Source organism: Cohnella kolymensis (assembly GCF_000829465.1).
Classification (GTDB): domain Bacteria; phylum Bacillota; class Bacilli; order Paenibacillales; family Paenibacillaceae; genus Cohnella; species Cohnella kolymensis.
The window spans coordinates 55,339-170,681 of the sequence record NZ_JXAL01000026.1 but is presented as its reverse complement, the minus strand read 5'-3'; the positions used below and the strand labels follow the sequence as shown (position 1 = coordinate 170,681).

At 53.1% G+C, this 115,343-nt stretch carries 90 protein-coding genes and 16 pseudogenes (1 of these 106 running past the window's edge); 85 read left to right on the top strand and 21 right to left on the bottom strand.

Annotation, left to right across the window (positions count from 1 at the left end):
- Positions 1-23: 23 nt before the first annotated feature.
- The 22 genes and pseudogenes from bshA (at position 24) to SD71_RS17400 (ending at position 22,240) form a co-directional block, all read left to right on the top strand.
- Positions 24-1,187, top strand: a complete 1,164-nt coding sequence (bshA, locus tag SD71_RS17500) for an N-acetyl-alpha-D-glucosaminyl L-malate synthase BshA (RefSeq protein ID WP_041065952.1) — start codon at positions 24-26, stop codon at positions 1,185-1,187.
- Between the two features lie 46 nt (positions 1,188-1,233).
- On the top strand, positions 1,234-2,442 hold the full coding sequence (locus SD71_RS17495; RefSeq protein WP_041065947.1) for a CCA tRNA nucleotidyltransferase: 1,209 nt from the start codon (positions 1,234-1,236) through the stop codon (positions 2,440-2,442).
- Between the two features lie 50 nt (positions 2,443-2,492).
- Positions 2,493-3,482: a biotin--[acetyl-CoA-carboxylase] ligase gene (locus SD71_RS17490; protein ID WP_041065944.1), complete on the top strand. Its 990-nt coding sequence runs from the start codon at positions 2,493-2,495 to the stop codon at positions 3,480-3,482.
- Positions 3,483-3,766: 284 nt separating this feature from the next.
- The gene (gene panB / locus SD71_RS17485) at positions 3,767-4,630 is read left to right on the top strand and encodes a 3-methyl-2-oxobutanoate hydroxymethyltransferase (protein WP_041065941.1); all 864 of its coding nucleotides are present in this window, start codon (positions 3,767-3,769) and stop codon (positions 4,628-4,630) included.
- Complete coding sequence (gene panC / locus SD71_RS17480) at positions 4,627-5,544, top strand: pantoate--beta-alanine ligase (RefSeq protein WP_052476365.1); 918 nt, start codon at positions 4,627-4,629, stop codon at positions 5,542-5,544. The genes panB and panC overlap by 4 nt, the downstream gene beginning before the upstream one ends.
- Before the next feature lies 1 nt (position 5,545).
- Complete coding sequence (panD, locus tag SD71_RS17475; protein ID WP_041065938.1) at positions 5,546-5,929, top strand: aspartate 1-decarboxylase; 384 nt, start codon at positions 5,546-5,548, stop codon at positions 5,927-5,929.
- 69 nt (positions 5,930-5,998) lie between these two features.
- Positions 5,999-6,637, top strand: a complete 639-nt coding sequence (locus SD71_RS17470) for a tetratricopeptide repeat protein (protein ID WP_041065935.1) — start codon at positions 5,999-6,001, stop codon at positions 6,635-6,637.
- Positions 6,638-6,684: 47 nt separating this feature from the next.
- The gene (locus SD71_RS17465) at positions 6,685-9,135 is read left to right on the top strand and encodes an exonuclease domain-containing protein (RefSeq protein ID WP_326998775.1); all 2,451 of its coding nucleotides are present in this window, start codon (positions 6,685-6,687) and stop codon (positions 9,133-9,135) included.
- Positions 9,051-9,572, top strand: coding sequence for a helicase C-terminal domain-containing protein (locus SD71_RS26030; protein WP_326998780.1), 522 nt, complete (start codon positions 9,051-9,053; stop codon positions 9,570-9,572). The genes SD71_RS17465 and SD71_RS26030 overlap by 85 nt, the downstream gene beginning before the upstream one ends.
- A pseudogene (locus SD71_RS17460) lies at positions 9,569-10,224 on the top strand (redox-sensing transcriptional repressor Rex). The gene SD71_RS26030 and the pseudogene SD71_RS17460 overlap by 4 nt, the downstream one beginning before the upstream one ends.
- Positions 10,221-11,525, top strand: coding sequence for an amidohydrolase (locus SD71_RS17455; RefSeq protein ID WP_041065933.1), 1,305 nt, complete (start codon positions 10,221-10,223; stop codon positions 11,523-11,525). The pseudogene SD71_RS17460 and the gene SD71_RS17455 overlap by 4 nt, the downstream one beginning before the upstream one ends.
- Positions 11,522-12,046: a cell wall elongation regulator TseB-like domain-containing protein gene (locus SD71_RS17450; RefSeq protein ID WP_041065931.1), complete on the top strand. Its 525-nt coding sequence runs from the start codon at positions 11,522-11,524 to the stop codon at positions 12,044-12,046. The genes SD71_RS17455 and SD71_RS17450 overlap by 4 nt, the downstream gene beginning before the upstream one ends.
- Positions 12,047-12,203: 157 nt before the next feature.
- Positions 12,204-12,737 carry a hypothetical protein gene (locus tag SD71_RS17445; RefSeq protein WP_041065929.1) on the top strand — a complete coding sequence of 178 codons (534 nt, stop codon included), beginning with the start codon at positions 12,204-12,206 and terminating at the stop codon, positions 12,735-12,737.
- A gap of 1 nt (position 12,738) precedes the next feature.
- Complete coding sequence (locus SD71_RS17440; RefSeq protein ID WP_152619502.1) at positions 12,739-14,226, top strand: AAA family ATPase; 1,488 nt, start codon at positions 12,739-12,741, stop codon at positions 14,224-14,226.
- Between the two features lie 177 nt (positions 14,227-14,403).
- Positions 14,404-14,921: pseudogene (locus SD71_RS26315) on the top strand (RNA polymerase sigma factor).
- Positions 14,914-16,116: a hypothetical protein gene (locus SD71_RS17430; protein WP_041065925.1), complete on the top strand. Its 1,203-nt coding sequence runs from the start codon at positions 14,914-14,916 to the stop codon at positions 16,114-16,116. Before SD71_RS26315 ends, SD71_RS17430 begins: the two are co-directional and overlap by 8 nt.
- A gap of 46 nt (positions 16,117-16,162) precedes the next feature.
- Positions 16,163-17,038 (top strand): 3-hydroxyacyl-CoA dehydrogenase family protein, encoded by an 876-nt coding sequence (locus SD71_RS17425; RefSeq protein WP_041065923.1) that lies wholly within the window; start codon positions 16,163-16,165, stop codon positions 17,036-17,038.
- Positions 17,035-18,262: pseudogene (locus SD71_RS17420) on the top strand (acetate kinase). The gene SD71_RS17425 and the pseudogene SD71_RS17420 overlap by 4 nt, the downstream one beginning before the upstream one ends.
- Before the next feature lie 41 nt (positions 18,263-18,303).
- Positions 18,304-19,581: an asparagine--tRNA ligase gene (asnS, locus tag SD71_RS17415; RefSeq protein ID WP_041066271.1), complete on the top strand. Its 1,278-nt coding sequence runs from the start codon at positions 18,304-18,306 to the stop codon at positions 19,579-19,581.
- Positions 19,582-19,625: 44 nt separating this feature from the next.
- Positions 19,626-20,342 carry a DnaD domain-containing protein gene (locus tag SD71_RS17410; RefSeq protein ID WP_041065921.1) on the top strand — a complete coding sequence of 239 codons (717 nt, stop codon included), beginning with the start codon at positions 19,626-19,628 and terminating at the stop codon, positions 20,340-20,342.
- A 262-nt stretch (positions 20,343-20,604) separates the two neighbouring features.
- Positions 20,605-20,805, top strand: coding sequence for a hypothetical protein (locus tag SD71_RS17405; protein WP_041065919.1), 201 nt, complete (start codon positions 20,605-20,607; stop codon positions 20,803-20,805).
- Positions 20,806-20,860: 55 nt separating this feature from the next.
- Positions 20,861-22,240 carry an arsenic transporter gene (locus tag SD71_RS17400; protein ID WP_041065917.1) on the top strand — a complete coding sequence of 460 codons (1,380 nt, stop codon included), beginning with the start codon at positions 20,861-20,863 and terminating at the stop codon, positions 22,238-22,240.
- Between the two features lie 117 nt (positions 22,241-22,357).
- Here the strand turns inward: SD71_RS17400 and mtnB are convergent, their stop codons facing one another.
- From mtnB to SD71_RS17365, 7 genes and pseudogenes are all read right to left on the bottom strand, one after another.
- A complete protein-coding gene (mtnB, locus tag SD71_RS17395) occupies positions 22,358-23,011 on the bottom strand; it encodes a methylthioribulose 1-phosphate dehydratase (protein ID WP_041065915.1) in 654 nt (217 codons plus the stop codon).
- A complete protein-coding gene (locus SD71_RS17390; protein ID WP_407637556.1) occupies positions 23,008-23,697 on the bottom strand; it encodes a 2-hydroxy-3-keto-5-methylthiopentenyl-1-phosphate phosphatase in 690 nt (229 codons plus the stop codon). The genes mtnB and SD71_RS17390 overlap by 4 nt, the downstream gene beginning before the upstream one ends.
- Positions 23,694-24,923 (bottom strand): 2,3-diketo-5-methylthiopentyl-1-phosphate enolase, encoded by a 1,230-nt coding sequence (locus SD71_RS17385; RefSeq protein WP_041065913.1) that lies wholly within the window; start codon positions 24,921-24,923, stop codon positions 23,694-23,696. Before SD71_RS17385 ends, SD71_RS17390 begins: the two co-directional genes overlap by 4 nt.
- 27 nt (positions 24,924-24,950) lie before the next feature.
- Complete coding sequence (gene proC / locus SD71_RS17380; RefSeq protein ID WP_041065911.1) at positions 24,951-25,823, bottom strand: pyrroline-5-carboxylate reductase; 873 nt, start codon at positions 25,821-25,823, stop codon at positions 24,951-24,953.
- Between the two features lie 12 nt (positions 25,824-25,835).
- Positions 25,836-27,082 (bottom strand): annotated as a pseudogene (locus SD71_RS17375) (glutamate-5-semialdehyde dehydrogenase).
- Positions 27,075-28,202 (bottom strand): glutamate 5-kinase, encoded by a 1,128-nt coding sequence (gene proB / locus SD71_RS17370; RefSeq protein ID WP_041065909.1) that lies wholly within the window; start codon positions 28,200-28,202, stop codon positions 27,075-27,077. Before proB ends, SD71_RS17375 begins: the two are co-directional and overlap by 8 nt.
- Before the next feature lie 354 nt (positions 28,203-28,556).
- Positions 28,557-29,731, bottom strand: a pseudogene (locus tag SD71_RS17365) (aminotransferase class I/II-fold pyridoxal phosphate-dependent enzyme).
- 153 nt (positions 29,732-29,884) lie between these two features.
- Between SD71_RS17365 and SD71_RS17360 the strand changes: the two are divergent.
- Entirely contained in the window at positions 29,885-30,679 is a 795-nt protein-coding gene (locus tag SD71_RS17360) for a carbon-nitrogen family hydrolase (protein ID WP_041065907.1), read from the top strand.
- A gap of 68 nt (positions 30,680-30,747) precedes the next feature.
- On the opposite strand, the gene SD71_RS17355 is transcribed toward SD71_RS17360, so the two are convergent.
- On the bottom strand, positions 30,748-31,650 hold the full coding sequence (locus tag SD71_RS17355) for a LysR family transcriptional regulator (RefSeq protein ID WP_041065904.1): 903 nt from the start codon (positions 31,648-31,650) through the stop codon (positions 30,748-30,750).
- Between the two features lie 122 nt (positions 31,651-31,772).
- Here SD71_RS17355 and leuC point away from each other — a divergent pair.
- The 13 genes and pseudogenes from leuC (at position 31,773) to gyrA (ending at position 54,342) form a co-directional block, all read left to right on the top strand.
- Positions 31,773-33,195 (top strand): annotated as a pseudogene (leuC, locus tag SD71_RS17350) (3-isopropylmalate dehydratase large subunit).
- A gap of 16 nt (positions 33,196-33,211) precedes the next feature.
- Positions 33,212-33,814 carry a 3-isopropylmalate dehydratase small subunit gene (gene leuD / locus SD71_RS17345; RefSeq protein ID WP_041065901.1) on the top strand — a complete coding sequence of 201 codons (603 nt, stop codon included), beginning with the start codon at positions 33,212-33,214 and terminating at the stop codon, positions 33,812-33,814.
- A 192-nt stretch (positions 33,815-34,006) separates the two neighbouring features.
- Positions 34,007-35,533 (top strand): N-acetylmuramoyl-L-alanine amidase, encoded by a 1,527-nt coding sequence (locus tag SD71_RS22500; RefSeq protein WP_082034316.1) that lies wholly within the window; start codon positions 34,007-34,009, stop codon positions 35,531-35,533.
- 63 nt (positions 35,534-35,596) lie between these two features.
- The gene (locus SD71_RS17335) at positions 35,597-38,296 is read left to right on the top strand and encodes an S-layer homology domain-containing protein (RefSeq protein WP_041065898.1); all 2,700 of its coding nucleotides are present in this window, start codon (positions 35,597-35,599) and stop codon (positions 38,294-38,296) included.
- Positions 38,297-38,461: 165 nt separating this feature from the next.
- The gene (gene nth, locus SD71_RS17330; protein ID WP_041065894.1) at positions 38,462-39,133 is read left to right on the top strand and encodes an endonuclease III; all 672 of its coding nucleotides are present in this window, start codon (positions 38,462-38,464) and stop codon (positions 39,131-39,133) included.
- Positions 39,130-42,819: a dynamin family protein gene (locus SD71_RS17325; RefSeq protein ID WP_052476362.1), complete on the top strand. Its 3,690-nt coding sequence runs from the start codon at positions 39,130-39,132 to the stop codon at positions 42,817-42,819. The genes nth and SD71_RS17325 overlap by 4 nt, the downstream gene beginning before the upstream one ends.
- A 258-nt stretch (positions 42,820-43,077) precedes the next feature.
- A pseudogene (locus SD71_RS17320) lies at positions 43,078-44,879 on the top strand (ABC transporter ATP-binding protein).
- The gene (locus SD71_RS17315) at positions 44,876-47,026 is read left to right on the top strand and encodes an ABC transporter ATP-binding protein (protein ID WP_326998772.1); all 2,151 of its coding nucleotides are present in this window, start codon (positions 44,876-44,878) and stop codon (positions 47,024-47,026) included. The pseudogene SD71_RS17320 and the gene SD71_RS17315 overlap by 4 nt, the downstream one beginning before the upstream one ends.
- The gene (locus SD71_RS17310; protein WP_235427216.1) at positions 46,992-47,639 is read left to right on the top strand and encodes a GDSL-type esterase/lipase family protein; all 648 of its coding nucleotides are present in this window, start codon (positions 46,992-46,994) and stop codon (positions 47,637-47,639) included. The genes SD71_RS17315 and SD71_RS17310 overlap by 35 nt, the downstream gene beginning before the upstream one ends.
- A gap of 18 nt (positions 47,640-47,657) precedes the next feature.
- Positions 47,658-48,623: an ABC transporter ATP-binding protein gene (locus SD71_RS17305; protein WP_041065889.1), complete on the top strand. Its 966-nt coding sequence runs from the start codon at positions 47,658-47,660 to the stop codon at positions 48,621-48,623.
- A pseudogene (locus SD71_RS17300) lies at positions 48,616-49,604 on the top strand (ABC transporter permease). The gene SD71_RS17305 and the pseudogene SD71_RS17300 overlap by 8 nt, the downstream one beginning before the upstream one ends.
- Before the next feature lie 103 nt (positions 49,605-49,707).
- Complete coding sequence (parE, locus tag SD71_RS17295) at positions 49,708-51,681, top strand: DNA topoisomerase IV subunit B (RefSeq protein ID WP_041065886.1); 1,974 nt, start codon at positions 49,708-49,710, stop codon at positions 51,679-51,681.
- 181 nt (positions 51,682-51,862) lie between these two features.
- Positions 51,863-54,342 (top strand): annotated as a pseudogene (gyrA, locus tag SD71_RS17290) (DNA gyrase subunit A).
- A gap of 15 nt (positions 54,343-54,357) precedes the next feature.
- On the opposite strand, the gene SD71_RS24250 reads toward gyrA, so the two are convergent.
- Positions 54,358-54,534 carry a hypothetical protein gene (locus tag SD71_RS24250; RefSeq protein WP_165418320.1) on the bottom strand — a complete coding sequence of 59 codons (177 nt, stop codon included), beginning with the start codon at positions 54,532-54,534 and terminating at the stop codon, positions 54,358-54,360.
- A gap of 192 nt (positions 54,535-54,726) precedes the next feature.
- Here SD71_RS24250 and SD71_RS17285 point away from each other — a divergent pair, with 192 nt between their 5' ends.
- Positions 54,727-55,224, top strand: coding sequence for a MarR family winged helix-turn-helix transcriptional regulator (locus SD71_RS17285; protein ID WP_326998771.1), 498 nt, complete (start codon positions 54,727-54,729; stop codon positions 55,222-55,224).
- Positions 55,225-55,320: 96 nt separating this feature from the next.
- Here SD71_RS17285 and SD71_RS17280 read toward each other — a convergent pair whose 3' ends face one another.
- Both SD71_RS17280 and SD71_RS17275 read right to left on the bottom strand, forming a co-directional pair.
- The gene (locus tag SD71_RS17280) at positions 55,321-56,190 is read right to left on the bottom strand and encodes a class I SAM-dependent methyltransferase (RefSeq protein ID WP_041065883.1); all 870 of its coding nucleotides are present in this window, start codon (positions 56,188-56,190) and stop codon (positions 55,321-55,323) included.
- A gap of 21 nt (positions 56,191-56,211) precedes the next feature.
- Positions 56,212-56,937, bottom strand: a complete 726-nt coding sequence (locus SD71_RS17275; RefSeq protein ID WP_082034313.1) for a response regulator transcription factor — start codon at positions 56,935-56,937, stop codon at positions 56,212-56,214.
- Between the two features lie 149 nt (positions 56,938-57,086).
- On the opposite strand from SD71_RS17275, the gene SD71_RS17270 reads away from it, so the two are divergent.
- The 5 genes and pseudogenes from SD71_RS17270 (at position 57,087) to SD71_RS17250 (ending at position 62,917) form a co-directional block, all read left to right on the top strand.
- On the top strand, positions 57,087-59,141 hold the full coding sequence (locus SD71_RS17270; protein ID WP_041065880.1) for an ATP-binding protein: 2,055 nt from the start codon (positions 57,087-57,089) through the stop codon (positions 59,139-59,141).
- A gap of 104 nt (positions 59,142-59,245) precedes the next feature.
- Positions 59,246-59,506 (top strand): hypothetical protein, encoded by a 261-nt coding sequence (locus SD71_RS17265; RefSeq protein WP_041065877.1) that lies wholly within the window; start codon positions 59,246-59,248, stop codon positions 59,504-59,506.
- A gap of 67 nt (positions 59,507-59,573) precedes the next feature.
- Positions 59,574-60,857, top strand: a complete 1,284-nt coding sequence (locus tag SD71_RS17260) for an MFS transporter (protein ID WP_041066254.1) — start codon at positions 59,574-59,576, stop codon at positions 60,855-60,857.
- Positions 60,858-60,943: 86 nt separating this feature from the next.
- A pseudogene (locus SD71_RS17255) lies at positions 60,944-61,641 on the top strand (metal-dependent hydrolase).
- 43 nt (positions 61,642-61,684) lie between these two features.
- Positions 61,685-62,917, top strand: coding sequence for an aminopeptidase (locus tag SD71_RS17250; protein ID WP_041065874.1), 1,233 nt, complete (start codon positions 61,685-61,687; stop codon positions 62,915-62,917).
- Positions 62,918-62,980: 63 nt separating this feature from the next.
- Here SD71_RS17250 and SD71_RS23240 read toward each other — a convergent pair whose 3' ends face one another.
- Positions 62,981-63,250 (bottom strand): hypothetical protein, encoded by a 270-nt coding sequence (locus SD71_RS23240; RefSeq protein ID WP_082034312.1) that lies wholly within the window; start codon positions 63,248-63,250, stop codon positions 62,981-62,983.
- Positions 63,251-63,483: 233 nt separating this feature from the next.
- Between SD71_RS23240 and SD71_RS17240 the strand changes: the two genes are divergently transcribed.
- The 3 genes from SD71_RS17240 to SD71_RS17230 all read left to right on the top strand — a co-directional run bounded on the left by SD71_RS17240 (position 63,484) and on the right by SD71_RS17230 (position 65,566).
- Positions 63,484-64,293, top strand: a complete 810-nt coding sequence (locus tag SD71_RS17240; protein ID WP_041065868.1) for an MBL fold metallo-hydrolase — start codon at positions 63,484-63,486, stop codon at positions 64,291-64,293.
- Between the two features lie 101 nt (positions 64,294-64,394).
- Entirely contained in the window at positions 64,395-64,931 is a 537-nt protein-coding gene (locus SD71_RS17235; protein ID WP_052476361.1) for an RNA polymerase sigma factor, read from the top strand.
- Positions 64,928-65,566 carry a hypothetical protein gene (locus SD71_RS17230; protein WP_041065865.1) on the top strand — a complete coding sequence of 213 codons (639 nt, stop codon included), beginning with the start codon at positions 64,928-64,930 and terminating at the stop codon, positions 65,564-65,566. Before SD71_RS17235 ends, SD71_RS17230 begins: the two co-directional genes overlap by 4 nt.
- 19 nt (positions 65,567-65,585) lie before the next feature.
- Here SD71_RS17230 and SD71_RS17225 read toward each other — a convergent pair whose 3' ends face one another.
- On the bottom strand, positions 65,586-66,335 hold the full coding sequence (locus SD71_RS17225) for a hypothetical protein (RefSeq protein ID WP_041065861.1): 750 nt from the start codon (positions 66,333-66,335) through the stop codon (positions 65,586-65,588).
- A gap of 136 nt (positions 66,336-66,471) precedes the next feature.
- Positions 66,472-67,155 carry a hypothetical protein gene (locus SD71_RS17220; RefSeq protein WP_041065859.1) on the bottom strand — a complete coding sequence of 228 codons (684 nt, stop codon included), beginning with the start codon at positions 67,153-67,155 and terminating at the stop codon, positions 66,472-66,474.
- Positions 67,156-67,988: 833 nt separating this feature from the next.
- On the opposite strand from SD71_RS17220, the pseudogene SD71_RS17215 reads away from it, so the two are divergent.
- A pseudogene (locus tag SD71_RS17215) lies at positions 67,989-68,410 on the top strand (VOC family protein).
- A gap of 496 nt (positions 68,411-68,906) precedes the next feature.
- Here the strand turns inward: SD71_RS17215 and SD71_RS17210 are convergent.
- Both SD71_RS17210 and SD71_RS17205 read right to left on the bottom strand, forming a co-directional pair.
- On the bottom strand, positions 68,907-69,185 hold the full coding sequence (locus SD71_RS17210) for a DUF2653 family protein (RefSeq protein ID WP_041065856.1): 279 nt from the start codon (positions 69,183-69,185) through the stop codon (positions 68,907-68,909).
- A 6-nt stretch (positions 69,186-69,191) separates the two neighbouring features.
- Positions 69,192-69,635 (bottom strand): hypothetical protein, encoded by a 444-nt coding sequence (locus SD71_RS17205; RefSeq protein WP_041065853.1) that lies wholly within the window; start codon positions 69,633-69,635, stop codon positions 69,192-69,194.
- Positions 69,636-69,785: 150 nt separating this feature from the next.
- Here SD71_RS17205 and SD71_RS17200 point away from each other — a divergent pair, with 150 nt between their 5' ends.
- The gene (locus tag SD71_RS17200; protein WP_041065850.1) at positions 69,786-70,346 is read left to right on the top strand and encodes a DUF309 domain-containing protein; all 561 of its coding nucleotides are present in this window, start codon (positions 69,786-69,788) and stop codon (positions 70,344-70,346) included.
- On the opposite strand, the gene SD71_RS17195 is transcribed toward SD71_RS17200, so the two are convergent.
- Entirely contained in the window at positions 70,306-70,887 is a 582-nt protein-coding gene (locus tag SD71_RS17195; protein WP_152619498.1) for a beta-class carbonic anhydrase, read from the bottom strand. The two genes, SD71_RS17200 and SD71_RS17195, sit on opposite strands and share 41 nt — an antisense overlap.
- Before the next feature lie 36 nt (positions 70,888-70,923).
- Positions 70,924-71,250: an iron-sulfur cluster biosynthesis family protein gene (locus SD71_RS17190; RefSeq protein WP_041065848.1), complete on the bottom strand. Its 327-nt coding sequence runs from the start codon at positions 71,248-71,250 to the stop codon at positions 70,924-70,926.
- Positions 71,251-71,343: 93 nt separating this feature from the next.
- Here SD71_RS17190 and SD71_RS17185 point away from each other — a divergent pair, with 93 nt between their 5' ends.
- The 18 genes and pseudogenes from SD71_RS17185 to glnA all read left to right on the top strand — a co-directional run bounded on the left by SD71_RS17185 (position 71,344) and on the right by glnA (position 94,426).
- Entirely contained in the window at positions 71,344-72,873 is a 1,530-nt protein-coding gene (locus tag SD71_RS17185) for a carboxypeptidase M32 (RefSeq protein ID WP_041065845.1), read from the top strand.
- Between the two features lie 76 nt (positions 72,874-72,949).
- Positions 72,950-73,921, top strand: a complete 972-nt coding sequence (locus tag SD71_RS17180; RefSeq protein ID WP_041065842.1) for an aromatic acid exporter family protein — start codon at positions 72,950-72,952, stop codon at positions 73,919-73,921.
- Between the two features lie 142 nt (positions 73,922-74,063).
- Entirely contained in the window at positions 74,064-74,627 is a 564-nt protein-coding gene (locus tag SD71_RS17175) for an outer spore coat protein CotE (RefSeq protein WP_041065839.1), read from the top strand.
- 233 nt (positions 74,628-74,860) lie between these two features.
- Positions 74,861-76,268 (top strand): annotated as a pseudogene (locus tag SD71_RS26310) (putative amidoligase domain-containing protein).
- A 418-nt stretch (positions 76,269-76,686) separates the two neighbouring features.
- The gene (gene mutS, locus SD71_RS17165; protein ID WP_041065836.1) at positions 76,687-79,347 is read left to right on the top strand and encodes a DNA mismatch repair protein MutS; all 2,661 of its coding nucleotides are present in this window, start codon (positions 76,687-76,689) and stop codon (positions 79,345-79,347) included.
- A gap of 182 nt (positions 79,348-79,529) precedes the next feature.
- Positions 79,530-80,767: pseudogene (locus SD71_RS26305) on the top strand (S41 family peptidase).
- A gap of 36 nt (positions 80,768-80,803) precedes the next feature.
- Positions 80,804-82,676 (top strand): annotated as a pseudogene (mutL, locus tag SD71_RS17155) (DNA mismatch repair endonuclease MutL).
- Complete coding sequence (locus SD71_RS17150) at positions 82,655-83,455, top strand: class I SAM-dependent methyltransferase (protein ID WP_235427197.1); 801 nt, start codon at positions 82,655-82,657, stop codon at positions 83,453-83,455. Before mutL ends, SD71_RS17150 begins: the two are co-directional and overlap by 22 nt.
- Positions 83,448-84,430 (top strand): annotated as a pseudogene (gene miaA, locus SD71_RS17145) (tRNA (adenosine(37)-N6)-dimethylallyltransferase MiaA). The gene SD71_RS17150 and the pseudogene miaA overlap by 8 nt, the downstream one beginning before the upstream one ends.
- A gap of 30 nt (positions 84,431-84,460) precedes the next feature.
- Positions 84,461-84,703 (top strand): RNA chaperone Hfq, encoded by a 243-nt coding sequence (gene hfq / locus SD71_RS17140; protein WP_041065833.1) that lies wholly within the window; start codon positions 84,461-84,463, stop codon positions 84,701-84,703.
- A gap of 161 nt (positions 84,704-84,864) precedes the next feature.
- Positions 84,865-87,462: a transglycosylase domain-containing protein gene (locus SD71_RS17135; protein WP_082034309.1), complete on the top strand. Its 2,598-nt coding sequence runs from the start codon at positions 84,865-84,867 to the stop codon at positions 87,460-87,462.
- A gap of 159 nt (positions 87,463-87,621) precedes the next feature.
- Positions 87,622-88,182, top strand: a complete 561-nt coding sequence (locus tag SD71_RS17130) for a DUF402 domain-containing protein (RefSeq protein ID WP_041065830.1) — start codon at positions 87,622-87,624, stop codon at positions 88,180-88,182.
- Positions 88,182-88,844 carry a YdcF family protein gene (locus SD71_RS17125; RefSeq protein WP_052476356.1) on the top strand — a complete coding sequence of 221 codons (663 nt, stop codon included), beginning with the start codon at positions 88,182-88,184 and terminating at the stop codon, positions 88,842-88,844. The genes SD71_RS17130 and SD71_RS17125 overlap by 1 nt, the downstream gene beginning before the upstream one ends.
- Positions 88,845-88,924: 80 nt before the next feature.
- Positions 88,925-89,905, top strand: coding sequence for an AAA family ATPase (locus tag SD71_RS17120; RefSeq protein WP_041065827.1), 981 nt, complete (start codon positions 88,925-88,927; stop codon positions 89,903-89,905).
- 23 nt (positions 89,906-89,928) lie between these two features.
- Positions 89,929-91,217, top strand: a pseudogene (hflX, locus tag SD71_RS17115) (GTPase HflX).
- A 65-nt stretch (positions 91,218-91,282) separates the two neighbouring features.
- Positions 91,283-92,551, top strand: coding sequence for a methionine gamma-lyase family protein (locus SD71_RS17110; RefSeq protein ID WP_041065824.1), 1,269 nt, complete (start codon positions 91,283-91,285; stop codon positions 92,549-92,551).
- A 102-nt stretch (positions 92,552-92,653) separates the two neighbouring features.
- Positions 92,654-93,067, top strand: a complete 414-nt coding sequence (locus tag SD71_RS17105) for a MerR family transcriptional regulator (RefSeq protein WP_041066236.1) — start codon at positions 92,654-92,656, stop codon at positions 93,065-93,067.
- A 30-nt stretch (positions 93,068-93,097) separates the two neighbouring features.
- Entirely contained in the window at positions 93,098-94,426 is a 1,329-nt protein-coding gene (glnA, locus tag SD71_RS17100; protein ID WP_041065821.1) for a type I glutamate--ammonia ligase, read from the top strand.
- A 153-nt stretch (positions 94,427-94,579) separates the two neighbouring features.
- On the opposite strand, the gene lexA is transcribed toward glnA, so the two are convergent.
- A complete protein-coding gene (gene lexA, locus SD71_RS17095; RefSeq protein WP_041065818.1) occupies positions 94,580-95,203 on the bottom strand; it encodes a transcriptional repressor LexA in 624 nt (207 codons plus the stop codon).
- A 164-nt stretch (positions 95,204-95,367) separates the two neighbouring features.
- Between lexA and yneA the strand changes: the two genes are divergently transcribed.
- The 5 genes from yneA (at position 95,368) to SD71_RS17070 (ending at position 98,007) form a co-directional block, all read left to right on the top strand.
- Positions 95,368-95,766, top strand: coding sequence for a cell division suppressor protein YneA (gene yneA, locus SD71_RS22480; RefSeq protein ID WP_052476355.1), 399 nt, complete (start codon positions 95,368-95,370; stop codon positions 95,764-95,766).
- Positions 95,767-95,889: 123 nt separating this feature from the next.
- A complete protein-coding gene (locus tag SD71_RS17085; protein WP_041065815.1) occupies positions 95,890-96,075 on the top strand; it encodes a DUF896 domain-containing protein in 186 nt (61 codons plus the stop codon).
- A gap of 25 nt (positions 96,076-96,100) precedes the next feature.
- On the top strand, positions 96,101-96,607 hold the full coding sequence (locus SD71_RS17080; protein WP_041065812.1) for a hypothetical protein: 507 nt from the start codon (positions 96,101-96,103) through the stop codon (positions 96,605-96,607).
- Between the two features lie 23 nt (positions 96,608-96,630).
- Positions 96,631-97,422 (top strand): HAD family hydrolase, encoded by a 792-nt coding sequence (locus SD71_RS17075; RefSeq protein ID WP_041065809.1) that lies wholly within the window; start codon positions 96,631-96,633, stop codon positions 97,420-97,422.
- Between the two features lie 84 nt (positions 97,423-97,506).
- Positions 97,507-98,007: a hypothetical protein gene (locus SD71_RS17070; RefSeq protein ID WP_041065806.1), complete on the top strand. Its 501-nt coding sequence runs from the start codon at positions 97,507-97,509 to the stop codon at positions 98,005-98,007.
- A gap of 53 nt (positions 98,008-98,060) precedes the next feature.
- On the opposite strand, the gene SD71_RS17065 is transcribed toward SD71_RS17070, so the two are convergent.
- A complete protein-coding gene (locus SD71_RS17065; protein ID WP_041065803.1) occupies positions 98,061-98,600 on the bottom strand; it encodes a 1,2-dihydroxy-3-keto-5-methylthiopentene dioxygenase in 540 nt (179 codons plus the stop codon).
- Between the two features lie 144 nt (positions 98,601-98,744).
- Here SD71_RS17065 and metH point away from each other — a divergent pair, with 144 nt between their 5' ends.
- Positions 98,745-102,197: a methionine synthase gene (metH, locus tag SD71_RS17060; protein WP_041065800.1), complete on the top strand. Its 3,453-nt coding sequence runs from the start codon at positions 98,745-98,747 to the stop codon at positions 102,195-102,197.
- A gap of 69 nt (positions 102,198-102,266) precedes the next feature.
- Here the strand turns inward: metH and tlp are convergent, their stop codons facing one another.
- A complete protein-coding gene (tlp, locus tag SD71_RS17055; RefSeq protein WP_041065797.1) occupies positions 102,267-102,491 on the bottom strand; it encodes a small acid-soluble spore protein Tlp in 225 nt (74 codons plus the stop codon).
- A 193-nt stretch (positions 102,492-102,684) separates the two neighbouring features.
- Between tlp and SD71_RS17050 the strand changes: the two genes are divergently transcribed.
- From SD71_RS17050 to SD71_RS16990, 14 genes are all read left to right on the top strand, one after another.
- Entirely contained in the window at positions 102,685-104,970 is a 2,286-nt protein-coding gene (locus SD71_RS17050) for a DEAD/DEAH box helicase (RefSeq protein WP_041065794.1), read from the top strand.
- The gene (locus SD71_RS17045; RefSeq protein WP_052476354.1) at positions 104,967-106,103 is read left to right on the top strand and encodes a ribonuclease H-like domain-containing protein; all 1,137 of its coding nucleotides are present in this window, start codon (positions 104,967-104,969) and stop codon (positions 106,101-106,103) included. The genes SD71_RS17050 and SD71_RS17045 overlap by 4 nt, the downstream gene beginning before the upstream one ends.
- A complete protein-coding gene (locus SD71_RS22475; protein WP_052476353.1) occupies positions 106,073-106,258 on the top strand; it encodes a hypothetical protein in 186 nt (61 codons plus the stop codon). The genes SD71_RS17045 and SD71_RS22475 overlap by 31 nt, the downstream gene beginning before the upstream one ends.
- Before the next feature lie 25 nt (positions 106,259-106,283).
- Complete coding sequence (locus SD71_RS17040) at positions 106,284-107,195, top strand: DMT family transporter (RefSeq protein WP_041066231.1); 912 nt, start codon at positions 106,284-106,286, stop codon at positions 107,193-107,195.
- Complete coding sequence (locus SD71_RS17035; RefSeq protein WP_052476352.1) at positions 107,192-108,061, top strand: HAD-IIA family hydrolase; 870 nt, start codon at positions 107,192-107,194, stop codon at positions 108,059-108,061. The genes SD71_RS17040 and SD71_RS17035 overlap by 4 nt, the downstream gene beginning before the upstream one ends.
- Positions 108,062-108,065: 4 nt before the next feature.
- The gene (gene mutM, locus SD71_RS24475; protein ID WP_041065791.1) at positions 108,066-108,884 is read left to right on the top strand and encodes a bifunctional DNA-formamidopyrimidine glycosylase/DNA-(apurinic or apyrimidinic site) lyase; all 819 of its coding nucleotides are present in this window, start codon (positions 108,066-108,068) and stop codon (positions 108,882-108,884) included.
- Positions 108,885-108,887: 3 nt separating this feature from the next.
- Positions 108,888-109,727 (top strand): deoxyribonuclease IV, encoded by an 840-nt coding sequence (locus tag SD71_RS24470; protein WP_041065788.1) that lies wholly within the window; start codon positions 108,888-108,890, stop codon positions 109,725-109,727.
- Positions 109,724-110,074, top strand: coding sequence for a cyclic-phosphate processing receiver domain-containing protein (locus tag SD71_RS17020; RefSeq protein ID WP_041065785.1), 351 nt, complete (start codon positions 109,724-109,726; stop codon positions 110,072-110,074). The genes SD71_RS24470 and SD71_RS17020 overlap by 4 nt, the downstream gene beginning before the upstream one ends.
- On the top strand, positions 110,067-110,387 hold the full coding sequence (locus tag SD71_RS17015) for a thioredoxin family protein (protein WP_041065782.1): 321 nt from the start codon (positions 110,067-110,069) through the stop codon (positions 110,385-110,387). The genes SD71_RS17020 and SD71_RS17015 overlap by 8 nt, the downstream gene beginning before the upstream one ends.
- On the top strand, positions 110,384-111,163 hold the full coding sequence (locus SD71_RS17010) for an ABC transporter ATP-binding protein (protein ID WP_041065779.1): 780 nt from the start codon (positions 110,384-110,386) through the stop codon (positions 111,161-111,163). Before SD71_RS17015 ends, SD71_RS17010 begins: the two co-directional genes overlap by 4 nt.
- The gene (locus tag SD71_RS17005; RefSeq protein ID WP_041065776.1) at positions 111,160-112,185 is read left to right on the top strand and encodes an SAM-dependent methyltransferase; all 1,026 of its coding nucleotides are present in this window, start codon (positions 111,160-111,162) and stop codon (positions 112,183-112,185) included. Before SD71_RS17010 ends, SD71_RS17005 begins: the two co-directional genes overlap by 4 nt.
- 104 nt (positions 112,186-112,289) lie before the next feature.
- The gene (locus tag SD71_RS22470; protein WP_052476351.1) at positions 112,290-113,876 is read left to right on the top strand and encodes a serine/threonine protein kinase; all 1,587 of its coding nucleotides are present in this window, start codon (positions 112,290-112,292) and stop codon (positions 113,874-113,876) included.
- A 92-nt stretch (positions 113,877-113,968) separates the two neighbouring features.
- The gene (gene chrA, locus SD71_RS16995; RefSeq protein WP_041065774.1) at positions 113,969-115,156 is read left to right on the top strand and encodes a chromate efflux transporter; all 1,188 of its coding nucleotides are present in this window, start codon (positions 113,969-113,971) and stop codon (positions 115,154-115,156) included.
- A 10-nt stretch (positions 115,157-115,166) separates the two neighbouring features.
- On the top strand, positions 115,167-115,343 hold the 5' portion of the coding sequence (locus SD71_RS16990; RefSeq protein ID WP_041065771.1) for a response regulator transcription factor. It continues 528 nt past the right edge of the window; the window shows 177 of its 705 coding nt (coding positions 1-177); the start codon lies at positions 115,167-115,169; the stop codon falls past the right edge of the window.

Here is a 115,343-nt window from a genome sequence, read left to right as displayed (position 1 = left end):
CATTTCGGAAAGGAGGAGTGGGCATGAATCGTCCGCTCAAAATCGGCATTACTTGTTATCCCTCGCTCGGAGGGTCGGGCGTCATTGCAACGGAGCTCGGCAAGCTGCTGGCGGAAAAAGGACATGAAATTCATTTCATCACACAGAGCATGCCTTTTCGATTAGGCAAATTCCACCGCAATATCTATTATCATGAGGTGGAAGTATCGGATTATTACGTGTTCCGCTATCCTCCATACGACTTGTCATTGGCCAGTAAAATGAATCAGGTCGCTCGGCTGCAAAATTTGGACTTACTGCATGTACACTACGCGGTTCCTCATGCGATTTGCGCATATCTGGCGAAGCAAATGGCCGGGGATCAGCTGAAAGTCGTGACGACACTGCACGGGACGGATATTACGGTGCTTGCGCAGGATCAGACATTAAAAGATATCATTCGGCTCGGCATCCGCAACAGCGATGCGGTAACGGCGGTCAGCCGCGACTTGATCCGGGAGACGCGGGAGCTGCTGGATATTCAGGAGCCGATCGACTTGACGTATAATTTCGTGGACAAGAGGGTTTATTATCCGCGCAATGTGGCGGATTTACGGCTGGACTATGCCGATCCGCATGAAAAAGTGCTGATGCATATTTCGAATTTCCGGCCTGTAAAACGGACGTCCGACGTCGTTGATATTTTCGCCAAGGTGAATGCCAAAGTGCCTTCCAAGCTGCTGCTTGTAGGGGAAGGGCCGGATTTGCCGAAAATACAAACACAAATCAATGCGATGGGATTGTCGAATCGCGTTCATTTTTTGGGAAAGCAGGATGATGTGGCGCAGGTCGTTTCGGTAGCCGATCTTATGCTCCTGCCTTCTGAAAAAGAAAGCTTCGGCCTGGTCGCGTTGGAGGCGATGGCTTGCGGCGTTCCGACGATCGGTTCAGTAGCAGGAGGAATACCGGAGCTGGTCGAGCACGGCACATCCGGCTACTTGTCCACGATCGGAAATACCGACGAAATGGCCGCGAATGCCTTGAAGCTGCTGACTGATGAGAAATTGTACGCAGACTTTCGTGAAGCTTGCTTGCATCGGGCTCGCCATGTTTTTTGCAACGATATCATCACCGCGCAGTATGAAGAAATTTATTACCGGGTATTAGGGATTCCGATGAAGGTTCCGATGCCGGTGTGTGAGGCTTGATGCGCTGCTACCTGCCATCCGTTGCCCGGAGGTGTCGCTTCTCTATATGAAGGATCCGGATGAAAGTCTATGGTCGGCGGGCTTGGAAATCCTCGGACGACTCGTTGACGCCGGTCATACTGCTTTCCTTGTGGGCGGATGCGTGCGCGACCGTTTAATGGGCCGCCGGCTGCATGACATCGACATTGCGACTTCAGCGCTGCCGGAACAGGTGATGGAGCTTTTCGAACGCACGGTGCCCACCGGGTTGAAACACGGAACCGTTACGGTACTGGAGAAGGGCCGCACGTTCGAGGTGACCACCTATCGCCGGGAATTCGGCTATTCCGACGCCAGGCGGCCGGATCAGGTAGCGTTCGTTACCGATATCCGCGACGATTTGTCGCGCCGCGACTTTACAATCAATGCGATGGCAGTCGGACTCGACGGCAAGCTGGTTGATCCGTTCGGCGGCAAAGCCGATCTAGAGTCGGGAACGATTGAATGCGTGGGAGATGCATCCGAACGGTTCGGCGAAGATGCGCTGAGAATGCTGCGGGCGATCCGTTTCGGGGCTGAGTTCGGATTCCGGTTAGCGCCATCTGTGTGGCAGGGTATTCTGGCCCAAAGCTCGAGGCTCAAGCAGGTTGCAATGGAACGGGTCGGCGGCGAGTGGGACAGAATGATGGCCGGGAGCGGCCCGGACCAGGCTTGCCGCTGGTTGTTTGAAAGCGGGCTGCCGGAGCATTTCAGAGAATGTCCTCCTGCAAGCCTTCTCCGTGGAGATACCGCTCCCGTCGCTTTGGCTCCCATTCAAGATGCTGATCTGAGGTGGGCGGCTTTCCTTATCGGAAAGGGGCTGTCGGTTGATGAAATTACTGTTTTCTGCCGGCAGCTGCGATTCAGCGGACGCCGAATTTCGCGAATAGCGAATATCGCTGAATTTAACGCCAGATTGCGGCATGATTTTACGCGGGAACAGTGGATCGGAACGGTGCTGGACATCGGAGCCGCCGCGGCTCACGACTGGCTTGTCAGTTGTGTCGGGCAAGTGAGCAAGAATTCGGAGGCCGTCCAATGGCTTGCAGACATGCCGTTGACGGCGGTTTCTCAGCTTGCGGTAAAAGGGGACGAGCTGGCAGCTCGGCTGGATCGGACACCAGGCCCGTGGGTAGCTGCGCTGCTGCGCCGGTTGGCGGTGCAAGTCGCGCGTGGGCAGCTTTCCAATGAAAAGCCGGCCCTGCTGTCAGCGGCCGAACAAGCTATGCGCGAATGAAGTAGCGGACCACTGCAGATACACTGGGTTATTGAAAGAAGGAAACGAATGTGAGTAAAGATTCGCTGCTTAGTCTGCTTGAAGCGGCGTCCGGGGTTTATGTATCGGGCGAGGAGATCAGCAAGAAGTTAAATGTAAGCAGGACTGCGGTATGGAAACAAGTACAGAAGCTTGAAACACAAGGATATGTGATCGAGGCTGTACCCCGGCTCGGTTATCGTCTGACGGGTAAGCCTTCGAAGCTTTCGGTGCATGAATTGCTGTCCCGGCTGAATACAACAACATTCGGGCGCAACCTGAAGCTCTCGGATGTGGTGTCGTCGACACAGGATGAGCTGCGCCGTCTTGCGGAAGAAGGAGCCCTAGAAGGTACTCTTGTCATTGCCGAACAGCAGACCAAAGGCCGCGGAAGAATGGGCAGAAGCTGGCTCTCCCCGGCCGGCAAAGGCATCTGGATGAGCCTGCTGCTGCGTCCGCCTGTTGCGCTGCCGTATACTCCGCAGCTGACGTTGTTGGCAGCAGTCGCTTTAAGCCGCGCGATTTCACAGCTGGTACCCGTCTCGATCGGGATTAAATGGCCGAACGACTTATTGGTTGACGGCCGTAAAATCAGCGGAATTCTCCTCGAATCCGCAGCGGAGGACGAACGGCTGCGCTATGTCGTCGTGGGAATGGGAATCTCCGTAAATCTGGAACAAGAAGATTATCCTGAAGAGCTTGCTGCAAAGGCGATTTCACTGAAAATGGCGTCAGGCGCCGCGGTGAATCGGAGCGAGCTGATCGCAGCCATTCTGGAAGAATTCGAGCGGCTCTATGAGCTCTATCTCGAGCAAGGCTTCGCACCGATTCGCGCTTTGTGGGAAGCCCGTACGGTCACGCTGAACCGGCCGGCGGTGCTTCAGACGCCGCAAGGTGTGATCCAAGGAGTACCGCGCGGCTTAGACGATATGGGCGGACTGGTCATTGAGCTTGAAGACGGGAGTTCCCGCACCGTATACTCCGGCGAGGTCGGAAATGGGCAGGCAGGCGCGAACGGTTAGAATGAGGATGCGCCGGGATGCCGGTTGATAGACGTCAATCTTTATATCTGCTATAATTTGCGTGCAAGGTGGTATCGCTTGTAAGCGAACCGCACTTGCCGGGCAAGTAACGACTACGAATGCAATCGAATACCGTCAATGATTCGCGGCGGATTCTGCTCAGAGCCGAAGGGACCGAGACAGAAGGACGTGAAGGACGTTCCATGTTGAACTCGAACCTTTTTGCTCATGGGCAAATGGGTTTTTTTGTTGTTATATTATGTCAAATGTAGGAGGGTTTCCCTATGAAACAAGCATTAACCCTTCCCCGACTGAAAGCGATGAAGGAACAGCAGAAGCCGATCGCTATGCTGACCGCTTACGATTATCCTTCCGCGCGGTTAGCGGAGGAAGCGGGAGTGGATATCATTCTGGTCGGCGATTCGCTTGGAAATGTGGTGCTCGGTTATGACACTACGATTCCGGTAACGCTGGAGGATATGATTTACCACACGCGGGCTGTCGTTCGCGGCGCACCCGGAACGATGATTGTAACGGATATGCCTTTTGCCACTTACCGGCTTGGACCAGAAGCCACGCTTCGCAACGCGGCTCGTATCATGCGGGAAGGCGGAGCCCATGCGGTCAAAATGGAGGGCGGCGCCGAGCTGTCGGAAGAGATCCGTGTGTTGACGGCTGCGGGCATTCCTGTGCTGGGGCATATCGGTTTAACGCCGCAATCCGTTCATCAGATCGGCGGATACCGGGTACAAGGGAAAACCTCCGAGGATGCGCAGAAGCTGATCGAGGATGCCAAGGCTTTGGAGAAAGCAGGCGCGTTCGGCGTGGTGCTCGAGCTCGTAACCGAGCAGATCGCATCCGCTGTTACAGGGGCGATAAGAGTACCGACGATAGGGATCGGCGCAGGCCGGGGATGCGACGGCCAGGTGCTTGTGTATCATGATGTCCTCCGGTACGGTTCGGACATCAGGGACAAGCGCTTTGTGAAAAGCTATGCCAATATCGGAGATACAATCAGAACGGCAATTTCTGAATATATAGAAGACGTCAAAACGAGGAATTTTCCGGAGGAGAAGCATGGATTCCCGGCAGACGATATTACGGTTGACAGCCTTTCATCGAGATTATATGGAGGAGAAGGCAAATGACACCCGTTACAACGATAAGCAGCACGATAACTCCCACTGTAATCCGGAGCATTGCTGAGCTGCGGAAAGAGATAGCCGCATATAGGCGGAGAAGTCCGGAGGGTCAGGCGGTGGGATTTGTGCCCACGATGGGATATTTGCATGAGGGCCATGCCAGCCTGCTGCGCCGTTCTTCAGCTGAGAATGGATTGACGGTGCTGAGCGTTTTCGTGAATCCTTTGCAATTCGGCCCCAATGAGGATCTGGACAAGTACCCCCGCGACGAAGCTCGCGATCTGGCGGTGGCCTCTGCATCGGGGGCCGACATCGTTTTCATGCCGGAGGTACGGGAGATGTATCCCGAGCGGATGCTCACAGCCGTATCCGTCTCCGGTGTGACGGAGCGGCTTTGCGGCGCAAGCCGGCCAGGGCACTTTGACGGCGTGGCTACGGTCGTCACCAAGCTGCTGAATATCGTACAGCCCGACCGGGCTTACTTCGGGCAGAAAGACGCTCAGCAGGTCGCTGTCATCGAGCGCATGGTTAAGGATCTGAACATACCCGTCGACGTCATAGCATGTCCGACGCAGCGGGAAAAGGACGGTTTGGCGCTTAGCTCGCGCAACTTTTATTTGAATGCCGACGAACGCCGGCAGGCTTTGATTTTGTCCCGATCGCTGGCACAAGTGCCGTTATTGATCCGGGAAGGGGCATGCGCCGAACGGTTGATTCATTGGCTGTCAAGCGAGATTGCAGCCCAGCCGCTGGCTGACATCGACTACATTGACGTGTTCAGCTACCCCGATCTCCAGCCGCTGGCCGCGGATGAGCCGCTGCGCTCAACTTCCGCACCCGTGCTTGTCGCGTTGGCAGTCCGCTTCGGGAAAACCCGGCTTATAGATAATATGCTCCTAAATCCAGCGGAGGTGCACTAACATGTTTCGCCAAATGATGAAAGCCAAAATACATCGCGCCACCGTTACGGAAGCGAACTTGAATTACGTGGGCAGTATTACGATCGACCAGGATTTGATGGAAATGGTGGACATTTTGCCAGATGAAAAAGTCCAGATCGTGAACAACAACAACGGCGCGCGTTTCGAAACATACACGATTCCCGGTCCCCGCGGCTCGGGCGTCATCTGCCTGAACGGCGCTGCAGCACGTTTGGTGCAGCCTGGGGATCAGGTGATTATCATTAATTACGGGTACATGACCGATGACGAGGCGCGCGGCCATAAGCCCAGGATCGCGATCATGGACGAGCGCAACCGCGTTGTTAATTTATTGGCGGCGGAACCGCATTCGACCGTCATGTAAAGCGTATGAAACAACACCCCGAAACGCAGAATGAGCAGTACAGTTTGACTGCGATAAGGGGGCTCGAACATGATTCGACAATGGTTCCTCACCATGCACGAACTGCTCGATGATTTAATTGTGCGTTACCCTAACGCTTCGGGCGAAGAGATGACGCGGCTGCTGGAACAATGGAACATGCTCAAATCGCTAAGTGATGATATTATAGAATCATGGCTTAATTTTGAAGACAAAATGGCCTCATTCAGGGATCTTCAACAGCAGGACAACGTCATACCGGAAGAGCCTCAGAAATTTTTGGACCCTTTTATCAAAGGCCAGGGATATTTCAAGCTGCAGATGTTCACGAATGCAACGCAAAAGCTGCAAGAAGCTGTCGCCGCATACCCGGATTTTATCGCCGCGCGGCTTTTCTTAGGTATGTCGCTTATGCACTTACAGGAATGGAACGAAGCGCAGCGCCATTTTCAGCTGATCGCAGCCGTGACGGAGGAAAGCAAGCTTCAGGCGATCGCCTACAACGCTCTTGGCTGCATACAGGCCATCCACGCCCATTTGGAGAAAGCGCAAAGTTACTTCCGTAAGGCGCTCGAAGCCGACCCGTCGTTTAAAGACCCGCAGCGCAATCTCGAATCGTGCAGACAGGGAACAGGCCAGCTGCAGCTTCAATTCGGAAGCTCGGAGCTGCAGACCATGGTGCAGGTATAGATTTTATGCTCAGGCCCCGCCTGTTACGGCACGGAAAGGAAACCAGAATGAAATTTGCCGTGCTTGATTTTGAAACGACAGGCATTTCGCCGGATAAAGATGAAATTATTCAAGCGGCACTCGCTGTCATAGATGAAACAGGAGCCGTTTGTTCACAATATGCAGCCTTCGTCCGTCCGGACAAACCGGTTCCAGCCGAAATCACGCGGCTGACCGGGATTAGGGATGAGGACGTACGTTCGGCGCCCGAACTGGAAGAAATGCTCTCTCAGATGGTGCCGCTGCTCCAGGATGTCGTGCTCGTCGGGCATAACGTTGAGTTTGACGCGCGTTTTTTACAAGCCGCCCTGGATCGGAGCGGCTATTTGGCATTCACGGGCAGAATGCTGGACACCGTTGAATTAACGCGCCTCATGTACCCGACTTTGCCGTCCTACTCGCTGACGTCTGTTACCCAAACATTGGGCATCCGTCATGACCGTGCGCATCAAGCGGACTCGGACGCAATGGCTACCGCCGAGCTATTTAAACTATGTTTGGACAAAATGCGCAATCTGCCCGTGTTCACCCTGCAGCGGTTGAACACGCTGTTCGACCCCGATCGCAGCGATCTGGGCTGGCTCATCGCGGATACAATGGCTTGGCGTGAGATGCAGCCGCTTCAGGCGGAAGAGGACTACCATTACTTCCGCCAATTCGCCATGAAAGTCGGCGACTGGGGCGAAGAGGCGGGGGACGGGCAAGATCATGCCGCTGCGGCGGCGGAGGCGCTCTCAGAGCTGTCTTTCGAGCAATACATTGCCACTGTCCGGGGCAACCTTCAGGAGCTTCTCCCTTCCTACGAGTCTAGGGAGGGGCAAGATATCATGTTCAATGAAGTGATGAACGCTCTTCAAGAGGAATCGCATCTTCTCGTGGAGGCCGGCACGGGCACAGGCAAATCTTTGGGTTATTTGCTGCCCTCCCTTTATTATGGTTTAAAAGAGTCAAAAAAAGTCGTCGTCACGACACATACGTTACAACTGCAGGAGCAGCTGCGGCAGAGGGATCTTCCTTTATTGCAGAAGGTACTTCCCATGCCGTTCCGCGCATCGGTGTTCAAAGGCCGCAGCAACTATCTTTGTCTGCGTAAATTCGAGAGCCGCCAGCAGATTCCGGACCATGCTCTGAGCTGGGACGACGCGATCACCCGCGGGGGAATGACCGTATGGTTAGGCGAGACGCTCCGCGGAGAAGCGGAGGAATTGAACATTGGCGGACGCAACAAGGAAGAGTGGGATCAAGTGTCCAGCGACGCGGCGTCGTGTTTGAACCGGGCTTGCCCATGGTTCCGGAGATGCTTCTATCACCGCGCCAGGCAGGATGCCTCCAAGGCGGACCTTGTCATTACAAACCATGCTTTGGTTTTTACGGATATGCGTGCGGATTCTCGTCTTCTGCCGGCTTACGACCGCCTCATCGTGGACGAAGCGCACCATCTGGAGGAAGTCGCCAGCCATCATTTGGGCCAGAAAACCGGGCACTCATCGTTAGCCCTGCCTTTGCAGCGTTTATGGAAGGATTCGCGGACCGGGCTGCTGCCTCAATTAATGAATGCCGTGTCGATAACCGATCATGAAGAAGCTCCCGCATGGGCTGAAAAGCTGGAAGCGGCAGTGTCGAAACTCCACGAGATTCGGGATGCTTGGGAGCGCTGGATGGACGCTTTGTTCGGCATGTTATCCGGCCAGGCTGCCGCCGATGAATCGGGAAGCTTAACGCTGAGAATCAAGCCTTCGGATTTGCCTGCGAATTGGCAGAACTTGACGATCGACGGGAACAACGTTATCCAGCTGCTTTCCGACTTTATTCGTCCGTTGGACAAGTTGATCGCCGAAATACGAGAACAGCTGGATGAGCTGACGATTCAAGGGATGACTACCGACATGAGCGGTTTGTTAAAGGATTTGCAGGAAGTGCGCTCCGATACCCAGTCGTTCGTCACTTTGGGCCGGCCGGAGTTCGTCTACTGGCTCGAAGGGCATTCTCAGTATCGCGGAAGATCGGTATATGTTTACGGGGTTCCGGCGGATGTGAGCGGTCTGCTCAAGGAAGGTGTGTTCGACCGTAAAGCGAGCGTGGTCATGACTTCTGCAACCCTGACGGTGGATAAATCGTTCCGATATGTGACGGATCAATTGGGTCTTGACGCAGCCGAGCGGGATGGCAGGCTGAAAACGGCACTGCTTCCGTCGCCGTTTAACTATCGCAAACAGGCTCTGGTGCTCATCCCGCGGGACTTTCCTGCGATTAAAGGGCGCGACGGCGACCCGCAGTTTATTAACGCTCTTGTGAAATCTCTCCAGGAAGTGGCGGTTACCGTCGGCGGCCGTATGCTTGTGCTGTTCACTTCCCATCGGATGCTGAAGACCGTATACGGACCTCTTACAGACAGCCTCGAGCTTCCGGCATACAAGTACTCGGTCAAGGCATGGATGGGGGAAGCAGGAGCAGGTTAACCCAACAGTTCATGAACCAGCCGGCCTCGGTGCTGCTCGGTACGAGCAGCTTCTGGGAAGGGGTGGATTTTCCCGGAGACACGCTGACTTGTCTGGCCATCGTCCGGCTCCCGTTCCAGCCTCCTAACCACCCGGTGGTTGAGGCGAAGTCGGAGAAGCTCCAGGCGGAAAAGAAAAATCCTTTTATGAAGCTGTCCTTGCCGCAGGCGGTTATCCGCTTCAAGCAAGGATTCGGAAGGCTGGTACGCACGGCAACCGACCGCGGAATCGTGATTTTGTATGACACCCGGGTCATCGATACGAGTTACGGCAAATATTTTCTCTATTCGCTTCCCGGCCCGAAGATGGAGCATTTGCCGACTGCAAGCATGGCGGCGCGGGTTCACGACTGGCTGAACCAGCCGGCTGAGGTAAACGGTGAGGAGGTATCATCTTGAAGCCATTGAAAATCTCGGAAGCCGTCGTTCGGCGCTTCCGATCTACCTTCGTTTTCTTAACGAGTTAAGCCTGAGCAATGTGCAGACGGTATCCTCGCAGGATCTAGGGGAAAAGCTCGACCTGAATCCGGCTCAAATCCGTAAGGATCTCGCCTATTTCGGAGAGTTCGGCCGCAAGGGGGTCGGATACAATGTCGACTACCTCATCGAGAAAATCCGTCAAATTCTGAAGCTGGACAAGACGATGAATGTCGCTCTTATCGGAACCGGGAATTTGGGCCGGGCTTTGTGCAACTATAATACGTATATCAAAGATAATATGAAGATCGTGGCGGTGTTCGATTCGGACACGTCCAAGGCGGGCAGCTCCATCAACCATCTGACCGTGCAGCCAATGGACGAACTGCCCGCCACGGTGGCCAAATTGGACATCACAGTGGGCATTATTACCGTTCCGGCGCCTGAGGCCCAGAATGTGGCCGAACAGTTCGTCGCTGCGGGAATCCGGGGCATATTGAATTTTGCTCCCGTTGTGCTTAAGGCTCCGCGGGGGGTGCGGATCCACCATGCCGATTTCACCGCTGAGCTGCTGAGCCTGGCATATTATATGGATTATAACGATCAATCACAGAACGGGAGCGCAAGTGTATGAAGCGTTGGCTGATCAAGAACGGAACGTTCGTCACGATGAACGAACAACTGCCGCAATTCCAGGGATGGATGGCGGTGGAAGGGTCTGAAATCTCCTCAATGGGGGAAGGCGTTCCGCCGGAGGAGGAAATCGTTGCAGCCTCGGAAGTGATGGATGGCGCAGGTTTGCTCTTCATGCCGGGACTCATCAATACCCATGGACATGCGGCAATGTCCCTGCTTCGCGGGCTGGGAGGCGATCTGGCGCTGCAGGACTGGCTGCAGAATCACATGTGGCCGATGGAAGCGAAGTTCAGCGGAGATGACGTATTCTGGGGTACTTCCCTGGCAGCAGCGGAAATGATCAAAAGCGGCACGACGACATTTGTCGATATGTACGATCATATGACGCGCGTAGCTGAGGTGGTGGACACGGCCGGTTTGCGCGCGAGCTTAACGCGGGGTGTTATCGGTCTCTGTTCCGTTGAGGCGCAGAACGCTAAGCTGGCTGAGGCGATCGCATTTGCAAAGGATTATCATGGGGCGGCTGACGGGCGGATTCGGGTTATGTTATCTCCGCATGCGCCTTATACATGCCCGCCGGACTACATCGTCAAATTTGTGGAAGCGGCTCACGATCTCGATTTGCCGATTCACACCCATATGTCTGAAACGGCCGCGGAAGTGCAGCAAAACGTTCGGGACTACGGCTGCCGCCCGGTTGAACATCTCGACCGGCTGGGCGTGTTCTCCCGTCCCGCGCTGCTCGCGCATGCCGTTCACCTCACGGACGAGGAAATTGCGTTGCTCGCAGATCGCAATGCAGCGGTATCGCACAATCCCGTCAGCAATTTAAAATTGGCGAGCGGCGTCGCACGCGTGCCTGAGCTGATGAAGGCAGGCGTTACCGTTTCACTCGGCACCGACAGTGCGGCCAGCAACAACAATCTGGATCTGTTCCAGGAGATTTCCATCGCAGCCTTATTACATAAAGGCGTGTCGGGCGACCCTACCGTCATTCCGGCAGCGGAAGCCCTCCGCATGGGAACCGTTTATGGAGCTCGTTCCATCGGTCTGGAAGGTGTGACGGGCCGGCTTAAAGCAGGGATGAAGGCCGATTTCATCGCATTGTCGTTGAACAAACCTCATTTTGTCCCTCATACGGACTACGTTTCGCATTTGGTGTACGCGGCGTCCGGGGCGGATGTGGTGCATGTCTGGGCGGACGGCAAGCAGCTCATGAGGAACCGCGAATTGCTCACCTTGGATGAAGAGCGTATATTGTCGGAGGCCGAACGCTGCTTCCGGAGGCTGCGAGCATGAATTTAAGCCGCAGTCAGAGTTTACGCAGGATTCCATCCATCTCCCGCACAAGATGGCTGGTTCTTCTTTGCGGCTTCGCGTTGTTCCTCATCGTTTCTTTCGTGTTATATATACGATCCGCAGATTCCAATCATCGCGACGCGGAGTTTAAAGCAATGGATATTGCTGAGCAATACGTGGATTTCAAGCATATCGACTATGCCGTTTCCCACACCTGGGATGAGACCGTCTGGGTCGTGAAAGGCAAAGATTCTGCAGATGAACAGTGGATGGTGATTGAGCGCAAAGAGGGAGTCGTCAAGCTGAAGCTGAGCGAGAACACGACGGAAAAACAAATCCGTCAAAAGTTCTCCGACGAGCATTCCGGCTTGAAGCCCATCCGCGCTCTGCCGGGCTGGTTCCAGGGCCAGCCGGTATGGGAGATCCGTTATTGGAGCCAGATCGGCGGCAAGCATCAGGCCATTGATTTTTATGCATTAAAAGACGGCTCGCGGATAAGAACATATGAATTACCCAGCTGATCCGTTTTTGAAGCGTCAGGATTATTAAGATTTTCTTTTTTGGGGCATTTACCATGCAATATCTATCGAATCATCTATCAAAAGCTGATATACTCATAGAAGTACGCAAGTGACAGCAAATATTGTTTTATTTTATATATAAGGAGGCATTGCGGCTATGAAACTGAGAGTGGTGCCATTAACTTTAACGGCCGCGCTGTCCGTGGCTTTGTTATTCGGAGGATGGTTCACTTATCGCCATTATGGTGTAGAACAGCCGTTGGATCGCATCGCAAACGGAGTACCCGGCGTTGAATCGGCTCATGTTGCAATGACATCGGATCTTGTGAAAGTGGATGTTAAGCTTAAACCCGACGCGGATTTGAGCGAAGTATACCGCCAGATCAAGACGCAAGGCGAGAACGAGATCGGCGGGAAGCAGCTGGAGCTCTCCGTAACCGGCAACTCGGCCGAGAAGCTCGACAAAGCATGGGGTTATGCGCTGTTTGACGTTGCGGAAGCTATGGAAAACCGCCGTTACAGCGGTGTTCGCGACGCGATGGACAAGCTGGCCGAGAAATTCCCCGGTCTGACTGCCAACACATCTATAGACGAGGATAATGTCTATATTTCAATGCGGGACGGAGCTTCGGCGAAATTCGTCATTCTGCCTCGCCAACCTGCGACATTGGGGGTATGGCCGAATGCGTAAGCTGCAATCATACGGTAAAGAGATCGCCATCGGATTTGTTCCCGTCCTGTTCTTGTTTTTGTTGTATGTAGGGTTTCCGCCTGTCATCCTTATTACAGGCGCCATCGCTTTACTTGCTCTTTTCATGCTGGCGCGTTCCAGAGGACTCGCCATGGGTACCGCCGGTAAAAAAACGGTCGCGCGCAAACCCGAATTTCTTACCTTTGAAGATATCGGCGGCCAAGACCAACCGAAGAAGGAACTGATGGAAGCATTGAATTTTCTCGTCAACAGAGACAAAATTCAGAAGCTTGGCATCCGTCCTTTAAAAGGTATTCTGCTGACAGGCCCTCCGGGGACAGGTAAAACGCTGCTGGCCAAAGCCGCGGCACATTATACTCATTCTGCTTTTATCGCCGCATCGGGCAGTGAATTCGTAGAAATGTATGTCGGAGTCGGCGCCGGCCGGATCCGCGATTTGTTCAAGGAAGCGCGCCGCGAAGCCGTTAAGCTGAAACGGGACAGCGCAATCGTATTTATCGACGAGATCGACGGCATCGGAGGCAAAAGGGACGGCGGTCAGCATCGCGAATATGATCAGACGCTGAACCAGCTGCTGACCGAAATGGATGGCATTCAAGGGGATGAAAACATTAAAGTTCTCCTGGTCGCCGCCACTAACCGTAAAGAGCTGCTCGATCCGGCGCTGCTCCGACCTGGCCGGTTCGACCGTCATATTCAAGTCGATCTGCCGGATAAATCCGGACGCGAACACATTTTGAAGCTCCATGCCCGCAACAAGCCGCTTTTTCCTGAAGTGTCGCTTGCCAAAGTTGCGGAAGAAACATTCGGTTTTTCCGGAGCTCAGCTCGAAAGTGTCATGAACGAGGCAGCCATCTACGCCATGCGGGATGACTCCGAAATGCTGAGCGCGTACCATCTCACTCAAGCGATTGATAAAGTTATGATGGGAGAAAGAATGGACCGTGAGACGACGAAGGAAGAAAGGGAACGTGTGGCGATCCATGAACTTGGACATGCCATCGTCGCCGAGAGCGTTCGACCGAACAGCGTCGCGCAAGTGTCCTTGACACCGCGAGGCCAGGCTTTGGGCTATGTACGTCACAATCCTCAACAGGATCGCTACTTGTATACGCAAGCCATTCTGGAAGAGCAGATCATGATCGCGCTCGGCGGATGCGTCGCGGAAGAGCTCATTTACGGCGGCCGCAGCACCGGCTCCAGAGGCGATTTCGAGCAAGCGACGAACATCGTCAGAACGCTGATCGAATCCGGTATGTCTTCACTCGGCATCATTCATCCGCAGGCTTTGACGCAAGAGCAATGGTCGAAAGAGAATGCGGCTATACTGAACGATTTGCTGGATAGAACGAGAGCTATGTTAGGCAAGCACATTAATACCTTTAAATTCATGCTCAGCATTCTAATCAAAGAAGAAACCTTATCGGGACAGCAGCTGCGCGAACATCTCCAACAGACCGCTGCCTGAGTAATAGATGGCTAAAAGCTTGTCCGATCGGTGAATCTCGCCGGTCGGACAAGCTTTTTTCATGCGGAAATCGTTGCAAAAATATGGTAGCATTGAACCGGAAGCCGATTTAGTTCGTCTAACGGATATGAGGTGGCAGCATTGGATACGCAGCGCAATTTTGATTTTCTTAAATATATGGTCGAATGCGACGATAACAAGGCGTTGCTGGGTGAATTGATGACCGCCTACGGCAAAGAAGTATGGAACTACGCGTACAGCATAACGAGAAAATGGGACCTGGCGGATGACATCACGCAAGAAGTGTTCATCAAGGTTTTCCGCAATATGCAATCCTTTCGCAGGGACGCCTCCGTCAAAACGTGGCTGCTCACCATTACGAGGAACACCGCGATTGATTTTCAAAGATCCGCCTTTTTCCGCAAAGTCACTTTGTCGGATACATATGAAGATTTCGGCGAACGCGGTCGGTGGAGCAGGATGTAATCGAATCATCGGCGGTCAACGACATGTGGAAGATGGTTCTCAAGCTGCCGGGCAAGTACAGGGAAGCTATCATCTTATATGCTCATTACCAGTTATCTCTTAAGGAAATTGCCGCGGTGTTAGGCGTCACCGAGGGCACTGTCAAATCGCGGATGTTTAATGCGCGCAAGAAACTAACAAAGATGAAGGAGTCGAGCCGCCATGGATGACGACAAGGATTTATTTGAACAGCTTACGCGCGGTCCTCTGAATAGGAATGGATTTAATGACGCTTTGCGCAAAAAAATTTATGACAGCATCGAGAAGCCTAAAAAACGTTCAGCCGGTTTTAGACTGTTCAAATCAGTGTCCGCAGGCGCTGCTTTCATGTTCCTTATCGGTGTACTGTTAGGTGTTTGGATATGGAAAGGAACGCCGTTCGGCTTCTTACAAAATACCGGCGAAGCGGACACCGCGGCCTCCGCAGACCGTGGGGCGTTATTCGCAGGGAATACGGGTGATGTACAGCCTCAGTCAGCCATTCTGATCGGACTGAGAAAGGATGAAGCTTCAGGCGGCCAGAGCTCCTATCGCACCGTCTTGGTGGTGCCGCAGGACGGCAAGCTCACCGTTGCAGCCGACGGCCCCGGAATATGGATGCCTTATAAGCAGAAGTTTTGGAAGATTGACAACGTCCCCTATTTAACAGGTAAAGGAAAACAGATATTGATTGCCGAGCCTGCCGTCTCCGCATCTTCGACATACTTGGAAAATTCGCCTCAACTAAGTAGAACCGAGAAGCTGCTCTTTGCGGGGAATCGTTATGTCTCCGTATCAGAGTCGATCAACGATTCCGCACACGGCAACAAACGGGACAAAACATTCTTACGGGTTAAAGAAATCGAGCAGCTTAAAACAAGCGAAAGACGGAAGGAATTGCTCTCTTCGCGTCAGGCTTATGTAACTTTATCAGAGGTTGCCGGCACAAGTAGAGTCCCTGCAGGAATGGACCAATGGACGATCGCCCGGGTTCCCGGCAAATGGGTCGCGATGCAGCATGCCGCAGAGTCGAACACAGGCCGCGGCGATTCGCCCTCCGATTGGACGCAGACCGGGGTGACGCTGAGCTCTGCGGTTCTCTCTCATGATACGTTATCTATAGCCTGGGACGATGTTTACAGCATCGAGCGTTCCGCGCGCGACGCTTTTACTTCGCCGAGAGAAGATCTGGCGGCAATTGTAACCGACAATTCGATCGATATATACCCATACCGGATGAAAGATTTCCGCAAACGGGCGTTAAAGCTTCCGGTAGATCCCGCAGAAACGATCGTCATGGTTCAATGGGCGACATCATCCTATGTGGATTCATGGAAAGAGGAACTCGGCAAATGGATTCCGCCGACAACAGATGACGGATTATGATAAGATGAAGACATGTCGGTGAAACGTTCGTTGTGGAGGGACTATCATCATGTTTCGGGTTATCGGAGTCGTAGGCGCAGGAACAATGGGGCAAAGTATAGCTGAAATGCTTGCGGCCAAAGGCTTGGACGTTCATCTTGTAGAACAGACCCCGGACAAGCTGCAGCAGGCTATGGAAGCTTTGGAAGCAAGCCTTGACCGCCAGATGGAGAGATGGGCGATTACGGCCGCTGAGAAAAAATTGATGCTTAATCGCATACATACTGAACGATCCTTGGAAAATTTAGCTGAATGCGATCTGGTCATTGAAACGATTTCTGAAGAGTTGAATAACAAAAAAGAAGTATTTCAGCACTTGGATGCAATCATGCCTAAACAAGCTGTGATCGCAAGCAATACCTCAACGCTTAGCTTAACCGAGTTAGCCGGCGCCACTCGTTATCCGGAGCGCGTCATCGGCATGCATTTCGTGTACCCCGCATTTCGGATAGATGTCGTCGAGATCGTTCGCGGGCTGCAAACGTCTGAGGAAACGTTCGACAAAACGAAAGCTTTCATCGATAAAGTGTTGGGCAAGAAGGGTGTTATGGTCTATGAGTCGCCGGGCTTTGTGACGACGCGCTTGATTTGCTTGCTCATCAATGAGGCTCTTCATTTGCTCGAGGAAAGCGTGGCTTCTCCGGAGGATATAGATTCCGCGATGAAAATCGGTTATCAATTTCAGCACGGTCCTTTGGAAATGGCCGACCGCTTCGGATTAGATGCGGTACTTGCTGCGCTCCAGAGGATGTTCCGGGAATTCGGCGAACTCAAGTATCGGCCTTCGTTCCTGCTCAAGAAGAAGGTCCGTGCCGGACAATTGGGCGTTAAAACAGGCATCGGCTTTTTCAAGTATGATAAGGATGGTGAGCGGCTCCCGTGAACATTCTTGTCATCAATGCAGGCAGCTCGTCCATGAAGTATCAGCTGTATGATATGACTAAGGAGATCGTTCTGGCCAGAGGCCTCGTCGAACGGATCGGCATGGACAGCTCCATTATTACGCATGAAGTGGATGGGCAGCCTGAAGTGCGTGAAGTCAGCGAAATTCTGGAGCATACGACCGCAATCAAAAAAAGTGCGGGAGATGCTGACGCACCCTCGATTCGGAGTTCTTCGCAGCATCGACGAAATACAAGCTGTAGGCCACCGTGTCGTTCACGGAGGAGAATCCTTCAGTTCCTCGGTGGTCGTGGACCAAGAGGTGAAGCTTGAAATTCGCAGGCTGTTCGATCTGGCGCCGCTGCACAATCCGGCGCATATGATGGGCATTGCTGCGGTTGAAGCCAACCTGCCGGATGTTCCGCAGGTCGTCGTATTCGATACCGCATTTCATCAATCGATGCCGCCAACCTCATATTTATATGCCATTCCTACAGTACTCTACCGCAAGCACAAAATAAGGCGCTACGGCTTTCATGGAACCTCGCATGAATATGTCAGCCAAAAAGCTGCCGAGTATCTCGGGCGACCCATAGAACAATTAAAGCTGATTACATGTCACATCGGGAACGGTGCGAGCTGTGCTGCAGTTCTTCACGGTAAATCTTACGATACAAGCATGGGCATGACTCCGCTTGAAGGTCTCATGATGGGGACGCGCAGCGGCGATTTGGATCCCGCAGTTGTTCCCTATACAATGAATAAAGAGGATTTGACGTTAAACGAAGTGAATTCCATGTTGAACAAGCACAGCGGACTGTTGGCCGTATCGGGGATCAGCAGCGATATGCGGGAAGTCATAGAAGCGATGAACAAAGGCAACGAAAACGCCAAACTCGCTATTGACATGTATGCCTATCGGATTCGAAAATATATTGGTGCTTATACTGCGGCGATGGACGGAGTCGACGCCATCGTGTTCACTGCCGGAGTAGGCGAGAATTCGGCTTTGCTGCGCGAGAAGATATGCGAACGACTCACATTCCTCGGTGTGGAATTGGACAAGAGCCGTAACGAGGAGCGTTCTTCCGAGGCCCGCAGAATTACGACGGATGCAGCTAAGGTCAGCGTATTGGTCGTACCCACGAACGAGGAATTGCGGATTGCGCGGGATACATACCGTCTGGTCCGCGAAATGCCGGTGCGGGAACCCGTTTCTGAATAAGAAGGAGGAGTTTTTTAGTGAAAGCCACAGATCGTGTAGATATTCGTACCATCGGCAGCCAAGTAGGCCAATCCGTAACCTTCGGATGCTGGCTTACCCGCCGCCGTTCCAGCGGTAAAATCCAGTTTTTGCAGCTGCGTGACGGAACGGGAATGATTCAAGGCGTCCTCGTAAAAGAGGAAGTCGATGCAGAGGTTTGGGAGAATGCCGGTAAATTGACGCAGGAAAGCTCACTTTACGTAACGGGGATCGTGCGGGAAGACCCGCGGAGCCCCTCCGGATTCGAGCTGTCCGTGACAGGTATTGAAATTATCCAGATTGCGAACGAATACCCTATCACACCGAAGGAGCATGGTGTCGACTTTCTGATGGACCATCGCCATCTATGGCTTCGGGCGCCCCGTCAGCGGGCGATTCTGCGTATTCGCGCCGAGATCATATCCGCCGTTCAAGGCTTTTTTGACGAAAGAGGGTTTACGTTAGTCGATCCGCCGATCTTGACGCCGTCATCGGCCGAGGGCACCACGAACCTGTTCCATATCAAATATTTCGATGAAGACGCCTATTTGACGCAAAGCGGCCAACTTTACATGGAAGCGGCAGCAATGGCGCTGGGTAAAGTGTACTCCTTCGGACCGACTTTCCGTGCGGAAAAGTCCAAGACGCGCCGGCATCTGATTGAATTCTGGATGATCGAACCGGAAATGGCGTTCGTCGACCATGAAGAGAGCTTGCGCATTCAGGAGCAGTTCATTGCTCATGTGGTAGGCAGCGTGCTGGAAAAATGCAAGCCTGAGCTTGCGGTATTGGAGAGAGATGTTTCCGCGCTCGAAAGGGTAATGCCGCCTTTTCCCCGTATTACTTACGACGAAGCTTTGGATCTGCTCAAGGAAATCGGAATGGATTTGCCATGGGGAGAAGATTTCGGCGCTCCGCATGAAACGGCCATCGCCGAGAAGTTTGACAGGCCGGTATTCATTACCCACTATCCGGCGAGCTTCAAGGCGTTCTACATGAAGCCGGATCCAAATCGGCCTGAGGTCGTGCTTTGCGCCGACATGATCGCTCCGGAAGGCTACGGCGAAATCATCGGCGGATCCCAGCGGATCGACGATCCGGAGCTCATGGAGCAGCGGTTTGAGGAACATCATCTCTCCAAGGAAGGTTACCAATGGTATATGGACTTGCGCCGATACGGCTCGGTGCCGCATTCGGGCTTCGGACTCGGATTGGAGCGCACGGTCGCATGGATCTGCGGTCTGGATCATGTGCGCGAAACGATTCCGTTTCCTCGTATGCTCTACCGATTATATCCGTAAGGTTCCAAATTGCAAGATTCTCCGAAAGAGGGTGATTCCAACCGATGGATGATCGGAACGGAATGGCCCGAGGTATGGCTGAAGCGTACATGGATGGCTCCGTCAGCGTGCCATACGCTTTACTTCGCACCTATCGGGCTTTAAAGTTAAGCGACACCGAGGGAATGATTCTCCTCCAACTGCTGGCATTCCATCAGCTCGAACAGAACGATTTTCCGACCATGGAGCAGCTGCAGGAGCGGATCGGCGCATCCCCGTCGGTAGCGGGCATGGCTGTCCAGAAGCTGGTCAAGCAAGGCTTTGTCTCGATTGACGAAGAGTTCGATGCCGTCACGGGCATACAGTCCGAGAGATATAATTTATCCGGTTTGTTCTATAAAATCGCCGCGCTGCTGGCTGCCGGAGAATTGCCTGCCCGCAGCGGCGGGGAATCGGCTCCAGTGGAGAGCAGCGCTCAAGCGGCGAGCCGGGCGCAGCATACCGAGCACGGCGTTATGGGTACCGCTCATAATATTTTTCAGTTGTTCGAGCAAGAATTCGGCCGGCCATTAAGCCCGATGGAATATGAGACGATCAACGGCTGGCTCGACCAAGACGGGTATGCAGAAGAACTTATCCGCTTTGCTCTTAAAGAGTCCGTATTCGCCGGCAAGCTGCATTTTCGCTACATTGACCGAATTCTGCTGGAATGGAGCCGCAATCGCGTCACCAACGTCGAAGAGGCCAAAATCCACTCGCAGAAGTTTCGGGCGGGACGATGACTGTACCTGCAGCGGGGATATGCTCCTGCGGAAAATAAATACGTTATGGGAAGCCGCCTTCAGCCGAAGGCGGTTTTTTCGTTGCGTTCGGAGGCGGACGACCCCCGTACAAATGAACATTTGTGCAGGAATGAGGCATCGTCATTAGAACCGTATCCCGCCCCGTCTCATAAACATGCATTATAGACAACCTCTCATGACGGATGTTCGGGATGGACATCGAGATAACGTCTGTATGTGCAACAGAAAGGAGGTGGCGGCGATGACGTTGATTCTGTTCCTTGCATTCATCACTCCGGCCGCAATCGGGTTGTACTTCTTGCTTAAACCCCCGATCTCAGAACAGGTCGAACCGGAGTATACGGAGGAGACGGCTCAGGGCGTTATAATCGTTGAACCCATCATAGCGAACACTGCGTCGCACGTCAGTCCGCTCACCATGAATCAGACGGTTGGCAAATAACATGCGGTTGCGCACATGTCAGCCGATCCGAAAGCCATCATAGGGGTGACAACACATGTATGAACCCGCAGTCGTATCCCTAACGATATTTGCTTTCCTGCTGACCATCTTACTCGTAATGTGGCGCCCCAAGGGTTTAAACGAAGCTATTCCCGCTACGGGAGGAGCGTTAGTCGTATTACTGTGCGGGAGTGTTTCCCTTGCGGATTTGATTCAAATCGGGGAAACGGTGAGCGGGGCAGCGATTACCATTATTGCTACAATCGTTATTGCTATGGTTCTCGAAAGCATCGGTTTTTTCAATTGGGCAGCGGAAGGATTAGCAGCCAGAGCCAGGGGCTCGGGTTATCGTCTTTTTGTCTATGTGAATCTGTTGTGCTTTCTTATGACTCTGTTTTTCAACAACGACGGAAGCATTCTTATTACTACGCCGATTTTAATCATTTTGTTAAAGCATTTAGGCCTTAAGAATCATCAGCAAATACCTTACCTTTTATCCGGCGCGTTAATCGCTACGGCTTCCAGCGCGCCCATCGGCGTCAGCAACATTGTAAACCTGATCGCTTTAAAAATAGTTGGTATGGACTTGTATATGCACACTCTGATGATGTTCGTGCCTGCGACAATGGGATTGCTTTTATTAGTCGGCCTTCTCTTTATTGTCCAGTATCGCGACATCCCAATGAAGCTTCCTTTAAGCTATCGGGAGCCAGGCACAGGGCAGATAACGGCTCATTATTATCGGCATCCGCTTAAGCCTAAGCCGTCTAAAGAAACGATCGACCGTCGGAATCGATTGATGAGAAATATTTTTATTTTCGTCTTCATGGTTCGAGTCAGTTTATTCCTCGCCTCCTATGTCGGAATACCCATTGAATGGGTAGCGGTGCTAGGTTCACTTCTTCTGCTCGGCTGGCGATGGTTCTACCTGAAGGTCGCGCCGATGGACATCATCAGGAAAACACCGTGGCATATTCTCGTTTTCGCCTTCGGAATGTATGTTGTGATATTCGGGTTAAACAATATCGGATTAACGGCTAGGCTAGTAGAATGGTTTCATCCTATCGTTACCGGCAGCTTGTTGAACACCAGTCTCATCATGGGGGGACTGCTTACTCTCATGTCGTCGGTTTTTAACAATCATCCGGCACTTATGATCGGAACGCTGGCATTAACGCAAATGAGCCTTGACCCGGTTTCATTGAAGATAGCGTACTTGGCCAATGTGATCGGAAGCGATGTGGGGTCGCTGCTTCTTCCGATCGGTACGCTGGCATCATTGATCTGGTTTCATATTTTACGCACTTACAAGGTGAAAATCGGATGGAGAGAATACGTTCGTGTCACGTTTCTGGTCATTCCTCCGACACTTGTGTTTACACTTATCGCCTTGTATTACTGGGTCGTGTGGATTGCACAGTATGTGAGTTTGTGAGGTTGTGAGGAAGATATGACACATGGGGGAGTCATACTATTACTTTGTTCGTTTGGGTGTACTTTTTCGACCCTTTGCCTCAGGCAGGCTGCGTGGGCAAAGGGTCGAAACAGGACATCAGATAGAGGATTTTTTGAGCAGTTCCCATCGATATACATATTCAAACAAAAATTCGAATGCCTCCAGATGGCGTTTCGCTTCAAAAGCGTTCTGTCCCCATGCGTATATTCCATGCTTACGCAAAAGAATGCCCGGTATGCGGCTGTCCATTCGATCGGCTATTTCCGGCACGATTCTCGGAACATCAGCGAAATTGGACAAGATCGGAATGTTAATGACAGCTTCCTCGTCCCATATATTGAAGCCTTTAATAAGCTCCACACCTTCAACCGGTACCGAGCGGCTTCCCCAGAACAATTCCGACACCAGGTTGTTGAACACCGTATGAGTATGGAAGATCGCTCCGCATCCGGTCAACCGATAAATTTCACAATGTATGACCGTCTCTGCCGAGGGCTTCAGCTTGGTAGTCTCGCACGGTTGTCCGCTCTGGTCAACGAACAGAAAATCTTCCGGAGTCGTCTGTGATTTGTCCTTGCCGCTGGCGGTGATGGCAAACGAAAACTCATCCGGCGAGAATGGGCCGACTCGCATGGATAGATTGCCGCTGGTGCCGGCAAACCAGCCTCTGGAAGCGAAATCCGCTTTGATCGCGGATAGTTCGCTCACAACCCGCTGTTTGTCTTCTGATGGAATGTTTGCAAAACTCATTGCGCCAGCCCTCCTTCATCCAGATGATGAATGATGTCGTGAAACGTCCCGAACGGGATATGCGGCAGTCCCAGCTCCCTGCATTTCTCGGTGAGGTGAGAGCGGGAGAAGACCAGATCCGCCAGCTTGGCGCCGGCAAAATCGGTAATGCTGTCCCCGATCAGAATGCGGAAATATTCGGTCTCCGGAAATTGCCGGATGACGGTCGTTTTGCACATCCCGCAATTGTTGTCACAATGGTCATCACAGGTGTGAGGCCAAGTAATCCGGATGTTATCCCCGGTAAAATCACTTCCGTTGCAGTAAATATGGTCGGCCGGAATGCCGAAGGGAGCGAGCAGAGGGTAGACGAAAAAGTCGATTCCTCCGCTTGTCACATAGAAAGGCACATTATGCTCGCGGCACCATTCCAGCAATTCGGGAAAACCGCTGCGAATGCCTGCATTGGCAAGTATGTAGCTAGTCACCTCTTCCTTCATGGAGGAGGGAAGAAGGGCGAACATTTCTCCGACACCCTGTTGGATCGATTTGCTTTCGTTCACGATATCCTTGACGATGTCTTCCCAGCCGTGCGGCTGAAAATGCTGCATGACAGCGACAATATTGTCGCTGAGAGTGATCGTGCCGTCAAAGTCGCAGAACAGTACGGGCGGACGCGGAAAATGATGATTGGCGGACATGCTCATGATGTACGTACCCCCCAGCGTTCGATCGCGATGCGCAGCTCCGGATGGTTTTCACTATACGACTCTAATGTCTTACCGTGTCTGACTGCGTCCACCGCTTGACGGAAAGCGCGTCCGCCTGCAGCTGCGCCGCCGGGATGGCCATGCACGCCGCCGCCCGCGTTCACCACGACTTCAGGTCCGAAATCGCTCATGATCAAGGGGACGAGTCCCGGATGAATGCCTGCGGAAGGGACAGGGAAAACGGGCTTCTGCGGCAGAGCATCCGTTAATAACGCCTCCATCACTCCCAGGTTCTCTTCCTTCGGCATGACGACGGAACCATAGGGGGACGGGAATAGCGACAGATCCGCTCCGGCGATCCGGATCAGCTTGCCGAGCAGCAATGGCGCGGCGATGCCATAATGCTGAGACGGGTATAGAGCGCCGGCCATCGCAGGGTGCGCAGCGATCGGGACGTTAATGCCGGGATCGGCGGCAAGCTCCGCTAATGCATCGAAACCGTATGCAATCACGTTAAACAGCAGCCCGTTCGCGCCGGCATCGATGGCTCGTTTCGCATTTTCCTTCAATTTGAATGTCGATCCGGTCAGATTTGTGAAATAAATCAGCTTTTGCCCCGTAGTCTGCTCGGCTTCGCGCGCCGCATCCATGCAAACCTTAACCCGCTGCTCCAAAGGCGTAAGCGGATTTTCAAACAGAATCTCATCATCCTTGATCAGATCTACGCCGCCGAGCGCTTGCTGAAGAAACTGCTCACGCAGGCCTTGAAGCTCATGGCCGATGACGGATTTGAAAATGCTCATCACCAGCGGCCGGTCGTAAACTCCGAGCAGGTCCCGCACGCCTTTTATCCCGAATTTGGGACCAGGAAAGGCGCCGAGAAAATCGGACGACGGCTGCAAGTCGATGAGCTTGATTCTGCCGTCCATCGACAGCTTACCGAAAGTGGTGACGAGCAGGGCAGGGAGATCCCGGCTGAAGTTGACATCCGGATACGCAACGGTAATGTCCGCATAGCGCTCGCCGGGCGCCCCGTTCACAGGTTCGTGTACATCAACGTTCACAACCTGACCCAAGTGCCGCTGCATCTGCTGCTTGGCGGCTTCGGGAAGCTCGGTCCAGCTGCCGACGGTCAGGCCGACAGCGATGCCTTGCGCTTTTTTATCAAAATCGGCTTTCTCGTCATAAAGCCTGTAAGCAGCGGTGGAATAAGCGTTGTTCATTGAGTGACCTTCCTTCCATAGCCGATGTCAAGACCGGATCGCTTCCGCCCGTATGGCGTCGCCCATCTCTTTTGCCCGTTCCGCACAGCGCAGAATCGCTTTATTCATGCTTTCCTGAAACGCATATTGATCCAAAACTTCGATTGCGGCTTGGGTTGTCCCCCCGGGTGAGGTCACTTTGCGCCGAAGTTCGGAGGGATGCTCCCCAGTCAAGGAGACCATCTCGGCCGCTCCTTTTACCGTTTGAATCGTCAATTCTCTCGCAGCCTCCGGGTCGAGGCCTAAATGCACGCCGGCCGCGATCATTGCCTCCATCATATAGTACACATAGGCAGGACCGCTGCCGGATACGCCGTTAACCGCTTCGATGAGGGGCTCGTCCACAACCGCAGCCGTGCCGACAGCATTAAACATCGCAAGGGCAAGCTCGCGCTGATGCGGAGATACCGCTTCGGAGAAGCTGATACCCGTCGCGCCGAGTCCGATTGTGCTTGATGTGTTCGGCATCGTGCGGACAATCGGCTGCTGTGGTGTCAGCAGCTCATGCATCGTCGAGATGGACAGGCCGGCGATCACGGAAATGATCAGTTGATCCGGGCGCAGCAACGGTTTGATCGCCTTAAGCGCTGCGGCAGAGTCCTTCGGCTTCATTCCTAGAATGATCACGTCGGCCGTGCCGATCGCGTCCTGCTTTTGCGACTCTTCAAACGCCGGGACGACACCATATTGCTGCTGCAATTGCCGAAGGCGATCCGCATTTTGGCGGTTCATCACGGTAATTCGGCCCGGATCAGCCAGCCTGGCTTCTGCCAGGCCCCGTAATATCGCTTCAGCAATGGAACCTGCGCCGTAAAAACAAAGGGATACATTCCCCAAAGGGGAAGAGATGATTTCATTCATGGGGTTACGCTCCTAAGATCTGATTTGCCCGGAACCGGTAATCCGGTATTTCGTTGAAGTCAGCGCAGGCAAGCCCATCGGGCCGCGAGCATGCAGCTTCTGCGTGCTGATGCCGATTTCCGCGCCGAACCCGAACTCGAAACCGTCCGTAAAGCGCGTCGAGGCGTTGTGATAAACGGCTGCGGCATCCACTTCCTGCAGAAACCGGTCGGCGTGCGCCTGTGTCTCGGTGACGATGCACTCGGAGTGCATCGTCCCGAAGCGGCGAATGTGAGCCAGTGCCTCGTCCAAATCCGCAACTACTTTAATGTTCAATATATAGTCGTTGTATTCGGTTGCGTAATCTTCGTCACCGGCTGGAATTGCCGTTGATACGAGCTCCCGAGTTTTGGCGCAGCCTTTAAGCTCAACATTGGCTGCTCGGAATGCTTCCGCCAAGGCAGGCAAATGCTTGCCGGCAAAGTCGGCATGCACCAGCAGCGTTTCCATCGAGTTGCATACGGATGGGCGCTGCACCTTCGCGTTCAGGGCAATCGCTTCGGCCATTGCATAATCTGCAGTATCGTCCAGATAAGTATGGCAAATGCCTGCGCCGGTCTCGATAACCGGAACAGTGGCATTTTTCACGACATTTTGAATGAGTGAAGCGCCGCCCCGAGGGATAACGACATCAAGCAGACCGTTTAATTTTAACATTTCGTCTACGGAGCTTCGATTCGGATCCTCGATCAGTTGAAGGGCATCAGCCGGCAAGCCGGTGCTGGACAATGCGCTCCGCAAAGCAGCCACAATCCTGCGGTTGGAGGAAAGAGCGGATGATCCGCCGCGGAGTACGACGGCGTTGCCCGCCTTAAAACAGAGGGCAGCGGCATCCACTGTGACGTTGGGTCTGGCTTCATAAATAATACCGATGACTCCAAGCGGCACCCGGCGTTTCTCGATATACAGGCCGTTAGGCCGTTCGATCGTTTCGAGCAGATCGCCGACCGGATCCGGCAGCTGGACGATTTCTCGTACGCCTTCCGCTATGCCGACGAGCCTCTCGGGCGTAAGCTTCAGCCGGTCCAGCAGGGAAGGGCTGGTGCCTTGCTCGCGGCCGCGCGCCCAATCTTCTTCATTGGCTGCCAATATCTCTCCTTGTTCGGCGATCAATGCGTCCGCCATTGCGAGCAGGGCTTCATTTTGCGGGCAGTTGTAAGCTTGTTAAGTATGGCGGACGCCTCTTTGGCGGCCGTTGCTTTCGTCACGACTTCACTCATGAGCCGGTACCTCCTTCAGAATGGTTGAGGCAACCCATTCATCGCGGTGAATGACTTCGACACGGGCCACTTCGACCCGGCGCATCGCTTCTTCACTCGATAAACCGGCTACCGCCGTAACTTGCCATGCCGCATAGTGCGTCACACCGCGGCCTAAAAGACGCCCATCGGTATTTACAACCTCCACCACGTCACCGGGATGAAAATCTCCTTCTGCGGAGGTAATGCCTGCCGGAAGCAAGCTTCGGCCCTTATTAAGCAAAGCTTCTTCGGCACCGAAATCAACGACAATCCGGCCCTGTGGAACGGAGAGGAATCCGACCCACTGCTTCTTGGCGGAGAGAGAGTGGAGAGAAGAGGTGAAATAGGTTCCTCTGCCGGCGCCGTTCGCCGCCTGCTGCAGTTCACCGGGCTCCGTTACCCGTCCGACGAACATCGGCACCCCGCCCTGCATGGCAATCCGGGCGGCCTCGATTTTGGAGCGCATTCCTCCTGTTCCTACGGAAGTTCCCGCGCCTCCGGCGATTCGGTACAACTCGTCGGACAGAACATCGACGCGCTCGATCCGGACAGCCTCCGGCGATTTCCGAGGGTCGGCCGTATAGAGACCGTCCATATCCGTGAGAATGAACAGACCGTCGGCCTTTACCATGTTGGCGGCCAGCGCGGACAAGGAATCGTTGTCTCCGAACTTGATTTCATTAACCGCAACGGTATCGTTCTCGTTGATAACCGGTACGACCCGCTGCTTGAGCAGCTCTTCAATCGTGCGCCGCGCGTTGCGGGCGCGGCTCCTGTCGCTGAAATCCGGCCGGGTCAGCAATATTTGGGCCACTTGAATTCCATGGGCCGCGAATGCTTCCTGATAAGCCTGCATTAGCAGCGCCTGACCGACGGCTGCGGCCGCTTGTTTCTCGTGGACCAGCTTCGGTCTGGCGGCATATCCGATCCGCCGGAACCCCGCGGCAATGGCGCCTGAGGTGACCAGCAGTATCTGTTTGCCCGACTGCTGGAGCGCAGCGAGTTCACCGGCAAAAAATCGCACTTGCTCCCGGTTAAGACCGCCCTCGGCCGAGGTTAGAGAGCTGCTGCCTATTTTAACGACTATGCGCTCCGGCATATAAACAACTCCTTTCCGACAAATAAAAAACTTTCGCCCTCACAAAGGACGAAAGTATAGCTTCCGCGGTACCACCTTCATTGACGCGCACAGCCTGATCGGCTTGCCGTCCACTCATGAACCTGATAACAGCAGGTACTGTCCGGCTCATCGCCGGCCGCTCGGGGGTGGGGGAAGCGGGGACAAGGTAAATTTTCTCAGCCTGGAAATTTACTCTCTGATCGTGTCCCGTATCGCTTCGTTTCCCGTCACAGCGTTCATATGGATGCACCGGGTTCGCACCGGCGCAGAATTATCCTAAGAATACCATGCGGCATACGGCTTGTAAAGGAACGCGAGGCTGCACGGACAAGCTTAGAACAGCTTCAACCGGCCTATTCTTTCGGCTGCTTCGCGCAGACGATCCTCATCCGCAAGAAGGCCCAAACGCACATAGCCTTCCCCGTGAGCTCCGAAGCCGGAACCGGGAGCGACAACCACATCGGCTTGGTCCAGAAGCAGGTCGGCGAATGATACGGAGGTATGTCCCTTTGGCACCGGAAGCCAGCAGAAGAAGGAACCGGAAGGCTTCGCCGCCTGCCAGCCGATATCGTCCAAAACGGAGAACAAGGCATCCCGTCTTCTCCCGTAGGTGGCGACAAGCCGGCGAACCGATTCCTGCGAACCGGTGAGAGCCGCTGCGGCCGCTTCTTGAATGCCGCCGAAAAGGCTGCAATACATATGATCCTGGATCAGGTTAATGAGCTCGATGACTTGCGGATTGCCCAAGGCGAATCCCACCCGCCATCCGGCCATGTTATAGGTTTTGGACATCGTATAGAATTCAATGCCGACTTCCTTGGCGCCCGGAGTTTCCAGGAAGCTGACGGGATGCTTGCCGTCGAACCCGATCGCTCCGTAAGCGAAATCGCTTGCGACGACGATGCCGTTGCGTTCGGCAAAATGAACCGTATCTCGATAAAATTCCCGTGTCGCCGTGGCAGCGGTCGGGTTGTTAGGGTAATTGAGGAACATCAGCTTGGCTTTATTAAGCTGTTGTTCATTCAATGACGAGTAATCGGGCAGAAATCCGTTTTCAGCCGTTAGCGGCATGAATGCCATTTCAGCGCCTGCAAGCGCCACGCCCGACCAATAATCGGGATAACCCGGATCGGGAACGAGACACACGTCGCCGGGATTAAGCAGGCATTGACTCAGTTCCACCAGCCCTGTTTTGCCGCCGAAGAGAACGGCCACTTCAGTCTCCGGATTAAGCGTTACGCCATAATCCTCTTTATAACGCTGAACAATCGCTTCTTTAAGGAACGGAAATCCCCGGAAGGCGGATATTTGTGGTATTTAGGATTCTCGGCGGCTTGCTTTAATGTATCCACTATAGATGCGGGAGTCGGCAAATCCGGATTGCCTTGCCCGAGATTGATCACATCGCGGCCGGTCGCGGCCCTCGCATTCGCTTTACCCGCCAAGGCGGCGAAAAACTGCTCCGGCAGCATCTGGAGCCGCGCAGCAGGAGTTATGTTGATAGACATGGCAGTTTGTTTCACGCTCCGTCATAGATAGGATAGGATGAATGTAGCACAATGGGCGGGAGTCGGCAACGGAATAGCGTTCTGCTCCGATGTTGCCGCAGCAGAAACAATCAAGTACGATGAGATTAATAGAGGAAACGGGAGAGGATTCATGTGTCGACGAAATTGCGCTTGGCGTTAGTTCAGATGAATATAGTAGCGGGCAGCCCTGCCGCGAATTTCAACAAAATGCAGGCGAAGCTCGAAGAGGCGGCAGCCTTGCAGCCAAAGCCGGATTTAATCCTGCTGCCCGAAATGTGGAATACAGGATATGCTTTGGAACAGATTCAAAATTTAGCGGATGCAGAGGGACAGCGAACAAGAGAAATCGTGTCCGGATTCTGCCGCCGGAACCAGGTTCGTGTACTGGCAGGCTCCATTGCGGAGCGCCGCGGGGAAGCCGTTACGAATACGGTCCATATATTCGATGAGACGGGTGCTGAAATAGGGGAGTACTCCAAAATCCATCTGTTCCAGCTCATGAACGAACATCTTCACCTGCAAGCCGGCGAAGCAGCGGGCCGGTTTCGGCTGGGTGACATACCTGCCGCCGTCATGATCTGCTACGATATCCGTTTTCCGGAGCTGGCGCGCAAGCTCGCTTTAGAAGGGGCCAAAATATTGTTCGTTCCCGCAGAATGGCCGCATCCGCGCCTGCATCATTGGCGCACTCTTCTGCAGGCGCGCGCGATAGAAAACCAGATGTACGTCGTTTCCTGCAACACGGTAGGCGACAGCGGCGGAACAAGCTTTTTCGGTCATTCGATGATCATCGATCCATGGGGCGAGGTGGTGGCGGAAGCGGGAGAAGAGGAGACCATTGTTACCGCTGAAATCGATCTGGATTTGGTTGACGAAGTAAGAGGGCGCATCCCGGTTTTTGCCGACCGCAGACCGACTTTGTATTAAATAGAGGACGTAAGACGATTTCTTCGTCTTTCAATTCGTTCGCCGAAAGAATAATATTGCGCGTATTGTTAACTCCCGATCTGATTCATGATGCTGCGGAAAGTGGAAATAAAAGCTTCCGCGGCATTGGAAAGATAGCGCCCTTTGCGATAAGCGATGACGAGCGTTCTTGTCGGCCGGCCCTCCATGGTCAAATAGACCGGCGCCCGGCCATGCCAATCTGTGCGGGTGATCATTTTCGGAACGAATGCGATACCCATCCCTGCAGCAACCAGCGATTGCACCGTATCGATGTTGCCGCTCTCGAACACAACATTGGGCTCAAAGCCCGCGGATTTGCACAGATCGTGCGCGATGGCACGGAAGCCTTGCCCTTTTTTTAACAGAACAAAAGGTTCATCCTTAAGCTCGGCAATGGAAATGTGTGCCCCCGCGACGCGCTGCGCCAAACGGTGATCCGGAGGAACGGCCAGACAAATCTCTTCTTCTATAACAGGCAGGTATGCAAGAGACGGTTCAACGAGCGGGAGAGAAAGCAGGCTGACATCGGTGCCTCCGCTTGCCGTCAGCTGCTCCAATATTTTGGTTGACTCTTCGATCAGCACGACCTCGATGTCCGGATACGCCTCGCGGAACACCGGAAGCACATGAGGCAGAACGTGGGTTCCGGTAATCGGCAAGCTGCCGACGACGAGCCGCCCTTTGCGCATATCTGCGATATCCTCCATCTCGCGGCGCAGCTGTTCCGTCATGTCCACGATCTGCTGAGCTTTTTCGACGAAAACCGAACCCGCATATGTCAGTTCCACCGAGTTCGTGCTGCGCTTGAACAACAGCACACCCAGCTCCTTTTCGATCTTGGAAATCTGTTGACTGAGCGACGGCTGAGCAATATGAAGCTTCTCGGCTGCCCGGGAGAAGTTGCGCTCTGATGCGATTTGGATCGCATATTGCAGCTGACGGAATTCCATGCATATCCCCCTTTTAACTATAGTTTTGAACTATTAACCTTATAGATATTATATCTTGGATCAATGAAAGAACAAATGCTATGCTTATTCAAGCTAAACAATTTATTGGGGTGAATAAACATATGAGTAAACAAACGATGTTCGAGAAAATTTGGAACAATCACGTCATCGTCGCAGAGGAAGGCAAGCCAAGCGTCCTTTACATCGACCTGCACCTGGTGCACGAAGTGACCTCCCCGCAAGCATTCGAAGGCTTGCGCATGTCCGGCCGTAAAGTGCGGCGTCCTGACCTGACGTTCGCTACAATGGACCATAACGTGCCGACGAAAGACCGCTTTAACATTTCCGACCCGATCTCCAAACAGCAGGTTGATACGCTTACCGACAACTGCCGGGAATTCGGGGTAAAGCTGTATGACCTGGACTCGATCGATCAAGGCGTCGTTCACGTAATGGGGCCTGAACTGGGGCTCACGCATCCCGGTAAAACGATCGTGTGCGGCGACAGCCATACTTCCACGCACGGCGCTTTCGGAGCTTTGGCTTTCGGAATCGGCACAAGTGAAGTGGAGCATGTGCTCGCCACTCAATGTCTGCAGCAATCCAAAGCGAAGACGATGCTCATCCGCTTCAACGGCAAAAGAGCGCCCGGCATTACCGCAAAAGACTTGATTCTCGGATTGATCGCAAAATACGGCACGGATTTCGGAACCGGATACGTCATGGAGTACAGCGGCGAAGCGATCCGTGTGCTCACGATGGAAGAGCGGATGACGGTCTGCAACATGTCGATCGAAGCAGGCGCGCGCGCAGGCTTGATCGCTCCCGACGAAACGACGTTCGAATATTTGCGCGGACGCGAATACGCTCCTCAAGGCGCTGCGTTCGATGCTGCCGTCGCGCAATGGAAAGCTTTGTGCACCGATGAAGGCGCACAATTTGATAAAGTACTGGATTTTGACGTGAACTCATTGATCCCTCAGGTTACTTGGGGAACCAGCCCGGGGATGGGAACCGGAATCACTTCTTCCGTACCGGTGCCGGCAGAGCTTCCGACAGAGAACGAACGTAAAGCGGCTGCCAACGCACTCGAGTACATGGGACTGAAACCAGGCACGCCAATGACGGAGATCCCGATTGACTATGTATTCATCGGCTCTTGCACGAACGGCCGCATCGAGGATTTGCGGGCGGCTGCCGCGATTGCCCGCGGTTATAAGGTGAACCCGAACGTAACGGCAATCGTTGTTCCGGGCTCCGGCCGCGTTAAAATCCAGGCGGAAAAAGAAGGCTTGGACAAAATTTTCACGGAAGCCGGTTTTGAATGGCGCGATGCGGGCTGCAGCATGTGCCTGGCGATGAACCCCGACCGTTCTGCAGCCGGGACAGCGCTGCGCATCGACTTCGAACCGCAACTTTGAAGGCCGTCAAGGCCGCGGCGGACGCACGCACCTCGTATCGCCGGCAATGGCTGCCGCTGCAGCGATTCACGGACGTTTCGTCGATGTGCGCAATTGGGAATTAAAGACCGAAGTAACGGCGTAAGGGAGGAGAAACGACAATGCAACCTTTTACTAAAATGACGGGTCTCGTTGCCCCGGTCGATCGGGTCAATGTCGATACGGACGCAATTATTCCAAAACAATTTCTGAAACGGATTGAAAGAAGCGGCTTCGGCCAATTTCTGTTCTTTGAGTGGAGATGGGATGAGCAGGGGAATGTCATTCCCGAGTTCAACCTCAATAAACCTCGCTACCAAGGTGCGTCCGTGCTCATTTCCCGCGCCAATTTCGGCTGCGGTTCTTCCCGCGAGCATGCGCCATGGGCGATTCTCGATTACGGCTTCCGCTGTGTCATCGCTCCTTCTTTCGCCGACATATTCTATAACAACTGTTTCAAGAACGGCATTCTTCCCATTCAGCTGAGCGAAGAGCAGGTTGACGAGTTGTTCCGGCGGACCGAAGCGCAAGAGGGATACACGCTGAATATCGATCTTGAGCAAAAAGTCGTGACGGATGACAAAGGTCTGCGCATCGCATTCGATCTCGATGAGCACCGCCGTCAATTCCTGCTGCAGGGGCTGGACGATATCGGTCTCACCCTTCAGCATGAGGACGCGATTTCGGCGTATGAAGCCAAACGTGCATCCGAAGCCAGCGCATAACTCGAAAAATGCCTAACAAATCTATTAAACAGGTCTTTTGTCCTCGAATCGGCAAAATTCGGGACAAAAGACCTTTTTTTTCCTCACTCTCGCAACTTTTAATAGAGCAGGTCGTCTAATGATTCGTGGACAAGCCGAAGGTTTATACCCATTCGGTACGGTCGCAAATCTATTTTCACACCGAGGTGAAGCATGAAGAAGTGGACGTCCTTGTTGTTCGTCGCCATCGTCATGCTGTTCCTGAGTACGGGTATGGCTCATGCCGCAACAACTGTTCAGCTGAAGCCAAAACTCATTCTGGACGGCAAAACCCTGCAGCCTAAAGTTCCGCCGGTAATCATTGACAACTTTGTGATGGTGCCTGTTCGGATCGTTACGGAAAACATGGGTTACACGGTGAATTACGACAATAAGAAGAAGCAGGTTACGGTGTCGGACGACTCCACAGAAGTTCGGATGACACTGAACAAAGCCACAGCTTACGTCGACGGCAGCGCCCAAACGATGGGTATCTCGCCGCAAATTAAATCGAACAACGTTCTCATTCCTCTCCGGTTTTTGGGGGATTCGCTCGACATTCAGGTCATGTGGGATAACCGGATCAAAGCGGCATTCGTCTATTCGTCCGGTAATACGAATCCAGGCAACACGGATGTTTCCGATACCAAGCCTCCTGAAGGCGGCATGATCGGGAACCTGCCGGGCGGACAAGGCAACGGTTCCGATGACACCGTTCCGCCGGAAGACGGCATGATCGGCAACTTGCCGGACAAGCCGACCGATCCCGGACCCGTTCTGCCTTCGGTACCTCCGCAGGTAGCCGGACATATTCAAGAAGTACGATATGAGCCGGAAGCAGTCGTGCTGAAATATGACGGACTTGTCACTCCGTCCGTCACGTCGCTCGATTTTCCAAAAAGGGTAGTCGTCGATCTGCCAAGTGCGGATTTCAACACGAATTTCCTGCCTGCTTTGCCGGCGGATCCCGCCTTGGGCAAACAGGGTGAACTGCTCGTCAGCGATCATCCCGCTCTCACCAAAGTGCGGTACTCTCTCTACGCGGATAATCCGAGAACCTTGCGGTTTGTATTGGATTTGAATCAACCTTGGGATTACACGATTCTCAACAATACGACGACAGGTGAATTGAGAATTGAGCTGAAACAGCCGGTACCGGACAAATCGCTGTTTACGGTCGTTCTTGACGCCGGCCACGGCGGATCGGACCCGGGTGCCAGAGGTATCAGCGGACATTGGGAGAAGGAGTTCAACCTGATCATTGTACGTAAGGTGCAAGCTCTGCTTGCAAACGATGATCGAATCAAGCTTGTACTTACCCGAAGCGGCGATACATATCCTTCGCTCGATGATCGGGTGAATCTCGCAAATTCTATCGGCGCCGATTTGTTCATCTCGGTTCATGCCAACAGCTACTATGCTTCGACTAACGGGACCGAAACTTACTATACAAGGGCGAACAGCCTCAGCTTCGCAAAGCTGATGCACTCGCTCATGGTACAAGCAACGGGACTGAAAGATAACGGCGTCCGTCAAGCCGGGTTCAAAGTGATCAAGTACACGACGATGCCCGCCATTTTGCTTGAAGCCGGCTATTTGTCCAACAAGGTCGATGAACCGCGATTATGGACCGCAGCTTTACAGGATCGTGTCGCCGCTGCCATTGCCAACGGAATCAAACAACAATTGAAATTGTCGTAAGTCGACCGGCCCTCTTTCGGGGGGCCGGCCTGTGTGTATAAAGGGAGAGGAGACAGTATGTCAATGAATGTACATATGAAGAAATGGGTTTCCGGTGCGGCTCTAGCTTCCGTAATTTGGACCGGCACGGTATGGACAACAGCTGATGCAGCTGCCGCTGCTGCACCTTTCAGCGATGTTAAAGCCGGCCACTGGGCGGAAAAGCACATCAGCAAGCTGGCTTTACAAGGAATCCTCAAGGGCGGAACGGGCGGCAAGTTTAATCCGAATAACGCGGTGAGCCGCGAGGAAGCCGTCATTATCGCCCTTCGTTTTATGGGCATTGACGATCAGGTGAATTCGTCTCAGGTCATCGTTCTTCCAAGCTCATTGCAAATTAAAGAGGATTACAAGAAATATTTAAATCTCGCTTTCCAAAAGAAGCTTCTGCTCTTGGAAGAAGAAGTCGCGCTTGCCGGCAAAGAGAAAGGGCAGGCGTGGGGAAGAAGCCCGGCCAGCCGGGAGTGGATCACGCGTCTGCTGGTGCGTGCGGTCGGCAAAGAGGCCGATGCGAAAGCAATGGCTGCGGACGAGGCATCCTTCAACGATCATGCCAAGATAGACGCCAAGCTGGTCGGCTATATCAACGCTGCGGTTGCCGCAGGCCTGGTAAAAGGGGTGACTGCCGGGAATTTCGATCCGAAGGCTGCCGTTACCCGTGCTACGGCGTCCACTCTGTTCAGTCGTGCCGAGTCACAGCTTCCGGTGGCCTATGCCGGCCAAGTGAACGGTGTTCTCCTGTCCATCTCCACCGGCCAATTGAGTGTGCTTCATGGGGACGGTTCGATTCGTGACTACACGATTACGCCTGACACCTCAATCTACCGTTTCGATTCCGACAACCTTTCATCCCTGACCGGATTGAAGCAGTATGCCGAAGCGACTCTGATCAGCAATGGCGACGGCAGCATCGGTTATGTCGAGCAGACGAGTGACAAGCCTAAAGTCAACGTCCACGAAGGTACGCTCACAAGAGTGTCGGAATCTCTGAACCGATTGACTGTCTTGATCGGTGAAGATTACAAGCCCTTTACCTATGACCCCGAGCATCCGCCGGTTGTAACGGATTCCAATGGCCGGTCCATTGCTCTGAAGGACCTTCCGATCAATGTGGATGTGAAGGTAATGGTGGATACCGTCCGCACAGAGGGCAGAGTTGTTGCTGTCAACGTCAAACAATCGGTGCTCAACAAAACGGGCAGCGGCACCGTTGCCGCCTGGAACGCCGTTTCCCGCAGTCTGCAGCTGAAGGATTCTGTAACGGGCGCAACGGAAAACCTGACGGTATCCGCCAATGCGACGATTAAGCAGAACGGTGCGAATTTGGCGCTGGACCAGCTTAAGGCGGGCGATGCGATCACGTACGAGGTGAAGACAGGCTTGGTTACAAGCATCGTCATCACCAAGTCCGGGCAGCAGGCGATTTCAGGCAAGCTGGTCACTGTCAGCAAGGCGGATAAAACCATACAGTTCACGGTAAATGACAAACTCCAGGCCGAGTATTTGGCCGACAATGCTGCGGTGAAAATTCAAGGCTTGAACGACGCGACGATTGACGATCTGCAAAAAGACGATGCCGTGACGTTAACGCTCGATGCTAACGGCAAAGTGAACATGATCACGGTGACTAACCGTACGGTGCAAACGCTGAACGGCGCAACTGTAGCAGGTTATGTAGCGGATACAAAGACGCTCTCTCTCATTGACGCGTCGGGCAAAGCTCGCAACCTCTTCATTGGAAGTAATGTCCGCTATGATTTGAACGGGACTTCATTACTTGCGGAAGCGGCTCTTCCAATGATCACCGTCAAAGGTAAAAAGCTGAATGTAAGCTTCAGCGGAGAAAATGCGGTGGTTGTGTCTATTGTGGCCAAGTATTCGGGTACAGTTGTTGAAAATAATACGACTTCAAAAACTTTGAATATCATGCCTTCCGCAGGGAATGTGATCACGCTGCAATACCAAACGCCTGCGGTGGAGATCTATGGTCAAAATTCGGAAACCTACGCCGATATTCGTGCCGGGGATCAAGTGACGGTGCTTCTGAACGCGGCTCAAGATCAGGCTGCAACCGTTCTGGTACAAAAGAACGTGCAGTTTGAGGCGGTATCCGTGGATACGGCAGCCGGCAAACTCCGCGTCAAGAGGAGCGACGGTGCGACAGAAGAATGGACTGTGGCATCCGGAGTAACGCTGCAGGATGATAACGGGGCTGCCATCGGCTTGGGTTCGATCACTGCCGGATCTTTAATTAATGCGACACTGCAAGGCAACACGGCGGTTACTATTAAAAAGGTAGCGGTAGTATACGGACGGGTATCTTCCGTCAACAGCGCTGCCGCCAGCTTGGACATCCTCACTCCATCGGGCGCCATTGTAACGAAAACGGCCGGATCTTCGCCGTTGATCATGCGTGACAATGTTGTTCTCGGTTCGCTTACTGCCGTGCAGCCGGATGACCGTGTGGAGATCCGCAAGGATGAGAACGATCGCATCGTGATCCAGATCGTGCCGGCCTTGCGCAAAGAGGTATGGTATTATGACAATTCCGCGCGGACATTGAACGTACTGCATGAAATGTCCGATACCAACTACTCGTTTGCTTTACACCCTGACGTATATATCCATCAGGGAACGACTGCATTAACGACCTCGAATCTGCAAAATGGTGACGCCGTCTCGCTCTACATGCTCCGCGGCAAAGTAGTAGAAATCGCGAAGTAATCACATATCCATTCCGGTAAAGGGCTGCCTCATGGCAGTCCTTTTGCTTATCATGGAAGGAGATATCCTCGTCCCGACTTTTCCCATTCACTACACCCCCTCTATTGCCGTATATGCAAATTTCCGATACACTTGGGTATGAATTTCGGAAGTAGAGGAGAGCCCATGAACGCTACTAGAATGCGGCATACGCTGGATACGATAGCAGAGATGTTTCCCGATGCGAGGTGCGAACTGAACCACCGCAATCCGTTCGAGCTCACGATTGCCGTGCTTCTATCCGCTCAATGCACCGATGAAACCGTCAATAAGGTTACCGCCGCTTTATTTGATAAATATCGCACGCCCCAAGATTATCTGAACGTTCCGTTAGAAGAGCTGGAGAATGACATCCGCCGGATCGGCCTGTTTCGCAACAAAGCGGCGAACATTCAGAAGCTTTGCAGACTTGTCATAGATAAACATGGCGGAGAAATTCCCCGCGAACACGAAGCGTTAACGGAGCTGCCAGGTGTCGGCAGGAAGACGGCCAATGTCGTTGTCTCGAACGCCTTTGATGTGCCCGCCATTGCGGTGGATACGCATGTGGAGAGAGTGTCCAAACGGCTGGGAATCGCCAAACCCGAGGACTCGGTTCTCGAGGTAGAGAAGAAGCTGATGCGCAAAGTTCCTCGAAATGAATGGACGATTACGCATCATCGCCTTATTTTTTTCGGACGGTATCACTGTAAAGCGCAAAACCCTAAATGCGAGGTTTGTCCATTGCTTGAGAATTGTAAGGAAGGGAAAGCCCGCATGAAGGCTGCCTTTAAGAAGAAAAGGAGCGTAACAACGTGAGTCACACACAAACAAGCGCTCCCGAGCGGCTGTTGAACAACGCGGAAGCGGGCGGGTATCGGCGTGCGCTAGAGCAAATGTCCGAAATAGCTGCCGACAAAGGGGATCCCGTTCAGGCGGCCAAATATCGCGAACTGTCCGCTAAGCTGGGACAGGAGCGGCTTACGATCGCGTTCTGCGGACATTTTTCAGCGGGTAAATCAACGTTAGTCAATGCGATAAGCGGCGCTTCGTTATTGCCCTCGTCGCCGATTCCGACAAGCGCTAACGTCGTTACGATCGTGAATGGCGAGCCGTCTGCCGAGATGGTCTTCAAAGATAAGGACGGCAGGGAACATCCCTCCAAGCGGATTGCAGTGGAAAATTTGCACGATTTTGCAGTCGACGGTGAAGGAGTTTCTTCAATAAAAGTATCTTATCCGATCCCTCTGCTGGGGGATCGGCTCGCGATTGTCGACACACCCGGAGTAGACTCAACCGACGGCGCGCATCGTGCGGCGACTGAATCCGCGCTGCATTTGGCCGATGTCGTCTTTTACGTGACGGATTACAACCATGTGCAGTCGGAAGTGAATTTCCGGTTTCTGCGAAGCTTAACCCGTTGGGGTAAGCCGACGTATCTCATTGTGAACCAGATCGACAAGCATCGCGAAGAGCAGCTCGCTTTCGTGGATTTCCAGGACAGCCTGCGGCAGGCTTTGGGCAACTGGGGCATTGATACGGCCGGAATTGTATTTCTATCGCTCAGGGAACGGGATCATCCTCTTTCACAATGGAAGGAGCTCACGAAGCTATTGGTCTCTTTGCAGCCGCTGGCTGCTCCGCTCATGTTAAGAAGCGTTCGCCGGTCGGCCGTCCATTTGGCCGATCAATTCCGGGAGACGCTGCATGAACAGCATCGGACACAAAGGGAGACGCTTCTAGAAACTCTGGGTGAAGGCGGGGAGCAAGAACAACGAGCAGCTTTAAGAGCGGATTTAGCGGAACGATTGGATGCGGTTCAATCGGCCGGCGATTTGCAAAAAGAGCAGTTCCGATCCGAGCTGGAACGCTTGTTGAACAATGCCAATGTTATGCCTGCTGAAACCAGGGACAAAGCCCAAGCTGTGCTTGAAGCCATGCAGCCGGGATTTAAGGCGGGCTGGCTGGCAAGCGCGGCCAAAACCGATGCGGAGAAGCTACGCAGGCTTGAGCTGCTGGCATCCGATTTCAATCGGCAAGTCACTGCTAACTTGAATGGACATGTAAGAGATTTGCTTCGCAAAGAAGCGGAAAATGCCGGCTGGGGCGAGCCTTCATTGGAAGAGTCGTTGGAAGCGTCCTTCCTTCCGGTTACAGCCGACTGGCTGAAACAGAGAGTGAAACCAGGCGCCGGCGCGGATGGCCAGGCGACGCTGCATTACGCTTCCGAGATCAGCGCTGAAATAAAGGGGCAGTATCGAAAGACAGCACTGCAATGGATCGAAGAGTTACAAGCAAAAGGCAAGCCCGACAGAGAAGCCGCCGCCTTTACATTGCAGCAACAGCTGTCAGAGCTGGATGTCAGAGATGGAGCGGCAGCAGCGATATCTGCATTGGAAGCAGAGGAGAAGGCGGAAGAACGGCGGATGCTGGCATTGATGCCTGATGAAGCGGCTGTTCCGGCAATCGAATTGCCGACTCCCGAGCCGGTGGCCGCCGATTTCAGCTCAACAATTGGCGCGACTGAGCAGCGGAATGATGACGAGATCAGCGAATTGACTCCGTACAATGACAGCGAGAGGGCCGGCGTCGCTGCCGAACAGCCTGAAACGGGCGCTTCGCAAATGGCTGCCGACAAGCTGGAACGGGCAGCCGCTCTGCTGTCCCGGCTTCCGGCACTGTCCGGTATGGCGGACGGCTTATCGGCGAAAGCGGAGCGGTTCCGGAATAAGCGTTTTACGATCGCGCTTTTCGGTGCATTCAGCGCAGGCAAGTCCAGCTTCGCCAATGCCTTGGTCGGTGAACCCGTTCTTCCGGTTTCTCCGAACCCGACGACGGCGACAATCAACCGTATTCTTGCGCCATATGGCAATGCCGAGAACGGAACTGCACTCATCACTATGAAATCTGTAGAAGCATTTACCGAGGATCTTGTTCATTCTTTGAAGAGGCTCGGACTCGAGCAGAAGCAAGTGGAAGACGCGGGCACTGATGTTCCCGGATTATTGAGGCTGACGGATCAAATTGCACAGGATGATTTGCATCCGCGCGGAAGACCGCATCTAGCCTTCCTTCGGGCTGCCGCCAGCGGATGGAATGTATACGGTCCTATGCTGGGCAAGCAATTAACCGTAGGTAAAGAAGAGTACCGCCGTTATGCGGCCGAAGAACAAGCCTCTTGTTTTGTCGCGGAAATCGATTTGTACGTCGAATCTCCATTAACCCGCAGCGGGGCTGTACTCGTAGATACGCCTGGAGCGGATTCAATCAATGCGCGGCATACCGGAGTAGCCTTCCAGTATATTAAGAACGCAGATGCCGTATTGTTCGTCACCTATTACAACCATGCATTCACGGAAGCCGACCGGGAGTTTCTGAACCAGTTGGGCAGCGTTAAAGATGTATTTGAGCTCGATAAAATGTTTTTCGTTATCAATGCCGCCGATCTCGCAGCGTCCGAGACCGAGCTGGACTCGGTGAGAGAGCACGTCGCCGCTCAGCTGTTAAAGCATGGGATACGTAATCCCAGATTGTTCGCCGTATCCAGCCTTAATGGCCTCGACGCGAAAAAACACAACGACAAAGAGGAGCTTCAAGCTTCAGGTTTAATGGATTTCGAGCAGGCATTTCATTCGTTCTCCGAGCAAGAGCTTGGCGGGCTGGCGCTAGCTTCGGCGAACAAGGAGCTTGATCGCGTTGAAAGGCTGCTTGACAGCTGGGTGCAATCTGCAAACGATGATGCCGCTACCCGCGACGCAAAAGCGCAGCGGCTGCAAAACCAGGCGGAACAGTGGCGGATTCAAGGCTCGGCAATTCTGCCGCCCGCCGCGGTTCAGCCGCTGCTGCAGGAAATTGCGGAACAGCTTTATCATTTGCGCCAAAGGGTACGTTATCGTTTTAATGAACATTTCCAATCGGCATTTCATCCATCCGTACTGCAAGACGACGGCAGAGATCTGAAGAAAATGCTGCAAGCCTGCTGGGCCGATTTGAAACGTTCCCTTGGGGAGGATTTGCTCCAGGAGCTTCGTGCGGCCGGTCTGCGTCTGGAAGGTACGCTGCACAACATGGTGGAGAGCGCACTGGATACGGAGGCCGTTGCCGAGTTAGCCCGGGAGGGTTTCACACCGGAAACGTTGTCCCAGTCCCCATTGGAGCTGCCTCTCATTGAACCGTTCGCGGCCGGGCCTCATGTGGAAGGCAAAGCGTTATGGAGCTCCTTCCGTTCACCAAAGCACTTCTTCGAAAATGAGGGGAAAAATGCTCTCAGGAATCGATTGGAGGAGCAGCTGTTTCTTGAAGCGGATACGCAGCTGTCCGCTCTTCAAGAAATGTGGAACGACGCCGCGACAGCCGCATTGAATGACGTCTTGAAACAGGGCTCCGACGCATTAGCACGGCAGCTGGCGGCCTTCGCGGAGAGCTTGAGCCGGTCTCTGATCCAACCGGGAGAAGAGAGGATATTAGCGGATCTCAAGGAGCGTTGGCATAAAATAAGGCAATAAAGGTGAATGAAAGCTTCTTCTCGTCGATTATCCGATGAGAGGAGGCTTTTTCTTTTGTTATCTCTAAATATCTACACCTGGCGAGGAGAGAAGAAGGTAAATGGCGTTAATTCTCCAAATTTGAGAGCCTATGGAATCGGGAATTCATGCCAAAATCAATTCCCTCGACACAGAGGGAATTATAGGGATTTCGGGCTATTGCCTGGGATTTGGGATTCAGTTAAACTTCGGTAATCACAATCGGCGGGAGGATATGGATTGAATATTTTTCGCGAATTGAAGAGGTATTATTGGAACGACAAGACGTTCCTCTTGGGGTCTGTGGCCGGATTGGCGTTGGCGACGGCACTGGGCTTGGTCTATCCTCTTTTGCTCAAAATTCTAATAGATGACATCATTACGCCCCGCGTCTTCGAGGGAGTACTGGCATTATCTCTTTCAGCGGTCGGTGTCGTTTTTGTAAAAGCGAGCTTTCAGTTCGTGCACGGTTTTTGTGGAGGCCGATTGGGTAACCGCTTGGCTTACCGTTTGCGCAATGCGTGTTACGAGAAGCTGCAAAATTTATCTTTTTCCTATTACGATACCGCTAAAACCGGAGATCTGATGTCCCGACTTACTGCGGATATTGAAGGCATGCGCAACTTTATCGGCTTCGGGTTTGCCCAGCTGTTAAACACGGCGCTGCTCGTTATTTTCGGCTTTACGATGATGTTTTTTATCGATTGGAAACTGACTGTAATGACATTGGCAATGATTCCCGTTCTGGGATATATTGCCATCCGTTTCGAGCAGGCGATTCATCCGGTTTTTCGCTCGGTGCGTTCGGCAGTCGGCCGTCTGACGGTCAGCGTACAGGAAAACATCACGGGAGTTCGAACGGTGAAGTCTTTCGCCCGCGAGCCGTTTGAGCTGCAGAAGTTCAGCATCAACAATGAGGAATACCGGGATAATCACCTTCAGCTGGCAAGCGTGTGGGCGAAATATTTTCCGATGATCGAATTCATTGCGAACTTGAGCGTGGCGTCGCTGCTGTTGGCAGGCGGATGGCGGGTTATCCATGGCACGTTGACGTTGGGAGACTTAGTCGCTCTGTCAGGGCTTCTTGGCTTGATTGTTGCGCCTCTGTGGATGCTAGGTTTCCAGATCAATAACTATACACAATCGAAAGCGGCGGGGGAACGACTGCTCGAGCTGCTGAACCAGCCGATATCGATACGAAACTCCGCCAACTGCCTTGTCTTGGAAGACGAAGCGGTGCAAGGAAATATGCGCTTTGAAGATGTAAGCTTCCGTTATTCGGGCGATGAAACTCAGGCGTCTGCGCTGCTGGGATTCGATCTGGACGCTCCCGCCGGTTCGGTGGTCGGGTTGCTCGGAGGCACGGGGTCAGGCAAATCAACGGCTGTCGGCCTGCTGCTGCGTGCTTACGACGTATCGGAAGGAGCCATCACACTGGATGGCGTGGATATCCGCAACATCGATCTGGAAGCGATGCGCCGCCAAGTGGCGATCGTTTTTCAGGAATCGTTCCTGTTCTCCACGACGATTAAGGAAAACATCAGCTACGGATGTCCGGATGCAACGATGGAGGAAATCGAAGAAGCGGCAAGATTGGCACAAGCGGACGACTTTATCCGGGAGCTGCCGCTCGGCTATGAAACGTCATCGGAGAACGGGGCATGGGCCTCTCGGGCGGACAAAAGCAGCGTCTTGCCATTGCGCGAGCATTTCTACGCAAGCCAAAGGTGCTCATTCTGGATGATGCGACAAGCGCGCTCGATATGGCGACGGAACAACTGATTCAACAATCGCTGCGCCGAGTGATGCATGGCCGCACGGTGTTCATTATCGCTCATCGGATCTCTTCGCTCCGCAATGCCGATGAAATCCTTGTGCTGGACCGCGGCCATACGGTGCAGAGGGGCAGTCACGACAAGCTCGTTCGTCAACCGGGGCTGTACCGGGAAACTTATCGCATACAATACGCAGACCGTCCGGATGAACTCGACGCAGCGCCGATGAGCTTCACGCAGCCGTCAGAAAGAAGGGTAACGGGATGAGCCGCAATTTCGTCTATCAGGATGACGATTTTATCGATAAGCCGTTTAATTGGAAGCAGATCGGCAGACTGTTCGCTTATATCCGCCCTTATCGGGCCGAAGTCAGCCGCGTCGTGTTCGTCATGACCGTGTTCGGCATGTTATCACGACTCGCGATTCCTTTTCTGATGAGTATGGCGATCGACCGGGCGATTCATCCGGAGGATGGAAACACCAGCACGAGCCTGCTCATGTTTCTGGTTGCAGCGATGCTGCTCCTGTATGGATTGCGATGGTGGGCACAGAACTATACGATTGAAAGAACGAACCAAATCGGGCAAAAGGTTAACTTTGATTTGCGCACCGCGCTTTTCAGCCATATTCAATCTCTGTCGTTCCGGTTTTTTGACAAGCGTCCCGCGGGTTCCGTGCTCGTTCGGGTAACCAATAACGTGAATTCGCTGCAAGATATGTTTACCAACGGTGTGATCAACTCAATCATCGATATCCTGCAGCTTTTCGGGATTACGATCATATTGCTCGTGCTTCAGCCTAAACTGGGTCTTGCGGTGATGATTACCGTTCCGATCATGATCGTCGTATCCTCCTCGCTGAGGAAGAAAATCCGGATGGCCTGGCAAATCGTCAGCATCAAGCAGTCGCGCATCAATGCCCATTTAAATGAAAGTATCCAAGGGATTCGCGTGACGCAAGCTTTTGGTCAGGAAAGGGAAAATATAGTGTATTTCGACGGTATGAACAAGAGCAATATTCGTTCCTGGAATAAAGCTTCGGCACTAAACCAGACGTTCGGTCCCGTGATCGAGATGACTTCGGCGATCGGCACGTTGATCCTGCTGCTGTACGGAACGTACCTGATTCAATCCGGTGCAATGACTGTAGGTGTGCTGGTGGCGTTCGTCACTTACGTCGGCAGCTTCTGGGAACCGATCACCAGACTCGGTATGATGTATTCTCAGCTGCTGATTTCGATGTCCTCCGCAGAGCGTATCTTTGAATTTATGGATGAAACGCCGGCGGTACCGGAGAAAGAGAATGCCCCCCGGCTGCCCAAGCTTCAAGGCCATGTGCGATTGGATGGTGTAACCTTCGGCTATGACAGTGACCGGCTTGCTCTGAAAGGAATAGACCTTGACGTGAAGCCCGGCATGTCGGTAGCGTTGGTCGGCCACACCGGCTCAGGTAAAAGCTCAATCGTGAATCTGTTGTGCCGCTTCTATGACACGACAGAAGGCCGCGTCCTTCTCGACGGGGTCGATGTTCGGGATGTTACCATCGAGAGCTTGCGCAGCCAGATCGGCATCGTTCTTCAGGACACGTTCATTTTCTCGGGTACGATCCGGGACAATATTCGATACGGCCGCCCCGATGCGACCGATGCCGAGGTGGAAGCCGCAGCGCGCTCGGTAAGAGCTCACGAATTTATTTCGCAGCTGCCTGACGGCTATGATACCGAAGTGCAGGAGCGCGGCAACGCTCTCTCCGTCGGACAGCGCCAGCTGTTATCTTTCGCCCGCGCGCTGCTTGCGGAACCGCAGATTCTTGTTCTGGATGAAGCGACGGCCAGCATCGATACGGAAACGGAGCTGCGTATTCAAGAAGCGCTGTCAACGCTGCTGCAAGGGCGCACCTCATTTATCGTGGCCCACCGGTTGTCGACGATCCGCCACGCCGACTGCATCGTCGTGCTCGATCATGGGCAAATCATCGAAATGGGCAATCATGAGGAACTGATGAGACGTCCGGGACATTACCGAATTTGGTGGATGCGCAATACCGGTTTTTATCCGCGTAAGTCAAAGAACCGTCCGATCGGCGAGCAATCGCTGTCGGACGGTTTTCTTTTTAATTTGAAAAATATGCCCGGAACCGTTATCGTTGATGCTAACAAGCAATTTCGGGACAAGTGTCCGGATAAAGCGGTACAGGGGGAGCAGTCATATGATAAAGTCCTCATGGTTATGGCGTATTCTAGGTACGGCAACATTGGTGTGCTTATTAGCTTTGCTGGTCGGATTCGGCTGGGCGCTGAGAGATACATGGTTTCCTCCTGGAGGAATGGCTTTGCCCGGCGCTTCACCGACCGCTTCGCCGACGGGAGAAGATTTGACGATGAAGGAAGAAGTGCTTATAACGGCTGTTGGTGACTCTTTAACGGTGGGTACCGGCGATGCGACCGGTAACGGCTACGTTAAAGGAGTGACTGCGGGTCTGGTGAAAGCATTGGATAAACCGGTCAGAACGATTAATAATCTGGGCATCAACGGACTGCGGGCGGATCAGCTGGTACAAAGGCTGGACGAAAGAGGATACCGCAATTCGCTTGGGAAAGCGGATATCATTCTGTTCACGATCGGCGGCAACGACCTATTCCAGATCGCGCAGAACGGCGGATCGATGACGGAAGGCGGCGGAGATTTATCGCTGGAGCTGCTTAAAGCCAGCATGCCGGAAGCCAAGCAAAGGCTGAAGGCGGTTTTTGCAAAGATAAGGGAAATGAACGCTTCCGCGCGGCTCGTGTATGTCGGACTTTACAATCCTTTCTACGATGTGCCGGAAATGAGGCCCGGATCGCAATATATTTCAGAATGGAACAGCTACGCTCACAATCTGGCGGAGGCGGACGGCAATGCAACGGTCGTACCGACCTATGATCTGTTCGAAGACAAGATCGCCAAGTACTTGTCCTCCGACCATTTTCATCCTAATGCGCAAGGATACGCCCGGATCGCGGAGCGGATCGTTCAAGCGCTTTATTAAACGGGAGGATGACGGATCATGACAACGGCTCAACGTGAAATCGTATTGTCCGTGCAAGGATTAAAGAAAAAAATCGGTGGCAAACCGATCATTCATAACGTGTCCTTCGACGTGCACGCCGGTGAAATTTTCGGCTTCCTCGGTCCCAACGGATCCGGGAAAACAACGACGATCCGCATGCTGGTCGATTTGATCAAACCGACGGAAGGACGCATTTTGCTGTGCGGCGAAGAGGTTGGACTGCATCCGGAGCGAGCGCTTTCGCATGTCGGATGCATCGTGGAAAATCCTGAAATGTACGGCTTTATGACAGGATGGGAGAATCTCGAGCATTTCGCCCGCATGCAAGCGGGAATCAGTCCGGACAGAATAATGGAAGTGGTCAAAATCGTAGGCATGGACCAGCGGATCCATGATAAGGTGAAAACTTACTCGCTGGGAATGCGTCAGCGGCTCGGCATCGCTCAAGCATTGCTTGGAAACCCCAAGCTGCTCATCCTGGACGAACCGACGAACGGCCTGGATCCGAAAGGAATCAAGGAGCTCCGGGAGTTTATCCGGATGCTGGCCGACGGGGGAATGAGCTTGTTCATTTCCAGCCATTTGCTGAGCGAAATTCAACTGATGTGCGACCGCGTTGCGATTATCGCTCATGGAGAAGTTATTGCGGTAGGGGATGTCGATGAACTGGTATCTCAGGTAGGCACTTATACGGTGTGGGAGCTGGAGAAACCGGTGGAAGGCCGCCGCTTATTGGAGGCGGAGTGCGGTGTGAGGATTGTGGAGAATGAAGAGCACCGGATCGATGAGGCGATCATGTCCGACCTGTCGGATGCGATCGTCACGGTAATGGACGCGGATCGCATCCCGGATCTGGTGGGCAAATTTGTCGCTTCCGGCAACGGCATTCGCAGCGTCCAGCGAGTTGCGCCTTCGCTGGAAGAACTATTCCTAAGGCTGACGGAGGGGGAGACGATTGGCTAATTTACTCGCACTCATTCAGAACGAAACGCTGAAAGTATGGAAAAAGAAACGCTTTGCCGTGGTCGTCCTCATTCTGCTCATCCTGATCCCGGTTTTTGTGTATGCGCAAATGAAAATCGCTCAAAACAGCGCCGAAAAATTTAAAACAGACTGGCGGGCCGAGCTTCAAAGCCGGATTACGTCGAATACCAATGCTTTAAGCAACGACCGCATACCCGAGGAATGGAAGAAGTGGAGGCGGGCGTTAATCCAGCAGCTGCAATATTATCTGGATCATGACATTAACCCTCAGACACCTAATGCAGTCACTTTCACCCGCAGCTTCATGGATAACTCCGTCACTCTGTTTATTCCGCTGATGGTGCTCGCCATCGCGTCGGACCTTGTGTCCTCGGAGCGTTCGACGGGTACGATCAAGATGCTGCTCACACGTCCGGTAAGGCGATGGCGTATTTTATTTTCGAAATTGGCTACTCTGACCCTGTATGTTTCATTAATTATTGTCACGACGGTAATGCTCTCCTATTTGATTTCCGGGCTTGTTTTTGGCTACAGCGGATGGGGAGCGCCGGTGTTCGTCGGGTTTCAAGTGAACGGCGCGGATGTCGACACAAGCTCGGTTCATGCGGTGAGTCAAGGGGTATATTTGCTCATGCAAGCGGGACTGATCTGGTTTTCCGCCATGGTCGTCGCCATAATCGCTCTGATGGTTTCCGTACTTGTACGCACACTGCGGCGAGTTTCGTAACGATGATGGCCGCCATTATATCCGGAACCATCTTGTCGAACATGGCTTCATCCTGGGAAAGCGCAAAATATTTATTTAATGTGAATTTGGAGTTATCCGCGTATCTTCAAGGCACACCACCGCCGATCGAGGGGATGAACCTCGGTTTTTCCCTTATCGTTCTAGGGATTTCGGCAGCCGCGGCACTGATCGTTTCATTCACCGTCTTTACGAAGCAAGACATCTTGAATTAAAATGTACGGAAGGCGCGTGTGCGGATAAATCAGGATTACCGTTTCGAAATGAAACCATCCGTGTTATCATCATGACGCAAGAGACAAGCAAGGGGGTCCATTCGTGACCGAACAAATAGATCTGTTCGCGGAAAGCGCAGCAATCGCTGGCACGGAATACAGCGCGGACGACATTCAGGTACTGGAAGGATTAACCGCGGTCCGCAAGCGGCCGGGTATGTATATTGGCAGCACGACAGCTTCCGGATTGCATCATCTGCTGTGGGAGATTGTCGATAATGCGGTAGATGAGCATCTGGCGAAGCACTGCTCACGGATCGATGTAACCGTTCATCAGGACAACTCTATAACGGTTGTGGATAACGGCCGGGGTATTCCGACCGGTATGCACAAGACGGGCATTCCAACGCCGCAGGTCGTATTCACCATTCTCCATGCCGGGGGGAAATTCGGCGGGGGAGGCTATAAGAAATCCGGGGGTTTGCACGGCGTCGGCGCTTCGGTAACGAATGCGCTGTCCGAATGGCTGCAAGTGGAAATTTACCGTGACGGTAAAATACATAAACAGCGGTTCGAGACCTGGGTGGATCAGGGCGGCAAGGAACATGTCGGTGAGCCGGTCGGCGGTATGGATGTACTCGGCAATACGAACAAAACCGGTACCAAGGTGACATTCAAACCGGATGTGAAAGTATTTCACGGGAACGTAAGCATGAGTTATGACACGCTTGCCGAGCGGCTGCAGGAAATCGCGTTTCTGAATTCAGGCTTGAAGGTGAACCTGAAAGACGAACGCAGCGGCCAAGAAGAGAGTTTTCACTACGAAGGAGGCGCCCGTCAATTCGTTCAATTCCTGAACGAAGATAAAACGGTGCTTCATGACGTCATTCACTTTACTGCGGAAAAAGACGACATTGAGGTGGAAGTGGCGCTTCAATACAACGACGGATATACGGAGACTATAGCTTCTTTCGTGAACGCGATCCCAACCCGCGGCGGGGGCACGCACGAAACCGGCTTTAAAACCGCGTATACGCGTGTGATGAACGAATATGCCCGTAAAACAGGACAGCTTAAAGAAAAGGAAAAGAACCTGGAAGGCAACGATCTGCGCGAAGGCATGATGGCGGTCATCAACATCAAGATGTCCGATGTCGAATTCGTCGGCCAGACCAAGGACCAGCTGGGCAGCGCATCCGCACGAGGCGCAGTGGACGCAGTCGTTGCTGAGAAGATGGCTGTCTTTCTTGAGGAAAATCCCCAAGTCGGGCAGCAGCTGATCCGTAAGTCCGTGCAGGCTTCCAAGGCGCGGGAAGCGGCACGCAAAGCCCGCGAGGAAATCCGCAGCGGTAAGAAAAGGAGTGAAAGCGCGAGCCTTGGCGGCAAGCTCTCTCCCGCACAGTCGAAGGATTACACACGCAATGAGCTGTTTATCGTAGAAGGCGATTCTGCCGGAGGCTCGGCGAAGCAGGGTCGGGACTCGAAGTATCAGGCGATTCTGCCGACCAAAGGCAAGCCGATGAACCCGGAGAAAGCGAAACTGCTCGATATTTTGAAGAATGAAGAATATAAATCGATTGTCGCGGCCATTGGATCGGGCATCGGATCGGAATTCGACCTGGAAAGCTGCAATTACGCCAAAATAATCATAATGACCGATGCGGACACGGACGGCGCGCATATTCAGGTCCTGCTGCTCACCTTCTTTTACCGCTATATGAAGCCTTTGATCGATGCGGGCAAGGTGTTCATCGCACAGCCTCCTCTGTATAAGGTGACGAGAAAGTCCGGCAAGCTCGAGACCGTGCGTTACGCCTGGACGGATGAACAGCTGAGCAATTACTTGAAAGAGATCGGCAAAGGCGCCGAGCTGCAGCGGTACAAAGGTTTGGGTGAGATGAACCCCGATCAGCTCTGGGACACGACGATGAACCCCGAGACGCGCACGCTTCTTCAGGTACAGATCGAAGACGCCGCGAAAGCGGAGCGCCGCGTGTCGACCCTGATGGGCGACAAAGTCGATCCTCGCAAGCGCTGGATTATCGAGAATGTGGATTTTACGGAGTTCGAGGAGTAACGTTACTCGGCGAAGTATCGAGAAAAGGGATTGCCCATGGAAAGTTTACGGCCGCCTTTAAAATCGAGTTGTATCCGCATATTCAATTCAAAGAACAACTTGATTTTAACAGCGGTGGAATGGGCAACCCTTTTCGTAATACGGAGTGTTAGAGTAACGAATGAGTGGAGGAAGACTTTTAGTGAGCCTGCTAGAGAACTTTTTACCGGCGTTTCTGGAAGAGGTCGTCGGCGACCGATTCGGACGCTATTCCAAATACATTATCCAAGACCGCGCGATCCCGGATGTTCGCGACGGTCTTAAACCCGTACAACGGCGCATTCTCTATGCGATGTATGATGCTGGCAACACGCCGGATAAGTCCTACAGGAAATCCGCCAAAACCGTCGGGGACGTCATGGGTAACTATCATCCTCACGGCGATGCGTCGATTTACGAGGGCATGGTGCGGATGGCGCAGCTTGGAAAATGGGGCACATGCTCATTGACGGGCATGGCAACTGGGGCTCGATGGACGACGATCCCGCGGCGGCCATGCGTTACACCGAAGCGCGGTTGTCGCCCATTGCAATGGAGCTGCTGCGCGATATCGAGAAACGCACCGTGCAATTCAAGGACAACTTCGATAACTCCACCAAGGAACCGGTCGTTCTGCCTTCAAGATACCCGAATTTGCTGGTAAATGGAGTAAGCGGCATATCCTCCGGCTTCGCGACGGAAATCCCGACCCATAACCTACGGGAAATTATTGATGCCTGTGTTGCGCTGATCGCCAATCCGGACATGACGGTCGCCGAGTTGATGAGCATCGTTAAAGGTCCCGATTTCCCGACGGGCGGCCTCATTATGGGTGAAGACGGAATACGGGAAGCTTACGAAACGGGTAAAGGCAGGATATACATTCGCGCCAAAACCGCGATCGAAGATGTGAGAGGCGGCAAGCAGCAGATCATCATCACCGAGGTTCCCTATCAGGTCGTGAAATCAAGGCTCGTTAACGCCATTGATAATATTCGCATGGAAAAGAAAGTCGAAGGGATCGCCGAAGTCCGCGACGAAAGCGGTCGAAACGGTCTGAGAATCGTAATCGAGCTGAAGAAAGATGTGGACGCCGACGGCATCCTCGCTTATCTCCTGAAGAAAACGGATCTGCAAGTCGCTTATAACTTCAATATGGTAGCCATCGTCAAGAAGGCGCCGCGACAATTGGGCATCAAGGCGATGATGGAAGCCTATATCGAGCACCAGAAGGAAGTCGTTACGTTCCGCACCCGTTATGATCTGGAGAAAGCGGAAGACCGCGCGCACGTTCTCGAAGGCCTCGTGAAAGCATTGAATGTTCTGGATGAGGTCATTGAAACGATCAAAGCGTCCAAAAACCGCCTTGACGCGCAGGCGAACCTGATGGCGAAGTTCCAGTTCTCCGAACGGCAAGCGGACGCGATCCTGACGTTGCAGCTGTATCGTTTGACCAATCTGGAAATCACACAGCTGGAAAAAGAGCATGGGGAGACGATGAAAAAAATCGCTCAATTGCGAGCCATTCTTGAAAATCCCCGCAAACTCATGAATGTGATCAAGGACGAGCTGGCCGAAATCCGCGAGAAATACGGTATCGATCGCCGCTCCGTCATCCAGGGTGAAGTGGAAGAGATCAAAGTGAACCTGGAAGTGACCGTACCGGCAGAAGAGGTTATCGTGACCATCAGTCGGGAAGGTTACGTGAAACGCACCAGTCTGCTCTCCTTTACAAGGTCGGGCGGAGAGATCGAAAGCGCAGGGGTCAAGGAAGGTGACGTCATCCGTTGGAATCTGACGCTTAACACGTTGGATCCGATCTTCATCTTCACGCAAAAAGGCCAATACTTCCTGCTGCCGGTGCACCAAATTCCGGAATTCAAGTGGAAGGACACCGGCACCGCAATCGTCAATCTGCTTCCGCTCGCCAAAGACGACAAGATAGTGGGCGTAGTAACCGCTAAGCCTGGAGAGCTTGCTCCCCAGTCGGCGGGAAACAGCGGTACAGACAACCAGCCTGTCCTTGTTTTCGTAACGAAGCGCGGGCAAGTGAAACGCACAGCATTAGCGGAGTATGCGACGAGCCGCAGCATGGCTATCGCTGCCTGCAAGGTATCCGAAGGCGATGAAATCATAAAGGTGTTCCGCAGCGATACGCCGGAGGATTTATTGCTCATTACGGAGCAAGGCATGAGCATCCGCTTTAACCTTGGCGAGGTCAACCTTCAAGGACGCGTTGCGGGGGGCGTAAGAGGAATCGTGCTGAAAGAGAAAGATCGACTGGCCGATGCCGTTACCGTATCCGGTGACGAAGGAGAAGTTCTCGTCCTATCCGACCTTGGTTATGCGAAGCGTACGCTGCTGTTGGATTATCCGCAGCAAAGCCGGGCCGGCAAAGGCATTCAGACGTTCGAATTCAAAGAGGGCAAACGGGTCCGTTCCAACGGAGCGAGATTGATTGCCGGATTTTACGTCAAAGAAGCCGTTACGCTGCTGACGATAACGGCCGGCGGTTCAGTATCCGAGTTCTCATCCGAGGCCGCTCCGATCGATGATCGCAGGGGCCAAGGCAAGTCGATGACATCTGTAGATCGCGGGGATTTGTTGACGGAAGCTTTCAAAAAACCGATGATGTCAAGCTAATTAACGGACGTCCTGTCAGTCATACGGACCGTCCTGCGAATCCGTTCGATCGATCCACTTCAATAACATATCCAATACGACCCATAGCGGCACCGGCTCCTTCAGCCGATCGAGCCACTGTGGGTCTTCTATTAATCCGGCATCTTGAGCCATCTGCCCGATCATTTTAATTCGTTCATCCGATGCGGTCATGGGTTCGCCTCCTCTAACAGTATTCTGCGAATTTCCCCATTTTCTGTAGCTAGTATATGTCTTCTTATGTCGCCTTGTTCGTTATGGGCGCGGTTTATGTCGTAAATATTTAATCGCGTTAAACTATCTTTCGACACAGCCCCTGAGTATAATAAAAGAGGAGGCAAGGTTCGGGAAGAAAGGGGCATACCTGTGGAGAATGCGGCGGATTTTGTGAAAAGCTGGATGAAGCTAACGAAGGATTGGAACGCCCGGATGGAAGCCGAGCTGGCCCCTGGGTTAACGGTAGGACAGCTGGAAGTGCTGGAGCTTCTGCAAGCCCATGAGCCGATGAAGCCCTCCGAGCTGCTCCCCCATCTTGAAACGACTCCAGCGGCGGTCACGACTTTGCTCGATCGTATGGCACGCAACGGACTCGTTGTCCGGAAAAGGGACGAGCGGGACCGGCGGATCGTGTGGGTAACGATGACTGAAGTAGGCCGTTCTGAAGTGGAGCGGGGAGTCGCTATTCGCAGCGACATCGCGAATCGCTCCTTGGAGCGGGTATCCAGCCATAACCGGCAGTTATTGGTGTACCTGATCAGCAAGGTGGCCGGTACCCGGGATAACAACGCAACCGGCGAACGTCAGCCGGCCGCGGACACGGCTGCGGAAGATGCCAAAGATAACCTGGAAACCCCGGCTATATAATCCAAATGGAAGCACCCCTGACGTCACAAAGCGAAAGGGGCGTTTTTATCCTATGCGTAAAGCCCCATTCCTATGCCGGAAAGGGGCTTCGTCTTGTTAAGATTGGCTTTCCCATCTGCCGTAAATTCCGCAAGGCAGCGTAAGTCCGCTGCGGGTGATCGGCAGACCGATCTCACCGCAATCAAGAGTGCCGCCGAATTTGCGGCCGACGGACATTTGCAGCAGATTGTGAAGAACGGTAGGGGACAGACCGGTCGTATACGAGTTCACCAACATGAACAACGGACGATCGGACAGGATGGAGAGGCAGGACTCCAAAAACGGAAACAGATTTTCCTCCAGCTTCCACATCTCGCCGTTCGGACCCCGACCGTAAGACGGCGGATCCATAATAATGGCCTCATACTGACGGCCGCGGCGTTCTTCCCGTTGAACGAACTTGAAAACATCGTCCGTAATGTAACGGATCGGAGCGCTTTCCAATCCGGACAGCTGCGCATTCTCTTTCGCCCATTGGACCATTCCTTTGGCGGCGTCCACATGGCACACTTCGGCTCCGGCCGCAGCGGAAGCGACTGTCGCGCCGCCGGTATACGCGAACAGATTGAGAACCCGGATCGGCCGATCGGCGGATCGTATTTTGTCCATCATCCAGCTCCAGTTAACCGCTTGTTCAGGAAACAAGCCGGTGTGCTTAAAGCTGGTGGGGCGGATATGAAACTTCAGAGGACCATATGAAATTTTCCATCGATCCGGCAGCGTACGGCGGAAACTCCACTCCCCGCCGCCGCTGGAGCTGCGGTGGTAGTGGCCGTCGGCTTGCTTCCAAGCCTGGTGCTCCGCTGCGATCGGCCATATAATCTGAGGATCCGGCCGTCTCAGAATGACGTCTCCCCAACGCTCCAATTTCTCGCCGTTGCCGGTGTCAAGCAGTTCGTAATCTTTCCAATCGCGAGCTATCTGCATAAGTTCGGTTCTTCCTTTTCTCTAGTCGTCACCGGGCGTGCCCGGGCTGAATCTGTAGCCGAATCCGCGCACCGTTTGCACCCAGCGCGGGCGGGCGGGATCGGATTCCATCTTTTTACGTAAATTGCTTACGTGTACCATCAGCGTCCGGGTATCGCCCATGCTGTCCGACTGCCATACACGCCGGTACAGCTCCTCCAACGGAAAAACCCGGTTAGGCTGGCGCGCCAGTACGCTGAGGAGCTCAAATTCCTTGGCGGATAAGGCAACTTTGTCACCGTTAAGACGTACTTCCAAAGTGCGAAAGTCGATTTCAAGTCCGGGAAACGAAAGTACAGCAGCGGCATCTTCGCCGTTCCGCTCCCGCGTCCTGCGCCTGCGGATATGCGCCTGAATTCTTGCGACAAGCTGACCAGGGCTGAAGGGTTTCGTTATGTAATCGTCTCCGCCCTCGGATAAGCCTCGTATAATGTCCCGGTCCTCGCTTTTGCAGCTTAAGAACACAATGGGCACATCCGCGCAGGCACCTGAGCGCAAGCTTCGGCAAACTTCGATTCCATCCATTTTACCAAGGTTCATGTCCAGAACGATTAAATCCGGAATGAGCGTTTCGGCGATCCGGAGCGCGTCTTCTCCATTGTCCGCCGTATGAACCGTGTAGCCCTCTCTTTGCAGATAGAGCGTAATCAGCTCCGTGATATCGAGCTCGTCATCCACGACAAGCACGTCGGCTGAAGACCCTGTCACCCTATTTTCCCCCAAATCGAAGAGTCTTGATAACACACGCTTAATTATAACGAAAGCGTTGACGTGTAATCAATGCGCCGTTACAATGACGTTCGAGCACGAACGAACGATAATCCGTAACTAACAGTATATGCCGGGGAGAGAACATCGTGAAGTTTTACCATTGGATTAAGCCGAATGCGGTGAAATGGGTGTTTGCGGCCATTTGCCTCGTCACGTTGACATGCGGGTGTGCCGCATCCTCTCCAGACTCACACAGGCATTTTCCGCAAGCGAAGAACGGCCTTATCGATCTAACCGAATGGTCTTGGAACACGGACGGCGTCGTTCCTCTTAACGGTCAGTGGAACTTCAGCTGGCTCGATACCGATGAGGAAGGCCATGCAAGGGCAATTCCCGGCACGATCGAAGTGCCCGCAACCTGGGGCAGCATCCCCGCCGGTAATGGCATTCACATCCGCGATCAGGGAATCGGGATCTATCAACTCACCGTTCGGCATCGTACGGAGCGGAATCTGCTGGCCATCCGAGTGCCGAATGTGTCGACCGCATATGAACTGTACATAGACGGACAGCTGGTTCTTTCCAGAGGCAAGGTCGGTGAAGACGCTCGCTCGACCGTTCCGTTCCAGATGCCGGCTACCGTTTATGTGGACGCCGAAAGTCCGCAAACCTATCTGAAGCTCGTTGTCGCAAACTTCGATCATAGGCGCGGCGGCATTCGTACGGAGCTCATTGCCGGACAAGCAGATCAAATAGAGAAGCTGCAAATGCGCGATGCGGCCCAGGAGCTTATCGTATTCGGCTGTTTGCTCATGATCGGCTTTTATCATATCGGTCTCTACGTGCTTCGCAGAAAGGAGTACGCGAATCTGCTCTTCGCTTTACTCTGCTTGTTCGTCGCCCTTCGTATGGGCTTGATCGGCGAGGGATTTCTGTTTCAGTGGCTGCCGGAGCTCGGCTGGGAGTGGGGAACGCGGCTCGAATACACGGCGTTTGTGCTCGCGGCGTTGTCCGGCTTCGGTTATTTTCACAGGATCTACCCGCACGAAATCAGGCGCAGATGGTTTAAAATCGCCGCAGCGGCGGCCGCTGTGCTCGTTATATGCGCTTTAACGCTGCCTTCGCTGGTGTTCACATCTTTGCTCGCTATGTTCCAGATATATGTGCTGATGGTCAGTGCAATAACGCTGGCCGCCTTGCTCGTCTCCCGTATACGCAGGCGGGAAGGCGCAAATCTCGCTTTAATCGGTGTTGCAGGCCTTGTCCTGACGATCATTAACGACATTTTGTTCTATAACGGCTGGTGGCGCTCTATCGATATGGTCCCTTTCGGGCTGCTCTTTTTGGTGGTGATGAATTCCTTCATCATTTCGCTGCGATTTTCCCGAACCTATGAGCGGGCGGAACGGATGTCCGCCGAGCTCGGCGAACTAAACAATTCGCTCGAAGAGCGAATCGCGCAGAGGACAGAGGAGCTGGAGCGTGCGGAGCTGTCCCGAAGGCAGCTGGTGAGCAATATTTCGCATGATTTGCGCACGCCGATGACACTGCTTCAAGGCTATCTGGAAGCACTGAGGGATGATGTCATCACCGATCCGGAGCATCGGCAGGCGACGATCCGTTTAATGCTCGGCAGGCTGGACGGACTGAATTCTCTCATTCAGGATCTGTTCGAGCTTTCCGTACTGGAGGCCAGGAGAGTAGAGCTCTCGCGGGATGTGATCAGCTTATCGGATTGGCGCGAACGTATTTTGGAGCAGTATAGTATGGAGATACGGGAAAAAGGCATTCAGTTTGACTGCTTGATTGACGGCGAGCATTCGTCTTCCGCCACCGTGTGGATCGACGTACGCCGCATGGACCGCGTATTCGCCAACCTGCTCTACAATGCTCTTAGGTATACGGCTGCCGATGGCAGCATCACCATTACGTTGAGAGCTTTGCAGGACAGGGAGACTGTGGAAATCTCGGTGGCCGACAGCGGAACAGGCATACATCCCGAGGATTTGCCTCATATTTTCGACCGCTTTTACAAAACGGACAAATCCCGCCATTCCTCCTCAGGAGGCAGCGGTCTCGGACTTTCGATTTCCAAAGAGATCGTGCAGCTGCACGGCGGCACCATCCGGGCGTACAATCAACCTGAAGGCGGAAGCATTTTTTTGATGCATTTGCCTGCATACGGCCGCGGCGCCTCTTAAATTTATTTCCTGTACTTTGCTGTTTCTTTAGGCAATAATAACTTTGATCTTCGTGGTAAGAATATCCTGAATACTATCGGATCCGGAAAGGGAGATGGAAACAGATGAAAGTTCACATACTCGGCGCCAAGATGACCCATGCAGAAGACACCGGTTTTGTGGGGCACGTGCAATTCGAGGTGGAAAACCATAAGAGGCCATATGAAATTACACTTCAAAGCAGCGACGGCAAGCGTGATTGGAGCTATGCGTTAAACTTCCTTAACGAGCCCGGCAGCGAAGAGGAAATTCAGGCTGTAGACGAACAGCTCGAGGAGAGCGACGCTTTTTTCGAGCAATTTGTTACTGCGGTTAAACAGGCTTAAAGGAGGTTCTATTTTGTCCAGTCAGCAATTGGCCGCATCGGCAGCAGACAAATCAAGGCTTCCGGTGATGGTCAGCATCGTTCTGTCGATGCTTGTAGCCTCTATGGATACAACCATCATCAATACCACAATGGGTTATATCGCCAAAGATCTCGGCGGCTTTGAACTTTATGCCTGGAGCTTCGCTTCTTATATGATCATGGCAACCGTTGTTTCACCTGTGGCAGGAAGAATCTCGGACTTGTACGGACGTAAAAAGATTTTTGCGGCGGGAATCCTCATTTTTCTAGCCGGATCAATCCTGTGCGGCGCGGCGAACACCATGCTTCAATTGGTCGTATTCCGAACGGTGCAAGGCCTCGGAGCGGGCATCATGATGCCGTTCCCGGCCATCATTGCGGGAGATTTGTTCGCCGTGGAGAATAGAGGGAAGATCCAGGCTCTGTTTACGGGCATGTGGGGGCTATCAGCCGTATTGGCGCCTTTGCTCGGCGCGGCATTAGTCGAGTATTCCAGCTGGCGCTGGATCTTTTTGATCAATATCCCGATTTGCATCGTTTCCGTTATTTTGTTGACCTTTTACAAGGAAGTTTACCATCCGAAAAAATCGAAGATCGATATTTTAGGCGCGCTTCTGTTTGCCGCCGCAATCAGCTTGCTTCTGTTGACGACAACCGCCCGGACATATGAATTCGTATATGCGGCAGGCGGGTTGTTGGCACTCATTCTATTTTACCTGTATGAGAGACGCCACCCTTCTCCCGTCATCCCGCTGTCCATGCTTCGCAACCCGCCGATTGCATGGATGATTATCAACGGGTTCCTGAGCTGTATCGCCCTGTTCGGATCATCTTCCTATATCCCTTTGTTCTTGCAGGAGCAGAATTACTCGCTGTTCATGAGCGGGTTGGCGCTGCTTGGCATGTCTATCGGATGGATGGCGGTGTCCGTGCCCTCGGGCAAATGGATCGTGCGTTACGGCTATTCCAGGCTCATGATCATCGGCAACGTCTTTCTTGTGTTATCCGCTGCCATGCTGTTCCTGATGCGGCACGGACACGGTTTTTGGTATGTATTTGCGGCAATGGGCGTGCAGGGGCTTGCGTTCGGGCTTACGTCCACTGTGTCTACGATCGGGTCGCAGCAATTGGTAGAGCCGCATCAGAAAGGGATCTCCACCTCACTTCAGCTGTTCTCACGAAACATCGGGACAGCAATGGGCGTCACGATCATGGGAGCCTTTCTGAATCAAGCGGCTAATTTCTATGCAGGAATTCACCATTTGTTCGTATATGGATTAATCGCTTCCTTGATCGCATTCGGCTCTTCGTTAATGATTCGCAGAGTTTGACATAGGCATCTTGTGCAAGGGTATAATCAAGGAACAAGCTTGCTACTACTCACAATGCCTAGCCTAATTAAGAGGAGGAGATTGTTCTGGAAATCATCTATCACGGACATTCTTGCGTACAGCTGGTCACTAACGGCAAATCGCTCGTTATTGACCCTTTCTTGAGGGGCAACGAGCTCGCGGTGACGAAACCGGAAGATATTAAGGTCGACAACATTCTTCTTACGCATGCCCATATCGATCATATTCTGGACGCGGAGCCGATTGCGAGGAGCAATAACGCACCCATTGTCGCTATGGTTGAACTTGCCATGTATATGGGCGGCAAAGGACTGAAAACAATCGATATGAACCTCGGGGGCACGGTGGATTTGGGTTATGCCAAGCAACCATGATACAGGCGTTTCACAGCTCCGGGATCACCCTTGAAGAGGGGAAGGTCATTTACGCAGGCATGCCTGCAGGATTCATTATTCGCGCTGAGGGATTGACCGTTCTACATACCGGCGATACGGCGTTATTCGGAGATATGAAGATGATCGGCGAGCGCTATCCGATTGATGTTGCGTTCATCCCGATCGGCGGTCATTATACGATGGGACCTGAGGACGCATTGCTCGCAGCCAAATGGTTCGGAGCCAAGCTCGTCATCCCGGTCCATTACAACTCGTTCCCGCTTATTCGCCAGGATGCTGAAGCATTCGTTAAGAAGCTGGAATCCCAAGGGCAAAAGGGCAAGGTGCTCGCTCCGGGGGAGAAGCTCGAAGTGCAAGCGGGCATGTGAGCTTAAAGTCATCCAAAATAATAATGTAAAGAGGAACCTTCAAATGGAACAATTCGAGCAGCGTTTGAAACAATATGCGGCACTCGCCGTCGAAGTCGGCGTTAACGTACAGCGTGGCCAGACCCTGATGATTACGGCTCCGATCGAGGCGGCCGCTTTCGTAAGACAAGCGGTTAGACGCGCTTATGAGATCGGAGCAAACCATGTTCATGTCGAATGGACGGACGAAGACGTCACGAGAGCCCGGTTTGAGCTCGCATCCGAAGAGGCATTGGCTGAATTCCCAAGCTGGAGAGTAAATCCGAGAGTTGAAATGGCGGAGGGCGGCGCAGCTTTCCTGTACGTCGTTGGCGATAGTCCGGATTTGCTCAAGGGAATCGACTCCACACGTATCGCCGCAGCCAACAAGGCTGCAGGAACGGCAATGATACCGTTCAAGAAGTTTCAGATGAACAATGACGTGGCATGGGCTATTATTGCGGTACCTTCTCGCGCTTGGGCGGATAAAGTGTTTCCTGATGTGGAGGAATCCCGCCGCGTCGACGCACTTTGGGAAGCCATCTTCGCCGCTACCCGCGTCAGCAACGGCAATCCGGTCGACAATTGGCGCGAGCATGCGGACACGCTGACCGGTAAAGCGGCAAGGCTCAATGAACGTAAATACAAAGCTCTTCATTACCGGGCTCCCGGCACGGATTTGACCGTCGGGCTTCCCGAAGGGCATATTTGGGTGGCGGCGGGTTCGCGCAACGCTAAAGGAACCGAGTTCATCGCCAATATTCCGACCGAGGAAGTATTCACTTCACCGCTCCGCGGCAGCGTTAACGGTAAAGTGACAAGCAGCAAACCGTTAAGCTACGCCGGTAAACTGATCGACAACTTCTCATTCACATTCCAAGACGGTAAAATCGTCGATGTCAATGCAGAAAAGGAATACGATGCGCTAAAGCGGCTGGTCGATACCGACGACGGCTCTCATTACCTGGGCGAAGTCGCGCTTGTTCCGCATCGCTCGCCGATTTCGGATACGAACATCGTTTTCTACAATACGCTGTTCGACGAGAATGCCGCTTGTCATTTGGCAATAGGGATGGCGTTTCCTTTCTGCATGGAAGGCGGCAGAGAAATGAGTAAAGAACAGCTTGCGGAGCGCGGATTGAATAACAGCATAACCCATGTCGATTTTATGATTGGCAGGGAAGATCTCGATATTGACGGAGTTCTGGCCGACGGTACGACGGAACCGGTGTTCCGCGCTGGAAACTGGGCTTTCTAATGAGCTGAACGGAATGGAATGAAAAGGGGAACGAATGAAAATTCGCTCCCCTTTTTTGCATTTTTACTCAGGCTCCCGTGGCGTTCCGGGCCAACCGCCGTAGCCGCCGCCATACGGATGATAGCCATATGGATGATACCCGCCGCCGTAAGGGTGGAAACCGCCGCCATAAGGATGATACCCTCCGCCGTAAGGGTGGAAACCGCCGCCATAAGGATGATAACCCCCGCCATACGGGTGGTAGCCACCGCCGTAAGGATGATAGCCGCCGGGATAACCTCCCGGAGGATATGCTCCGGGGAATTGACCAGTCGTGTATGGGCTGAATGCCATTCCATAAAACCTCCAATCGAATTGATGATGTAGCGTATGCTTATCAGCACAATCGTGACACTTGCCCCAATAAGTTGGGCGTATAACAGTGACCGCCCTTTGATCGGTTCCGCGAATAACACCTGCCCGCGAGCACCCTGGAACAGCACAAAAAAGGAGAATGCAGCCCGGTAAAGAATAGATAAATTTACTGTGTTTCCGTAAAAAATGATAAAGGGAGAGGAAGTCACACTATGACGGCCTACATTTGTACGACTTGCGGAACCCAAAATTCCTCGTCGGAGCTGCCGCCTGCGCGATGCTCGATTTGTGACGAAGCACGCCAGTTTGTCAACCCCGACGGACAGGCTTGGACCACGCTTGCAGAGATGCGCGACGGCAAAACTTTTCGCAATATGATTTCTCACGACGAAGAAAACCTATACAGTATCACGACTGAACCTGAATTTGCAATCGGACAAACCGCTTATTTGGTGAAAGCGGACGGCTTTAATCTTTTGTGGGATTGCATTACTTATCTGGATGATCAAACACTTCAACAATTAGAAGAGTTGGGCGGCATAGACGCGATCGGCATTTCCCATCCTCACTACTATTCCGCGATGGTAGAATGGGCACAAGCATTCCATGTCCCGGTTTATCTGCACGCAGACGATAAGGAATGGGTCATGAGATCAAGCGACAGTATACACTTCTGGTCCGGTGAGCAACTGAAATTGGCGGGCGGATTATCGTTACATCGTTTAGGAGGGCATTTTCAGGGGGGCACTGTATTACACTGGGCGAGCGGCAATGAGGGGAAAGGCATTCTGCTTACCGGTGACATTATCCAAGTCGCGGCAGATCGCCGGTGGGTCAGTTTTATGTACAGCTATCCGAACCTCATTCCGCTGCCCGCTGCAAAAGTTCAAGACATCGCACACAGAGTGAAAGACTTGAAGTTTGACCGGATCTACAATGCATTCCATAGAGTGGTAAAAGAGAATGCGGCAGAATCCGTACAAAAGTCTGCTGAAAGATATATAAAGGCTTTACAAGCTTAAGAATTTAAGGAAATTTCCGCTCCGGATCGGGGCGGATTCATTTTTTTAGGGAATTGGAACCTTTTCTTCGCGTCGTTGTCTAATCTATCGAGGTGAGAGCGTTGGCGCATGAATATTTGAAATACGTGGACGACATTCCTGCCGTAGCGCTGCAGGATTTGATACAAGACCACGGCCAGGATGTCTGGAACTATGCGTTCTTGTTAACCAGAAATCATCACGTATCCGACGACATCGCCCAGGATGTGTTTCTGCAAGCCTATCAGCATATCGGCACGTTCCGCGGTCAATCGTCCGTCAAAACATGGCTTTTTTCCATCACCAGAAACAGGGTCTTCAACTACAAGAAATCCTCTTATTTTCGAAAGGTGACGCTCCTCGATTACTTGTATCGAGCGCCAAGCGCCAAATCGGCGGAAGAGGAGTACATGAACAGGACCTATACGGACTCGATCTGGCAGCTGGTCATGAAGCTTCCGCCCAAATACCGGGAGGTACTGGTATTGGACGCGCAGTATGAGCTGCCGTTGACAGAGATTTCTTCACTGCTGCAAGTGTCTGTAGGCACAGTGAAATCACGTCTGCATCGCGCCAGGAGCAAAATGAAGGACTATCTGAAGGAGGTTGACGGAGAATGAAGGAAATGAAACCGGAGTGGTATGGCAGAATGATGAGGGGGCCTTTTCTAGACACTTTTGCTGCCTCGGATACGATGCTTAAGGTGGAACAAAAGCTCCATGCCGGGCGTGCATCCTCGAAGAGACGCAGAGCATCCTGGACGGCTGCAGCAATAATAACATTGCTCGTCCTTTGCGGCATCTCCTTGTATCCTCAAATAATCGCCCAGCTCTCATCCAGAGGGACTGTTCCGAGCAGTGGTATAGATCAGTCCGCGATCACTCATGGAGATGTAAAGCAGCGTTTGCATATCGGAATGAGCGAAGAAGAGGTAATCGGTGCCTTCGGAAAACCGACGCAGGAGGGGGGTGTAAGACGTGATTTTGCGCAGACGCACCGGGAAGATCCGAACGATATCAATACATGGTCTGAAGTTGATTTGTGGCGGTATGACTTCGGTGTACGGGAAGGGTACAAAGCGGGGTCTGACGATGCGGCGTACGGATTCGACTTGTCGGGGATTGCGAAAGGCGACATAAAGTCGCAGCTTGTCATCGTGTGGAAAGACGGCAAGGTCGCTCGCGCATTGTACCGGTACGGTAATTCCGGCTCTATCATCTACTCCGACATCAGTCCGGCTCCCGCAAAGCCCTAAATATCAATAACAAACCGCCTCAGCCGATGAGGCGGTTATTGTGCGTGATGAACCGGAGAATATGTTCTGATGTGTCCCAGCGGTCAATTTTCGCCGATTCCGTTACGCCCCAAAAGTCACCGCCCTGCGCCCCTTCCTCAAAAGCCCAATAATCGAGGTCGTGAAAGATACGGTGAAGGTAGATCACAGCTTTTACGTCTTTCTCACGGGCGGCGATATCAACAAGTTTGCCTGCCGTTTCCAAGTCTTTCACGAAGCTCGAAACGGGCAGCGCTTGTGCAAGCTTTGCGTATAGGCGCGTCTCCATAAACGGAGCAATTCCAAGGTAATCCCAATCAGGCGCATGTTTGTTTTCGAGCGACCGAAAATTTCCGAAGCCGGTACGTTCGTTGAATGAATCGTGGATCAGGGCAACCACGTTTCTGACGTCCCGCTCAGTGTGAATGGCGTTTAGCAAAGACTCAAACTTTGCCTCATTGACCTTCCCGATCGGATAGAAGTTCCCGTCACCGTGGGTCGTGCCTGAAGGCATCGCGGCATAATAATAACTGATCATGGCGGACTCGGCCTGTTCTTCCGTCATTTCGACCGTAGATCTGGACAGAGCAATTTGATCGCTTACGATATCTGCGGATTTAATGGAAACCGGATTGCCTTCAACTATGGAATGAGAAGATCTGTACAGCACAATGAGAAGCCCGATAATAACAGTAAGCAGAACAAAAGCACTGACGGCAGACAGAACTATGACTTTTTTAGAAGTCTTCACTACTGACCCCCTTTTGCAAGAAAGTGACGAGTTCTGTTTATTTCTCATTACCCGTATGACGCTGGATCCGGCAAAAGGTTGCTAAAAATAAAAATACCGCTGCTAGAGCGGTACAAGAATGATGATTCACATTGGATCAAAAGGTAATGGTAGCTCTCCAGGAGCCGCCGCCAGTAGTGCATCTATACGTACCGGTAACCGTTCTGCCGTCTGCTCCGACATTTCCCGTGTAGTCGCAGTCATTACCGTCACTGCCGTTTCGTCTGTGGACTTGCACGGAGTCGCCGTACCGGTTGATCGTCAACACCGCTGTGATCGGCTGCGCACCGGGCATTGTCCATCGCGCATCGAAAATGTTGCTGTTGCCGCGCCTCCGCCAGACTCCGGTCCAAGAGCCTTCCTGCTCATGCCATTCTCTGCCTAAGCCTCTCGGACGAGGTCCCGGACCTGGCCCCGGTCCCGGACCTGGCTGCGGCCGCCTGCGAATGGTCGCGCTCCATGAGCCGCCTCCCTGATTGCATCTATAAGTTCCTGATACGGTCCTGCCGTCTGCGGCAATAGTACCCGTGTACACGCAGTTATTGCCGTCACTGCTGTTCTGACGCTGGATAAACACAAAGTTGCCGTATTGGAACATCCTCAGCATAGCCGTAATGGGCTGTGCGCCCGGCATCGTCCATCGTGCATCGAAGATATTGCTGTTTCCGCGGCGGCGCCATACCCCTCTCCATGCACCTTCCTGTTCATCCCACTCGCTGCCTAAGTCCGGTTGTCTGAAATAATAGTCATAGGGATTGTTATAGTAGTCGTAGTAATACATCGCATCGTCCCCTTCGAGTCAATTCATTCAACTACATGTTATGTAGGTGAATTGCCCGGGGTGCTTTTATGTATATCTCGGTAGTCATTTTCCCGTTTTTTTTTAGCAAAAATATTAAACATTATTGATAATCCGATAAGAATCAAGCCGCTAACAATCAATCCGACGTACATCGCTAGTTGAGCAGGCCCACCGCCAAAGAGAAATAATAGATAAACCCAAGCACAAAGAGGAAATGAATCTCATTAATAATTTCATTACAAGCCACCTTTCAGACATAATGGAGAATGACCGATCGTCAAAAAAACGCGGTTACACCAAATCCCCAGGTAAGTTTGAAAATCACTTTTAAATATTAGCTGTGTCTAACTGCTTGCCAGATGACTGTGTGCAGGCATAAATTATCGAATATGTGCAAATGAACTGACCTGTTATGTTCCCATCCCATACATTAGCAAGGTGATGATCGTGCATCACAAACAAACAAAAGATTAGGTGGTGATACTGTGAGCTACGGCGGGGTCGGATATTCCTGCGCAGGTTATGGTGGGGGAAGAATTGCTGCGTTCGCTCTTGTGCTTTTCATCCTGCTGGTCATCATTTTGAGAGCTGGAATTGGGTATTGAAATGCATGCGAACGATTCTCTACCCCATCAGCCTAAGCGGCTTGATGGGTTTTTTTTATTTATAAGATCAAGCACATTACATTCACCCCACCTCCGTCAGTTTTAACAGAGAGGAACATGAACTTTTGATTGCGTAAAGCTCAAATGATACACTATTAGTCACACACACTTATTACATAAACTTACAATTCAAAAGGAGTGAAAGACGTGTCGGTTGATGTTTATCTGAATTTTAACGGTAACTGTCGTGAAGCAGTGGAGTATTACGCAGAAGTGTTTGGATTAGAGAAACCGAAAATGATGGCTTTCGGAGAGATGCCGCCTAATCCGGAATTTGCTCTGCCGGAGGAAGCGAAACATTTGATCATGCACACACGGCTTAACATTAGCGGAAGTAATGTTATGTTTTCAGATGTTTTTCCTGGGATGCCATTTGTGCCTGGAAACAACATCAGCCTTGCGGTTCTAAGTAACAGTAAGGATGAAATCATTTCCGTCTTCAATAAACTGAAAGAAGGCGGCTCTATAGGTATGGAACTGCAAGAAACATTTTGGAGCAAATATATGGCAGTGTGACGGACAAGTTTGGGGTACCTTGGCAGCTAAATTTGGGCGTCGGAGACTGGTGATAAATATTCATTACTGCCGAATGTATGAATGTTAACAAGAAAGCGATGCTTCCGAATAGGGGGCGCCGCTTTTTTTTGAGTGAAGGTAATTTGGAAATATTATCTTTGAGCATGAATAAGGAGGTGGTGCCCAAATGACAACGAACAACAAACCCAATAGATTAGCCAAGGAGAAGTCACCGTACTTGCTTCAACATCAATATAAGCGCCTAACGCATACGCTTGGTAACATTCTCTCTGCAAGGCGGCAAAACCGCCTTACAGAGAGAAGGCCACTCGCGAAATGACGTATAAGGCGACGAAACCGCCTTACAGAGAGAAGGCCGCTCGCGAAATCTGCTGTAAGTCCGGTAGTCCGCCTAGCAGAGTGCCAACCACCCGAGTAAATGTACTGTAAGTCCGGCTACCCGCTTTGCACGCGCCAACCACTCGCGCCAATCTCGCACCCATAAACCAATCAGTACAAAAAAAGTCGACCCGAAGGTCGACTTTTCGCTTACTCGGTAATATCCGCCCACATTTCGTCTTCAACATCCAGCTGGATTTGCGAAGGGTAGACGCGCCGATCAAACTCCGTTTGCATATAGCGCATGATCGCTTCCTTCAGGTTCGCTTCCACCAAGATCCGGCTGCGGCCGTCAATCCACGTTTCAGCGCCGAATCCTTGGTCTTCATCGTAAAGCAGTTCTACTTCGACTGAAGTTGGCGGAACCTCATAGCGCTCTGCCATGTTCAGACAAACGGCGTTAACGATTTGCTCCATACTGAGTCTCATGTACGATTACCAGCGGCGATTCTGATCATGATCCGCAGGACGCTGCGCTTGGCGGCGCCGTTTGAAAGCATCGTATATCGCGCGGAACACTGCGAATAGAACAAACAACGCCAGCACGTTAACCAACATGCCTAAGATATTTCCGAATGCTCCCATACCGCCGAAGAGGCCGCCGAACAGCATACCGGCCAATCCGCCGATCATCATGCCTTTCATCAAGCTGCCGCCGCTGAAAAAGCCGCGGTTGGCGTTCGTTCCGCCAGTACTTGCGGAAGATTTATTTGTTGTGGTGCTCTTGCTCACACCGTCTTGAGATTGAGATGGTGATTTACTGAAAGATTTTTTACTCGAGCTGAACGAACGGGGTCTTGCATCCGCGCTGTCGGCCGGTACGGTTACGACCACCGTAAACGCGAACAAGCTGAGCAACAGCAATGCTTTTTTCCACATGTGATTGAATTCCTCCTGCTAGGATTTGAGATGGTATACAACTTATAATACGGAAGTACAAGCCTGCGGTTTCAGTTTTCGGGATGCTTCACAACAATTTATAAGGTATGCTGAAAAGGTGCCGACACGAAAAAGAAAGGAACAGCCGGGATGAAAATTGATGATTATCCGTTCGAATATATTTATTACTTGGCCGAATATTACGGATCGCGCGATTATTTCGAGTGTCACGAGATCATGGAGCAATATTGGAAAGAGGATCTCCAATCTCCCTACGCACAATGCTGGCTCGTCCTGATCCGGATTCCCGTCGCATTGTATCATGCCCGCAGAGGCAATTGGGCCGGCGCAGTCAAGCTCATGCGCAAGGCGGCGGAGGAAGCGGATCCGGCATTGTTCAGTGAGCTTGGCCTCGACGGCTGCAAGCTGGTGCAGCAGCTCAGCCATACCGCCACGGAATGGCAAAGTCCGGATAGGGTCTACACGGATATCGAACTTCCGATTACGGATGAACAATTACTGCAGGCCGCCCGGCAGCGCTGCCGGGAATTGGGCTATACGTGGGGCACTCCCGGTATGAATGTCGACGAAAACATCATCCATCGCCACACAACACGCGACCGAACCGATGTGATCGTTGCAAGAGCGGAATCTGCAAAGCATAAAGCGCTCAGCCGCGGCGGGATTCCAGATACTCAAAGCCGTCAATGATCATTTCCAGCTCACCCGTCTCAGGATGAATAATGAGTCCGTGCACAGGCGTGCCGGCAGGCAGCAGCGGGTGGTTGCGCACGATATCGACGCTGTTCTCGACGCTCTCCCGCACGCTGTCAAACCCTGTTAGCCATCGGTTCAGATCAATACCCGAATGGCGAAGCGTATGAATCACTTCTTCCGATATTCCCCGCTCCTCCATATGAGTAACGACATTCGCCGGATCGATCGCCGTCATGCCGCATTGATGATGGCCGATGATGAGCACTTCGTTCGCATTCAATTCATAAATGGCAACCAGAATGCTGCGCATGATGTTGCCGAACGGAGAAGTAATGATTGCGCCGGCGTTTTTGATGATTTTCGCGTCTCCGTTTTTCAAGTTCATCGCTTTATCGAGAAGCTGCGTAAGCCGGGTATCCATACAAGTGACGATAACCATTCGCTTGTCCGGGAAACGTGTCGTCAAATATTCCTCGTACATTTTATTTTTCACAAACTCACGATTGTATGCCATGATTTCGTCGATTTTCCGCAATTCTCTTCCTCCTGCCTGTTCTCTATCACTGCAAGGTCAGTGTCTCAGATCCTGCAGCTTAAAAGTATTTGTATAAGTTTGTCCATCGCTCGCAAGCTTGAAACTGCGATTCCCGGGCAAATAACTGATGCGCAGCGGCTCATCGAAATACATTTCATGCTGCTTTTCGTACCAGACGCCGAACGCGTCGCTGTCCGCCTGCAAATCATCCGGCAGAGGGGCGTTCACGGCCCAGAGCGTCGGTACGCCGTCGACAGAGCATCCGCAGCCTTCCGAATCGAACACGAGCTTCCAAACCTTCGCATCCGAACCGAAACGGGTCTCTACCTCGCGGATCGCTTCCTTGCTCCAGCTGACTTTCATATGAACATCTCCTTTTAAACCAAGTAAGTTGATTATAGATTTTACGGAGAGTATGATCAAGAAAGGTAAATATCAGGAGAAAGGGTGTGCCGTATGAGTCGGACGGATTCAAGCTCTTCGGAAACGTTAAAACGCTTTCGGGAGTTAACGAATAGAGTCAAACAATATGAGGAGCTTCTCGGTGTCGTTTACTGGGATATGAGAACGGGCGCACCGCGCAAAGGAATCGCTCTTCGTTCCGAAGCGGTCGGGGCTCTCTCTTCTGAAATGTTCAAGCTGTCGACATCGAATGAGATGGGCGAACTGCTTACTAGGCTGACACAGCCTGACGAGCATGACCGGCTTGATGAGATCAACCGCCGGCTTGTCAAGGAAACGCACAAGGAGTACGAGCGAAACCGTAAGCTTCCGCCGGAGTTGTACCGTGAATACGTGGTGCTCACATCCCAAGCGGAGTCCGCATGGGAAGAAGCGAAGGAAAATAACGATTTTCCCGGATTCGTCGGTTACCTTGAGCGTATTATCGATTTTAACCGCAAATTCATTGAGCTCTGGGGAGTAAAAGCAACCCCTTACGATACGCTGCTGGATCTGTATGAGCCCGGAATAACGACAGCCGAGCTGGACCGCCTGTTCGGAGAGCTCAGAACGCGTCTTGTTCCATTGGCGGAGTCGATTGCCAAGTCGAACGATCAGCCGGATACTTCATTCCTTACCGGGACCTTCGACAAAGAAGCGCAAAAGAAGTTCAGCAGGTTCATCTTGCACGAAATGGGCTATGATTTTGACGCGGGACGGCTGGACGAGAGCGTACACCCGTTTGCTACCGGGCTCAGCCCGGGAGACGTACGGATCACGACCCGTTATTTGGCTAACGACTTGACCAGCGCATTGTTCGGCACGATCCATGAAGGCGGGCACGCGCTCTACGAACAGAACATTATGCCTGAACTTGCCGGTACTCCGCTCGCCGGCGGCACGTCTATGGGGATCCACGAATCACAATCCCGGCTATGGGAAAATATGATCGGACGCAGCCGCGGATTCTGGCAAAGGTATTTACCGGATTTGCAAGCGCTGTTCCCCGGACAGCTGGTTAACGTGAAGCCGGAAGATTTCTACCGCGGAATCAATGTGGTGAAGCCGCAGCTCATTCGTATAGAAGCAGACGAGCTGACGTATAACTTGCACATCATGATTCGTTATGAAATCGAGAAAATGCTGTTCAACGAGGGGCTTTCGCCACGCGATCTGCCTGAGGTCTGGAACCGCAAATACACCGAAGTTCTGGGCGTCACTCCCGCGAACGACGCGGAAGGGGTTTTGCAGGATGTGCACTGGTCCGGCGGATCATTCGGCTACTTCCCTTCTTACTCGCTGGGCAATATGTATTCGGCACAGATGATGCATGTAGCTAAGCAGAGGCTGCCGAAGCTGGATGAGCAGGTTGCGGCAGGCGAGCTGCAGCCTTTGAAACAATGGCTGACCGAGCAAGTGTATCAATACGGCAAAATGCTGGAGCCGAAAGAAATTATTGAAAAAATCAGCGGCCAGCCTTTACAATCTTCGTATTTGTGCGATTATCTGGAGGACAAATACAAGGACATTTACCGTTTGGAGTAGCGCAATAAAAGGGGGCGAAACAGAGGAGACTCTTTTTCGTCTCTTTTCATTATAGAGGCCGGAGGAGGAGATCGTGATGGGATTTCGTGTGATCAAAACAGCGCTTGCAACATTGGCAGCTATTTATTCAGCAGCCGCATTGGGCTTGCCGAATCCGTTCTCCGCCGGTTTGCTGGCGATATTGGGCGTGGACAGGACCCGATGGAGCGGGCTGCGTTCGGTGTTCGCCCGCTTTATGGCTTCGGCAGCCGGATTGTTCCTGGCGTCGGTGTTGTTTCAGGTTATCGGTTTTTACATATGGGTATTGTCGTTATACATACTGATCGCTTTTCCGCTGCTTTCCCGATTAGGCTTAAGTGCAGGGATCATCACCGGTTCCGTCGTCGTGTTTCATTTGTTCGCGCGAGGGGAAGTTACAGTCGCAGCGATTGCAGTGGAGCTGCAGTTTCTGATTATCGGCCTTGGCTGGGCCACCGTATTCAATTTGATGTATATGCCCAAGGAGCACAACAAGCTGGAAGCGCTGCGCAAGGTGACTGAAGAAGGTTTTGCGGATGTGTTTCATCATCTTGCGATTCATTTGCGCAACCCGGACACCGTATGGGCCGGCGAAGAAATGCTTCGCACGGAGTCGGCGATCGAACAAGGCATCAAGTCCGCTAAGCGCGCGCAAGAAAATAGGCTGATCCCGCAGGACGAGCCGTGGCTGCTTTATTTTCATATGAGACGCAGTCAATGGGAATCAATCCAGCTCATGATGGAATCCGTCGCGTTCGTGTCCAGAAATGTATCGCAGGCAGAATTGATCGCTCTATTGTTCGACCGGCTTACGCTCGACGTCAAATCCGAGTTTTACGAAGGCGAGACGGAGCGGATGCTGATCCGGCTCGAACGCAGCTTCCATGCGATGCCGCTCCCGGCCAGCAGGGAAGAATTTGAAACGCGCGCCGCACTCTTGCATCTTGCGCGGGAATTACGCCGGTATCTGGCCATTGCCCGCCGCGAAAAAAAACCGAAGTCAACTTCCGCTCATGCGGTCATAGAATGAACTTAAAGGCTTTTGCCGACAGCTGACCGCATCTATCGATGCCGGGTATCGGCTGCCTGTGCGGCGACTATATTTTTGTCACTCTAGACGAATGTCCTGCATAGACTTTAAGTGAATTGATCGTATGGAGGAGGTCTACCGAATGGCTACTGCGGATAAACGGCTCCCACGCAGGGAAATCATCACGAAAGCGGTTTGCGGCAAAGGCCGAAAGTACTCGACGATAACCCACACCGTGACGCCGCCGCACCACCCTACCAGCATACTGGGAGCGTGGATCATCAACCATCAATACGAAGCGGTGAAATCGGGGGACGGCATCGAAGTTATCGGGTCTTACGATATTAACATCTGGTATTCGTACAACAAAAACTCTCAAACGGATGTAGCCAAAGAGACGGTCTCTTATGTGGAGCTCGTGCCTCTATCGTATGTAGATCCGAAACATCGCAGCTCTACCGAGGAAGTTTCTGCGGAAGCGACGCAGGAGCCGAATTGCGTGGAAGCGAATATCAGCGCGAACGGTTCTTCGGTCCTGATCCGCGTCGAACGGGAATATGCCGTGGAGATGGTGGCGGAAACAAAAGTGTACGTCTTGGTTGATCCGCATGGATACGACGATGACGGCAAAGACGTCGATTTCGGACTTGGGGACGACGGCGACTATGAGGATCTCGATTCCGATCTCTTGGAAGACGATTTGTAATCGGTCCGTCACAGCCCGGTACTTAAGTCTATGTCGAAGCGGAATAAAAGTCGAGGGCGGGTGCCCTTTCGGGACCATGGGAAAAGCCTGTTTTTGGCGGTACAGCCGAGGAACGGCCGATCGCCGCGGCCGCAGGCTGATACCACGCACAGGTACAGGGAAAAGGGTCATTCGGCTTCGGCGATCACACGCCAGCGGGACGGCCCTTCCCGTGTTGTTTGGGAGGGCGGCGCATGGACAAAGCGGCAGGCCGGTTATGGGTGAAGGCGGACGGCGTATTGCCGGGCTGGATTTCGGCATTGGGGCTCTCTGTGCTCACCGATGCCTCAGCGGTCGAGCCTAATGATTGTGTAATCTGTTTACAATGCGATCCGGGCATGCCGCCGGAGGCGGATAGAGTGCCCCGGTTTATGAATAGAAACGCGGGCGGTGTCCTCTCTTTAACAAACAGGGAGATCGAGCGCCGGCTGCAAAGGGAAGGATTGTCTGCACAGCTGGACAAAAACAAGAGGAGCAAGGAGCGGCAGCCGTATGCCCATCGCCGGTTCACGGCTGTGGTATTTGATCTGGCTGCGGTAGATATACGCCGTAGATTCGCTGACGATCCCGGGTTCATCAATGTAAATGATAGGTTCATAGAGCCGGACGATCACATCCGCAAAATCGCAGCACGGGCGGCGGTCCGAGCTTTATATGTGTTAAGCCTCGATTTCGGACAAGTTGAGCTGGAGCTGGGTGAAAGAGGCCGGGCGACGATCAAGACCGTTTCGCCGGTAATCACACTGTCGGACGCGGAAGGGGAACGGCGGCTGGCCGAAGCGGTGGCAGAGTTCGCGCAGAAATGGGCAGACGAGACGAAGCACGGCGTTGCGGTCACGCTTGGCGCCGATCCGGAGTTTGCTCTACTCTCTCCGGAAGGCAAGGTCGTCGCCGCGTCCCGTTACTTCCCGCGGCAAGGGTCTGCCGGATGCGATTCCGTCGTTGTGCGCGGCGTGAAGCGCTGGCCGCTCGCGGAGCTTCGCCCGGCGCTGCGGCGGAGCCTCTCGCGGTCGCGGTGAACTTGCGCCGCCTGCTCGCGGCGGCGGCCAAGCGAACTGCCGGCGAGCCGTTGGCGTGGCGTGCCGGCGCTTGGCCCGTGCGCGGCCTGCCGCTCGGCGGGCACGTGCACCTGAGCGGCGCAGCGCTCACCGGCGAGCGGCTGCGCGCGCTCGACAACGCCGTCGCGCTGCCGCTGCGCCTGCTTGAGCCGCCGTCGGCGGCGGCACGCCGCCCGCGCTTCGGCGCGCTCGGCGACTTTCGCCGCCAAAGCTACGGCGCTTCGAGTACCGCACGCCGCCGAGCTGGCTCATCTCGCCGCGTCTTGCGACGGGCGTGCTGGCTCTGGCCAAGGTCGCCGCCGAACATGCCCGCGAGCTGTCGGCTCACCTGCCTCTGGACGACGATGCGCTGCGCGACGCTTTTTACGAAGACAATCGCCCGTTGCTGCAACAAGGCGTGTTCACCTTCCGGGAGCGCCTCTCACGCACGGCAGGTTACCATAAATATAAAGCGTTAATAGATCCGCTATTTGCAGCCATCGGCCGCGGCCATACCTGGAATGAGATGACGGATATCCGCGAACGATGGGGAATCGAGAAATAGTAAAAAAATACGAATAAGGTATGTAGGAGGGTGAGACGGCGGAAATAGTATGGAAAATATACTAATCCGGGACTTCTGGGGGTGCAAATCGCGGAGATGGTATAAAAAATATACCAACGAGGGTGTGGAGGAGGGACAAATCGCGGAGATAGTATACAAACTATACTAACGAGGGTCTGCAGGAGGGGCAGAGGGCGGAGATAGTATGGAAATTATGCTAACGCGGAGCTACTAGGAGTCCAAATCGCGGAGATAGTATAGAAAATGTACTTTCGTGAGGCTGAAGGATGGCGGTGTTTGCCCGGTTAACGGTAGAAGAGGGTGATTTTACACCACCCTCTTCTTTTTTTTTGCTATAATTAAGTGTATTTCATAGATTCAAAAATAACAGTTTCACTTACATAAATCGGAGGTTAAGATGGCCGGATATACCCCCATGATGGAGCAATATCTCTCTGTCAAAGCGCAGGCGGCTGACGCTCTGCTATTTTTTCGCCTCGGCGATTTTTATGAAATGTTTTTCGAGGATGCGCTCACGGCCGCCCGTGAATTGGAGATCACTCTAACAGGCCGCGGCGCCGGACAAGAGGAACGGGTTCCGATGTGCGGAGTGCCCTACCACGCGGCTGAAGGCTACATCTCCAAGCTGATTGATAAAGGCTATAAAGTTGCCGTATGCGAGCAGGTGGAGGATCCATCGATCTCGAAGGGCGTTGTCAAACGGGAAATTGTGCGCATCGTTACGCCCGGAACCGTCATGGATACGAAAGCGGTGGGAGAGGCGTCGAACAATTTTATCGTCGGCGTCGCTTTGACAGACAGCCGGTACGGTATAGCGGCTTGCGATCTGACGACAGGCGAGCTCTATATGACTTCCTTCCCGGCAGCCCGCGAAACGGTCAAAAACATACTGAACGTCTATCGTCCTTCCGAAGCCGTCGGTCATGCCGCAGCGCTCGAATACCTGCGGGATGAAAATACGAGCCCCGCGCTGCTTACGACAGAGCGCGAAACAGCGGACCTTACATCCCTTGCGGTCCAATTTCCGGATGAGAATTGGACGTCGCACGAGCCGGTCCGCCACACGGCGGCAGCCCAGCTGATCGCTTACTTGAACGAGACCCAGAAGCGCTCGTTATCTCATCTGCGGTCGATCAAAGCCTATGATTCCGAAGCTTACATGGCTCTCGACGCCTTCACGCGCCGCAATCTCGAGCTGACGGAAACGGTCAGGGACCGTTCCCGCAAAGGATCGCTGTTGTCTCTTCTTGATCGGACAAGAACCGCTATGGGAGCGCGTCTATTGAAGCGGTGGATCGATCAGCCGCTGCTTGACCGCACGGAAGTGGAACGCCGGTTGGATGCGGTTGAAGCGATACATAAAGACTGGATGCTTCGTAAGGAACTCCGGGATGAACTGGGTGAAGTTTACGATCTAGAGAGGCTCTCCGGCAGAATCGCTTATGGTACGGCCAACGGGCGGGATCTAATCGCATTGAAGACGTCGCTTCAGCGGATACCGGCGATTCAGGAGCTGTGCCGAACACTGGGTTCCCAGCCTTTGACCGCGCTCGCGGACCGGATGGATGCTTGTACGGATATCGCTGAGTCGATCGAGCAGGCCATCGCCGAAGATCCGCCGGTGTCTTTGAAAGATGGCGGGCTCATTCGCACAGGCTTTCATGCGAAACTGGACGAGCTGCGGGAAGCGAGCCAGCACGGCAAGCAGTGGATCGCCGAGCTCGAACGGCAAGAGCGCGAGGCCACGGGGATCAAATCTTTGAAAATCGGCTTTAACAAGGTGTTCGGCTATTATCTCGAAGTTTCTCGAGCGAATGTCGCCAATCTTCCGGAAGGCCGTTACGAACGCAAACAGACGCTCGCCAACGCCGAACGATACGTCACGCCCGAGCTGAAAGAAAAAGAATCGCTCATCCTCGAAGCGGAAGAGCATATGGCGGATCTGGAATATGAGCTGTTCTCCGATTTACGCACTGCCATCGCTTCACAGATGGCTCGTCTGCAAAGGCTTGCGGAGAGCGTATCGGCGCTCGATGTGCTTCAGGCTTTTGCCGAAGCCAGCGCAGAGCGGCGCTATTCCCGTCCGCATTGGAGCGAGGGCGATGGCTATGACCTGCTGATCGAGGACGGTCGTCACCCCGTCGTCGAAGCAGTGAACGAGAATGGCGCGTTTATCGCCAACAACACCTCGTTAACGGCATCGGACGGCTCTATTTTATTGATCACAGGTCCGAACATGGCCGGGAAAAGCACTTATATGCGTCAGGTGGCGATGATCTGCATCATGGCGCAAATCGGCTGCTTCGTTCCGGCGCGCCGGGCCGTTCTGCCTTTCGTGGATCGGATTTTCACGCGCATAGGCGCGGCTGACGATCTTGTCGGAGGACAAAGCACTTTCATGGTCGAGATGAAAGATATACAGGTCATGACAGAACAGGCGACGGAAAGAAGCCTGATCATCATCGACGAGCTGGGACGGGGCACCTCGACGGACGAAGGGATGGCGATCGCCCAGTCCGTCATTGAATATGTGCACGATCGCATCCGCTGCAAGGCGCTTGTATCGACCCATTTTCATGAGCTGGCGCATCTGGAAACATCCTTATCCGGCTTGCGGAACGGCTGTATGGCGGTCAAGGAAAGCGCGGACGGTGTGACCTTTTTACGTAAGCTTGTGCCGGGAGCGGCGGACTCGAGCTACGGAATTTACTGTGCTCAGCTGGCAGGTTTGCCGGAAAGCATCGTTAGTCGGGCTTACAATTTATTGAAGGATACGCCGGCCGTCGGCACATCCCATTCCGTTGCTGTCAGAGAGACGGCGGTATCCTATGCCGAAGCTCCAGCTGAAAAGCCTGCAGCTAGAAACGTTGTACAGTTATCTATGTTCGGTGAGCCCTCCATCCCAGCCAAACCTGTGAAAGGGACATCCGCCTCTCAGAACGATAAATTGCTGGAGAAGCTTCGCAAGCTCGACGTGATGCGGATGACGCCTCTTCAGGCTTTGGAATGGTTAAACGATGCAAGGAACCAATTAAGCGAGAGCGGTGAAAATGAGTGACAACTTGGAAAAAATGGCGGCTGTTTTTAACTCTATTATTATCATTAACGGTATTCGGAGCAGCGGTTCCCGCCGTCGATGCCGAATCGAGCGCGCAAGTACAGGAAGTGCGGCAGCTTCTGAAAGATTATCATATCAGCAAACCGGATGACGCACTTTTAAGTTCCGATGAGATTGACACAATGGTTGAATCGCTTCACGATCCTTATACCGAATTTTTCGACGAAGAGGAGTGGGGGATGTTCAACTCGGCTTTGGAGCAAACTTTCGTCGGTATCGGCATCGTCATGACCGAGGACAGCGGCGTCGTATATGTTCAGGACGTTCTGCCGGGCGGACCGGCCGCTGCTGCGGGAGTGCTGCCGGGCGATGCGGTGGTTTCGGCTGACGGAAAGTCTTTAAAAGGGAAAACGATGATCGAACTTCAGCTTTCGCTGAGAGGCTTGGAGGGAACGGTCGTTGTTCTCGGCGTCTCCAGAGGCGGAAAGCAGCTGAAATTCCGTATCACACGGCAAGCGGTTCATTTTCCTACAGTAACTACACGGCTACTCGGGAATGGCGTCGGTTATTTAGCGCTGTCCGGCTTCACTTCCGATGCGGCAAGCCAGTTCAAGAAACAATTATCGGAGCTCGAAAAGAAAGGCATCTCTTCGCTGCTGATCGACTTGCGCGATAATGGCGGAGGATATGTCACTGCCGCACAGGAGATTGCCGGTTTGTTCGTGAAAGAGGGCGTGCTCGCCCATATGCTGGACCGGGACGGCATGGACGAGCCGCTGGAGGTCAGCGGAACGGTGAAGCCTTATCCCGTCGTCATACTGGTGAACGGCAATTCAGCAAGCGCATCCGAGCTGCTGTCCGGAGCTCTTCAGGATTATGGCGTTGCCAAGCTTGCCGGTACAAGACCTTCGGTAAAGGTGTGGTGCAGTCGCTTAAGCCCCTGAACAGCGGCGGCATGTTGAAAGTAACGATACAAGAATATTTCACTCCGAAAGGCCGCAAGGTCGACAAAGTAGGCCTGCCACCGGATCTGCCGCTGGACGGCAGTGCCGCGGAACAGTTAATCGGAGCCTTCCGTTCCGCGGGCGGCAAAAAAGTGATTATGACTTCCGGCAGAGGCGCTCTTACAATCAACGGTGTGCGGATGCCTCAGAGCGGGGCCGCGATAAAAAACAACAGCGTGTGGTATGTGAACTTCCGTCTCGGATCCTCGATGGCCGGAGCTAAATTAACGTATAACGGAAAGCAGCGGACATTTGCGGTTACACGCGGCTCCAAGAGCCAAGTGCTGAAGACAAACGACTCCCATGTGCTGATCAAAAACGGCAAAGCGTTAATCGATGTGCGTATGCTGCAAAAATGGTTCCCGGACGTCATTTGGTCGTCGGGCGGGGACACGGTGAAAATTTCGGCAGGTTAATCTAACGAAACGAACGCGTTGAAGGAGTGAGTCCGCATGGGCGTCATCCGTCCCCTCGATGAACATTTAGCGAACCAGATTGCCGCCGGCGAGGTCGTCGAACGGCCGGCTTCGGTCTTGAAGGAACTGATGGAAAATGCAGTCGACGCCGGAGCTTCCCGCATCGATGTGGCCGCCGAAGAAGGCGGACTCGCGCTGCTGCGTGTAGCGGATAACGGCTCGGGTATCGAGCCTGACGATATGCTGCTCGCCTTTCAGCGGCATGCGACGAGCAAAATAGCGACCGGCAAAGACCTGTTCCAAATCATGACCTTAGGGTTTCGAGGCGAAGCTCTGCCCAGTATTGCCGCCGTCTCCAAGGTGAAATGCGTCAGCTCCACGGATGACGGAGCTTGGGCCGATGTATTGAAATAGAGGGCGGCGGCATTCAAGCGAACAAAGAATGCAACGCCCCGCGGGGTACCGAAATGGTCGTCAGGGATTTGTTCTACAATACCCCCGCGCGGTTGAAATATATGAAAACCGTCCAGACGGAGCTCGGTCATTTGTCCGATGTCGTCTATCGGCAGGCGCTGGCGCGGCCGGATATCGCATTCACTTTTTCGCATAACGGCAACATGCTGCTGCGCACGCCCGGCAACGGTGAATTGCGTCAGGTTGTTGCGGCGGTCTACGGAACTTCATCCGCCAAGGCGATGCTGGAAGTACACGCGGAGAATCCCGACTACACGCTTACGGGATTGACTGCGCTCCCGGTGGAGACGCGGGCGAACCGTAACGCCGTTACTGTCCTTGTTAACGGCCGATACGTGCGCAGCCAGGCAGTCGTTCAACCGCTGCTGCAGGCGTATCATACGCTGCTGCCTATTCACCGGTTTCCTCTTTCCGTGCTTCATTTGAAAATGCATCCTACGCTGGTGGATGTGAACGTTCATCCTGCCAAGCTGGAAGTGCGGTTCAGCAAGGAAAACGAGCTTCGCAGCTTTGTCGAAAGCGCGGTCAAGAAAGCGCTGGGCAGCGAGGCTTATATCCCATCGGGATCCGCGATCCGATCCGCCAGACCGGATAGTTGGGTGCAGGATCAAATCCGTTTTCAGCTTCCGTCTGAAGATGCCCGCAATGAGGCATCGGCAGCATCGCTAACCGATACCGGCAAGGTCGCGGAATACAGGCCGAGCTATCAGACGGCTTTGCCGCCGTCACGCGAAACGTCTCCTGGTGGCGCCTCTTCTTTTAAACGACCGGAAAAGAGGGAAGCCCCCGACAAAATACCGGAGGAGCTGTGGAAATCCGCTTTTGCGGCACCAGAAGTCAAGCCGCAGGTCGCTGCCTTTCCTGAGCTGAATTGGGTCGGGCAGCTGCACGGAACCTATCTTGTGGCGCAGAATGATAACGGACTGTATTTGATCGATCAGCATGCCGCCCATGAACGCATTCATTATGAATTTTACTATGACAAGTTCGGACGCCCGGAGGATGCGAGCCAGGAGCTGCTGCTTCCGGTTACGCTTGAATTTGCGCCGGACGAAAGCTCGGTGCTGAGAAACCGGCTGTCTGTATTCCAGAGCGCAGGAGTATATTTGGAGGATTTCGGGGGTAATACCTTTATCATACGTGCGGTGCCGCATTGGTTTCCGGACGGAGATGAAGCCGCTGTGGTGCGCGAAATGGCCGAGTGGGTCATGAACGAGCGAAGCGTGGACTTGCACGCGCTGCGGGAGAAAGCGGCGATTTTGTGCTCCTGCAAAGCTTCCATTAAAGCCAATCAGGCGCTTACCAGGGAATCTGCAGAAATGCTCCTTCAGCGTCTCGCGAAATGCCGCCAGCCGTACACATGTCCTCACGCCGGCCGATCGTCGTCAGCTTCAGCACCTATGAGCTGGAAAAATGTTCAAAGCGGGTGATGTAATGCTTGTCACAACCTCGGAGCGCCCGGTGGAGCGGACCGTTACCCGGGCGCGGCAGCTTGCGGCGGAATTGCAGGCTGCTTTTGTTCCCCGGCGGAATATGACGCTTCGAGGGATGCAATCCAAATACAGCGCCGACGGAGTATTGGTCGTTATGCCTAAGGAGCTTCGTTACGTGTCGGAGGGGCTGCCTCCGCTTTTTTTCCATCCAAGCATGGCGCTCATTCGTGTGAAAAGGTTAAGAGATGGCGGGAACGATGCGCTCGTTACGGTATCCGGATTACAACGCGGCGATTCGGTGTTGGATTGTACAGCGGGATTATGCTCCGATTCGCTTGTCCTCAGTTATGCGGCCGGACCGGAAGGGAAGGTCATTGCGGTGGAAGCTTCCCCAATACTCCATACTATTGTTCGGGAAGGTCTGCAAACCTATGAAACCGGGTTTCCGGATATCGACGCGGCAATGCGGAGAATTGAACCCTTGCTCGGTTTCCATGACGATGTGCTGGAGAAGATGAAAGATAACAGTGTGGATATCGTTTATTTCGATCCGATGTTCGAACTCGCTGTTGGTGCGTCCACTTCGATGAAGCCTCTGCGCTCCCAAGCGCACGGGGAACCGCTGTCCGAGACTGCGGTGAGGAATGCGGTCCGGGTCGCCCGCAAGAAGGTTGTACTGAAAGATCATCGCGACAGCGGACAATTTGAGCGGCTCGGGTTCGACCGCATCCGGGTGTCTACATCCGCTGTTGCTTACGGAGTGATACATATTAATGAATGAAATGGACGATCGTCCGCCGCTGCTTGTACTGGTCGGTCCGACCGCAGTCGGAAAAACCGCGCTCAGCCTGCAGATCGCCAAAGCCTTGAATGCTGAAATCATCAGCGGAGATTCGATGCAGGTGTATCGCCGTATGGATATCGGCACGGCCAAGCTGAGTCCGGAAGAGATGCAAGGGATTCCGCATCACCTCATTGACATTTGCGAACCGGATTATCCTTTTTCCGTATCCGAGTTTCAAACCTTATGTACACAGAAAATTCAAGAAATCCATGCGCGTGGGCGTTTGCCGTTTATCGTAGGGGGTACAGGATTATATGTGGAATCCGTCTGCTACGGATTTCAGTTCCAACAGCATGGAGCGGACGATTCTTTTCGCGAGGAAATGAGGAAATATGCACGTGAGCATGGCGCTGAATCGCTGCATGAACGCTTGGCCGCTGTAGATCCCGTTACAGCAGCAAAGCTTCATTACAATGACGAGGGCAGGGTCATTCGCGCTTTGGAGGTGTTTCAGCTTACCGGAAAACCGCTGTCGATGCTTCAAGAGCAGTCGCGCGGGGACGAGAAGGCGTCGCCTTACCGGTTATGCGTGATCGGATTGACGATGGATCGTGCGGTTCTCTATCGCCGTATCGAACAACGGGTCGATGACATGCTGGATGCAGGTTGGTAAATGAAGTGAAAGCCTTATTGGATGAAGGAGTTCCCAGAGACGCGGTATCCATGAGAGGACTCGGCTACAAAGAAATAGCCGCATACCTTGCCGGAGAGCTGGAGTACAATGCTGCGGTGGATATTCTCAAGCGCGATACTAGGCATTTTGCCAAACGCCAACTCTCTTGGTTCAGGCATATGAAACAACTGGAATGGGTCGATGTCGGCGCATTCTCAAAAAACAGCGAACTTTTCAAAGCGATCTGTGCTATAATAGCAGGAAAGTTTCCGATTGATCTTGAATATATTTGTTCATAATCTTTTTGTGGCGATGGGGGTTTTCGGCGAATGAACAAGTCCATTAACATCCAGGATACGTTTCTTAATCAACTTCGCAAAGACAGTATTCCGGTCACTGTTTATTTGACCAACGGTTTTCAGATCCGCGGTGTTGTCCGCGCGTTTGACAACTTCACCATCGTGATCGACAGTGAAGGCCGTCAACAAATGGTATACAAACATGCGATCAGCACGTTTATGCCGCAGCGCAACGTATCGTTGATGCAGCAAGAGAGCGGGTCGGACAACTGATTTTCGGGCCCGTCCCGGCGGTATTTTGTGAAACTTTACCCCAGCGTCAGCCGTCTAACAGAATAGACCTGCAGCCGAGCAACCCCAAATCGCGGGTTGTTCTTTCTTTACTGGGTAAATGAGATACAGAGAGAATTATTTGGAAATAGGGGGAGACCGATATGAAACAACCAGGGGCGAGTGGAAACCATAGTACGGCGTCCGGGCGAGCGACAAACAAACCGAAGGGCGGAGGCCCTCATAAAAAGAGAAAACGCGTGGGCCTCATCTGGCTATTATTCGTAGCATTGTTCGCCGTTGTGTGCGCAGTGGTCGGCTACTTGCTGATCATCCTGAACGGCGAGCGTATTTTGAGCGCCAACATCAATAAATTAAATCTAAATCAAGCCTCGGTTATCGTAGACCGCAATGATAAAGAAGTCTCGAAATTAGTTCTGGGACATGAAGGAAACCGCGAACTTGTACCTTTCAAGGAAATACCGCCGATGGTGCAGAAAGCTTTTGTCGCCACGGAGGATAAAAGATTTTACGAACACAGCGGTGTCGATCTGATGGGGATCGGCCGGGCGTTGGTGAAAGACGTCATCGCTCGAAAAGCGGTTGAAGGCGCAAGTACGATTACCCAGCAGCTCGCCAAAAACTTGTTCCTGAATGCGGATAAGACGATATTCCGTAAAGGAACGGAGGCTTCTATCGCTCTCGCTTTGGAGAAGCATAGAAGTAAAGAGGAAATTCTGGAATTGTATCTGAACCGGATCTATTTCGGCAAAGGACAATATGGAGTGAAAACGGCAGCAAAATTTTACTTCAATAAGCCGCTTAATGAGCTTAAATTGTGGGAGATCGCCACTTTGGCGGGAATTCCGAAGGCTCCGTCCACGTACAATCCGATCAGCAATCCGGAGAAATCGATGGAACGGCGGAATGTCGTATTAAGTCTCATGCAGGAGCAAGGCTTGATCACGGCTGCGGAGAAAGAAGCAGCGGCCAAGGAGGAATACGACCCCGACGTCGTTCCCAAGCAAAACGCCAAATATTTGAGTTATATCGATTATGTTGTGGAAGAAGCAAAAGACAGAACAGGCCTGAGCGAGGAAGAATTGCTGAGCGGCGGGTACCGAATTACCACCACGATCGATACCAAGGCCCAGCTTGCCATGGAATCGGCATTCAAAAATGATTCACTGTTCGAAAAAAGCAAGGACAAACAGATCGTGCAAGGTTCGATGGTCATTATGGACCAGCACGACGGTTCTTTGATCGCCATGGTCGGCGGACGCAATTACGAGAAGCAAGGCTGGAACCGGGTAACAAAACAGCGGCAGCCGGGCTCTTCTTTTAAACCGATCGCGTCTTATGGGCCAGCTATAGAAACAGGGAATTTCTTCCCATGGTCTATCGTGCAGGATGAAAAGCAATGCTTTGATAACGGCAAGTACTGTCCGTCAAACTCAAATCGAATAAAGTACCGCGGCCCGATTCCCATGAGCGAGGCGATCAAGGAATCGCGTAACGTCTCGGCCGTCTGGCTGCTAAACGAAATCGGCGTGAAAAAAGGATTGGATTTCGCCGACAATCTGGGCTTTACACTGGATAAGAAGCAGGACCGCAATCTATCGATCGCTCTTGGCGGCTTGACTCACGGCGTTACTCCGCTTCAAATGGCGCGGGGTTACGGCGCATTTGCCAATGGCGGGGAGCTTCAGGATCCGCACAGCATTCTTAACATTAGAAATAGTAAGGGAAAGCTCGTCTATGAATATGATGAAAACAGCGCTGAGCGCGTAATGTCCCCACAAACAGCATTCTATGTGACGGAACTGCTCAAAGGTGTGACACAGCGGGGCGGTACGGGTGTCCGGGCCAATATCAGCGGCCGTATCGTAGCAGGTAAGACCGGTACGACACAGCATGGCATCAAAGGCTTAAAATCCAGCGCCAACCGAGACGTATGGTTCGTAGGCTATACGCCGGAATGGACGGCCGCGGTATGGATGGGATATGACAAGACCGATAAGGACCATCTGCTTAAGAACAGCAGCGGGCAAGCGGCTGAAATGTTCTCGACCGTTATGTCCAAAGCGCTGGAGGGCAAGAAGAAGTTAGGCTTCCCGAAACCGGAGGGCGTGATCGAAAAAAAGCCGGTGCAGGCGATCACAGGCCTGACGGGAGTATACTCCCCGGATCTGGTCGCCGTGGAGCTGAATTGGAACGCGGTGACCGAAAAAAACATCACGTACAAGGTGTACCGAAAAGGAAGCACGGAAAGCACGTTCAGGGTGATCGGGGAAAGCGCTGATCCGATGTTCGATGACATGCAGATCATGCCGGATGAAACGTATACCTACTATGTCACCGCATATCAATCGGATACGAAGCAGGAGAGCCCGCCTTCTCCTCAGATTACGATTACTGTAACGACAGGCATGGATCCTGTTTCACCGAGCCCGACTCCATCTGACGGCATTGTGGATGAGAACGGCGACGGAATTCCGGACGGACAAGGCGATGAGGGCGGAATCATACCGCCGGATGAACAGTCACCTCCGCCGGAGGAAGGTGATGGAGGCGGGAACGTAAGCCCGTCACCTTCTCCAAGCCCAAGTCCTTCGCCGAGTCCGTCACCTTCTCCAAGCCCGTCGCCGAGTCCGTCGCCGACGCCGACGACAAGCACGAGGTCGTTACCCGGTTCTTCGCCAAGCGCGTCAGCGAGTTCGTCACCAAGCTCGTCACCGAGCGGCTCGCTTATATGGCCATAATAGGCTGAACAGCAGCGAATTTCCGCAAAAATGAATCAATAGGCTGTCTTGAATGCAGAAGTTTGTTCTGCAATCGAGGCAGCCTTATTTACTGGTTCGTTTAGGCGACTTGTGGTAAGCTTTGTATATGATGTGGGACGGAAAGGACAGTCATGCCTAATGAAACGTAAATTCTCGGATCGGGCCAATTGGCGGCGAATATTAAAGAAAAGCTATGCATGTATTCCGATGGATGACGCGCAGTTCAGAGGATTCGTTACGTTGTACCGGATTCACGAACTCAGGGATCCGTTATGGAAGGAATATAACGGGCGGCGCATGTGCCTGGCCGACCGCGGATATTTGTGGATGCAGCATTTTCCCCGCGGCGAGCATTTTGTCGTTACGACAATGTTCAACGACAGAGGGCAAGTCGTGCAGTGGTATATCGATATTTGCAAAACGCAAGGGATGACAGATCAGCAGGTGCCATGGTTCGATGATTTGTTTCTCGATATTGTGGTTCTGCCGACAGGCGAGAAATTGCTCCTGGATGAGGATGAACTCGAAGAGGCACTCGATGAAGGTCAAATAACCCCGCGGGATTCCGCTATGGCGCAGAAAACGGCCGCACGGCTTATGGATTTGATTAACCAGCACAAGTTTCCTTACTTCGATCTGAGCAGACATCACCGGCGCGTGCTGTTGGACAAACTCGGATGGGAGCGGGGCAACGGATAATGCTCGACATGAGACAAGAGAGGCCGTCGGCCTCTCGTTCTTTATCAGGCCGCAGAAGCAAAATCTATCTTCGTCGATTGATGTGGATCGCGGCAGCAGGATTAGCGGTAATCGCAGCTTGGTGCGCAACGTTATATTTCATCATTGTCGGTTTTGACGGCGTTCCGAAACAAGGCGCAGCTGTGCGTGCGGACACCGGTATCGTGCTGGGGGCTTCATTATGGAATAACGAACCGAGTCCGGGATTGAAGGAACGACTGGATTACGCATTTCAGTTGTATAAGGAAGGCGTGTTTCCCAGGTTTATCGTGACAGGCGGGCTGGACCATAACGGTTCGACGCTGACGGAAGCCGAGGGCATGCGCAATTATCTGGTTGAGAAAGGTGTGCCCGGCGAGGCGGTCTCCATGGACACGCAATCCCGAAGCACCTATGAAAACCTGCTGTTCGCCAAACAAATCATGGATGAGAACGGGTGGGCATCGGCGGTGATCGTTACTCACAACTATCATGGGGCCAGAGCCGCCGATATTGCCGAAACGGTCGGCTATGATCCCGTGCAAGTACGCGTGACGGATTCCGAGGTGCTAATGATTCCCTATCATGAAGCGCGGGAAGTTCTGGCATTCACCAAATGGCTGGGGAACAAGCTGTTCTTGTGACATGACTATGCGCCGCTTGGCCGGAATACATTTGTATTGCGGCAGTTTCGTCGACACAAGCCACAATGGGGTGAAACGCGATGAGCGCAAAGGCAGGCACGACCAACAAACGTGAAGCATCGGGTACTGCGGCAAGACCTTCCCGCCAGATTAACATTATTTTGCGAAATCCGGAACAACAGGCAGCCGGCGGGGCGCATTCATCCGAAGTATTGGGAAATCCGCGTACACTGCCCCAAAGCGGGCCCTGGTCCGAGTGGCAAAAAGAGCTGGATCGCATGGTAGGGTTGGATAACGTCAAAGAATTGGTGTATGAGATCTATGCCTTGCTGCAAATCGGCCATTTCAGAACGGAGGCCGGCTTGCAAGCGCATGCGCATGTATACCATATGATTTTCAAAGGGAATCCCGGGACGGGAAAAACGACCGTAGCCCGGCTGCTCGCCAAGTTATTTCAGGGTATGGGGCTGCTGGCCAAAGGGCATCTCGTCGAAGTGGAGCGTGCGGATCTCGTCGGGGAATATATCGGGCATACGGCCCAAAAGACGCGCGATCTGGTAAAGAAAGCGCTGGGCGGCGTTCTATTCGTTGATGAGGCATACAGTCTGGCCAGGGGCGGCGAGAAAGATTTCGGCAAGGAAGCGATCGACACGCTGGTCAAGGCCATGGAAGATTACAAAAATCAATTCGTGCTCATACTTGCAGGGTATACGCTTGAGATCGAAACATTTTTGCTGACAAATCCAGGACTGCCTTCGCGTTTTCCGATCCAAATGGACTTTCCGGATTATACGGTTGACCAGCTGCTGTCGATTGCCGAGGGCATGTGCAAAGAAAGGGAATATGCACTGACGCCCGCTACGCTGTTCAGATTTCGTCAGCTGCTCATGCAAGAAAAGTCCGAGACGATCTATAACTTCAGCAACGCAAGATATGTACGCAATGTACTGGAGAGGGCCATCCGCAATCAGGCGGTGCGATTGCTGTCTCAATATCCGGCCGGAACGCCGGGGAGGCAGGAACTGATGTCTCTTCGACCGGAGGATATCCGGAGTGTGTGATACTTGTTTAGAGAGGTGAACGTATGAGAGAAAGCTCTTACGATACAGGAACCGGAGAAAGGGAGAAAGCGCTGCTCGTCAGTCTGGTAACCGATGAGGTCAAAAGATCGGGCGCCGATCCGCAGCATTCTATGGAAGAGCTCGTGTCGCTTGCTGAAACAGCCGGCGTTGACGTCGTCGAAACGATGATGCAGCAGCGGGAAGTTCCGGATTCCAGATGGTTCATAGGTAAAGGGAAAGCACAGGAACTAAAGGAGCTTGCGGAGCAAACCGGAGCAACGACAGCAATCTTTGATCAGCAGTTGTCTGGTGCGCAAGTCCGCAACTTGGAAGAAGCGCTGGATCTTAAAATAATCGACCGGACGCAGCTCATTCTCGATATCTTCGCCGGCCGTGCCAAGACGCGTGAAGGTATACTCCAAGTGGAGCTGGCGCAGCTCTCCTACTTGCTGCCCCGATTGTCGGGACATGGTGTGAATCTGTCCCGTCTCGGCGGAGGCATCGGGACCCGTGGTCCGGGCGAGACCAAGCTTGAGATGGACCGCCGGCATATCCGCAACCGGATCAATGAGCTGAAACGGCAGTTGGAGTCCGTTACGCAGCACCGAAAGCTGCATCGCGAACGCCGGCGCAAAGCCGGCGTGTTTCAGATCGCGCTGGTGGGCTATACGAATGCGGGAAAATCGACTTTACTGCGGCAGCTCACGGCAGCAGACGTTCTCGTGGAGAACAAGCTGTTCGCCACTTTGGATCCGACATCCCGCAGTTTGATATTGCCGAGCGGTAAAGAAGTGATGATTACGGATACGGTAGCTTCATTCAAAATTTGCCGCACGACCTTGTCGCGGCATTCCGCGCAACGCTGGAGGAAGCCAACGAGGCGGATCTGCTGCTCCATGTTGTGGATTCTTCTTCTCCGATGCGGGAGAGGCAGCAGAAGGTGGTCGAGCAAGTGCTGGAAGAGCTGGGCGCCGGCGGTACACCGGTCTTAACGGTCTATAATAAGATCGATCTCAGCTCGGCGGCTGCATTGTCTCTGTTAACGGGAGGTCCGGATACGATCCGGATGAATGCATTCTCGGAGCGTGATTTGGATCGTCTGAGAGAAGCGATCGAAGACAAACTGCTCGGTGATGTCGCGCAATTCCGGATTCCGGCTTCGCGCGGCGATCTGGCTGCGCTCGCCTACCGTGTCGGTGAAGTCACCGAACAAGGCACCGATGATGAATTCTTGGTGTTGACCGTACGCCTGAACCCTGCGGATATGGAGAAACGCGGTCACGCGCTGGAAGACTTCCGTGTCATGAACTGATATTCGCGCCGTTATAACTCTGGCAGCACTCGTATTTTTCGTTTGCAGATGAAAGGAAGGGCAGCATGATCGAGAGCAAGACAACAGAGTGGGAACGGCAGTGGGAACAATGGTCGGCGGCGGCCGAGGAACAAGCCGCTGAACAGTTTCGCCGCGTGGACCGCACGGTCGAACGCAATCAATGGAAAGTGATTGAAGCGTTCCAAAAGCATAAAGTGAGCGACTTCCATTTCGCCGGGTCGACCGGTTACGGTTACAATGACCGCGGACGGGAAGTTCTCGATCTGGTGTACGCCGATGTGTTCGGCGCGGAAGCCGCAATTGTCCGTCCCCACCTCGTATCCGGCACCCATACGATATCCGCCGCATTATTCGGATGCTTGCGCCCTGGGGATGAGCTTCTGTTCGTCACGGGCCGTCCTTACGATACGCTTCACAAAGTGATCGGCAAACCCGGAGACGGAACCGGCTCATTAGCCGACTGGGGCATCCGGTCCGTGGAAGTCGCTTTATTGCCGGACGGCAGCGTAGATTGGGATGGAGTGGCGGCAGCCGCGAGTGAGAGTACCAAAGTGTTTGCGATACAGCGCTCGAGAGGGTACGATTGGCGGCCGTCTTTCACCGTCGCGCAGATCGGTGAAATGGCGGCACGGCTGAAAGCTATACGCCCGGAAGCCATCGTCTTTGTAGACAATTGCTATGGAGAATTTACCGAAGATCGGGAACCGACTGAAGCAGGTGCCGATCTTATCGCAGGCTCACTCATCAAAAATCCCGGAGGCGGATTGGCAGCCAGCGGAGGTTATATTGCGGGCAGGAAAGATCTCGTCGAGCTTGCGGCTTACAGGATGACGGCGCCGGGAATCGGCGGGGAAGTCGGAGCGATGCTTGGAACGACCCGTTCTATATACCAAGGGTTTTTTCTGGCTCCTCTTATCGTGGGACAAGCTGTAAAAGGAAGTATTTTCGCATCGGCTGTGTTCGAGAATCTAGGCTTTCAGACTCATCCCCGGTGGGACGACCCTCGCACCGATTTAATCCAGGCAATCCGGTTTCCTGCGGCGGAACCGTTAATCTATTTCGTTCAGTCGATTCAGAAGGCGGCCGCAGTCGATTCCCATGTCGTGCCGGAGCCGTGGGATATGCCCGGTTATGAGCATCCTGTAATCATGGCTGCAGGCACTTTCATACAAGGCGGGAGTCTGGAGTTGTCGGCAGACGCTCCTATTCGGGAACCCTATATCGCCTATATGCAAGGCGGTCTCACCTATGCCCATGTCAAGTTTGCTGTTAGGCAAGCGTTGCAGGAATTCCACAATCGCGGATATTTGTGAGTTGATTCGTCAGAAACCTTACATGGATTGACATGTTTTTGGAAGACAGATAGAATGAAAGTGATTTCAAAAACATTATACCGCTGGGAAGGTTGGTACGAGATGGGCGACGAGATTCGCAGGAATATGGCGTTATTTCCGATTGGCATCGTAATGAAGCTGACCGACCTGACCGCCCGCCAAATCCGCTATTATGAACAGCATGAGCTGATCCAGCCCGCTCGAACAGCCGGCAATCAACGGTTGTTTTCTTTTAATGATGTGGAGCGTTTGCTGGAAATCAAAGCCTTGATCGAGAAGGGCGTTAATATTGCCGGAATCAAGCAGGTAATGAACCCCGTCGGTAAGGACGAGAATGACGGCACCATCATCAACGAGCAATCAGAGGTCAAGAGGAAAGAGATGACCGATTCGCAGCTTCACCGGATGCTGAAGCAGCAGCTGATGGCCGAGAAGCGTCCGGGTCAAGTGTCTCTCATTCAAGGGGAGCTGACCCGTTTCTTCAAAAACAAATAGGCCGTTATCGGCACTTCCAAGGAGGCTACCATGAGCTATACTCGCGAAGACATTACACGAATTGCGAAGGAACAGAACGTTCGTTTCATTCGTCTGCAATTCACGGACTTACTAGGGACCATCAAAAACGTAGAAATTCCAGTCAGCCAACTGGAAAAAGCATTAGATAACAAAATGATGTTCGACGGTTCCTCCATCGAAGGGTATGTGCGCATTGAAGAATCGGATATGTATCTGTATCCCGACCTAAGCACATGGGTTGTATTCCCATGGGTTCACGAAGACCGGGTTGCCCGTATGATCTGCGACATCTACATGCCTGACGGCACTCCTTTCGCGGGGGACCCTCGCGGCATTCTGAAGCGTGCTCTTGAAGAAGCGGAAGAAATGGGATTCACAGCGATGAATGTAGGTCCTGAACCGGAGTTTTTCTTATTCCAGACGGACGACAAAGGTAACCCTACGATGGAACTTAACGACCAAGGCGGATACTTCGATCTTGCACCGACGGATCTCGGCGAGAATTGCCGCCGTGATATCGTTCTGGTGCTTGAGGAGATGGGCTTTGAGATTGAAGCTTCTCATCACGAAGTTGCGTCGGGGCAGCATGAGATTGACTTCAAATACGCGCACGCTATTAAAGCGGCCGACCAGATTCAAACATTCAAGCTCGTCGTCAAAACGATCGCCCGCCAACACGGCTTGCACGCAACGTTCATGCCTAAACCGTTGTTCGGGATGAACGGGTCCGGCATGCACTGCCATCAGTCCTTGTTCCGCGGGAAAGAGAATGCTTTCTATGACGAGAGCGACAAACTGGGCCTAAGCGTTGTGGCACGCCAATATATGGCGGGCGTACTGAAGCACGCCCGCGGTTTTGCAGCCATTACCAATCCGACTGTCAACTCGTACAAAAGATTGGTTCCAGGCTACGAGGCACCCTGTTATGTGGCCTGGTCTGCCAGCAACCGGAGTCCTATGATCCGTATTCCGGCTTCCCGGGGACTGAGCACACGAATCGAAGTGCGCAATCCCGATCCGGCAGCAAATCCTTATCTCGCATTGGCCGTCATGCTTAAAGCGGGATTGGACGGAATCAAGAACAAGCTGAACATTCCGGCTCCGGTCGACCGCAACATTTATGTGATGAGCGAAGAAGAGCGTTCGGATGAAGGGATTCCAAGCCTTCCGATTAACCTGCAGGAGGCTTTGGCCGAGATGCTCCGTGATGACGTCATCACCGACGCGCTTGGCGAGCATGCATTGAGCCACTTCTACGAGCTGAAGGAAATCGAGTGGGATATGTATCGCACCCAGGTTCATCAATGGGAACGAGATCAATATTTGACGCTGTATTAAGCAAATAATCAAAGAGTCGAACACCCGGGTCCCATAGATTGCCGAACACGGTAATCGGGGAACCGGGGTTTTGTATGAAACGAGAAGAGGCTGCCCTGTCTTCAGACAAACGTCTGCAGAATGGGCAGCCTCTTCGATTGTTATGTCTAGTTGTTACATGAATGAGCGGATTAATCCGATGACCTTGCCGAGAATGCTCACGTTCGGCAGACGAATCGGTTCCATGCTGGAATTCTCCGGTTGAAGACGAATGTGGTCCCGCTCTTTGTAGAAAGTCTTGACCGTTGCTTCGTTCTCTTCCGTCATCGCCACGACGATATCCCCGTTAACTGCATTGGGCTGTTGGCGAACGATGACATAATCGCCGTCGTGAATTCCGGCTTCAATCATGCTGTCGCCCATTACCGAGAGCATGAAGACCGGCTGGTCGCCGACCATGGTAACGGGGAGCGGGAAATACTCTTCAATATTCTCGGTAGCCGTGATGGGTACGCCTGCCGTTACTTTCCCCACCAAAGGAATTTGGCGGACAGAGGAGGCGAGGCCGAACACCGCTTCGTCGTCTTCTCCCAGTATTTCAATTGCGCGAGGTTTGGTAGGGTCCCGGCGAATCAGGCCTTTCTTCTCGAGGCGATCCAGATGACCATGGACGGTCGAACTGGAGGCAAGCCCGACGGCTTCGCCGATCTCGCGGACGGAAGGGGGATACCCTTTGTCCCGGACTTCGTTCTTGATAAACTCCAAAATGGAATTCTGGCGATTGGACATCTTGGACACGCCAAGCCCTCCCTATGTATCAGTTCTATATGATGACAAATTATAGCACAGAACTCGAGTTCGCACAAACATTCGTTCCGCCGAACAAGTGTTCCAAAATTTGTTGACATGAAACATATGTTCGTGTTATTCTGTTACCAGAACAAATGTTTGGGGTGACGTTAATGGTACATACATGGGTAACGGCCGCGGCCGGTTCAACTGCTTCCGTACATAAAACGAAGGTTTCCGCTAAGCGTCAATTTTCACGTTCAACCGGGCCCATCCGGAATTGGCGCATGGCAAGGAGCTTCTTCTTTATCATTGCTTTCCTGATCTTGTTCAGCGGATTCACAATTATGCGCACATTTGCCGCCAATGAAGAAGTGCCCCCACGCGCAGCAGAAGAGATTGTTATCTCTGTGGATTCAGGAGATACATTATGGCAGCTGGCGGCCGCGTACAAGAGTGAGTCGGTCGATACTCGCGAAGCCGTTCACGCGTTAATGAAAAGAAACGGCCTGTCCTCGTCTTCACTTGAGATGGGCCAGACATTAATTATACCGGCACGAATCCTTCCTTAAGATCAAATCGGATAACTTAAAGACCGGGGTACTCCGGTCTTTTTTGATGTTCCGGATTCTTGACAATCTCATGATGAAAATGGCAAAGTAGAGGATGTGCATAAAGAGAGGAGTGAGCTACAATTGGAGAAACTGATCGCAAGAATTAATGAATTATCCCGTAAAGACAAAACCGGAGGATTAACCGAATCCGAAATGGCGGAACGTGAAATTCTTCGTAAAAAATATATCGAGAATTTCAAACGAAATTTCCGTCAGCAGCTTAATCAAATTGAGTTTACGGATGAGAAACCAACCATTCGACATTGATTACGAATGATAGAGGAGGAACAACATGTCCCGCTCTTGGGAAAGAATGGTTGAAAAAAATTCCAAACAAATCAACAAACGCCGTAAGAAAGAAGGCAAGAGCGCGCTTACTACAGCGAATGTACAGGTAGATCGCTTTAAGGGCCGCAATTATGTTGTACCCGCTTTGCTGTTCATGCTTATACTGCTGTATATCACCTTGTCTCGGCCTTGGTCCGGCCAATTTATGCAGGATCCTACGATGTTTTGGCTGACAGTCGGCGCTTATGTTCTGCTCGGAGTGTTCTACTACATGCGCCGGCCTTACTTGGCGGTGACCAAAGACACGCTGGAAACGCGGCGTTTCACCGGATATAAGACTCTGCGGCCAAGCGAGATTCGTAAGATCACCGTACAGCCGGGCTATGTCGTTATTGAGTCCGTCAAAGGCGCCAATTGGGTTTTTTCACGTTTGATGAATCGCTATCCTTTGGAGACAATGACTCAAAGGTTACAAACGTTTGCGGAGCTCATAAGATTGAATGGGAAGTAAAAGCGAAGTGAGGAGCAGCTGCGATGTCGGTTAAGGCCGTTCTTTTTGATTTGGATGATACTTTGCTTTGGGATGAGAGAAGCGTCAGTGAAGCCTTCAAAGATACGTGCCGTCTCGGGGCGGAAGCGGCCGGGCTTGATGCGGACAGTCTGGAAGAGACGGTAAGGCGCGAGGCGAGATCACTATATGAAACGTATGATACGTTCGCCTTCACTAAAATGATCGGGATCAATCCTTTCGAGGCATTATGGGGACACTTCAGGCAAGGTGAACACCCGATGTTTCGAAAGCTTGAGGCGCTCGCTCCGGAATACAGGCTGAATGCCTGGACGAGAGGATTGGCTGCGCTAGGAGTGGATGATCCGGAACTGGGTAAAAAGCTGGCTGAATGGTTTCCTGCTCAGCGTCGCAAGCTGCCCTACGTGTATGAAGAAACGTTCGCCGTTCTCGATGAACTCCGCGACACTTATAAACTTCTGCTGCTGACGAACGGCTCCCCGGATCTGCAGCAAGAGAAGCTGGATGGAATGCCGACATTGATTCCTTATTTTGATTCAATCGTCATCTCCGGCAATTTCGGTGAAGGCAAGCCTTCGCCCAAGCTGTTCGCTTACGCCATGGAGCAAATCGGCATCACCGCCGACGAAGGTGTCATGGTCGGTGACAAGCTTACTACCGACATCCTGGGCGCCAATAGAGTCGACATGAAGTCGGTCTGGATCAACCGCCACGGCATCGAACGCAGTGACGAAATCATCCCGACCTACGAAATCAAAAGCTTGAACGAGCTTACGGACCTATTGAAAAAAATATGATAAACGTTCAGAAAAAAAGCGGCCATCATCCGATTGTTATTCGGGTGATGGCCGCTTTTTTTTGCTAAAATAAGGATAAATAAAATGAACGGGGATGTTGCCATGCGCAAACCGGTGTTGTCGGCATTTATTCTGGCTGGGCTTGCGGCAGTCGCTATTTATTTGTATACAACAGAGATGAGGCAAGGTGTAAACCGTGATGCAAATTATGTTGTCGCACAGAACGAGACGATAAACTCAGAAGAAGCGGAAGCTGAGCCGCCAATTGAAAGATGGAAGGTATTAAAAGAGTTGGATAACACGACTTCAATCGATGTCATTTGTTACCCGTCTCAATACAACATTGTTGACCCTGAGATTGTTCGAGTTATCGCGAATGCGGTGCAAGCTTCTGAGTATGTTGAGTCTGCTAGCTACCCTAATGATGAACCTGATGTGAAACTATATTTTAGAAAAAAAGACGGATTTGTCATGGCCGGCAGACTATATGTCAATGAGGGCATACTGAGTTCGCCTGAAGGGCCGCTCATTATGATAGAACAGTCGGCCGTAAAGAAAATAATGAGGAATACAGACTGCAGCTGAAGCGCATGAAAAATCCCCTCCAAATCACTTTGAAGGGGATCAACTGCTGATACTTATTTGGCGAAAGCAGGATCTGCGTAGGGTTGAGCGACCCATCCGGCCGGTTCGATGAATAACCTTACGGCAACAATCTGCTTATTGTCCATCAATGTAAAAAAGTGCGGCTGTCCTTCGGGTACGGAGATGACGTCTCCGGCTTCGAGTTCAACGTCAAAATATCCCGTTTCGTCGTCACCTTTGATGATGAAAATTCCACGGCCCGCTGTAATTGCCCGTACTTCATCCTCAGTATGCGTGTGAACATTCTCGAACTTTTTGAGAAGCTCATCCAGGTTCGGTGTGGACTCCGATAGCGCGATGATATCCCATGTCTTGTAACTGCGTCTTCCGGCCAAATCGCGAATCTCGGCGTCGTAAGTTGCGAGAATAGCAGCCTTGTCTTCATCCGAGAGGGAAAATTTCTGTTGCAGATGCTCGGGAAGCTTGGAAGGTTCCCAGTGTTCATAAAGTACATTCTGCTTGTCCAGAAATGCCCGGACTTTATCTTCTCCCTGGATGCGTTCATCCGTGTTGCGCAAGCGAATTTCGGCCATGGTTAATCCCTCTTTTCCCAATATGAATTGATGTAATAAGTATAGAGCAATTTGAAATCGATGTCACTGCACTTTTCGAGGTTTGCCGATTCTGTTACTATAAAGGTTAAAATGATTTGCCCATAAGGAAAGAGGCTTCTTACCATGACTGTAAACCAAACCCGATCGTCTCTGCAAGAGGCGTTAAGTAAACGGATTTTAATATTAGACGGTGCCATGGGCACGATGATCCAACAGGCGAATCTCACGGCGGAAGACTTCGGCGGGGAGGAACTGGACGGCTGCAACGAATTGCTTGTCCTGACCCGCCCGGACGTAATCTCAAGCATACACGAACAATATTTGCACGCCGGTTCCGACATTATCGAAACGAATACTTTCGGTGCTACAAGTGTTGTGTTGATGGAATACGATATTCGGGAAAAAGCAAGAGAGATCAATCTGGCTGCTGCGCGTTTGGCGCGCGAGGCTTGCGACAAATACTCGACGCCCGAGAAACCCAGGTTTGTTGCCGGCGCATTAGGCCCAACAACCAAAACGCTTTCCGTTACCGGAGGCGTCACTTTTGACGAGCTGATCCGCAGCTATCAAGAGCAAGTACTGGCGCTGATAGACGGCGGGGTGGACGCCATTCTCATCGAAACATCTCAGGATACGCTGAATGTGAAAGCGGCGAGCATCGGGGTGCGGCAGGCATTTGCGCAGCTTGGGCGGGAGCTTCCTATTATGATCAGCGGTACAATTGAGCCGATGGGCACGACTTTGGCCGGTCAGAATATCGAAGCTTTCTATATTTCTCTTGAGCACCTTAATCCGATTTCAATGGGGCTTAACTGCGCCACAGGACCGGAATTCATGCGCGATCATATCAGAACTCTGTCCGGACTCGCGAAAACGGCAGTCAGCTGCTATCCGAACGCCGGGTTGCCGGATGAGAACGGTCATTACCACGAGTCGCCGGAGTCTTTAGCCAGAAAGCTGCGCGCATTCGCGGAACAAGGATGGCTGAATATTGCCGGCGGCTGCTGCGGTACGACGCCCGCTCACATCGCGGCTATGGCGGAAGCCCTGAAGGATGTTGCCCCTCGCAAACCGGAAGGCGATCATCCGCCGGCTGTTTCGGGGATCGAAACGGTGTTCATCGAAAGCGAAAACCGTCCCTTCATGGTCGGGGAACGGACGAACGTTCTGGGCTCCCGTAAATTCAAACGGCTTATTGCCGAGGGTAAATACGAGGAAGCGTCCGAAGTTGCCAGAGCGCAAGTGAAGAACGGCGCTCATGTTATTGACGTCTGTCTGCAGGATCCGGACCGGGATGAAACGGAAGACATGCAGAAATTTCTTGAATTCGTGACGAAGAAAGTGAAAGTCCCGTTGATGATCGATACGACGGATGCTGAAGTCATCGATATGTCGCTGAAATATATTCAAGGTAAATCGATAATTAACTCCATTAATCTCGAGGACGGGGAAGAAAAATTCGAGAAGGTCGTTCCGATTCTTCATCGTTATGGTACGGCTGTCGTCGTCGGCACAATCGATGAACGGGGGCAAGCGATCTCCCGTGAAGATAAGCGGGATGTGGCAATTCGTTCTCATGACTTGCTCGTGAACAAGTATGGTCTGAAAGCGGAAGATCTCATCTTCGATCCTTTGGTATTTCCGGTAGGCACCGGTGACGAACAATATATCGGCTCCGCGAAGGAAACGATCGAAGGGATTCGTCTCATCAAGTCCGCATTGCCTAAGTGTCAGACCATTCTCGGTATCAGCAACATTTCATTCGGCTTGCCGGAAGCGGGCCGTGAGGTGCTGAATTCCGTATTCCTCTATGAGTGCACGAAAGCCGGATTGGATTATGCGATCGTCAATACCGAGAAGCTGGAGCGCTATGCTTCAATTCCGGAACATGAGCGCAAGCTGTCCGAAGATTTGCTGTATAGCACCAACGATCAAACGCTGGCTCAATTCGTTGCGGCATTCCGCGAGAAGAAAGTTGAGAAGAAAGTCCAGGCAGCCAGTCTGCCGCTGGAAGAAAGGCTCGCCAATTATGTTGTCGAAGGCAGCAAAGAAGGCCTGATCGCAGACCTTGACCAAGCCTTGAGCAAATATGCTCCGCTGGATATTATCAACGGCCCTTTAATGAAGGGAATGGAAGAAGTCGGCCGCCTGTTCAATAACAATGAATTGATCGTGGCGGAAGTCCTGCAGAGCGCAGAGGTAATGAAGGCGTCTGTGGCGCATCTGGAACCGCACATGGAGAAAGCGGAGTCCGCCGTTAAAGGCAAGATTCTGCTGGCCACAGTCAAGGGAGACGTTCACGACATCGGCAAGAACCTGGTTGAAATAATCCTTTCGAATAACGGGTTTGACATTGTGAATTTAGGGATTAAAGTGCCGCCGGATCAAATTATTGAAGCGGCCCGCAATGAGAAGCCCGATGCCATCGGCTTATCCGGTCTGCTTGTGAAATCCGCACAGCAGATGGTTATTACGGCACAGGATTTGAAAAACTCCGGCATCGATGTGCCGATTCTTGTAGGCGGAGCTGCGCTGACACGCAAATTCACCAAAAACCGGATCGCTCCGGAATACGACGGGCTTGTCCTCTATGCGAAAGATGCGATGGACGGCTTGGATATCGCGAACAAGCTCAGCAACCCCGAGCAGCGGGCCCGAATTGAAGTGGAACACCGGGCAGCGCTGGCAGCTTTGGCTGAAGAGGGGGAGAAACCGAAAGATCTTCCGGTTCAGTCGAGGGCGCGGCGGTCAAATATTTCGACGGATGCTCCAGTCTTCGTTCCGCCGGATTACGAGCGCCATATCATTCGCGATTATCCATTGCCGCATGTACAGCCTTATGTGAACTTGCAAATGCTCCTCGGTCATCATCTGGGTCTGAAAGGAAATGTGGATGAGCTGCTGGCGGCGGGTGATGAGCGAACGATCTCCCTTAAAGATACGATTGCCGAGATTATAACGCAATCTCAGGCGCACGGATGGCTGAATCCGCAAGCCATGTACCGGTTTTTCCCGGCGCAGTCCGAAGGTAACGATATCTTGGTGTATGATCCTGCAGATCTCAGCCGCGTGCTTCACCGATTCTCTTTCCCGCGCCAGCAGGTCGAACCTTTCCTTTGTCTCGCGGATTTCTTGAAATCCGTGGACAGCGGAGTGATGGATACCGTGGGTTTCCTAGTCGTTACAGCCGGTCAAGGCGCAAGAGAGCAAGCGGAAAAATGGAAGCAAAGCGGAGATTATCTCCGTTCTCATGCTTTGCTCGCGACCGCGCTCGAGGTTGCGGAAGGCTTGGCGGAGAGAGTCCATCAGATTATGCGGGATAACTGGGGCTTCCCGGATCCGGCGGATATGACGATGAAGCAGCGCTTCGGAGCGCGGTATCAGGGAATAAGAGTGTCCTTCGGGTATCCAGCTTGTCCGGATCTCGAAGATCAAGGGCCGTTGTTCCAGCTGATGCATCCTGAAGACATCGGTGTTCATCTGACGGAGGGCTTCATGATGGAACCTGAAGCGTCCGTGTCCGCAATGGTGTTCGCGCATCCGGAAGCTCAATATTTCAACGTGGAAAAGGCTTGATTAACGCAAAGAAAAGGGCTGTTCCAAAGTCGTGCAGACTTCGGAGCAGCCCTTTTGTCGGCTTCAGTGTTATGAGCGTTGGTTTTTAACTTCGTCTCTAATCTCGTCGCGCATGCCTTCTAGACTTTCACGGCGATTCTCGTTATTCTGGATGATCGCCTGCCGCTCCTGGCTGCCGACTTCATCTCCGCGCATAGCAAGATACTCTTCAGACTCATCGATGTTTTCAACCGTATTTTGGACGTGCTCCTGAAGCTTCTCCACATTATCCGAGCGGTCGTCTGGTTTTGCCATGATCAAATCCTCCTTCATGATCGCTGTGTAAATGCACTTCGAATAGGATGGCAAAAGAAGCCATTTACTATTCGGGCTTGGCGGAAAAATGTGTCTCGGCTGAGGGTTTGTCGAAAAACAGTTACGGAACTGCCGTTGCTGGGCGAACATATATTCTGTACAATAGAGAAAAGTTGATTTTAGGAGATTTGCCATGAATCCATACACGGAAAAGGCGGAATCGGTGGAAGAGTGGCTCTCGCTTCTGCGAAAGAAGCCGGAGTTGATGGAGAATGTAACGCATTGGCATACGCAGCCGGCTCGTCCGGCCCGTACCGTGCCGCTGCCGGATTTTATACATAATAAGCTGGCCTATGCCCTCGGGCAGAAGGGCATCACTCAACTATATACGCATCAAGCGGCATCATTTCGCGCCGTCCAGGGCGGACGGCATGTTGTGACCGTCACGCCGACCGCGTCCGGCAAGACGCTCTGCTATAACTTGCCCGTGCTGCAGACGCTGCTGAACGACGACACGGCCAGAGCGCTTTATCTATTCCCGACCAAAGCATTGGCTCAGGATCAGGTTGCGGAGCTGCAGGAGCTGGCCAACTTGATGGAAGCCGATATCAAGACGCATACCTATGACGGAGACACGCCGCCCACCGTAAGGCAGGCGATCCGCAACGCGGGCCATATTGTGGTCACTAATCCGGATATGCTGCATTCCGCTATTTTGCCTCATCATACGAAATGGGTGAAGCTGTTCGAGAACATCAAATATATCATCATCGACGAGCTGCATGCCTACCGCGGTGTATTCGGAAGCCATGTGGCCAACGTCATTAGACGGTTAAAGCGCATCTGCCGCTTTTACGGCAGCGAGCCCCAATTTCTATGCGCATCGGCTACGATAAGAAATCCGCAGGAGCACGCGGAGCGACTGATCGGCGAATCCGTCGCTCTGGTCGACGACAACGGCGCTCCGGCGGGAGAGAAGCATATGGTGTTCTACAATCCGCCGGTGGTCAACCAGCAGCTCGGCATCCGCAGGAGCAGTGTGCTGGAATCGCAGAAGCTTGCCGCTCTGCTCCTCAAAAGCGGAATACAGACGATCGTCTTTGCCCGCAGCCGTGTAAGGGTTGAGATTCTGCTCACTTATTTGCAGGAACTGGTCAAACGAGAGCTCGGCACGAAGTCGATCCGCGGCTATCGCGGGGGCTATCTGCCCAAGCTGCGCCGGGAAATCGAGCGCGGTCTGCGAAACGGTGAAATCCGGGGTGTGGTGAGTACGAACGCACTTGAACTCGGAATCGATATCGGACAGCTTCAAGCCTGCGTGCTGAACGGCTATCCCGGATCGATCGCGAGCACGTGGCAGCAATCCGGCCGCGCAGGACGCAGACACGGAAGCTCCGTCACCTTCCTTGTGGCAAGCAGCAACCCTCTGGACCAATACCTGATCCAGAACCCGGACTATTTTCTCGGACGTCCACCGGAAGAAGCGCGCATCCATCCGGACAATCTGCTTATTTTACTGGATCATATCAAGTGTGCCGCTTATGAGCTTCCTTTTGAACAAGGGGATTCGTTCGGAGAGGAAAAGCTGGTCGACCTGCTGGAATTTCTCGCGGAAGAGAAGGTGCTGCACCAGGTCGGAACGCGCTGGTATTGGATGGAGCAGGCGTTCCCGGCCCATAATATCTCGCTTCGTTCAGCCGCTCAGGAGAACTTCATCATCATCGATATGACGGAAGGTCACCGGGTCATCGGAGAGGTGGACCGGTTCGGTGCGCCAACACTAATTCATGAAGAGGCTATCTATCTGCACGAAGGCGTGCAATATCAAGTCGAGAAGCTGGACTATCCGGAGAAGAAGGCTTACGTGCGGGAAGTGAATGTCGATTATTTCACCGATGCCAATTTGGCGGTGGAATTACAAGTGCTGCATGTGGATTTGGAGACCAATAGCGGATCGCTCGTGCGGCAGTATGGGGAATTAAGCGTGAGGTCGAAGCCGACCATTTTCAAAAAAATCCGCCTGCGCACACATGAGAATATCGGTTCGGGTCCGATTCATCTGCCTGAAGAAGAGCTTCAGACCACGGGCTACTGGTTTTCATTTTCCGAAGAGGAAACGGCTAAGCGAAGCGCAAATGACATGCAAATGGCTTTGCTCGGATTAGCCAACGTACTGGTGCATCTGGCGCCGTTGCATCTGATGTGCGACCCTATGGATATTCGGGTGGTGCCGCAGGTTAAAGCCTTGCATACGAAAAGACCGACTATCTATTTCTACGACCGCTACCCGGGAGGGATCGGGTTAAGCCAGCGTTTATATGAAATCCATGGTGATCTGCTGGAAGAGGCGGAGCGGCTCATTCAGGGCTGCGGTTGCTTAAGCGGCTGTCCCGCATGCGTCGGACCGATCGAAGAAGTGGGTCTGCTGGGCAAAGAGCTGTCCCTGTCCCTGCTTCAAGGCACAAGGAGCGGCTCATGAGCGGGCTCAAAGAACGGCTGGGACGGCTTCGAGCTGCTTCTGCGGCTGCGCCGGAAGCCCCTAAAGCCGCGGCTTCAGTGCCGGACGGCAGTCTGCACCCCAAGTTCGCGAGTATGGGGGTCGAACTATACGAGAATGAATATGGCGCTTTTTTATTGCGGCGTATGATCTTCCCGTTCCCGTATCGCCACGGGCATCATGACCTTATAGATTTAGCGGGGTGCGCCGCCCGTCTGACCCCGATCGCGGCGCGGCAAAACCGTGCTGCCGACACGCCCGCGCCTCATGCGAATCAACTCCTGTTTCTGGATACGGAGACGACGGGGCTCGGTGTCGGAACAGGCAACGTACCCTTTATGATCGGCTTCGGATATTGTACCGAGCATACATTCGTAGTGGAACAGACGCTCATTCGGCATCCGGGCGAGGAGAAGGCAATGCTCGCGTATTTGCTGTCCCATTTGAAAGACAAGACCCATTTGGTTACCTATAACGGACGAACGTTCGACTGGCCGGTATTGGTCAACCGCTTCATCCTGAACGGATGGCGCAGAAGCGGACCCGAGCCGGGTCATCTTGATTTCCTGCACCCTTCGAGGGCGCTTTGGAAGAATACTCTGCCCTCCTGCCGTCTCGGCACGGTAGAGGAGTCCAGGCTCGGTATCCGCCGCGGGCACGATGTGCCGGGATCGATGGCTCCCGTTCTATATGTTCAATACTTGAATGACGGTAACCCGGAGCATTTGCACGGGGTATATGTGCATAATGAGAAAGACGTGCTCACTCTGGCGTCCCTGGCGGTTCATTTCGGCCAACTTCTGGACGGTAATTCGGGAGATGCCTGGTTGTCGGAAGCGCCGGCGGAGGAGCTGTTCCGTACCGCGTGCTGGTTAGAACAGCACGGCAGCGCGGAACATGCAGAGAGATTGTTCGAGCAGCTTGCCGTCCGGGAGGATTTCGGAGACGGCGGTTGGGCGTTCGCGCTGGCGGCAAGATATAAGCGTGCCGGCCGGCACGACAGGGCGTTGCCTTTGTGGAAGCAGACGGCCAAGCAGCCGAAGCCTCCGCACTGCCGAAGCTCGACGCGCATGTGGAGCTGGCGATGTATTACGAGCATCGCGAGAGGCAGCTAACAACCGCTCTGACCTATGCCGAGAAAGCACTAGAGCTCTCTATTCGCCGGGTAAGATTCGGCCGGGCAGCGGGAGCGGCGCGCGAGGAGAAGGCGGCTGTCCAGCACAGAGTGGAGCGGATAAAGGAGAAAATCCGGCGCGAATCGCAGCGCTGACAGCTATGAAAGAAGGAGCTTATTGTTGAAAAGCCTGATCTATATCCTGCTGGCGTTGACCAGCTTGCTCTGGGCCGGAAATTTCGTAGGCGGAAAGTATGTTATTGCAGCTGCGGACCCGGTGACCGGAGCAGTGCTTCGCTACGTAATAGCCTGCGTCCTTTTTCTGTTTATTGTCCTCGCGCGCGAGAAAAAATTCATGCCGCCCCGCAGTACGTGGCTGCCGTTATTCTGGATGGGAGTGACCGGGGTTGCTCTTTTTAACCTTCTCATGTATTGGGCGTTAGAGAGGACTACCGCAGACCATGTCGGGTTGCTGTCCGCGCTTAACCCTCTTTCGATCGCAGCCGCCAACGGGCTCATACTGCGTGAAAAAATTCATTTCGCAGGGAAGCTCGGCATGCTGGTTTCCCTGCTCGGGGTCGTGGTTGTTCTTACGGAAGGGCATCCGCAGCGGCTTGCTCAATTTCAATTCAATACGGGAGATCTGCTGATGCTGGGGGCGGTTGTCAGCTGGGGACTGTACGCGGTTGCGGGAAGGCAAGCCACCCGTGAACTTTCGCCGCTTATGAGCACGTTTTGGTCGAGCGTCATCGGAACGGTCGTGATGCTCCCATTTGCTATCGCCACATGGAGGGTGGAGCAGCCGGATCCGGCTTTTTGGACAGCCGTTGTGTACAGCGCGATTGGCGGCACGGTGTTGGCTACGTTATTTTGGAACATCGGCGTGAAACAGCTAGGGGGGACGAGCGCGGGACTGTTTCTCAATCTCAATCCGTTTTTTACGGCACTCTTGGCCTTTCTTTTGCTGGGAGAGACGCTCAAACCCGCACACTGGGTCGGAGTCGCATTCATTGTGGCAGGCGTACTGTTGTTTACTTATACAGCCAAACGTAGGACAAAGCGCGGTGTACGGGAAGGGGAAGAGGCGGCATGAATAAGGACCTCCAGGGAACTTCCGGATTAATCGCGCCTAAAGCCCTGCTCTTCGATCTGGACGGAACTTTATATCGCGGTGAAGCGATGATACCGGGAGCAGACCGGTTAATCGCAGGATTGCAAAGGAGCGGCATCCCTTACCGGTTCGTCACGAACAATTCCACCAAGACGCCTGAGGAAGTAGCCCTGCACCTTCGCAAATTGGGTATCCCCGCTGACGAGAAATCGATTGTAACCTCCGCATTGGGAGCAGCCTACTATGTTTTGAAGCATCACCCGGGGGCCGAGACGTTCGTCATTGGAGAAGAGGGACTTCGACAAGCTCTTCGAAACGCAGGGCTTCGGTTAATTGAAGAAGGGGAGGCCGCGGGGCCCGCCGCCCTGGTTGTTCAAGGTATGGATCGGCGGTTGACCTATGACCGCTTGGCGGCAGGCGTTCATCATATTCTGAATGGAGCCGTATATGTGCTGACCAATCCCGATCGGGTTCTGCCCGTCGAAGGCGGTTTCCTTCCCGGCGCGGGCAGCATCGGGGCCGCTCTGAAGGCAGCGACCGGCATCGAGCCGATCGTCATCGGTAAACCCTCGCACATCCTGATGGATTATGCTTTAGAGCAATCTGGAACCGCTCCGGAGGAAACATGGGTGATCGGAGACAATCCGTACACGGATATCGCAGCTGCGCGTAACGCCGGCTGCCCGGCGATTCTGGTGCTCACTGGGCTATGCGACGCTGACGATTGGCGTGAGCATTGCCGCTCGGCAGACGTAGTACCGAACGCGGTTTGTGCGGACCTTGATGAACTGGTAAGCTTAATTCAAGATAGAACTTCGAACAGGGAATTACGTACAGAAGGGAAGTAGCCTGATGCCTGAATGGCCGGAAATGGAAAATTATCGAACGCAGCTTTCACCTCGTATTTGCGGACAGAGCATCCGGGGCGTGTCGGTGAATCGTCCCCGAACAATTAACGAACCGGTGGACACTTTTACATCCCAGCTGGTTGGACGAACCGTACTCTTCCTGGAACGCCGGGGCAAGCATCTTTTGTTCCATTTGGACGACGGCAATCGGCTGCATCTTCATCTGATGCTGGGCGGCTGGCTCGCTTACGGTCCGCAGGGACCTAAAGAAGACAGTCATTTTCAGGTCATCGTGACCTTCGAAGACGGAAATTCAATTTATTTCGGCGGTCTGCGACTTGGCTATTTGCATCGGATCAGCGCGAAGCAAGCGGCTGAGATCATGAGAGAGCTGGGGCCGGATCCTTTTGACCCTCGCCTGAGCGAAGAGGCTTTTCATAAGCGGCTTGCGGGTAAACGGGGCAAGCTGAAGACAACCCTCACCGACCAGCATTTTATAGCGGGAATCGGTAATTGCTACAGCGATGAGATTTGTTTCGACGCCAAAATTCATCCTGCCGTTATCGCACGATCGCTTGATGCCGAAAGTTCCACACGGCTTTACCGCTCGATGCGGAATATTCTGCAGGAAGCCAAAGATGCGGGCGGGTATATGGAGAACCCGCTGACGCCCGGGGACATCGTAACCGGCGGGTATAACGAGCGATGCCGGGTGTACGACCGCAAAGGAGAGCCTTGCGTGGTTTGCGGAAGCGAGATTCAATTCGAGACGATAAGCGGCCGCAAAATGTTCTACTGCCCTAACTGCCAAAGGAAGCCGTAACGTATGCGAATCGGAAGCCATGTAAGCACGAGAAACGGCTATCGCGGGGCTGCAATCAGCGCGGCTGCAATGGGCGGCAACGCCTTTCAATATTTTCCGAAAAATCCACGCTCCCTGCAGCCCAAGGCTTTCTCAAGGCAGGAGGCGGAAAGCTGCGCCGCTTGGTGCCGTGACAACGATGTGGTCTCCATCGCCCATGGACCTTATCCGGTGAACCCGGCCGCAGAAGGCGAGTCGGCCAGGCAGTCGGCACTGTCAACACTTAACGACCTGGAGATCGCGAACGCGTGCGGCTCGATCGGTGTGGTCGTTCATTTTGGCGTGTATAAAGGCAACGATCCGTTACAGGGATACCGGAACATGATCCAATGGATCAACAGCGTTACCTCGCGTTGGGACGGTCAAGCCAAAATATTGCTCGAGAACCAGGCCGGCGAACACGGTCCAATGGGAACGACACCGGAAGAGTTGATGCAAATCCGCTCTCTTTGCGATGAACCGGACAAAGTGGGTTTCTGCCTCGACACCTGCCACTTGTTTGCAAGCGGGGAATGGCGTGAAGGCGAATGGTCCGCGTTCGCGGAACGGGCGGGCAAGCTGGGCTTCTGGAACAGCTTGTATGCGGTGCATCTGAACGATTCGCGTTATCCGGGCGGGTCCCGCAAAGACCGCCATGCCCAGATCGCCGCAGGCTACATAGGTGAGGAAGGAATGAGACAGCTCTTATCGACTCCGGAGCTGCACAATACGCCGCTGCTTTTGGAAACGTCTCCAGACGAAGACGGAACGCACCGGGAACAAATCGCGCTCGTGCGTCGACTGTGGGGGGAGGCAAACCGATGATCAATATCTATCTGGACGATATGCGGCCCTGTCCGGCGGGGTTCGTGGCTGCCCGAACGGCCGAAGAATGCTTGACGCTTTTGGCGGAATGCGATGTGAATCTGCTGTCGCTCGATTTCGAGCTCGGGTACGGACAGCCGAACGGTCTATCCGTCGTTCATGGACTTATCGTCAGCGGCAAATATCCGCGCGAAATATTCGTTCATTCTTCCAGCTTGATGGGACGCGCGCAAATGGTACGTGAGCTGAAATCGGCGCAGCCTGAAGGCGTGCGGATCCATGACGGACCGATGCCGGAGCATGTGCTGCATTCAGCTGCGGCCTCCGGGAAGCTCTCGAATGCGTGAGTGGACCGGCGCGGAGTGGCGGCGGGAGTGGGAACAAAAGCCCGGCCCATTCGCCGTATTTGTACATACGCCTCTGTGCGGAACTTGCAAAGCTGTCCGCCGCATGCTCGAAGTTGCCGCAGAGATCCTGCCTGACTTTCCGCTTATTGAAGCCAATATAAATGTGATGCCCGATGTGGCGCAATCGCTGCAAATTGAAAGCGTCCCCTGTTTGTTATTGAAGCGGAAGGATGGCAGCTGGACAAAAATTTATCGATTCCCCTCTGTGACGGAGCTGGTGGAACGGTTGAGAAGCGAGAGGGAAATGTCATGATTCATTTGCAACAATTAACGCTGCGCCGGGGAGAAAAGGATATTTTACGAGGCGTGGATTTGCATGTTAACCAGGGTGAACAATGGACTCTGCTCGGCCGCAACGGATGCGGTAAATCAACCGTGCTTGAAATCATTAACGGCTACTTGTTTCCGACCTCCGGTACCGTAGATGTACTCGGCAGCCGATACGGGCAGGTCGATGTGAGGGAGATACGCAAAAAAATCGGCTATATCAGTCCGTCTTTGATTGAAAAGCTGACACTCAGGGATCCCGTATGGGAAATCGTCGTCGGTGGAGCTTTGGCCTACTTACGTATCTATGAGGAAGTACCGGACGCGCTGCGGGAACGCGCACACGATGAATTGGAACGGGTTGGCTTACGGGCATTGGCAGCGCAGCCTTTCGGCACGCTTTCACAAGGTGAACGCAAAAAAGTGCTGCTGGCGCGAACGATGATGGCCGAACCGCAGCTTCTCATTCTGGACGAGCCCTGTGCCGGTCTCGATCTGTACGAACGGGAGCGGTTTCTTGACGCGCTGTCGGGGTTGTCCGCACAAAATCTGTCGATGCTGTATGTCACGCATCATATCGAGGAGATCGTTCCGTTGTTCACGCATGTCGCTCTCATGTCCGAAGGGCAGATCGTCGCTTCAGGGCCGAAGCAAGCGGTTCTTACACCGGAGCGGCTGAAAGCCGCTTATGATCTTCCGATCAGCATTTATTGGCAGGACAGCCGGCCGTGGATACGCGTCGGAGAGGAGGCATCAATATGATATCTTTTGTAGGAACGGCAAATCCCGGCTTTGCTCCATACGCGATGGAAGAGCTGCGCAGGCGGATCCCGGGTTCGCGCGTATCCGGCCTCGCTCCGGGTGAAACGTTCGCGTTCACATCCGGGGATCTGGAGACGGACCAGCTTGTTAAGGAACTGCGGCGCAAAGAACCTATTTTTCTGCGGCACATTTTCCCTATTGATGCGGAAGTCCCTTGCACGGATAGCTCGGAACAGACCGCTGACGCCTTAAGAAGATACGCCGACAGTTTGGGGGGTCGGGTAAAGGGACGCAAGGCAGCCATTCAAGTGCGCAAAGCGCAAGGCAGCCCGTTCTCTTATTCCTCCTCGGAAGCAAGGGATATTGTCGCTGAAGTGGTACGGGAGCTTGGCGGCGAACCGGTGCCGAGAGAGGCGGATTGGATTATTTCGGTATATGCCTCGAACAGAACGATCTACATGGGGTGCTCCCAGCCCAAGGATAACCTGTCGGATTGGCCGGGAGGCGCCGTCCGCTTCCGCAGAGAAGAGGGCTTGATCTCACGTGCCGCTTTCAAACTGCTGGAAGCGGAGCGGGAATTCAATCTGCCGCTTGACCGCTTCACGAACGCGCTGGACTTGGGAGCGGCGCCCGGGGGCTGGACCTCCGTGCTGCTGGAGCGGGGAATGAAAGTGACCGCGGTGGACCCGGCAGATATGGATCCGTCCCTGGAGCTGCATCCCCGTCTGAGGCATCTCAAGCGGAATGCGGCGGACCTGTCTTTCCCGCCTGGATCATTCGATTTGCTCGTGTGTGACATGAGCTGGGACCCGTATCACACAAGCCGGCTCGTGTCGGCGCTGGCGCCTGTATTGACTGCCGGAGGTTCCGGGATTATAACGCTGAAGCTTATGTATCGCAAGCCTTTTCAAAGTATCCAGGAATTGTCCAAAGCCTACAGCGAGAGCTTTGAGATTCGCAAAATCAAACAGTTGTTTCATAACCGTGAAGAAGTTACAATGTGGGTGAAACGTAAACCATAATATGTGTTCGGGAAAGCATCCCGCACCGAGGCTCCGTCGGAAACTCCGATCGGCCGCCAGGCGCGGGTTTTTTGTTGTATTCAAGAGGAAAGGAGGCGGGTATTATGCATGGGCAAGTGAATGAAATTAGGCCTTTACATGCAGGTGAGCTATACGCCGACCGTTATCGGATCGTGATGCAGATCGGCAAAGGAGGCATGGGCCGGGTTTACTTGGCCGACGATCTGCGGCTGGGCGGCAAAGCGAGAGCGCTGAAGCTGACGCGTCCGCTGCCCGAGGAACGCCGAACCTTTCTGCCGGAAGCCCAAATGCTGTGCGTGCTGGAGCATGAGCATCTGCCGGCGGTGGTGGATTATTACCCTCCGGATGAGCAGGGTACGGCATGCATCGTCATGGAGTACATAGCAGGCGATACTCTCGCCGAAAGATTCGATCGTTACGGGCTGAGAATGCCGTTTCATCTCGTGCTGCGGTATCTCATTCAGTTATGCGATGTGCTGGTTTATCTTCATGCCCAAAGTCCTGCGATCGTGTTTCGGGATTTGAAGCCTGCGAATGTGCTGATCGATCGGCATGACAATGCAGTCTTGGTGGACTTCGGCATAGCCCGCTGGTACCGAACGGGAGCAGGCAGCGATACGCTGCAGCTCGGCACGCCGGGCTTTGCGGCACCGGAACAGCTTCGCGGTGAACAATCGGATACCCGCACCGATCTGTATGGACTGGGCGCGCTTGCCTATCATCTGCTGTCGCGCGGTCAATTCGCTATGCGCCGCCGCGGCAGCCTGAAAGAAGCGCTGCAGGGAGATGTCCCTCCGGCGTTCCGCCACCTGCTCGAACAGGTGTTGTCCGATCAGCCGGAAGGCCGGCCGCAAACGGCGGAGCAGCTAAGCGCAGAGCTTAGAAGGCTGCTGCCTGACAGTGCGAATTCGGACACGCCGCCTATAAACAGCCATGACACGGCAGACAGCGGAGTAATCGTCGCCGCCGTTGCATCTGCTTATCCCGGCGCCGGAGCGACTTTCGTTTCGCTTGCAATCTCCTCGTCGCTGTCCCGTTCGGGAATCGCACATGCTGTGGTTGAATGTCCCGGGATAGAAGCAGAGCTCTACGGGCTGTTGGACGGCTCAAGAACGATGCCGAAAGGTGCCGTGTTCGCGCAAGCGGGCGGGCAAACGCCGGCAGTTCCGGTATGGTCCAGAGGCAAGGCTCATTATTATCCTTTAGATCCGCTCGCGCCGGCGGGCCACATGCCGGGTGAAGCTTTCTCGAGCTGGCTCAGACGGCTCGGTGTTCCCGTTGTTATTGTTGATGTTTCAAGCGGATGGGATAACGAGCCTTTTATGCAATGGCTCGTTCGAGCCGTTGACCGCATCTGGATGGTAGCGGATTGCATGCCGGCAAAATGGTCCGCGCGCAGGCAGACGGCTTGCCATCAATTGCAAGAAGCGGCTGTAAAAGACGGGAAAACGATCAGCTGGATTGCGAATCGAGATCAGCAATTTGAGGGGCGCAGGCAATGGCTGTCCATGTTTCCGGCTCCGCCTCAGGCCAACATCCCGCAGCTTTCAAGTGATTCCGTAGCAAGTGCGATCTGGAGGGGCAGCGGGCTGCCGACCGATGCGCAAACAGGGGAGTTGTTAGACCGCGCGTTTCAAAAAGCGATTCGTTCGGTTAAACGACAAGCATAAGGAGAAATTTCTCATTTTTGCCCCATTTTCCACAGAATGCGCAGTCATGTTACAATACTTAATGAGACTACTGGCGGTGGGGAGCATTCGGCATGAAAAACAGCCCATACGGTTGGTTGGAAGTCGGATGGACCGCGCTCAAGCTCGGTTTAACTTCCTTCGGAGGTCCCATCGCCCATATCGGTTATTTCCGCACCGAATATGTCGAACGCAAGCGTTGGCTCAGCGAAGAGGTGTTCGCACATCTCACGGCGTTATGTCAATTTCTGCCGGGTCCCGCGAGCAGCCAGCTTGGCATTGCGATCGGAATTCAGCGGGCCGGTCTGCTTGGCGGAATAGCCGCATGGCTGGGCTTCACGCTTCCATCGGCTGTACTTATGATTGTGTTCGCCATAGCTATGCAGGGAGAATGGCTGGCGGATGCCGGCTGGCTGCAGGGTCTTAAGCTGGCGGCGGCAGCGGTAGTGGCGCAAGCGGTCTGGAGCATGGCGCGCACGCTGGCGCCGGATCGCGCAAGGGTTGCGATGACCGTGTTTACAACAGGGTTCACGCTTCTATTGCCGGGCGCGCTCGGGCAAATATTGCCCCTTATCGTATGCGGAGTCATCGGCTGGCTGTATTTCAAACCCGAACCGGTGAATGCACCGGCATCGTTTCATCCGGCAGTTCATTCGATGACCGCAGTTATATGCCTTGCGATGTTTACTTTATTACTTATAGCGCTGCCTGTGATCGCCTTTACTGTCAAAGACCCGCTATTGCAGCTAACAGATATCGGCTATCGGGCCGGATCTCTCGTATTTGGCGGAGGACATGTCGTTCTTCCTATGCTTGAAGAGGAAACCGTAGCGTCCGGTATTGTAAGCGATCAGCAATTTTTGGCAGGCTATGCAGCAGCCCAAGCGGTACCGGGTCCTTTATTTACTTTCTCCGCCTATATTGGCGCTGTGTCCGCGTACGGTGCAGAAGGAGCGGCCAGAGCTGCAGCTATGCTCGTTGCTGTTTTCCTTCCTTCATTTTTACTTGTAACGGGAGTACTGCCCTACTGGGAGAAATTGAGGACGCGCAGCTCTACACGTGCGATGCTGGCAGGTGTGAACGCATCGGTTGTCGGTCTGCTGCTGGCAGCTCTGTATGATCCTATCTGGACAGTCACCGTGCATCATGCAATCGATTTCGTATTTGTACTTATCGGATTCATATCATTGGTTTTTTGGCGATGCCCGCCGTGGCTTCTTGTTATTGCAGCTGCGGCAGGCGGTTGGATGGTATATACATGAGGTGATAATAATGAGCGAAGAAAAAGAAAATATATTGATTATCGAAGATGAAGACCCGATCGCAAGAATTTTGCAATTGGAGCTCGAGCATGAGGGATATAATGTCGGCAGGGCGGCGGACGGCCGCAAAGGATTGGAGATGGCCGTGTCCGGCGAGTGGGATCTCGTGCTGCTCGATGTGATGCTT

Bases quoted from the DNA above. Each gene is read 5' to 3' on its own strand.
- bshA (WP_041065952.1), top strand. From the start codon at position 24: ATGAATCGTCCGCTCAAAATCGGCATTACTTGTTATCCCTCGCTCGGA.
- SD71_RS17495 (WP_041065947.1), top strand. From the start codon at position 1,234: ATGAAGGATCCGGATGAAAGTCTATGGTCGGCGGGCTTGGAAATCCTC.
- panB (WP_041065941.1), top strand. From the start codon at position 3,767: ATGAAACAAGCATTAACCCTTCCCCGACTGAAAGCGATGAAGGAACAG.
- panC (WP_052476365.1), top strand. From the start codon at position 4,627: ATGACACCCGTTACAACGATAAGCAGCACGATAACTCCCACTGTAATC.
- panD (WP_041065938.1), top strand. From the start codon at position 5,546: ATGTTTCGCCAAATGATGAAAGCCAAAATACATCGCGCCACCGTTACG.
- SD71_RS17470 (WP_041065935.1), top strand. From the start codon at position 5,999: ATGATTCGACAATGGTTCCTCACCATGCACGAACTGCTCGATGATTTA.
- SD71_RS17465 (WP_326998775.1), top strand. From the start codon at position 6,685: ATGAAATTTGCCGTGCTTGATTTTGAAACGACAGGCATTTCGCCGGAT.
- SD71_RS17455 (WP_041065933.1), top strand. From the start codon at position 10,221: ATGAAGCGTTGGCTGATCAAGAACGGAACGTTCGTCACGATGAACGAA.
- SD71_RS17450 (WP_041065931.1), top strand. From the start codon at position 11,522: ATGAATTTAAGCCGCAGTCAGAGTTTACGCAGGATTCCATCCATCTCC.
- SD71_RS17445 (WP_041065929.1), top strand. From the start codon at position 12,204: ATGAAACTGAGAGTGGTGCCATTAACTTTAACGGCCGCGCTGTCCGTG.
- SD71_RS17430 (WP_041065925.1), top strand. From the start codon at position 14,914: ATGGATGACGACAAGGATTTATTTGAACAGCTTACGCGCGGTCCTCTG.
- SD71_RS17410 (WP_041065921.1), top strand. From the start codon at position 19,626: ATGGATGATCGGAACGGAATGGCCCGAGGTATGGCTGAAGCGTACATG.
- SD71_RS17405 (WP_041065919.1), top strand. From the start codon at position 20,605: ATGACGTTGATTCTGTTCCTTGCATTCATCACTCCGGCCGCAATCGGG.
- SD71_RS17400 (WP_041065917.1), top strand. From the start codon at position 20,861: ATGTATGAACCCGCAGTCGTATCCCTAACGATATTTGCTTTCCTGCTG.
- mtnB (WP_041065915.1), bottom strand. From the start codon at position 23,011: ATGAGTTTTGCAAACATTCCATCAGAAGACAAACAGCGGGTTGTGAGC.
- SD71_RS17390 (WP_407637556.1), bottom strand. From the start codon at position 23,697: ATGAGCATGTCCGCCAATCATCATTTTCCGCGTCCGCCCGTACTGTTC.
- SD71_RS17385 (WP_041065913.1), bottom strand. From the start codon at position 24,923: ATGAACAACGCTTATTCCACCGCTGCTTACAGGCTTTATGACGAGAAA.
- proC (WP_041065911.1), bottom strand. From the start codon at position 25,823: ATGAATGAAATCATCTCTTCCCCTTTGGGGAATGTATCCCTTTGTTTT.
- proB (WP_041065909.1), bottom strand. From the start codon at position 28,202: ATGCCGGAGCGCATAGTCGTTAAAATAGGCAGCAGCTCTCTAACCTCG.
- SD71_RS17355 (WP_041065904.1), bottom strand. From the start codon at position 31,650: ATGGAATTCCGTCAGCTGCAATATGCGATCCAAATCGCATCAGAGCGC.
- leuD (WP_041065901.1), top strand. From the start codon at position 33,212: ATGCAACCTTTTACTAAAATGACGGGTCTCGTTGCCCCGGTCGATCGG.
- SD71_RS22500 (WP_082034316.1), top strand. From the start codon at position 34,007: ATGAAGAAGTGGACGTCCTTGTTGTTCGTCGCCATCGTCATGCTGTTC.
- SD71_RS17335 (WP_041065898.1), top strand. From the start codon at position 35,597: ATGAATGTACATATGAAGAAATGGGTTTCCGGTGCGGCTCTAGCTTCC.
- nth (WP_041065894.1), top strand. From the start codon at position 38,462: ATGAACGCTACTAGAATGCGGCATACGCTGGATACGATAGCAGAGATG.
- SD71_RS17315 (WP_326998772.1), top strand. From the start codon at position 44,876: ATGAGCCGCAATTTCGTCTATCAGGATGACGATTTTATCGATAAGCCG.
- SD71_RS17310 (WP_235427216.1), top strand. From the start codon at position 46,992: ATGAAGGAAGAAGTGCTTATAACGGCTGTTGGTGACTCTTTAACGGTG.
- SD71_RS17305 (WP_041065889.1), top strand. From the start codon at position 47,658: ATGACAACGGCTCAACGTGAAATCGTATTGTCCGTGCAAGGATTAAAG.
- SD71_RS24250 (WP_165418320.1), bottom strand. From the start codon at position 54,534: ATGACCGCATCGGATGAACGAATTAAAATGATCGGGCAGATGGCTCAA.
- SD71_RS17280 (WP_041065883.1), bottom strand. From the start codon at position 56,190: ATGCAGATAGCTCGCGATTGGAAAGATTACGAACTGCTTGACACCGGC.
- SD71_RS17265 (WP_041065877.1), top strand. From the start codon at position 59,246: ATGAAAGTTCACATACTCGGCGCCAAGATGACCCATGCAGAAGACACC.
- SD71_RS17260 (WP_041066254.1), top strand. From the start codon at position 59,574: ATGGTCAGCATCGTTCTGTCGATGCTTGTAGCCTCTATGGATACAACC.
- SD71_RS17250 (WP_041065874.1), top strand. From the start codon at position 61,685: ATGGAACAATTCGAGCAGCGTTTGAAACAATATGCGGCACTCGCCGTC.
- SD71_RS23240 (WP_082034312.1), bottom strand. From the start codon at position 63,250: ATGGCATTCAGCCCATACACGACTGGTCAATTCCCCGGAGCATATCCT.
- SD71_RS17240 (WP_041065868.1), top strand. From the start codon at position 63,484: ATGACGGCCTACATTTGTACGACTTGCGGAACCCAAAATTCCTCGTCG.
- SD71_RS17230 (WP_041065865.1), top strand. From the start codon at position 64,928: ATGAAGGAAATGAAACCGGAGTGGTATGGCAGAATGATGAGGGGGCCT.
- SD71_RS17220 (WP_041065859.1), bottom strand. From the start codon at position 67,155: ATGTATTACTACGACTACTATAACAATCCCTATGACTATTATTTCAGA.
- SD71_RS17210 (WP_041065856.1), bottom strand. From the start codon at position 69,185: ATGAGACTCAGTATGGAGCAAATCGTTAACGCCGTTTGTCTGAACATG.
- SD71_RS17205 (WP_041065853.1), bottom strand. From the start codon at position 69,635: ATGTGGAAAAAAGCATTGCTGTTGCTCAGCTTGTTCGCGTTTACGGTG.
- SD71_RS17200 (WP_041065850.1), top strand. From the start codon at position 69,786: ATGAAAATTGATGATTATCCGTTCGAATATATTTATTACTTGGCCGAA.
- SD71_RS17190 (WP_041065848.1), bottom strand. From the start codon at position 71,250: ATGAAAGTCAGCTGGAGCAAGGAAGCGATCCGCGAGGTAGAGACCCGT.
- SD71_RS17185 (WP_041065845.1), top strand. From the start codon at position 71,344: ATGAGTCGGACGGATTCAAGCTCTTCGGAAACGTTAAAACGCTTTCGG.
- SD71_RS17180 (WP_041065842.1), top strand. From the start codon at position 72,950: ATGGGATTTCGTGTGATCAAAACAGCGCTTGCAACATTGGCAGCTATT.
- SD71_RS17175 (WP_041065839.1), top strand. From the start codon at position 74,064: ATGGCTACTGCGGATAAACGGCTCCCACGCAGGGAAATCATCACGAAA.
- mutS (WP_041065836.1), top strand. From the start codon at position 76,687: ATGGCCGGATATACCCCCATGATGGAGCAATATCTCTCTGTCAAAGCG.
- SD71_RS17150 (WP_235427197.1), top strand. From the start codon at position 82,655: ATGTTCAAAGCGGGTGATGTAATGCTTGTCACAACCTCGGAGCGCCCG.
- hfq (WP_041065833.1), top strand. From the start codon at position 84,461: ATGAACAAGTCCATTAACATCCAGGATACGTTTCTTAATCAACTTCGC.
- SD71_RS17135 (WP_082034309.1), top strand. From the start codon at position 84,865: ATGAAACAACCAGGGGCGAGTGGAAACCATAGTACGGCGTCCGGGCGA.
- SD71_RS17130 (WP_041065830.1), top strand. From the start codon at position 87,622: ATGAAACGTAAATTCTCGGATCGGGCCAATTGGCGGCGAATATTAAAG.
- SD71_RS17125 (WP_052476356.1), top strand. From the start codon at position 88,182: ATGCTCGACATGAGACAAGAGAGGCCGTCGGCCTCTCGTTCTTTATCA.
- SD71_RS17120 (WP_041065827.1), top strand. From the start codon at position 88,925: ATGAGCGCAAAGGCAGGCACGACCAACAAACGTGAAGCATCGGGTACT.
- SD71_RS17110 (WP_041065824.1), top strand. From the start codon at position 91,283: ATGATCGAGAGCAAGACAACAGAGTGGGAACGGCAGTGGGAACAATGG.
- SD71_RS17105 (WP_041066236.1), top strand. From the start codon at position 92,654: ATGGGCGACGAGATTCGCAGGAATATGGCGTTATTTCCGATTGGCATC.
- glnA (WP_041065821.1), top strand. From the start codon at position 93,098: ATGAGCTATACTCGCGAAGACATTACACGAATTGCGAAGGAACAGAAC.
- yneA (WP_052476355.1), top strand. From the start codon at position 95,368: ATGGTACATACATGGGTAACGGCCGCGGCCGGTTCAACTGCTTCCGTA.
- SD71_RS17080 (WP_041065812.1), top strand. From the start codon at position 96,101: ATGTCCCGCTCTTGGGAAAGAATGGTTGAAAAAAATTCCAAACAAATC.
- SD71_RS17075 (WP_041065809.1), top strand. From the start codon at position 96,631: ATGTCGGTTAAGGCCGTTCTTTTTGATTTGGATGATACTTTGCTTTGG.
- SD71_RS17070 (WP_041065806.1), top strand. From the start codon at position 97,507: ATGAACGGGGATGTTGCCATGCGCAAACCGGTGTTGTCGGCATTTATT.
- SD71_RS17065 (WP_041065803.1), bottom strand. From the start codon at position 98,600: ATGGCCGAAATTCGCTTGCGCAACACGGATGAACGCATCCAGGGAGAA.
- metH (WP_041065800.1), top strand. From the start codon at position 98,745: ATGACTGTAAACCAAACCCGATCGTCTCTGCAAGAGGCGTTAAGTAAA.
- tlp (WP_041065797.1), bottom strand. From the start codon at position 102,491: ATGGCAAAACCAGACGACCGCTCGGATAATGTGGAGAAGCTTCAGGAG.
- SD71_RS17050 (WP_041065794.1), top strand. From the start codon at position 102,685: ATGAATCCATACACGGAAAAGGCGGAATCGGTGGAAGAGTGGCTCTCG.
- SD71_RS17045 (WP_052476354.1), top strand. From the start codon at position 104,967: ATGAGCGGGCTCAAAGAACGGCTGGGACGGCTTCGAGCTGCTTCTGCG.
- SD71_RS22475 (WP_052476353.1), top strand. From the start codon at position 106,073: ATGTATTACGAGCATCGCGAGAGGCAGCTAACAACCGCTCTGACCTAT.
- SD71_RS17035 (WP_052476352.1), top strand. From the start codon at position 107,192: ATGAATAAGGACCTCCAGGGAACTTCCGGATTAATCGCGCCTAAAGCC.
- mutM (WP_041065791.1), top strand. From the start codon at position 108,066: ATGCCTGAATGGCCGGAAATGGAAAATTATCGAACGCAGCTTTCACCT.
- SD71_RS24470 (WP_041065788.1), top strand. From the start codon at position 108,888: ATGCGAATCGGAAGCCATGTAAGCACGAGAAACGGCTATCGCGGGGCT.
- SD71_RS17020 (WP_041065785.1), top strand. From the start codon at position 109,724: ATGATCAATATCTATCTGGACGATATGCGGCCCTGTCCGGCGGGGTTC.
- SD71_RS17015 (WP_041065782.1), top strand. From the start codon at position 110,067: ATGCGTGAGTGGACCGGCGCGGAGTGGCGGCGGGAGTGGGAACAAAAG.
- SD71_RS17010 (WP_041065779.1), top strand. From the start codon at position 110,384: ATGATTCATTTGCAACAATTAACGCTGCGCCGGGGAGAAAAGGATATT.
- SD71_RS17005 (WP_041065776.1), top strand. From the start codon at position 111,160: ATGATATCTTTTGTAGGAACGGCAAATCCCGGCTTTGCTCCATACGCG.
- SD71_RS22470 (WP_052476351.1), top strand. From the start codon at position 112,290: ATGCATGGGCAAGTGAATGAAATTAGGCCTTTACATGCAGGTGAGCTA.
- chrA (WP_041065774.1), top strand. From the start codon at position 113,969: ATGAAAAACAGCCCATACGGTTGGTTGGAAGTCGGATGGACCGCGCTC.